104 protein-coding genes, 1 other RNA gene, 2 pseudogenes and 1 riboswitch (1 of these 108 only partly in view) are annotated in these 113,631 nt (G+C 61.3%); of the genes and pseudogenes, 46 read left to right on the top strand and 61 right to left on the bottom strand.

Annotated elements, in window-relative coordinates; all coding sequences use genetic code 11:
- Positions 1-33: 33 nt before the first annotated feature.
- Positions 34-1,428 carry a PhoH family protein gene (locus MUM_RS0113295; RefSeq protein WP_010170407.1) on the bottom strand — a complete coding sequence of 465 codons (1,395 nt, stop codon included), beginning with the start codon at positions 1,426-1,428 and terminating at the stop codon, positions 34-36.
- 348 nt (positions 1,429-1,776) lie between these two features.
- Positions 1,777-2,901 (bottom strand): polysaccharide deacetylase family protein, encoded by a 1,125-nt coding sequence (locus tag MUM_RS0113300; RefSeq protein WP_010170409.1) that lies wholly within the window; start codon positions 2,899-2,901, stop codon positions 1,777-1,779.
- Between the two features lie 1,007 nt (positions 2,902-3,908).
- Here MUM_RS0113300 and yaaA point away from each other — a divergent pair.
- From yaaA to MUM_RS0113365, 13 genes are all read left to right on the top strand, one after another.
- Positions 3,909-4,688: a peroxide stress protein YaaA gene (yaaA, locus tag MUM_RS0113305; protein WP_010170411.1), complete on the top strand. Its 780-nt coding sequence runs from the start codon at positions 3,909-3,911 to the stop codon at positions 4,686-4,688.
- An 822-nt stretch (positions 4,689-5,510) separates the two neighbouring features.
- Positions 5,511-6,827 carry a nucleotide sugar dehydrogenase gene (locus MUM_RS0113310; RefSeq protein WP_010170413.1) on the top strand — a complete coding sequence of 439 codons (1,317 nt, stop codon included), beginning with the start codon at positions 5,511-5,513 and terminating at the stop codon, positions 6,825-6,827.
- Positions 6,828-6,911: 84 nt separating this feature from the next.
- The gene (gene alg8 / locus MUM_RS0113315; RefSeq protein ID WP_169386264.1) at positions 6,912-8,393 is read left to right on the top strand and encodes a mannuronan synthase; all 1,482 of its coding nucleotides are present in this window, start codon (positions 6,912-6,914) and stop codon (positions 8,391-8,393) included.
- A gap of 36 nt (positions 8,394-8,429) precedes the next feature.
- Positions 8,430-9,596 (top strand): alginate biosynthesis protein Alg44, encoded by a 1,167-nt coding sequence (locus MUM_RS0113320; RefSeq protein ID WP_010170416.1) that lies wholly within the window; start codon positions 8,430-8,432, stop codon positions 9,594-9,596.
- Between the two features lie 2 nt (positions 9,597-9,598).
- Entirely contained in the window at positions 9,599-10,990 is a 1,392-nt protein-coding gene (gene algK, locus MUM_RS0113325; protein ID WP_010170418.1) for an alginate biosynthesis TPR repeat lipoprotein AlgK, read from the top strand.
- Positions 10,987-12,474 carry an alginate export family protein gene (locus MUM_RS0113330; RefSeq protein WP_010170420.1) on the top strand — a complete coding sequence of 496 codons (1,488 nt, stop codon included), beginning with the start codon at positions 10,987-10,989 and terminating at the stop codon, positions 12,472-12,474. The genes algK and MUM_RS0113330 overlap by 4 nt, the downstream gene beginning before the upstream one ends.
- On the top strand, positions 12,474-14,066 hold the full coding sequence (gene algG, locus MUM_RS0113335; protein WP_029615879.1) for a mannuronan 5-epimerase AlgG: 1,593 nt from the start codon (positions 12,474-12,476) through the stop codon (positions 14,064-14,066). Before MUM_RS0113330 ends, algG begins: the two co-directional genes overlap by 1 nt.
- A gap of 11 nt (positions 14,067-14,077) precedes the next feature.
- Positions 14,078-15,526: an alginate O-acetyltransferase gene (locus MUM_RS0113340; RefSeq protein ID WP_010170425.1), complete on the top strand. Its 1,449-nt coding sequence runs from the start codon at positions 14,078-14,080 to the stop codon at positions 15,524-15,526.
- 8 nt (positions 15,527-15,534) lie between these two features.
- Complete coding sequence (locus MUM_RS0113345; protein ID WP_010170426.1) at positions 15,535-16,644, top strand: mannuronate-specific alginate lyase; 1,110 nt, start codon at positions 15,535-15,537, stop codon at positions 16,642-16,644.
- A 250-nt stretch (positions 16,645-16,894) separates the two neighbouring features.
- A complete protein-coding gene (locus tag MUM_RS0113350) occupies positions 16,895-18,460 on the top strand; it encodes an MBOAT family O-acyltransferase (protein ID WP_010170428.1) in 1,566 nt (521 codons plus the stop codon).
- A gap of 11 nt (positions 18,461-18,471) precedes the next feature.
- Positions 18,472-19,656 carry an alginate O-acetyltransferase gene (locus MUM_RS0113355; RefSeq protein ID WP_010170430.1) on the top strand — a complete coding sequence of 395 codons (1,185 nt, stop codon included), beginning with the start codon at positions 18,472-18,474 and terminating at the stop codon, positions 19,654-19,656.
- A gap of 16 nt (positions 19,657-19,672) precedes the next feature.
- Positions 19,673-20,320, top strand: a complete 648-nt coding sequence (locus tag MUM_RS0113360) for an alginate O-acetyltransferase AlgF (RefSeq protein WP_008434181.1) — start codon at positions 19,673-19,675, stop codon at positions 20,318-20,320.
- Positions 20,321-20,504: 184 nt separating this feature from the next.
- A complete protein-coding gene (locus MUM_RS0113365; RefSeq protein WP_010170433.1) occupies positions 20,505-21,956 on the top strand; it encodes a mannose-1-phosphate guanylyltransferase/mannose-6-phosphate isomerase in 1,452 nt (483 codons plus the stop codon).
- Positions 21,957-22,070: 114 nt separating this feature from the next.
- Here MUM_RS0113365 and MUM_RS0113370 read toward each other — a convergent pair whose 3' ends face one another.
- Complete coding sequence (locus MUM_RS0113370; protein ID WP_141629496.1) at positions 22,071-22,562, bottom strand: hypothetical protein; 492 nt, start codon at positions 22,560-22,562, stop codon at positions 22,071-22,073.
- A 211-nt stretch (positions 22,563-22,773) separates the two neighbouring features.
- Between MUM_RS0113370 and MUM_RS0113375 the strand changes: the two genes are divergently transcribed.
- Positions 22,774-23,238 carry a hypothetical protein gene (locus tag MUM_RS0113375; RefSeq protein WP_010170436.1) on the top strand — a complete coding sequence of 155 codons (465 nt, stop codon included), beginning with the start codon at positions 22,774-22,776 and terminating at the stop codon, positions 23,236-23,238.
- A gap of 20 nt (positions 23,239-23,258) precedes the next feature.
- Positions 23,259-24,071 carry an SDR family oxidoreductase gene (locus tag MUM_RS0113380; protein WP_010170439.1) on the top strand — a complete coding sequence of 271 codons (813 nt, stop codon included), beginning with the start codon at positions 23,259-23,261 and terminating at the stop codon, positions 24,069-24,071.
- A gap of 162 nt (positions 24,072-24,233) precedes the next feature.
- Here the strand turns inward: MUM_RS0113380 and MUM_RS0113385 are convergent, their stop codons facing one another.
- On the bottom strand, positions 24,234-25,097 hold the full coding sequence (locus tag MUM_RS0113385) for a LysR family transcriptional regulator (protein WP_010170441.1): 864 nt from the start codon (positions 25,095-25,097) through the stop codon (positions 24,234-24,236).
- A gap of 111 nt (positions 25,098-25,208) precedes the next feature.
- Between MUM_RS0113385 and MUM_RS0113390 the strand changes: the two genes are divergently transcribed.
- Together MUM_RS0113390 and MUM_RS0113395 are read left to right on the top strand one after the other, a co-directional pair.
- Entirely contained in the window at positions 25,209-26,399 is a 1,191-nt protein-coding gene (locus tag MUM_RS0113390) for an MFS transporter (protein ID WP_010170443.1), read from the top strand.
- Positions 26,396-26,788: a hypothetical protein gene (locus MUM_RS0113395; protein WP_010170445.1), complete on the top strand. Its 393-nt coding sequence runs from the start codon at positions 26,396-26,398 to the stop codon at positions 26,786-26,788. Before MUM_RS0113390 ends, MUM_RS0113395 begins: the two co-directional genes overlap by 4 nt.
- A 151-nt stretch (positions 26,789-26,939) precedes the next feature.
- Here MUM_RS0113395 and MUM_RS0113400 read toward each other — a convergent pair whose 3' ends face one another.
- The 4 genes from MUM_RS0113400 to MUM_RS0113415 are packed head-to-tail and all read right to left on the bottom strand — an operon-like array spanning position 26,940 to position 31,706.
- A complete protein-coding gene (locus tag MUM_RS0113400; RefSeq protein WP_010170446.1) occupies positions 26,940-27,800 on the bottom strand; it encodes an efflux RND transporter periplasmic adaptor subunit in 861 nt (286 codons plus the stop codon).
- Between the two features lie 10 nt (positions 27,801-27,810).
- A complete protein-coding gene (locus tag MUM_RS0113405) occupies positions 27,811-28,011 on the bottom strand; it encodes a DUF1656 domain-containing protein (protein ID WP_003216262.1) in 201 nt (66 codons plus the stop codon).
- Positions 28,001-30,184 (bottom strand): FUSC family protein, encoded by a 2,184-nt coding sequence (locus tag MUM_RS0113410; RefSeq protein ID WP_010170447.1) that lies wholly within the window; start codon positions 30,182-30,184, stop codon positions 28,001-28,003. The genes MUM_RS0113405 and MUM_RS0113410 overlap by 11 nt, the downstream gene beginning before the upstream one ends.
- Before the next feature lie 10 nt (positions 30,185-30,194).
- Complete coding sequence (locus MUM_RS0113415; RefSeq protein WP_029615880.1) at positions 30,195-31,706, bottom strand: efflux transporter outer membrane subunit; 1,512 nt, start codon at positions 31,704-31,706, stop codon at positions 30,195-30,197.
- A 191-nt stretch (positions 31,707-31,897) separates the two neighbouring features.
- Between MUM_RS0113415 and MUM_RS0113420 the strand changes: the two genes are divergently transcribed.
- The gene (locus MUM_RS0113420; RefSeq protein ID WP_010170450.1) at positions 31,898-32,866 is read left to right on the top strand and encodes a LysR family transcriptional regulator; all 969 of its coding nucleotides are present in this window, start codon (positions 31,898-31,900) and stop codon (positions 32,864-32,866) included.
- A 13-nt stretch (positions 32,867-32,879) separates the two neighbouring features.
- On the opposite strand, the gene MUM_RS0113425 is transcribed toward MUM_RS0113420, so the two are convergent.
- The 4 genes from MUM_RS0113425 to MUM_RS0113440 are packed head-to-tail and all read right to left on the bottom strand — an operon-like array spanning position 32,880 to position 39,201.
- On the bottom strand, positions 32,880-34,244 hold the full coding sequence (locus MUM_RS0113425; protein ID WP_010170451.1) for a heavy metal sensor histidine kinase: 1,365 nt from the start codon (positions 34,242-34,244) through the stop codon (positions 32,880-32,882).
- Positions 34,234-34,911 (bottom strand): heavy metal response regulator transcription factor, encoded by a 678-nt coding sequence (locus MUM_RS0113430; protein ID WP_003216255.1) that lies wholly within the window; start codon positions 34,909-34,911, stop codon positions 34,234-34,236. Before MUM_RS0113430 ends, MUM_RS0113425 begins: the two co-directional genes overlap by 11 nt.
- 31 nt (positions 34,912-34,942) lie before the next feature.
- Entirely contained in the window at positions 34,943-38,038 is a 3,096-nt protein-coding gene (locus tag MUM_RS0113435) for a multidrug efflux RND transporter permease subunit (protein ID WP_010170454.1), read from the bottom strand.
- Positions 38,035-39,201: an efflux RND transporter periplasmic adaptor subunit gene (locus MUM_RS0113440; protein ID WP_010170455.1), complete on the bottom strand. Its 1,167-nt coding sequence runs from the start codon at positions 39,199-39,201 to the stop codon at positions 38,035-38,037. Before MUM_RS0113440 ends, MUM_RS0113435 begins: the two co-directional genes overlap by 4 nt.
- Before the next feature lie 214 nt (positions 39,202-39,415).
- On the opposite strand from MUM_RS0113440, the gene MUM_RS0113445 reads away from it, so the two are divergent.
- The 5 genes and pseudogenes from MUM_RS0113445 (at position 39,416) to MUM_RS0113460 (ending at position 43,617) form a co-directional block, all read left to right on the top strand.
- Positions 39,416-39,658: a hypothetical protein gene (locus MUM_RS0113445; protein ID WP_010170456.1), complete on the top strand. Its 243-nt coding sequence runs from the start codon at positions 39,416-39,418 to the stop codon at positions 39,656-39,658.
- A 168-nt stretch (positions 39,659-39,826) separates the two neighbouring features.
- A complete protein-coding gene (locus tag MUM_RS0113450) occupies positions 39,827-40,618 on the top strand; it encodes a transporter substrate-binding domain-containing protein (protein WP_010170457.1) in 792 nt (263 codons plus the stop codon).
- Positions 40,619-40,725: 107 nt separating this feature from the next.
- Positions 40,726-41,007 (top strand): annotated as a pseudogene (locus MUM_RS1000000135010) (PAS domain-containing protein); the annotation flags it as partial.
- 234 nt (positions 41,008-41,241) lie between these two features.
- Positions 41,242-42,300 carry a methyl-accepting chemotaxis protein gene (locus tag MUM_RS0113455; RefSeq protein WP_443216234.1) on the top strand — a complete coding sequence of 353 codons (1,059 nt, stop codon included), beginning with the start codon at positions 41,242-41,244 and terminating at the stop codon, positions 42,298-42,300.
- Positions 42,301-42,459: 159 nt separating this feature from the next.
- On the top strand, positions 42,460-43,617 hold the full coding sequence (locus tag MUM_RS0113460) for a Rid family hydrolase (RefSeq protein ID WP_032881925.1): 1,158 nt from the start codon (positions 42,460-42,462) through the stop codon (positions 43,615-43,617).
- 1 nt (position 43,618) lies between these two features.
- On the opposite strand, the gene MUM_RS0113465 is transcribed toward MUM_RS0113460, so the two are convergent.
- The 4 genes from MUM_RS0113465 to MUM_RS0113480 all read right to left on the bottom strand — a co-directional run bounded on the left by MUM_RS0113465 (position 43,619) and on the right by MUM_RS0113480 (position 47,008).
- Complete coding sequence (locus MUM_RS0113465) at positions 43,619-44,362, bottom strand: YkgJ family cysteine cluster protein (RefSeq protein ID WP_010170460.1); 744 nt, start codon at positions 44,360-44,362, stop codon at positions 43,619-43,621.
- Positions 44,363-44,470: 108 nt separating this feature from the next.
- Positions 44,471-44,953: a GNAT family N-acetyltransferase gene (locus tag MUM_RS0113470; protein ID WP_010170461.1), complete on the bottom strand. Its 483-nt coding sequence runs from the start codon at positions 44,951-44,953 to the stop codon at positions 44,471-44,473.
- Between the two features lie 3 nt (positions 44,954-44,956).
- On the bottom strand, positions 44,957-45,859 hold the full coding sequence (locus MUM_RS0113475) for a chemotaxis protein CheV (protein ID WP_010170462.1): 903 nt from the start codon (positions 45,857-45,859) through the stop codon (positions 44,957-44,959).
- A 174-nt stretch (positions 45,860-46,033) separates the two neighbouring features.
- Entirely contained in the window at positions 46,034-47,008 is a 975-nt protein-coding gene (locus MUM_RS0113480; protein ID WP_010170463.1) for a 2-hydroxyacid dehydrogenase, read from the bottom strand.
- Between the two features lie 349 nt (positions 47,009-47,357).
- Between MUM_RS0113480 and MUM_RS0113485 the strand changes: the two genes are divergently transcribed.
- The 3 genes from MUM_RS0113485 (at position 47,358) to MUM_RS0113495 (ending at position 51,817) form a co-directional block, all read left to right on the top strand.
- The gene (locus MUM_RS0113485) at positions 47,358-48,680 is read left to right on the top strand and encodes an OprD family porin (RefSeq protein ID WP_010170464.1); all 1,323 of its coding nucleotides are present in this window, start codon (positions 47,358-47,360) and stop codon (positions 48,678-48,680) included.
- 86 nt (positions 48,681-48,766) lie between these two features.
- Positions 48,767-50,260 (top strand): sensor domain-containing diguanylate cyclase, encoded by a 1,494-nt coding sequence (locus MUM_RS0113490; protein WP_010170466.1) that lies wholly within the window; start codon positions 48,767-48,769, stop codon positions 50,258-50,260.
- Positions 50,261-50,311: 51 nt separating this feature from the next.
- Complete coding sequence (locus MUM_RS0113495) at positions 50,312-51,817, top strand: diguanylate cyclase (RefSeq protein ID WP_010170468.1); 1,506 nt, start codon at positions 50,312-50,314, stop codon at positions 51,815-51,817.
- A gap of 108 nt (positions 51,818-51,925) precedes the next feature.
- On the opposite strand, the gene lpxC is transcribed toward MUM_RS0113495, so the two are convergent.
- The 18 genes from lpxC to rsmI all read right to left on the bottom strand — a co-directional run bounded on the left by lpxC (position 51,926) and on the right by rsmI (position 71,432).
- Positions 51,926-52,837, bottom strand: a complete 912-nt coding sequence (lpxC, locus tag MUM_RS0113500) for a UDP-3-O-acyl-N-acetylglucosamine deacetylase (RefSeq protein ID WP_003216227.1) — start codon at positions 52,835-52,837, stop codon at positions 51,926-51,928.
- A 112-nt stretch (positions 52,838-52,949) separates the two neighbouring features.
- Positions 52,950-54,146 (bottom strand): cell division protein FtsZ, encoded by a 1,197-nt coding sequence (gene ftsZ / locus MUM_RS0113505; protein ID WP_010170471.1) that lies wholly within the window; start codon positions 54,144-54,146, stop codon positions 52,950-52,952.
- Between the two features lie 66 nt (positions 54,147-54,212).
- On the bottom strand, positions 54,213-55,475 hold the full coding sequence (gene ftsA / locus MUM_RS0113510) for a cell division protein FtsA (protein ID WP_003216224.1): 1,263 nt from the start codon (positions 55,473-55,475) through the stop codon (positions 54,213-54,215).
- A gap of 15 nt (positions 55,476-55,490) precedes the next feature.
- Positions 55,491-56,357 carry a cell division protein FtsQ/DivIB gene (locus MUM_RS0113515; RefSeq protein ID WP_029615882.1) on the bottom strand — a complete coding sequence of 289 codons (867 nt, stop codon included), beginning with the start codon at positions 56,355-56,357 and terminating at the stop codon, positions 55,491-55,493.
- 4 nt (positions 56,358-56,361) lie between these two features.
- Positions 56,362-57,318 carry a D-alanine--D-alanine ligase gene (locus tag MUM_RS0113520; protein WP_010170475.1) on the bottom strand — a complete coding sequence of 319 codons (957 nt, stop codon included), beginning with the start codon at positions 57,316-57,318 and terminating at the stop codon, positions 56,362-56,364.
- Complete coding sequence (murC, locus tag MUM_RS0113525) at positions 57,315-58,760, bottom strand: UDP-N-acetylmuramate--L-alanine ligase (protein WP_003216219.1); 1,446 nt, start codon at positions 58,758-58,760, stop codon at positions 57,315-57,317. Before murC ends, MUM_RS0113520 begins: the two co-directional genes overlap by 4 nt.
- Positions 58,753-59,823 (bottom strand): undecaprenyldiphospho-muramoylpentapeptide beta-N-acetylglucosaminyltransferase, encoded by a 1,071-nt coding sequence (gene murG, locus MUM_RS0113530; protein WP_010170477.1) that lies wholly within the window; start codon positions 59,821-59,823, stop codon positions 58,753-58,755. The genes murC and murG overlap by 8 nt, the downstream gene beginning before the upstream one ends.
- A complete protein-coding gene (gene ftsW / locus MUM_RS0113535) occupies positions 59,813-61,036 on the bottom strand; it encodes a putative lipid II flippase FtsW (RefSeq protein ID WP_010170479.1) in 1,224 nt (407 codons plus the stop codon). Before ftsW ends, murG begins: the two co-directional genes overlap by 11 nt.
- The gene (gene murD / locus MUM_RS0113540) at positions 61,033-62,379 is read right to left on the bottom strand and encodes a UDP-N-acetylmuramoyl-L-alanine--D-glutamate ligase (RefSeq protein WP_010170481.1); all 1,347 of its coding nucleotides are present in this window, start codon (positions 62,377-62,379) and stop codon (positions 61,033-61,035) included. The genes ftsW and murD overlap by 4 nt, the downstream gene beginning before the upstream one ends.
- A 6-nt stretch (positions 62,380-62,385) precedes the next feature.
- Positions 62,386-63,468 (bottom strand): phospho-N-acetylmuramoyl-pentapeptide-transferase, encoded by a 1,083-nt coding sequence (gene mraY / locus MUM_RS0113545; RefSeq protein WP_010170484.1) that lies wholly within the window; start codon positions 63,466-63,468, stop codon positions 62,386-62,388.
- A complete protein-coding gene (locus MUM_RS0113550) occupies positions 63,468-64,838 on the bottom strand; it encodes a UDP-N-acetylmuramoyl-tripeptide--D-alanyl-D-alanine ligase (RefSeq protein ID WP_010170485.1) in 1,371 nt (456 codons plus the stop codon). The genes mraY and MUM_RS0113550 overlap by 1 nt, the downstream gene beginning before the upstream one ends.
- The gene (locus MUM_RS0113555; protein WP_010170487.1) at positions 64,831-66,294 is read right to left on the bottom strand and encodes a UDP-N-acetylmuramoyl-L-alanyl-D-glutamate--2,6-diaminopimelate ligase; all 1,464 of its coding nucleotides are present in this window, start codon (positions 66,292-66,294) and stop codon (positions 64,831-64,833) included. Before MUM_RS0113555 ends, MUM_RS0113550 begins: the two co-directional genes overlap by 8 nt.
- The gene (locus MUM_RS0113560) at positions 66,294-68,033 is read right to left on the bottom strand and encodes a peptidoglycan D,D-transpeptidase FtsI family protein (protein ID WP_177324998.1); all 1,740 of its coding nucleotides are present in this window, start codon (positions 68,031-68,033) and stop codon (positions 66,294-66,296) included. The genes MUM_RS0113555 and MUM_RS0113560 overlap by 1 nt, the downstream gene beginning before the upstream one ends.
- Positions 68,033-68,326: a cell division protein FtsL gene (gene ftsL, locus MUM_RS0113565; protein ID WP_003216203.1), complete on the bottom strand. Its 294-nt coding sequence runs from the start codon at positions 68,324-68,326 to the stop codon at positions 68,033-68,035. The genes MUM_RS0113560 and ftsL overlap by 1 nt, the downstream gene beginning before the upstream one ends.
- Positions 68,323-69,270, bottom strand: coding sequence for a 16S rRNA (cytosine(1402)-N(4))-methyltransferase RsmH (gene rsmH, locus MUM_RS0113570; RefSeq protein ID WP_010170491.1), 948 nt, complete (start codon positions 69,268-69,270; stop codon positions 68,323-68,325). The genes ftsL and rsmH overlap by 4 nt, the downstream gene beginning before the upstream one ends.
- Positions 69,267-69,722 (bottom strand): division/cell wall cluster transcriptional repressor MraZ, encoded by a 456-nt coding sequence (gene mraZ, locus MUM_RS0113575; protein ID WP_003171868.1) that lies wholly within the window; start codon positions 69,720-69,722, stop codon positions 69,267-69,269. The genes rsmH and mraZ overlap by 4 nt, the downstream gene beginning before the upstream one ends.
- Before the next feature lie 355 nt (positions 69,723-70,077).
- Positions 70,078-70,431, bottom strand: an RNA gene (gene rnpB / locus MUM_RS1000000132810) — RNase P RNA component class A.
- 95 nt (positions 70,432-70,526) lie between these two features.
- Positions 70,527-71,432, bottom strand: a complete 906-nt coding sequence (rsmI, locus tag MUM_RS0113580; protein WP_169386287.1) for a 16S rRNA (cytidine(1402)-2'-O)-methyltransferase — start codon at positions 71,430-71,432, stop codon at positions 70,527-70,529.
- Between the two features lie 176 nt (positions 71,433-71,608).
- On the opposite strand from rsmI, the gene MUM_RS0113585 reads away from it, so the two are divergent.
- From MUM_RS0113585 to MUM_RS0113600, 4 genes are all read left to right on the top strand, one after another.
- Positions 71,609-73,420 carry a penicillin-binding protein activator gene (locus MUM_RS0113585; RefSeq protein WP_010170498.1) on the top strand — a complete coding sequence of 604 codons (1,812 nt, stop codon included), beginning with the start codon at positions 71,609-71,611 and terminating at the stop codon, positions 73,418-73,420.
- The gene (locus tag MUM_RS1000000133220) at positions 73,420-73,791 is read left to right on the top strand and encodes a YraN family protein (RefSeq protein ID WP_010170499.1); all 372 of its coding nucleotides are present in this window, start codon (positions 73,420-73,422) and stop codon (positions 73,789-73,791) included. Before MUM_RS0113585 ends, MUM_RS1000000133220 begins: the two co-directional genes overlap by 1 nt.
- A gap of 92 nt (positions 73,792-73,883) precedes the next feature.
- Positions 73,884-74,477 (top strand): phosphoheptose isomerase, encoded by a 594-nt coding sequence (locus tag MUM_RS0113595; protein ID WP_003216190.1) that lies wholly within the window; start codon positions 73,884-73,886, stop codon positions 74,475-74,477.
- A complete protein-coding gene (locus MUM_RS0113600) occupies positions 74,474-75,055 on the top strand; it encodes a BON domain-containing protein (RefSeq protein WP_010170507.1) in 582 nt (193 codons plus the stop codon). The genes MUM_RS0113595 and MUM_RS0113600 overlap by 4 nt, the downstream gene beginning before the upstream one ends.
- Before the next feature lie 68 nt (positions 75,056-75,123).
- On the opposite strand, the gene MUM_RS0113605 is transcribed toward MUM_RS0113600, so the two are convergent.
- Together MUM_RS0113605 and MUM_RS0113610 are read right to left on the bottom strand one after the other, a co-directional pair.
- On the bottom strand, positions 75,124-75,894 hold the full coding sequence (locus MUM_RS0113605) for an OmpA family protein (protein ID WP_029615883.1): 771 nt from the start codon (positions 75,892-75,894) through the stop codon (positions 75,124-75,126).
- 217 nt (positions 75,895-76,111) lie between these two features.
- Positions 76,112-76,756 carry an MBL fold metallo-hydrolase gene (locus MUM_RS0113610; RefSeq protein ID WP_010170511.1) on the bottom strand — a complete coding sequence of 215 codons (645 nt, stop codon included), beginning with the start codon at positions 76,754-76,756 and terminating at the stop codon, positions 76,112-76,114.
- A gap of 169 nt (positions 76,757-76,925) precedes the next feature.
- Here MUM_RS0113610 and MUM_RS0113615 point away from each other — a divergent pair, with 169 nt between their 5' ends.
- From MUM_RS0113615 to MUM_RS0113635, 5 genes are read left to right on the top strand one after another with little or no spacing between them, the layout of a single operon-like run.
- The gene (locus MUM_RS0113615) at positions 76,926-77,522 is read left to right on the top strand and encodes a paraquat-inducible protein A (protein ID WP_010170513.1); all 597 of its coding nucleotides are present in this window, start codon (positions 76,926-76,928) and stop codon (positions 77,520-77,522) included.
- Complete coding sequence (locus MUM_RS0113620) at positions 77,519-78,163, top strand: paraquat-inducible protein A (RefSeq protein ID WP_010170515.1); 645 nt, start codon at positions 77,519-77,521, stop codon at positions 78,161-78,163. Before MUM_RS0113615 ends, MUM_RS0113620 begins: the two co-directional genes overlap by 4 nt.
- The gene (locus MUM_RS0113625) at positions 78,144-79,799 is read left to right on the top strand and encodes a PqiB family protein (RefSeq protein WP_010170517.1); all 1,656 of its coding nucleotides are present in this window, start codon (positions 78,144-78,146) and stop codon (positions 79,797-79,799) included. Before MUM_RS0113620 ends, MUM_RS0113625 begins: the two co-directional genes overlap by 20 nt.
- Positions 79,800-79,816: 17 nt before the next feature.
- Complete coding sequence (locus MUM_RS0113630; RefSeq protein ID WP_010170518.1) at positions 79,817-80,371, top strand: PqiC family protein; 555 nt, start codon at positions 79,817-79,819, stop codon at positions 80,369-80,371.
- A 23-nt stretch (positions 80,372-80,394) separates the two neighbouring features.
- Positions 80,395-80,739, top strand: a complete 345-nt coding sequence (locus tag MUM_RS0113635) for a hypothetical protein (protein WP_010170520.1) — start codon at positions 80,395-80,397, stop codon at positions 80,737-80,739.
- Between the two features lie 9 nt (positions 80,740-80,748).
- On the opposite strand, the gene MUM_RS0113640 is transcribed toward MUM_RS0113635, so the two are convergent.
- The 5 genes from MUM_RS0113640 to MUM_RS0113660 form a co-directional block, all read right to left on the bottom strand.
- Positions 80,749-83,478 (bottom strand): LuxR C-terminal-related transcriptional regulator, encoded by a 2,730-nt coding sequence (locus tag MUM_RS0113640; RefSeq protein ID WP_010170523.1) that lies wholly within the window; start codon positions 83,476-83,478, stop codon positions 80,749-80,751.
- Positions 83,479-83,788: 310 nt separating this feature from the next.
- Entirely contained in the window at positions 83,789-85,153 is a 1,365-nt protein-coding gene (locus tag MUM_RS0113645) for a DUF1329 domain-containing protein (RefSeq protein WP_010170524.1), read from the bottom strand.
- Positions 85,154-85,196: 43 nt separating this feature from the next.
- Positions 85,197-87,080 carry a DUF1302 domain-containing protein gene (locus MUM_RS0113650; RefSeq protein ID WP_010170530.1) on the bottom strand — a complete coding sequence of 628 codons (1,884 nt, stop codon included), beginning with the start codon at positions 87,078-87,080 and terminating at the stop codon, positions 85,197-85,199.
- Positions 87,081-87,410: 330 nt separating this feature from the next.
- A complete protein-coding gene (locus MUM_RS0113655) occupies positions 87,411-89,093 on the bottom strand; it encodes a fatty acid--CoA ligase (RefSeq protein WP_010170531.1) in 1,683 nt (560 codons plus the stop codon).
- A gap of 131 nt (positions 89,094-89,224) precedes the next feature.
- Positions 89,225-89,857 (bottom strand): LysE family translocator, encoded by a 633-nt coding sequence (locus MUM_RS0113660; protein WP_010170532.1) that lies wholly within the window; start codon positions 89,855-89,857, stop codon positions 89,225-89,227.
- Between the two features lie 84 nt (positions 89,858-89,941).
- Between MUM_RS0113660 and MUM_RS0113665 the strand changes: the two genes are divergently transcribed.
- From MUM_RS0113665 to MUM_RS0113675, 3 genes are all read left to right on the top strand, one after another.
- Positions 89,942-90,907 (top strand): 2-hydroxyacid dehydrogenase, encoded by a 966-nt coding sequence (locus MUM_RS0113665; RefSeq protein WP_010170533.1) that lies wholly within the window; start codon positions 89,942-89,944, stop codon positions 90,905-90,907.
- Positions 90,908-90,937: 30 nt separating this feature from the next.
- Complete coding sequence (locus tag MUM_RS0113670; RefSeq protein ID WP_010170534.1) at positions 90,938-91,936, top strand: class I SAM-dependent methyltransferase; 999 nt, start codon at positions 90,938-90,940, stop codon at positions 91,934-91,936.
- Between the two features lie 50 nt (positions 91,937-91,986).
- Positions 91,987-92,108, top strand: a riboswitch (yybP-ykoY riboswitch).
- Positions 92,109-92,195: 87 nt separating this feature from the next.
- The gene (locus MUM_RS0113675; RefSeq protein WP_003216166.1) at positions 92,196-92,780 is read left to right on the top strand and encodes a TMEM165/GDT1 family protein; all 585 of its coding nucleotides are present in this window, start codon (positions 92,196-92,198) and stop codon (positions 92,778-92,780) included.
- Positions 92,781-92,938: 158 nt separating this feature from the next.
- Here the strand turns inward: MUM_RS0113675 and MUM_RS0113680 are convergent, their stop codons facing one another.
- Positions 92,939-93,757 (bottom strand): M48 family metallopeptidase, encoded by an 819-nt coding sequence (locus tag MUM_RS0113680; protein ID WP_010170535.1) that lies wholly within the window; start codon positions 93,755-93,757, stop codon positions 92,939-92,941.
- Between the two features lie 1,333 nt (positions 93,758-95,090).
- Here MUM_RS0113680 and MUM_RS1000000135015 point away from each other — a divergent pair.
- Positions 95,091-95,291: pseudogene (locus MUM_RS1000000135015) on the top strand (HAMP domain-containing protein); the annotation flags it as partial.
- Positions 95,292-95,405: 114 nt separating this feature from the next.
- Positions 95,406-96,149, top strand: a complete 744-nt coding sequence (locus MUM_RS1000000135020; protein ID WP_371318568.1) for a methyl-accepting chemotaxis protein — start codon at positions 95,406-95,408, stop codon at positions 96,147-96,149.
- 130 nt (positions 96,150-96,279) lie between these two features.
- Here the strand turns inward: MUM_RS1000000135020 and MUM_RS0113690 are convergent, their stop codons facing one another.
- The 3 genes from MUM_RS0113690 to MUM_RS0113700 are packed head-to-tail and all read right to left on the bottom strand — an operon-like array spanning position 96,280 to position 97,387.
- Entirely contained in the window at positions 96,280-96,900 is a 621-nt protein-coding gene (locus MUM_RS0113690) for an SOS response-associated peptidase (protein ID WP_010170537.1), read from the bottom strand.
- A gap of 36 nt (positions 96,901-96,936) precedes the next feature.
- Positions 96,937-97,197 carry a putative signal transducing protein gene (locus MUM_RS0113695; protein ID WP_010170538.1) on the bottom strand — a complete coding sequence of 87 codons (261 nt, stop codon included), beginning with the start codon at positions 97,195-97,197 and terminating at the stop codon, positions 96,937-96,939.
- A gap of 10 nt (positions 97,198-97,207) precedes the next feature.
- A complete protein-coding gene (locus MUM_RS0113700; RefSeq protein WP_010170539.1) occupies positions 97,208-97,387 on the bottom strand; it encodes a CPXCG motif-containing cysteine-rich protein in 180 nt (59 codons plus the stop codon).
- A 144-nt stretch (positions 97,388-97,531) separates the two neighbouring features.
- On the opposite strand from MUM_RS0113700, the gene MUM_RS0113705 reads away from it, so the two are divergent.
- A complete protein-coding gene (locus MUM_RS0113705; RefSeq protein WP_029615884.1) occupies positions 97,532-98,695 on the top strand; it encodes a 1-acyl-sn-glycerol-3-phosphate acyltransferase in 1,164 nt (387 codons plus the stop codon).
- A gap of 30 nt (positions 98,696-98,725) precedes the next feature.
- Here MUM_RS0113705 and MUM_RS0113710 read toward each other — a convergent pair whose 3' ends face one another.
- A complete protein-coding gene (locus MUM_RS0113710) occupies positions 98,726-98,983 on the bottom strand; it encodes a hypothetical protein (RefSeq protein ID WP_010170543.1) in 258 nt (85 codons plus the stop codon).
- A 181-nt stretch (positions 98,984-99,164) separates the two neighbouring features.
- Between MUM_RS0113710 and MUM_RS0113715 the strand changes: the two genes are divergently transcribed.
- Positions 99,165-99,374 carry a hypothetical protein gene (locus tag MUM_RS0113715; RefSeq protein ID WP_008434269.1) on the top strand — a complete coding sequence of 70 codons (210 nt, stop codon included), beginning with the start codon at positions 99,165-99,167 and terminating at the stop codon, positions 99,372-99,374.
- Positions 99,375-99,431: 57 nt separating this feature from the next.
- On the opposite strand, the gene MUM_RS0113720 is transcribed toward MUM_RS0113715, so the two are convergent.
- Positions 99,432-100,016 carry a YajG family lipoprotein gene (locus MUM_RS0113720; RefSeq protein WP_010170546.1) on the bottom strand — a complete coding sequence of 195 codons (585 nt, stop codon included), beginning with the start codon at positions 100,014-100,016 and terminating at the stop codon, positions 99,432-99,434.
- Positions 100,017-100,200: 184 nt separating this feature from the next.
- Between MUM_RS0113720 and MUM_RS0113725 the strand changes: the two genes are divergently transcribed.
- On the top strand, positions 100,201-100,434 hold the full coding sequence (locus tag MUM_RS0113725) for a hypothetical protein (protein ID WP_010170548.1): 234 nt from the start codon (positions 100,201-100,203) through the stop codon (positions 100,432-100,434).
- Positions 100,435-100,442: 8 nt separating this feature from the next.
- Here MUM_RS0113725 and MUM_RS1000000134145 read toward each other — a convergent pair whose 3' ends face one another.
- The gene (locus MUM_RS1000000134145; protein ID WP_141629498.1) at positions 100,443-100,763 is read right to left on the bottom strand and encodes a hypothetical protein; all 321 of its coding nucleotides are present in this window, start codon (positions 100,761-100,763) and stop codon (positions 100,443-100,445) included.
- A gap of 397 nt (positions 100,764-101,160) precedes the next feature.
- On the opposite strand from MUM_RS1000000134145, the gene mqo reads away from it, so the two are divergent.
- On the top strand, positions 101,161-102,669 hold the full coding sequence (gene mqo / locus MUM_RS0113735) for a malate dehydrogenase (quinone) (RefSeq protein WP_010170555.1): 1,509 nt from the start codon (positions 101,161-101,163) through the stop codon (positions 102,667-102,669).
- A 91-nt stretch (positions 102,670-102,760) separates the two neighbouring features.
- Here the strand turns inward: mqo and MUM_RS0113740 are convergent, their stop codons facing one another.
- From MUM_RS0113740 to MUM_RS0113755, 4 genes are all read right to left on the bottom strand, one after another.
- The gene (locus tag MUM_RS0113740) at positions 102,761-103,048 is read right to left on the bottom strand and encodes a PA4642 family protein (protein WP_010170557.1); all 288 of its coding nucleotides are present in this window, start codon (positions 103,046-103,048) and stop codon (positions 102,761-102,763) included.
- 208 nt (positions 103,049-103,256) lie between these two features.
- Entirely contained in the window at positions 103,257-103,742 is a 486-nt protein-coding gene (locus tag MUM_RS0113745; protein WP_010170559.1) for a hypothetical protein, read from the bottom strand.
- 35 nt (positions 103,743-103,777) lie between these two features.
- The gene (locus tag MUM_RS0113750; RefSeq protein ID WP_010170560.1) at positions 103,778-104,245 is read right to left on the bottom strand and encodes a WbuC family cupin fold metalloprotein; all 468 of its coding nucleotides are present in this window, start codon (positions 104,243-104,245) and stop codon (positions 103,778-103,780) included.
- A gap of 3 nt (positions 104,246-104,248) precedes the next feature.
- Positions 104,249-104,806, bottom strand: coding sequence for a hypoxanthine-guanine phosphoribosyltransferase (locus MUM_RS0113755; RefSeq protein ID WP_003216150.1), 558 nt, complete (start codon positions 104,804-104,806; stop codon positions 104,249-104,251).
- 165 nt (positions 104,807-104,971) lie between these two features.
- On the opposite strand from MUM_RS0113755, the gene upp reads away from it, so the two are divergent.
- Positions 104,972-105,610 (top strand): uracil phosphoribosyltransferase, encoded by a 639-nt coding sequence (upp, locus tag MUM_RS0113760; protein ID WP_003216149.1) that lies wholly within the window; start codon positions 104,972-104,974, stop codon positions 105,608-105,610.
- Between the two features lie 2 nt (positions 105,611-105,612).
- Positions 105,613-106,887 (top strand): uracil-xanthine permease family protein, encoded by a 1,275-nt coding sequence (locus MUM_RS0113765; RefSeq protein WP_010170563.1) that lies wholly within the window; start codon positions 105,613-105,615, stop codon positions 106,885-106,887.
- A gap of 137 nt (positions 106,888-107,024) precedes the next feature.
- Here the strand turns inward: MUM_RS0113765 and hisC are convergent, their stop codons facing one another.
- From hisC to mlaE, 9 genes are all read right to left on the bottom strand, one after another.
- Complete coding sequence (gene hisC, locus MUM_RS0113770) at positions 107,025-108,077, bottom strand: histidinol-phosphate transaminase (protein WP_010170564.1); 1,053 nt, start codon at positions 108,075-108,077, stop codon at positions 107,025-107,027.
- A gap of 3 nt (positions 108,078-108,080) precedes the next feature.
- The gene (gene hisD / locus MUM_RS0113775; RefSeq protein WP_010170565.1) at positions 108,081-109,409 is read right to left on the bottom strand and encodes a histidinol dehydrogenase; all 1,329 of its coding nucleotides are present in this window, start codon (positions 109,407-109,409) and stop codon (positions 108,081-108,083) included.
- 127 nt (positions 109,410-109,536) lie between these two features.
- Entirely contained in the window at positions 109,537-110,172 is a 636-nt protein-coding gene (hisG, locus tag MUM_RS0113780; protein WP_003188599.1) for an ATP phosphoribosyltransferase, read from the bottom strand.
- 240 nt (positions 110,173-110,412) lie between these two features.
- The gene (gene murA / locus MUM_RS0113785) at positions 110,413-111,678 is read right to left on the bottom strand and encodes a UDP-N-acetylglucosamine 1-carboxyvinyltransferase (RefSeq protein ID WP_010170568.1); all 1,266 of its coding nucleotides are present in this window, start codon (positions 111,676-111,678) and stop codon (positions 110,413-110,415) included.
- 23 nt (positions 111,679-111,701) lie between these two features.
- A complete protein-coding gene (locus MUM_RS0113790; RefSeq protein WP_010170570.1) occupies positions 111,702-111,941 on the bottom strand; it encodes a BolA family protein in 240 nt (79 codons plus the stop codon).
- 114 nt (positions 111,942-112,055) lie between these two features.
- On the bottom strand, positions 112,056-112,361 hold the full coding sequence (locus MUM_RS0113795) for an STAS domain-containing protein (protein ID WP_010170571.1): 306 nt from the start codon (positions 112,359-112,361) through the stop codon (positions 112,056-112,058).
- Positions 112,358-113,011 (bottom strand): MlaC/ttg2D family ABC transporter substrate-binding protein, encoded by a 654-nt coding sequence (locus MUM_RS0113800; protein WP_010170573.1) that lies wholly within the window; start codon positions 113,009-113,011, stop codon positions 112,358-112,360. The genes MUM_RS0113795 and MUM_RS0113800 overlap by 4 nt, the downstream gene beginning before the upstream one ends.
- Before the next feature lie 11 nt (positions 113,012-113,022).
- A complete protein-coding gene (gene mlaD / locus MUM_RS0113805) occupies positions 113,023-113,490 on the bottom strand; it encodes an outer membrane lipid asymmetry maintenance protein MlaD (RefSeq protein ID WP_010170575.1) in 468 nt (155 codons plus the stop codon).
- Positions 113,490-113,631 carry the end of a lipid asymmetry maintenance ABC transporter permease subunit MlaE gene (gene mlaE, locus MUM_RS0113810; RefSeq protein WP_003216131.1) on the bottom strand. It continues 656 nt past the right edge of the window, so only the last 142 of its 798 coding nucleotides appear in the window; its start codon lies off the right edge, out of view — the gene reads right to left on this strand; it ends in the stop codon at positions 113,490-113,492. The genes mlaD and mlaE overlap by 1 nt, the downstream gene beginning before the upstream one ends.

Below are 113,631 nucleotides of genomic sequence, written 5' to 3' on the forward strand. Positions count from 1 at the left end.
CGCCGGCAAGCCGGCTCCTACAGTGGTCAGTGGTTACAGGTGAGATTCGGCGTATTCGGCCAGAATCGAACGAGGGACACCTTGCAAGGCGATGTGCACGCCGTTCGGGAAGTCCTTGAAGCGTTCCGTCAGGTAAGTCAGCCCGGAGCTGGTCGCGGACAGGTAAGGGGTGTCGATCTGTGCCAGGTTACCCAGGCACACCACTTTGGAACCGGCGCCGGCACGGGTGATGATGGTTTTCATCTGGTGCGGCGTGAGGTTCTGGCATTCATCGATCAAAATCAGGCTTTGCTGGAAGCTGCGACCCCGTATGTAGTTGAGGGATTTGAACTGCAACGGCACTTTGCTGAGGATGTAGTCGACGCTGCCATGGGTGTTTTCGTCATCCATGTGCAAGGCTTCGAGGTTGTCGGTAATCGCCCCCAGCCACGGCTCCATTTTTTCCGCTTCGGTGCCGGGCAGGAAACCGATTTCCTGGTCCAGGCCCTGCACACTGCGGGTGGCGATGATGCGGCGATAGCGCTTGGTCACCATGGTCTGTTCGATGGCGGCCGCCAGGGCGAGGATGGTTTTCCCCGAGCCTGCCGCGCCGGTCAGGTTGACCAGGTGGATGTCCGGATCAAGCAAGGCATACAGCGCCAGGCTCTGGTAGATATCACGCGGTTTCAGGCCCCAGGCTTCCTGGTGCAACAGGGGTTCCTGATGCAAGTCGAGGATCAGCAGCTTGTCGACCTGGATCTCTTTGATCCAGCCCACAAACCCCTGTTCGTCGATGATGAACTCGTTGATGTGCACGGCCGGCAGGTTGTCGATCAGCTGTACCTGGTGCCAGGTGCGGCCATGGTCCTGACGGGTTTCGACCTTGCTGACGCGATCCCAGAACGAGCCGGTCATGGTGTGATAACCACGAGACAGCATCGACACGTCGTCAACCAGCTGGTCAGTACTGTAGTCCTCGGCAGCGATCCCACACGCTCGTGCCTTGAGGCGCATATTGATGTCTTTGGTCACCAGCACCAGGCGCAGGTCCTTGTCACGTGCGTGCAGGTCGATCAATTGGTTGATGATTTTGTTGTCGTTCAGATTCTCCGGCAGCAGGCTGTTGGGCTCGCTGCGCTTGCTCATCAGAATCGACAGCAAGCCCTTGGGCCCGCTTTTGCCACGCTGGATCGGTACGCCCACCTCGACGTCATCGGGGGAGGCTTCGCCGAGGGTCTTGTCGATCAGGCGGATGGCCTGGCGGCATTCGGCGGCAACGCTGTGGTGCCCGCTTTTGAGTTTGTCGAGCTCCTCAAGCACGATCATCGGGATGGCGACGTGGTGTTCTTCGAAGTTAAGCAGTGCGTTTGGATCGTGAATCAGTACGTTGGTATCAAGCACATAAAGGATTGGCTGGTCGGAAGAAGGGTTACGTCCATGATCATCCATACTCGGTCACCTTTGTGGGAGCCAGTCGACGCAATACCGCGACAGTGCTGCGCCTCGATTCGACCGTCGAACGCACTTGAGGGGCGTCAAGTGCGGTGCACACAAGAGGTGTCTTGGAAGACGCCACCTGTGTTGCAGGTTTCGGCTGTCTGTCTTCGTAATACCGCAAAACACATGACAGGAAAAAGCACTTTGACGCTTTTTTGAAGTTTATTTTTCAGGATGACGAATAGCACTAGGCGAGCCGGCGTTGCACCGTTAAAGTCGGAAGTCCGCCTGTATCGAAATATCTCCCGAATTCCCCCCGAAAAAACCTCAGCCCCAACAGGGCCGGGCTCTTCGTGCTTTTCAGCGAAACGCTTCCCGGCAATCCTGCCAGCCGAGTCCACTTTCTGCCGTGGCGTGCAAAAGCCAGGGCAATGCGATGCGCGCCTTGTCCTGGGTGTCGTGGAACACGATCATCCCGCGCCGCCACAGCAGCATCAGCGTCAGCACGCGGTTGGCCGACTCATCGGCCTTGAGCTTGCCGGCTTCGTCTTCTGAATCGATGTCCCACAGCGCCACCTGCAGCCCCTGGGACTGGAAGAAACCCTGGCTGTCGGAGCGTCGCTGGCCGTAGGGCGGGCGGAACAGCGGCACGTAGTTTTCCGGCATCAGGCTCTGGGCCAGGGAGGCGCTGCGGGTGATGGAGGACTGCCAGTCGACCCAGTGGCTATGGGAACGGTACTGCCAGCCCTGGATGCCGACGCACTGGCCCTGGTACAGCGCCTGCACGTCGGTGGCCGAGCTTTTTTCAACGCGGGTTTGCAGGCTGTTGCCGAGCACGAAGAAGAGGCCGTGCATTTTCTGTTTGCGCAGGTAGTCGGCCAGCCAGTCGGTGTTGCCGCTGACGGGGGAAGGGCCACTGTCGAAGGTCAGCAGGAACATCCGGTCGTTGAGTTCGTCGCCGTTGCGTTCGTGGTCGCCGAAGCGCGCGATTTCGCTGCTGATCTGCGGGAACAGGGCGGCCTTGCGTAACTGTTCATCCAGGTAGCGCTCGTGGAATACGCGGCTGGGGCCGGCCCAGCCTATATAGAAGGAACTGTCGCTGACCTGGAACTTGGCGGCTTGTTCGCGCAGGTCGTCCATGTTTTCCACGAGGTAGCAGAAGGAGGCGTCCTGTTCACAGCTTTGTTGGGCGAAGGTGTAGTTTTCCAACAGCCGTTGCCACAGTTGGCGGCGCAGGTCGTCGATGGAAGCCTGATTGATGATCTTCAGGCCCAGGCGCTGTTTCAGGGCGGGCTCGTCGAGGGCTTCGCTGGCCAGCAGGGTGTGGGCGAACATCAGGATTTCGGCGCGGGAGGCGACATCGAACAGGGCCGGGCTGCTGAGGCGTTCGGGCCAGGTGCCTCGGTCCAGGGTCGCGACATCCACGGGGGCGGCTTGGGCGCCCAGGCAGATGAGCCAGGCTGACAGAAAAAGCGCAATTCGCACGAAGGGTCTCCCTTTCCAGAGTCGTCGGGCACTATAGCCGATCGCGTGGGGGGGCTATTGGGTTGGTGTGTATATCCGTTATTTAGGTCATGGCTGATATCGGTTCCGCTCTTACAGCGGGTCACTTTTGGAAAAGAGCCCCAAAAGTAACCAAAAGGGCTCTTGCCCCACCACTCGGCACCTCGCTCGGGCTCGGTGTGCCCTCACTCCGGCTTTGGACCGTGGGCCGCCGCGATGGGCCATCCTTGGCCCAGCGCGGCTAACCCGGCGTCCTGCCGGGTTACCCACGCTCCAAAGCCTGCGTTCGGCCAGCGTGGTTTAACGGGGCGCCTAGGATCAAGATCAAAAGCAGATCAAGAACACAGCGGCCTACAGGCCGGCTTGAGTGGTGTGAAGCAAAGGCAACATCAAAATCTAAAGCGGGCACGGTCCAACTGTAGGAGCTGGCTTGCCTGCGATAGCATCGCCTCGGTGTACTGAGAGACCGAGTTGTCTGCATACGCAGGCAAGCCAGCTCCCACAGAAAAGCAGAGCTGCATCAGTTTCAGATTTGGTTTTCGCTTTGGCTTTCGCTCTGGCTTTGGCTTTGGCTTTTGCTCTGGCTTCTACCACTCAAGCCGGCCGGTAGGCCGCTGTGCTCTTGCTTTTGATCTTGATCTGACTGCCCCAATAAGCCCGAGGCCGAACGCAGGGATTGAGGAGCGGGTAAACCGGCAGGACGCCGGTTTAGCCGCGACGGGGCAGGGACGCCCCGTCGCGGCGGCCCGCGGAGCAATCCCGGAGTGAGGGAACACCGAGCCTTAGCGAGGTGCCGACAGGCGGGGCAGAGCCCTTTGGTTACTTTGGGGCTTTTCCAAAGTGACCCGCTGTAAGAGCGGAACCAATAGCGGCCGTTACCGCAGCAACGGATATGTCCACAGCACAAACCCACTCCTCTATCACCATCATAGGTGGAGTCAAACCTCCCTACCCCCTAGAATCCCCCCACGATTAAAGGAGACGACTTCATGCTGACGGTGATTTCCCCCGCCAAAACCCTCGATTTCGAGTCAAAGCCGGTCACCCCGCGCTTCACCCAGCCGCAATACCTCGACCACTCCCAGGAACTGATCGAACAACTGCGTGAACTGAGCCCGGCGCAGATCAGCGAATTGATGCACGTCTCCGACAAGATCGGCGGCCTCAACGCCGCACGCTTCGGCAGCTGGACCCCAGCCTTCACCCAGGCCAACGCCAAACAGGCCCTGCTGGCCTTCAAGGGCGACGTCTACACCGGCCTCAACGCCGAAACATTCACAGACGCCGACTTCACCTACGCCCAGGACCACCTGCGCATGCTCTCCGGCCTGTACGGCCTGCTGCGCCCACTGGACCTGATGATGCCGTACCGCCTGGAGATGGGCACCAAGTTGCCCAACGCCCGTGGCAAGGACCTATACGCTTTCTGGGGCACCCGCATCAGCGAATGGCTCAACGAAGCCCTGGCCGAACAAGGCGATGACGTGCTGCTCAACCTGGCATCCAACGAATACTTTTCGGCAGTCAAACGCCCGGCACTGAACGCGCGCATCATCAACACCGAGTTCAAGGACCTGAAAAACGGCCAGTACAAGATCATCAGCTTCTACGCCAAGAAGGCCCGGGGCATGATGAGCCGCTTTGTGATTGAAGAGCGCATCAACGACCCGGCCAGGCTCAAGGAGTTTGACGTGCAGGGTTATCGCTTCAATGCGGAGCAATCAAAGCCCGACCATCTCGTTTTCCTGCGCGATCACGCCCCGGAATAACGCCTTCCCCGAACAGGCTTTTCCCTGTGGTAGGAGGCCCAGCCCTCCTACCTTGAAAGCTCTCTACTCCCTTCTTTTACTCATCGAAATCGTCATTTATTTGGCGTCAAAAATATTTCTTCAGAATTCCTAACATTTATTTCACTCGACATTCGTCAAATTTTTTCGTAGTGGCACCACTTTTTTCAAAGAGTAGTGGCACAAAACTATTTAGCCCTCGCAACTCCCCGCAACTACTGGCCCAAATAGCAAGTGCTATCACAATAGTACTAGTGCCATCTTTCCTAATATTTCAAGAAATTTCCGGAAACAGGATGAGCGGCCCGGAACTATGTCCCAAAGCACCGCTCATACCACCGGTAACGATTATCTCTGCAAATGTAAGAGATGACTTACGCGGCGACCAAATGAAGTAGCAAAGTTGTCATCTAACTTTGACTCAATGGTCAAACCATCAACTGACTAGTTGAAGGCGGACGAAAAGGTTCCACTACTTTCTCCGAAAAGGCCAAGGCTGAGCTCACCTGTATCGGTCAGTGAGACAACCCAAGCCGTTGATATATAAGGGCTTAAAGCCCCTGTCAACGCCTTGAGGCACTGGCGCCAGGCCCTTCCCCAGGAAGGCTGGCTGCATTTCAGGGCAAGCCCCAACAATAAGGCCAAGTTGCGCACAACTTGAGTGCATTAGTTAGTCACTCGACTTTTAGTATGCCTGCACTGGATATATCGACGTTTATTCGTCGCACTTTCCAGTGCCTGAGTGACGCTTCAAAACATGAACTCCGGCCATCTAATGGCACGATTAACAATGAGGTAAATGCGATGCGCATCAGCATATTTGGTCTAGGTTACGTCGGCGCAGTATGTGCCGGTTGCCTGTCTGCACGGGGCCATGAGGTCGTCGGCGTAGACATCTCCAAGGAAAAGATCGACCTGATCAACGCGGGCAAATCGCCCATCGTTGAACCGGGTCTGGGCGAGCTGTTGAGCCAGGGTATTCAAACCGGCCGACTGCGCGGCACCACCAATTTCGCCGAAGCAATCCGTGATACCGACCTGTCGATGATTTGCGTCGGTACGCCGAGCAAGAAGAACGGCGACCTGGAACTCAACTACATCGAATCGGTGTGCCGCGAGATCGGCTTTGTCTTGCGCGACAAGACCACCCGCCACACCATCGTGGTCCGCAGCACCGTGCTGCCAGGCACCGTGGCGAATGTGGTCATCCCGATTCTCGAAGACTGCTCCGGCAAGAAAGCCGGTGTCGACTTCGGCGTCGCGGTGAACCCTGAGTTCCTGCGTGAAAGCACCGCCATCGCCGACTACGACCTGCCGCCGATGACCGTCATCGGTGAGTTCGACAAAGCCTCCGGCGATGTCCTGCAGTCGCTGTACGAAGAACTCGACGCCCCGATCATCCGCAAGGACATCGCCGTCGCCGAGATGATCAAGTACACCTGCAACGTCTGGCATGCGACCAAAGTGACCTTCGCCAACGAGATCGGCAACATCGCCAAGGCGGTGGGTGTCGACGGCCGCGAAGTGATGGAAGTGGTCTGCCAGGACAAGACCCTCAACCTGTCCCAGTACTACATGCGCCCGGGCTTCGCGTTCGGCGGCTCCTGCCTGCCGAAAGACGTGCGCGCCCTGACGTACCGCGCCGGCTCCCTCGACGTGGATGCGCCGCTGCTCAACTCGCTGATGCGCAGCAACGAGTCCCAGGTGCAAAACGCCTTTGACATCGTCTCCAGCCACGACAAACGCAAAGTCGCCCTGCTGGGCCTGAGCTTCAAGGCCGGCACCGATGACCTGCGCGAAAGCCCGCTGGTGGAACTGGCCGAAATGCTGATCGGCAAGGGTTTCGACCTGAGCATCTACGACAGCAACGTCGAATATGCCCGCGTGCACGGCGCGAACAAGGAATACATCGAGGGCAAGATCCCGCACGTGTCGTCCCTGCTCAACTCGGACTTCGACGAAGTGATCAACAACTCCGACGTGATCATCCTGGGCAACCGCGATGAGAAGTTCCGTGCCCTGGCGCATAACGCTCCCCACGGCAAGCAAGTGGTCGACCTGGTGGGCTTCATGTCCAAGGCCACCAGCGTGAGCGGTCGTACCGAAGGCATTTGCTGGTAACAGCAACGGCAAGTTTCAAGCGGCAAGCGTCCTGATCCCCGGCGCTTGCCGCTTGAAGCCTCCTTCACCTGCGGAATGACGCCTATGTCCAAGTTAAAACACGTACTCCTCCAATCCGCCGGCTGGCTGTTTTTCCTGAGCCTGCTGATGGGACTCGCCCTGCTGTTGCCGGCGAGTACGTTCGACTCCGAGTCGAAGAATTTTATTTTCCTGATTGGCGCCGTCGGTATCTGGCGCTACTCGATGGGTGCTACGCATTTCTTTCGCGGCATGCTGTTCCTGTACGTAGTCTATCCGCACCTGCGGCGCAAAGTGCGCAAGCTGGGCAAGGCAGCAGATCCGTCCCACGTATTCCTGATGGTGACAAGCTTTCGGATCGACGCGCTGACCACGGCCCAGGTCTACAGCTCGGTGATCCGCGAAGCCATCGAATGTGGCTTCCCTACCACCGTGGTCTGCTCGCTGGTGGAAATGTCCGATGAGCTGCTGGTCAAGAGCCTGTGGGCCAGGATGAACCCGCCCGACCACGTCAAGTTGGACTTCGTGCGCATCGCCGGTACCGGCAAGCGTGACGGCCTGGCCTTCGGTTTTCGCGCCATCTCCCGCCACCTGCCGGACGATCGCGCCGTGGTGGCCGTGATCGATGGCGACACCGTGCTCGCCGAGGGCGTCGTGCGCAAGACCGTGCCGTGGTTCCAGCTGTTCGGCAATGTCGGCGGCCTGACCACCAACGAGTTCTGCGAAGTGCGCGGCGGCTACATCATGAGCGAGTGGCACAAGCTGCGCTTCGCCCAACGCCACATCAACATGTGCTCCATGGCTTTGTCCAAACGCGTGCTGACCATGACCGGCCGTATGTCGGTGTTCCGCGCCAACGTGGTCACCGACCCGGGCTTTATCGCCGACGTGGAAAGCGACTCGCTGCAACACTGGCGCCTGGGCCGCTTCAAGTTTTTGACCGGTGACGACAAGTCCAGCTGGTTCAGTCTGATGCGCCTGGGCTACGACACTTTCTACGTGCCGGACGCTGCGATCCACACCGTGGAACACCCGCCGGAAAAGAGCTTCATCAAGGCCAGCCGCAAGCTGATGTTCCGCTGGTACGGCAACAACCTGCGCCAGAACTCCCGTGCCCTAGGCCTGGGTATGCGCCGGCTTGGCCTGTTCACCAGCATCGTGCTGTTTGACCAGCGCGTGTCGATGTGGACCTCCCTGCTGGGGCTGACCGTGGCGATCATCGCCACGTTCAAATACGGCGGCGCGTTCATCCTCGCCTACCTGCTGTGGATCGGCATCACCCGCCTGATCCTGACCCTGCTGCTGTCGTGCTCCGGTCACCGGATCGGCCCGGCTTACCCGGTGATTCTCTATTACAACCAGATCATGGGCGCGCTGGTGAAGATCTACGTGTTCTTCCGCCTTGATCAACAGTCCTGGACACGCCAGGACACCAAACTGACCCGCGATTTGGCCAGCTTTCAACGTTGGTTCAACACCTGGTCGTCTCGGACCATGACCTTCTCCGCCGGCAGCATTTTCGTCGCCGTGTTGCTGATGATGGTTTGACCCTGCCAAGCCTGAATTAACTAGGAACTACACACCATGAATAGCCAAGTAAACGCCAACGTTGTCCACGAATCCGAAGCCCAGCGCCAACACGCCCGGGTAAAAATCCCGGCCAAGCTGCGCTTCTTCAACGCCGACCGCACCCAGACCGAAGCACGGGTCATCGACCTGTCGGCCGGCGGTCTGGCGTTCACTGCCACCCAACCATTGACCGTGGGCCAGGTGCACAAGGGTCGCTTGCAGTTCGTGATCGATAACCTCGGCCTGGCGATGGACGTCGAGCTGCAGATTCGCTCCTACGACCGCCAGACCGGCCGCACCGGTTGCCAGTTCCAGAACCTCGACGCACAAGACATCTCGACCCTGCGCCACCTGATCACCTCGCACTTGTCCGGCGACATCGTGACCATGGGGGACGTGCTGGCGACCCTGCAACGCGACAACTTCACCAAGGCGCGCAAGGTCAAGGACAGCGGCAGCAACATGAGCGTCGGCGGCCGCCTGCGGGCCGTGACCTTCAGCCTCGGGATCTTCGTGGTGGGCCTGGTCGCCTTCGGCTTCGTGGTCAAGTCGGTGTACGGCATGTACTTCGTCAGCCACGCCACCTCCGGCCTGGTGAGCGTACCCGGGATGAACGTCACCATGCCGCGCGATGGCACCGTGCAGAGCCTGATCAAAGGGGATGCAGTGGCGGCCAAGGGCGCGCCACTGGCGACCTTCAGCACCAGCATGCTCGACGTGCTCAAAGGCCATCTGGACGAAGACCAGTTGCAACCGGCCAAGGTGGAAGAGCTGTTCGGCAAGCAAATGACCGGCACCCTCACCTCCCCGTGCGACTGCGTCGTGGCCCAGCAATTGGTCGCCGACGGTCAGTACGCCAGCAAGGGCGACGTGATCTTCCAACTGGTGCCACGCGGCAGCCAGGCCAACGTGGATGCACGCTTCTCCTATCGCCAGTTTGCCGACGTTCGCCCGGGCACCCGTGTGAACTTCCAGGTGGCGGATGAAGAGCAGGTTCGCACCGGCACCATCGTCAGCAGCACCAGCCTCAACAGCACCGAAATGTCCTCCGACATCCGTGTGCAGATCAAACCCGATGCCCCGCTGGACAGCACCTACGCCGGTCGCCCGGTTGAAGTGACCAGCGACCGTGGCCCGTCCCTGAACTGGCTGATCGACAAAGCCATGGCTGCAGGTCTTTAACCATGAGCGCCCTTCGATCCCTGCCGGTTCCATTGGCGCTGGCCATCGCCCTCGCCGGGTGCGCCGGCCTGCCCGACCAACGCCTGGCCAACGAAGCCCTCAAGCGTGGCGACACGGTCACCGCGCAGCAGAACTACCAGCAGCTGGCAGACCTGGGCTACAGCGAGGCCCAGGTGGGCCTGGCGGACATCCAGGTCGGCACCCGCGACCCCGAGCAAATCAAGCAGGCCGAAGCCACGTATCGCGCGGCCGCCGACACCTCGCTCCGTGCCCAGGCACGCCTGGGCCGCCTGCTGGTGGCCAAGCCTGGCGCGACCGAAGCCGAGCACCATGAAGCCGAAGGCCTGTTGAAAAAAGCCTTTGCCAATGGCGAAGGCAACACCCTGATCCCGCTGGCGATGCTGTACCTGCAATACCCGCACAGTTTCCCGAACATCAACGCCCAGCAGCAAATCAGCAAATGGCGCGCTTCGGGTTACCCGGAAGCAGGTCTCGCCCAAGTGCTGCTGTACCGCACCCAGGACACCTACGACCAGCATCTGGACGAAGTGGAAAGCATCTGCAAGGCCGCGCTGAACACCACGGATATCTGCTACGTCGAGCTGGCCACGGTCTACCAGAAAAAAGCCGAGCCGGAAAAACAGGCCGAGCTGCTGAAACAGATGGAAGCCGGCTACAGCCGTGGCGCCGTGACCGCCCAACGGGTCGACAGTGTTGCCCGTGTGTTGGGCGATGCGACCCTGGGCAAGACCGACGAAAAAACCGCCCAGGCCCTGCTGGAAAAAATCGCCCCGGGCTACCCGGCATCCTGGGTCAGCCTGGCGCAACTGCTCTACGACTTCCCGGAGCTGGGCGACGTCGACCAGATGATGAAGTACCTCGACAACGGCCGCGCCGCCGACCAGCCCCGCGCCGAACTGTTGCTGGGCAAGCTCTACTACGAAGGCAAGTGGGTCCCGGCTGACGCCAAGGCTGCCGAAGAACACTTCCAGAAAGCCGTCGGCCGCGAAGTGGCTGCCGATTACTACCTCGGCCAGATCTATCGCCGTGGCTACCTGGGCAAGGTCTATTCGCAAAAGGCTCTCGACCATCTGCTGACCGCCGCGCGCAACGGCCAGAACAGCGCCGACTTCGCGATCGCCCAATTGTTTTCCCAAGGCAAGGGCACCAAGCCCGACCCGCTTAACGCCTATGTCTTCAGCCAATTGGCCAAGGCCCAGGACACGCCGGAAGCCAACGACCTGGCCACCCAGCTCGAAGCCCCGCTGACCCCGGAACAACGCGCCGAAGGCCAACGCCTGGTGCAACAGGAACTGGCCGCGCGCGGCACCCTGGCCCAAAGCACGCTGCAATTGCACGCCCTGCAAGAAGAAGACGGCGAGGAATCCCTATGAAGCTCAATCCATTCGTCAAGGCCGGCATCGGCCTGACCTTCGCCCTGCTGTGGTCGTGCCCGACCCTGGCCGCGCTGACCGAAGCCAAGAACTTCGGCCTGGAAGTGAAAGTCACCGGCCAGTCCGAAGATGACCGCGACCTGGGCACCCAGAAAGGCGGCGACGTCAACGGCATCGGCCTCGACCTGCGCCCGTGGATCTACGGCGAAAGCGGCAACTGGAGCGCCTACGCCATGGGCCAGGCCGTGACGTCCAGCGACATCATCGAGACCGACACCCTGCAACAGTCCTCGGATGACGCCACCCAACAGACCAGCAATGACGACCGCAAGAGCAAGAAAAACTACCTGGCGATGCGCGAGTTCTGGGTCGCCTACGGCGGCTTCACGCCCTACCCCGGCGAGATCCTCAAGCTCGGTCGCCAACGCCTGCGCAATGACGACGGCCAATGGCGCGACACCAACATCGAAGCGCTGAACTGGACCTTCGACACCACCTTGCTCAAGGCCAATGTCGGCGTCGCCGAGCGTTTCAGCGAATACCGCACCGACCTCAAGGAACTGTCGCCCAAGGACAAGGACCGCCAGCACCTTTACGCCGACGCTGCCTATCAGTGGACGCCAGGCCAGTGGATCGGCCTGCGCGCTCACCACACCCATGACGACGGCAAGCTCGACTACCCGCAACCGGGCGTGGCCACCGACTCGCTGGACAAACGCGAGAACGGCGACCTGACCTGGCTCGGCATCGAAGCCAACAGCGACGCCTACAACTGGCGCAACACCAACACCGTCAACTACTGGGCGAGCGTCACCGGCATGCAGGGCGACCGCGACACGGTCAACGCCTTGAACGCCGACGGCACCCGCCCCGCCAATGCCAAGCGCAGCGATGACGTGAATGGCTGGGCCACCGACCTGGGTGTGCGCCTGCGTCTGGACCCGCAGTGGCAAGTGGGCGCGGCTTACTCCCGCGCGAGCGCCGAATACGAGCAGAACGGCCTGCAAAGCAACCGTTCGAACTGGACCGGTACTCAGTCCCGCGTCCACCGCTTCGGCGAAGCGTTCCGTGGCGAAATGAACAACATGCAGTCCATGAGCCTGTTCGGTTCCTGGCAGTTGCGCGAGGACTATGACGCCAGCCTCGTGTACCACAAGTTCTGGCGCGTCGACGGCAACAAGCCGGTCGGCAGCAACGGCATCGATGCCGTGCAGAACAACACCGATGACGTGACCGGCGCGATCCTGTCCAGCACTTCCCTGCCGCTTGAAGACGGCAAGAAAGACCTGGGCCAGGAGATGGACCTGGTGGTCACCAAGTACTTCAAGAAAGGCCTGCTGCCGGCCGGGCTCAGTCAGTCGATCGACGAACCGTCGGCCCTGGTGCGCTTCCGTGCCGGTGTGTTCAAACCGGGCGACGCCTATGGCAGCCAGGTCGACTCGTACATGCATCGCGCCTTTGTCGACGTGATCTGGAAGTTCTGATGGGAGCCTGCGCAATGAACCCTCAAGCCCTCAAAGGCTCGGTCAGCCTGCTGGTCGCAGCCATGCTGCTGGCCAGCACTTCGGCCTTCGCCGATGTCGCGCAGCAGGTCAAGGCGCCGACCATCGCCAAAGAGCTGCAACAGGCCAAGACCTACACCATTTCGAGCCCGCCGACCGAGCCGCTGGAAATGGCCAAGCCGGCGCTGCCGGACGTGTCCGGCTACACCGCGGCGAATATCGCGAAGAAAATCGTGCGCAGCAAGCCGGGCAAAATCAGTATCCGCCGGATGATGCAGGAAGACGCCCTGAAGGACTTCATCGGCGGCGACAACAAGATGGCTGAATGGGTGGTTCGCCAGCACGGCATTCCCCAGGCGATCTTCGTCGACGACGGCTACATGAACCTCAAGGACCTGCTGAAGAAAGTGCCCAAGCAGTACTTCAGCGAAACCTCCCCGGGGGTGTTCCTGGCCAAGTTGCCGATCGTGGTGGGCCGTAAAGGCATCCTCGAAATCGACAAGCAGACCCAGGAGTTGCGCCTGTCCCAGGAGGCCGGTTCGTTCCTGATCAACGACGGCCAGCTGTTTGTGCGCGACACCAGAATCACCGGCTGGCGCGAGAAGACCAACGGCCCGGCGACCTTCCAGTCGCCCAAGGAATTCCGCCCGTTCCTGCTGGCCTGGGGCGGCACCGAGACCTACATCGCCAACAGCAAGATGGCCAGCTTCGGCTACGCCAACAGTAAGTCGTATGGCGTGAGTATTTCCCAGTACACGCCGAACATGGCCAAGGTGCTCAAGCGTCCCGAGCCGACGGGCTGGATCGTCGACTCCGAGTTCTCGGACATGTGGTACGGCTTCTACTGCTATGAGACCACCGGCTTTGTGCTCAAGGGCAATACCTACAAAGACAACATCGTCTACGGCATTGACCCCCACGACCGGTCACACGGTTTGATCATCACCGACAACACCGTCTACGGCACGAAGAAGAAGCACGGCATCATCATTTCCCGGGAAGTGAACGACAGCTTCATCTTCAACAACCGCAGTTTCGACAACAAGCTCTCGGGCCTGGTGATCGACCGTAACAGCGTCAACAACCTGATCGCCGACAACGAGATCTACCGCAACCACACCGACGGCATCACCCTCTATGAGAGCGGCGATAACCTGCTGTGGGGCAACAAGGTGATCAGCAACCGTCGCCACGGCATCCGCATACGTAACAGCGTGAACATTCGCCTGTACGAAAACGTGGCCATGGCCAACGGGCTGACCGGCGTATACGGCCACATCAAGGACCTGACCGACACCGACCGCGACATCGCCCTCGACCCGTTCGACACCAAGGTCTCGCTGATCGTGGTCGGCGGTGAACTGGCCGCCAACGGCAGCGGGCCGCTGTCCATCGACTCTCCATTGAGTGTCGAGCTGTACCGCGTGTCGATGCTTGCGCCGACCAAATCCAGTGGCATCAGCTTCTCGGGCGTCCTCGGCGATCGCCAGGAAGAGATTCTCGACTTGCTGGTACGCCAGAAGAAAGCCGTGCTGATCGACCCTGTCGAACGCCAGACCGAAATGCAGGACTGAGGATGACCTTTATGCACCCACACATGATCAAACTGCTCAGCCTTTCGGGTTTGACCCTCGGCCTGCTCGCGGCCAGCCAGGGCGTGCGCGCCGACGAAGTACAGGCCCCGAAGTTCAGCGCCGAGCCGTGCTGCAGCCTGTGCCCGGCCGCCCACGACGCGAAGAATTACACCACGCGCTACCAGCAGAACTTCACCACCCTGGTACAAGCCCAGGGTGACTGGCTGTTCCGTACCCAGGAAGACCTGCGCACCGAATTCGACACCAGCCCCGCCGGCTACAAACGCATGCAACAGCTGCACGATGCGTTCAAGAGCAAGGGCGTGGAACTGGTGGTGGTGTATCAGCCGACCCGTGGCTTGGTGAACCGCAACAAGCTCAACCCGGAAGAGAAAGCCAAGTTCGATTTCGACAAGGCCCTGGGCAATTACAAGACCATGCTCGGCCGCTTCGCCAAGATGGGCTACGTGGTGCCGGACCTGTCGCCGTTGACCAACGAGCAACTGCCGGATGAATTGCCGGCCCACGATTTCTACTTCCGCGGCGACCAACACTGGACGCCGTACGGCGCCCAGCGCACCGCCAAAATCGTCGGCGCCAAAGTGCGCGCGATGCCTGAATTTGCCGGTATCCCGCAGCGTGAATTCGAGACCAAACGCTCCGGGCGCATGGGCAAGACCGGCACCCTGCACAACATGGCCGGGCAACTGTGCGGCACCAGCTACGCGATCCAGTACATGGACCAGTTCACCACCGAGCCCAAGGGCGAAGCGGGCGACGGCGACCTGTTCGGCGATTCCGGCAACCCGCAGATCACCCTCGTGGGCACCAGCCACAGCGGCAAGAACTACAACTTCGCCGGCTTCCTGGAACAGGAAATCGGTGCCGACATCCTCAACGTCGCCTTCCCCGGCGGTGGCCTCGAAGGCTCGATGATCCAGTACCTGGGCAGCGAAGAATTCCAGAAGACCCCGCCGAAGATTCTGATCTGGGAATTCTCGCCGCTGTATCGCCTGGACCAGGAGACCATCTACCGCCAGATGATGTCGCTGCTGGACAACGGCTGCGAAGGCAAGACCGCCCAGATGACCGCCAGTACCACGCTGAAACCCGGCAAGAACGAATTGCTGGTGAACAGTTCGAACAAAGACCTGCGCAATGCCAGCCATCAGGTCGACATCCGCTTCGCCGACCCTTCGGTGAAAACCCTGCAAGCCACCCTCTGGTACATGAACGGGCGCCACGAGGACATCAAGATCGAGAAACCCGAAACATCCGATACAGACGGGCGTTTCGCCTTTGAACTGCGCACCGATGAAGACTGGGCCACGCAAAACCTGCTGGCCGTGGAAGTGCAGGGCCCCGAAGCGGGTCAGGCCGCGCAGAAGGTTGAAGCGAAAATTTGCACACGCAACGTATTCCCAAGCGGTGGTCAACAGACCGCCCAACTCGGGCAATGAGGTTACTTATGCAGAAGTTATTGATTCCAACTTTACTGGGCATGGCGATCTTCGCCGGCTCAGTCAACGCCGCCGCGCCACTGCGTCCGCCCCAGGGTTATTTCGCCCCGGTGGAAGCGTTCAAGACCGGCGACTTCAAGAATGACTGCGACACCATGCCGGCGCCGTACACCGGTTCGCTGCAGTTTCGCAGCAAGTACGAAGGTTCGGACAAGGCCCGTTCCACGCTGAATGTGCAATCGGAAAAAGCCTTTCGCGACAGCACCGCCGACATCACCAAGCTGGAAAAAGACACCAGCAAGCGCGTGATGCAGTTCATGCGCGACGGCCGCCCGGAGCAGCTGGAATGCACGCTCAACTGGCTTACCAGCTGGGCCAAGGCGGATGCGTTGATGTCCAAGGACTTCAACCACACCGGCAAGTCGATGCGCAAATGGGCGCTGGGCAGCATGGCCTCGGCCTATGTGCGCCTGAAGTTCTCCGACTCCCACCCGCTGGCCAACCATCAGCAGGAGTCACAGTTGATCGAGGCCTGGTTCAGCAAAATGGCTGACCAGGTGGTGAGCGACTGGGACAACCTGCCGCTGGATAAAACCAACAACCACTCCTACTGGGCCGCCTGGTCCGTCATGGCGACCTCCATCGCCGTGAACCGCCGCGACCTGTTTGACTGGGCCGTGAAGGAATACAAGGTCGGCGCCAATCAGGTCGACGACCAGGGCTTCCTGCCGAACGAATTGAAGCGTCAGCAACGGGCCTTGTCGTACCACAACTACGCCCTGCCGCCGCTGTCGATGATCGCCAGTTTTGCGCTGGTCAACGGTGTGGACCTGCGCCAGGAAAACAACGGCGCGCTGAAACGCCTGGGTGACAAGGTGCTGGCCGGGGTGAAAGACCCGGAAATCTTCGAGAAGAAGAACGGCAAGGAGCAGGACATGAAGGACCTCAAGGAGGACATGAAATTTGCCTGGCTTGAGCCCTTCTGCACCCTCTACACCTGCGCGCCGGACGTGATCGAGCGCAAGCACGGGATGCAGCCGTTCAAGACCTTCCGCCTCGGGGGTGACCTGACCAAGGTCTTCGACCCGGCGCGCGAGAAAGGCAACAAAGGCTCCTGACGAAACGCAATTCAAATGTGGGAGCGGGCTTGCTGTGGTGAGCGGGCTTGCCCCGCGTTGGGCTGCGAAGCAGCCCCATCAATCGGTGGTGAACCCGACGGGGGACAAGCCCCCTCACCACAGCAAGCCCGCTCCCACAATTTGAGCCGGTTTCGTCAGTAGGAATGTAGTACCGCTCTCTGCGTATTTCCGTGGGGGGTTTGGGGGGGCCGTTGGCCCTTGACTGTTGGTTAAACATGGAGAGATCGGGATGGTTTTCTCGTCCAATGTGTTCCTGTTTCTGTTCTTGCCGATCTTCCTCGGCTTGTACTACTTGAGCGGGCAACGCTATCGCAATCTGCTGCTGCTGATTGCCAGCTACGTGTTCTACGCCTGGTGGCGAGTGGACTTCCTGGCGCTGTTCGCCGCCGTGACGCTGTGGAACTACTGGATCGGCCTCAAGGTCGGTGTGGCAGGCGTGCGCACCAAGCCGGCCCAGCGCTGGCTGCTGTTGGGCGTGGCGGTCGACCTGTGCATTCTCGGCTACTTCAAGTACGCCAACTTCGGGGTCGACAGCATCAACCTGATGATGAAGTCGGCGGGCCTGGAGCCCTTCATCCTGACCCACGTGCTGTTGCCGATCGGGATCTCGTTCTACATCTTCGAGTCCATCAGCTACATCATCGACGTGTACCGCGGCGACACTCCGGCCACCCGCAACCTGATCGACTTTGCGGCGTTCGTGGCGATCTTCCCGCACCTGATTGCCGGCCCTGTATTGCGCTTTCGCGACCTGGCCGACCAGTTCAACAACCGCACCCACACCCTCGATAAATTCTCCGAGGGCTGCACACGGTTCATGCAGGGTTTCATCAAGAAGGTGTTCATCGCCGACACCCTGGCGGTGGTCGCCGACCATTGCTTCGCCCTGCAAAACCCGACAACGGGTGACGCCTGGCTCGGCGCGCTGGCCTACACCGCGCAGCTGTACTTCGACTTCTCCGGCTACAGCGACATGGCAATCGGTCTGGGCTTGATGATGGGTTTCCGCTTCATGGAAAACTTCAAGCAGCCGTACATCAGCCAGTCGATCACCGAGTTCTGGCGGCGCTGGCACATCAGCCTGTCCACCTGGCTGCGTGACTACCTCTACATCACCCTGGGCGGCAACCGTAAAGGCACGCTGACCACCTACCGCAACCTGTTCCTGACCATGCTCCTCGGTGGCCTGTGGCACGGTGCGAACATCACCTACATCGTGTGGGGCGCCTGGCACGGCATGTGGCTCGCGATTGAAAAAGCCATCGGCCTGAACACCGCACCGCGCAGTTTCAACGTCGTCCGCTGGGCCTTCACCTTCCTGCTGGTGGTGATGGGCTGGGTGATCTTCCGCTCGGAAAACCTGCACGTCGCCGGCCGCATGTACGGCGCGATGTTCAGCTTCGGCGAATGGTCGCTGTCGGAACTCAACCGCGCCAGCCTCACCGGCCTGCAAGTGGCAACCCTGGTGGTGGCGTACGCAACCCTGGCGTTCTTCGGCCTGCGGGACTTCTACAGCAACCGCCCTCCGGAAAAAACCAAGCCTGCGGTCAACACCCAGGCCGATGGGCCGGCCACTGCCCAACCGGGCTTGATCAAGGCCGTACCGGGCGACAACCCGGGCAGCATCCATGAGCCCGGCTACACCGTGGGCATCGAGGCCACCGTGCAACCGGCCTACTGGAGCGCCACCTGGCCACGCTATGCGATGCGCGCTGCAGTGCTGCTGCTGTTCGTGGCATCGATTCTCAAACTTTCGGCGCAGAGCTTCTCGCCGTTCCTTTACTTCCAGTTCTGAGGGAGCCGACCATGACCCGTTCATTACGCGTCCTCTATATCGCCTTGTTCCTGGCCGTGCTGTTGGCCTTGGGTGCCTGGTCGATGCGCAGTTTCCTGGGCTTCAGCACCAACGCCGACGCGACCGTGCTCAACGGTCGCTGGACCAAGGCCGTCGAGACCCATTACGACGACCAGTTCCCGATCAAGCGCCTGGGCACCAACCTCTGGGCAGCCCTGGACTACAAGCTGTTCAACGAAGGCCGTCCCGGCGTGGTGATTGGCCGCGATCACTGGTTGTACAGCGACGAGGAATTCAACCCCATCGTCAATGAAGACCAGAACCTGCAGGGCAACTACGCCCTGGTGGAAGGCGTGCGCCAGAAGCTCAAGGCCCAGGGCATCCAACTGGTGATGGCGATCGTGCCGGCCAAGGTGCGCCTGTACCCGGAACACCTGGGTGAAGTGCAGCCGGCCAGCATCCACGCCGGCCTGTACCAGGACTTCCATGCCCGCATGGCCGCCGACAAGATCATCGCCCCCGACCTGATGGGCCCACTGCAACAGGCCAAGCTGCACGGCCAGCAAGTGTTCCTGCGTACCGACACCCACTGGACACCGGACGGCGCTGACGTCGCGGCCAAGCAACTGGCCAAGACGATTAAAGATAAAACCCCACTGAGCGGCGAGCCTCAACGCTTTGTCACCGAAGCCGAGAAGACCGAACCGCACAAGGGAGACCTGCGCCTGTTCCTGCCCCTGGACCCGCTGTTCGAAAACCTGATGCCGCCCAAGGAGCCACTGCAAAAGCGCGTGACTCACCTGGCTGAATCCAAGGGCGACGACGCGCTGTTCACCGACAGCGAAACCCCGGTGGCGCTGGTAGGCACCAGCTACAGCGCCAACCCGAACTGGAACTTTGTCGGCGCGCTGAAGCAAGCCCTGGGCAGCGACGTCATCAACTACTCCGAAGACGGCCACGGCCCGATCCTGCCGATGCTCAGCTACCTGAAAAGCGACGACTTCAAGAACAGCCCGCCCCAGGTGCTGATCTGGGAGTTTCCCGAACGCTATCTGCCCGTGAACAACGAAATCGGCGACGCCGACCCGCAGTGGGTTGCGCAGCTCAAACAAGCCGGTACGCGCCAACAGAACATGGCCCTGAACACCCCAGTTAAAACCCAAAAATCCGAGACGCCCGACCGGGCGCAAAACTGAAAGAGAGGTAACTCACATGACTTTCACTACTAACCTCGCAAAAACTTTTGCCCTCGTCGCCGGCATGAGCGTTGTTTCGATGTCTGCCTTCGCCGGTGGCGACGCCGCGCTCTATGGCCCCGTCGCGCCAAAAGGCTCGAGCTTTGTGCGGGTGTACAACGCCAGCAACCAGGAAGTCAGCGCCACCGTCGGCAGCACCAACCTCAACGAGGTTGCACCGCTGGCCAGCAGCGACTTCAGCTTCATGCCGGGCGGTGACTACAGCGCCAAGGTCGGCAGCCAGACCCTGCCGGTCAAGCTCGCCGCCGACCACTACTACACCCTGGTCAGCAGCGGCAGCGGCCAGCCACAACTGATCGAAGAACCGCCGTTCAAGAACAAGCAGAAATCCCTGGTGCGCGTGCAGAACCTCAGTGACAAGTCGCTGACCCTGAAAACCGCCGACGGCAAGACCGACGTGGTCCAGGCCGTGGCCGCCAAGGGCCGTGGCGAGCGCGAGATCAACCCGGTGAAGGTCAGCCTGGCACTGTACGAAGGCGACAAGAAAGTCGGTGATGTGAAGCCAGTGGCCCTGGAGCGCGGTGAGGCAGCAGTGCTGTACGTCACCGGCACCGGCGCCAACCTGTCGCCAGTGTGGGTCAAGCGCCCCGTGTCGACCCGCTGATTTTTTCTCTGAGTTGACACGTCCCCTTGTGGGAGCTGGCTTGCCAGCGATGGCGGTCTTGAAGGCGCCATCGCAGGCAAGCCAGCTCCCACATTGTCAGAATTTCAACTCAGGACCGGACAAAAACAAGAGTGAAACGACAAACCTTCGTAGCTCTGACCCATATCGATTCAAGGAGAAACACATGATCCCAGTAATCCTTTCCGGTGGTAGCGGCTCACGTCTTTGGCCGCTTTCCCGCAAACAGTTTCCCAAGCAGTTCCTGGCCCTGACCGGCGAACACACCTTGTTCCAGCAAACCCTGGAGCGCCTGGTATTCGACGGCATGGACGCGCCCATCGTGGTCTGCAACAAGGACCACCGCTTTATCGTCAACGAGCAACTGGCCGCCCGCAAACTGGACACCCAGCGCATCCTGATGGAACCGTTCGGCCGCAACACCGCGCCGGCCGTGGCCCTGACCGCGATGATGCTGGTCAACGAAGGCCGTGACGAGCTGATGCTGGTGCTGCCCGCCGACCACGTGCTGGACGACCAGAAAGCCCTGCAACGCGCCCTGGCCCTGGCCACCGTGGCCGCCGAGCGCGGCGAGATGGTGCTGTTCGGCGTACCGGCCACCCGTCCGGAAACCGGCTACGGCTACATCAAGTCGACCAACGATTCACTGCTGCCCGAGGGCGTCAGCCGGGTGCAGCAGTTCGTCGAAAAACCCGATGAAAAACGCGCCACCGAGTTCGTCAAAAGCGGTGGTTATTTCTGGAACAGCGGCATGTTCCTGTTCCGCGCCAGCCGCTTCCTGGAAGAGCTGAAAAAGCACGACCCGGACATCTACGACACCTGCCTGCTGACCCTGGAACGCAGCAACCACACCGCCGACACCATCGACATCGACGAATCCACCTTCGCCTGCTGCCCGGACAACTCCATCGACTACGCCGTGATGGAAAAAACCCAGTTGGCCTGCGTGGTGCCATTGACCGCCGGCTGGAGCGACGTGGGTTGCTGGGCATCGCTGTGGGACGTGAATGAAAAAGACGCCAACGGCAACGTCAGCAAAGGCGACGTGGTGATCCAGGACAGCCGCAACTGCATGATCCACGGCAACGGCAAACTGGTGTCGGTGATCGGCCTGGAAAACATCGTGGTGGTGGAAACCAAGGACGCGATGATGATTGCCCACAAGGACAAGGTCCAGGGCGTGAAGCAGATGGTCAACACCCTCAACGAACAGGGCCGCAGCGAAACCCAGAACCACTGCGAGGTGTACCGTCCGTGGGGCTCGTATGACTCGGTGGACATGGGCGGCCGCTTCCAGGTCAAGCACATCTCGGTCAAGCCGGGCGCTTGCCTGTCGTTGCAGATGCACCACCACCGCGCCGAACACTGGATTGTGGTCAGCGGCACCGCCGAAGTCACCTGTGACGAGAACGTGTTCCTGCTCACCGAAAACCAGTCCACCTACATCCCGATTGCCTCGGTGCACCGTTTGCGCAACCCGGGCAAGATTCCCTTGGAGATTATCGAGGTGCAGTCCGGCAGCTACCTGGGTGAGGACGATATCGAGCGCTTTGAAGATATCTACGGTCGGTCTACGCCGATCGAGCGTGGCGTGTCGGTGAAAACCATCGCGCAGTAAACAGAGCAACACAAGAAGCCCTCGCCCCACCGGCTGCGTCCCTATCCGCAGCCGGTGGGGCGGGGGCTTTTTTTCATGCAAGATTCAGACGGTGGCTCGACCCCGTCGCAGGCACTACTTGTTGTTGCTGTTACCGGAATCACCTATCCCCCTACCGGTATAAAAACCTCCAAACGCGTTAGTGTTGCCGCTCGAGCTGCTACTGCTGCCTCCATAGGTGTTTTTGCCGACTTCCTCAGCGGCCCGGCCACCCCAAATCATACCCGCCCCCGCTATTTTTGATCCGAGCCCACCGGCAGAGCCGAGTTTTTTGCCGAGCCCTTGCATCGCCGCGCCCGCTAACGTCATGGCTGCGCCTTTTGACTTGTCATCGTCAAACCCATTAAGCGCGGTTGGAAAGTAAGAAGAGAGCTCTTGATTAATGGCTTGTTTGAGCATATCCGCCAGGCCGGAACTCTCTTGTTCATGAAGGCTCATGGGCGAATAGGCCTGGACTTCAGAACGAATCGCTTGCCTAAGACCTTCTGACAGCATCGGCGCAGTTTCTTTTGCCTCAGGTGCACTGAGAGGGGAAGTCACGGGAAGATCTATAGCGGAAGTTTTCATGGTGGTTCACTTCATTATCTTGCTGGTTGACGCCGTCCTGACTTGAGTAGTGTTATCCATTCACCACCTGTGTGGATAACCTTGGCGAATCAGTTCCTTGGCCTGACTGAAAACATACACATCGCTGTAGGTGAAGGCTTCTCATCAGTGCGGATAGTAAATCCGATAACCGGGCGGGTAGGATGGCTTATCTGTCTGTGAGGTTTTCATCATGTTCTTTGGCGTCTTGCTGATTATCACCTGGCTGATCCTCCTGCTGCGCTACCCGGCCAAGGCGTTGCCGGTTTCCCTCGCGGCTGCCGTCGGGCTGGGCCTGGTGGCGGTATGGGTGGTGTGGCTGGACAACCGCGAAGCCCAGCAATTGGCGCGCCTGGAACTGCGCACCGTCTACGCCCCCAAAGAATGCCCGGCGGACCGCCCGCTCAAGCTCACCTTGAACAACGGCAACAGCGTGCCACTGACTGAACTGCGCTGGCGTGTCGCCGCCTATGCCCCGGGCGATACGGTCAACCTGGCCGACAACGTGTACGCTGCCCCGCGCTATCGCGGCCCCGGCGAGTTGCAAGCCGGCGCCACCTGGGAAGACTGCCTGCCGGTGCCGCCGCTGCGCCCCGGCTACCGTCCGCAAACCCTGGAATTTCGCGCCGAGCATTTGCAAGGCAGCTTCTCCGACTAATCACCACAAAGGACTGATCCATGCCCAACGTACTCATCACCGGGTGTTCCAGTGGCATCGGCCGTGCCCTGGCAGACGCCTTCAAGCACGCCGGTTTTGACGTGTGGGCCAGCGCCCGGCGCACCGAAGATGTCGCCGCACTGAGCGCCGCCGGCTTCAACGCTGTACGGCTGGACGTCAACGACAGCACCGCGCTCGCTGAATTGGCCGGGCATATCGGCGAGCTGGACGTGCTGATCAACAACGCCGGCTACGGCGCCATGGGCCCGTTGCTCGACGGTGGCACCCAGGCGATGCAACAGCAGTTTGAGACCAATGTGTTTTCCGTGGTCGGGGTGACCCAGGCACTGTTCCCGGCCCTGCGCCAGCGCAAAGGGTTGGTGGTGAATATCGGCAGCGTCTCGGGGGTGCTGGTCACGCCGTTTGCCGGTGCCTACTGCGCCTCGAAAGCGGCGGTGCACGCCTTGAGCGACGCGTTGCGCATGGAACTGGCGCCGTTTGGCGTGCGGGTGATGGAAGTGCAGCCGGGCGCCATTGACACGAGCTTCGCGAAAAACGCCGGTACCCAGGCCGAGCTGTTGATCAATGAGCAATCGCCCTGGTGGCCGCTGCGCGAAAGTATCCGCGCGCGGGCCAAAGCCTCCCAGGACCGGCCGACACCCGCCAGCCAGTTTGCGGCCGACGTGCTCAAGGCCGTGCAACAGACCACCCCGCCACGCCTGTTGCGCTCGGGCAATGGCAGCCAGGCGCTGCCGTGGATGGCGGCGTTGTTGCCCAAGGGGTTGCTGGAGACCGTATTGAAAAAACGCTTTGGCCTGAGCGGCCAGCTCTAAGAGCTCCCGCCTCCCCGTGGCGAGGGAGCTTGCTCCCGCTGGGCTGCGCAGCAGCCCCAAACCCATCCGCCCAAGCTTTCCTGAAAGAATGCGCTGACCTCTTCAGGGGTGCTTCGCCCCCCAGCGGGAGCAAGCTCCCTCGCCACACGGTTTCTCGGCTGATCAGCCCTTCATGAAATCAATGAAGGCCCGCACTTTCAGCGGCAGGTGCCGGGTGTCCGGGTACAGGGCATACACGCCCTGCGGCGTAAATCGATGATCCGGCAGCAGCCGTACCAAACGCCCGGCATCGAGGTCATCCTGCACCAGCCACTGGGGCAGGATCGCCACGCCATGCCCGCGCACGGCGAAGGCCTGGAGAATGGCGGCACTGTCCGCAACCAGTGAAGCCTTGCCAGGCCCGGGGCGATACAGGTGCTCGTGGCCTGCCGGGTCAACCACCGCCAACTCCGTCAGCCGTCCATGGCCGAGCCTGGGCAGTTGCTCCAGTTCATCCAGCGTGGAGATTCCGGCAAACCCCGGCGCGGCCACGGCAAAGATCTCGTAGCTCGACAGCTGCACCGCCCGATGATTGGAATCGAGCATGCGCCCCAACCGGATAGCCACATCAAACCGCTCGGAGATCAGGTCAGCATGACTGGAGGAGGTGGATAACTGAATGTTCAATTCCGGGTGCAGGCCGCGAAAGGTTTCCAGCGCCGGCACCACCACCGCCAATCCGTATTCGACGGTGGTGGTGATACGCAGCGTGCCCTTGAGCTGGCTGTGCTCCGAACGCGCCTCTTCCACTGCCAGGCGCGCCTCTTCCAGCATCCGTGTGCAGCGCAGGTAAAAGCGTTCACCGGCATCGGTCAGCGCCAGTTGGCGGGTACTGCGGGTCAACAGGGTGACGCCCAGCTCGGCCTCCAGGCGCTTGAGGTTGAAGCTCACCACCGCCCGCGTCTGCCCGAGGAAATCCGCGGCTGCGGTCAATGAACCGGCCTCGACCACGGCCTTGAAGGTGTCAAATCGATCGAGGCTGACCATTGGCCACACCCTCCTTTGTCAAAATATTTTTGACAAACTAACAGTCAAACCGCTGTTTCCCAAGTGCCCGCACCCGCCTACCCTGCCGCCATCCACTGCAGGAACAGCGCAATGACCTACCGCTCGAAAGTCACCTGGATCTTTCTACTGGGCTTCGCCCTGGACCTGGTGAACATGTTTGTCGCCACCATCGCCTACCCGGATATCGCCAGCGAGTTGCACGCTTCGGTCACGCAACTGGCGTGGATCGGCAACGCCTACATGCTCGGCCTGACCGTCGTCATTCCCCTGAGTGTGTGGCTGGCGGCGCTGCTGGGTGAGCGCCGGTTGATTGCCGTCAGCCTGTTGCTGTTCGGCGTGGCGTCGGTGCTGGTGGGCCAGGCCGCATCGATTGAAGCGCTGATCGGCTGGCGCCTGCTCCAGGGTTTGGGCGGCGGCTTGCTGATCCCGGTGGGCCAGGCGTTGGCTTATCGGCAATTTCCGCCGGCAGAACGCAGCCAGTTGACGGCCAAAGTCATGTTTGTGGCGCTGCTGATTCCAGCCCTGTCGCCCGCCTTGGGCGGGGTGGCGGTGGACAGTGTGTCGTGGCGCTGGATCTTTTTCGCCAACCTGCCGTTGGCGCTGATCACCCTGATGCTGACGTGGCGCTGGCTGGAGACCGACACCCCGGCTTCCGCGCGCCCGTCCCTGGACCTCGGCGCCATCCTGGGGCAGATTCGCCAGCCAATGCTGCGGGTCGCGATGCTGGTCTACCTGTTCATTCCGGGCGTCTTTATCGGCACCAGCCTGGTGGCGATTCTTTACCTGCACGGCCTGGGGTTTACCGCCAGCCACATCGGCGCGCTGATGCTGCCTTGGGCGCTGGCCTCAGGCGTAGCCATCGCCTTGAGCAAAAAGCTGTTCAATCGCTGCGGGCCAAGGCCGTTATTGTTGGCGGGCATGCTGCTGCAAGCCATTGGCATCGTGTTGTTGATCGAGCCACACCCGCTGGTCGTGGTGCTCGCCTACACCCTGATGGGCCTGGGCGGCAGCCTGTGCAGCAGCACCGCGCAAACCCTGGCCTTTCTCGACATTCCGGCCGATCGCATGGGCCACGCCAGCGCCTTGTGGAACATCAATCGCCAGTTAAGTTTTTGCCTCGGGGCGGCGTTGCTCAGTGCGGTACTGGCGGCACTGCACTCCTTCACCGCGACCTTCGTGATTGCCGCGGCGTTGACCCTGTTCCCATTATTTGCAGTACTGTGCCTGGATGCGTCCACGGTACGGACACTGCTTCACCCTGCCAGCGAGCCCACACAATGATTGATTACCGCGACTTTTTTGATGAAGTGATCCAGGCCCATGTCGAGATCGAACAATGGTTTGCCGGGACGGCACCCGAGGGAACACTGGAGGTTTTGCTGGGGCGTTTTTCGCCGGACTTTTCCATGATCACCCCGGCTGGCAAACAACTGGACTTTGCGATGCTCAAGCAGCTGTTCAGCCAGGCGGGCGGCAAGCGGTCCGGGTTCAAGATCAGCCTCAGCGAATTTGCCGGGATTGACCGACATGCTCGTGGCGCAACAGTGAGTTATCGCGAGCAACAGGTGGATGGCAGCGGTAAACACACCGACCGGCGTTCGACGGTGGTGTTTGAAAAGCAGGCCAGTGGCGCCCTGCTGTGGCGCCACTTGCACGAGACGTTTTGCTGACCTGTGGTGAGGGGGCTTGTCTCTTGTTGGGTTGCGCAGCGGCCGCAAAAAAAGCGGGAGCGCTTCGCACTCCAACGGGGGGCAAGCCCCCTCACCACAGGACAAGCCCCCCACATCATCACAGGACAAGCCCCCTCATCAACACAGAAAATCAGTTCTGTGTTTGGTTAACAATCACGGTGCAGGTGATGCCCGCCGCCAACAGCACACCCTCCGGCACTTCATCGATGTGAATCCGCACCGGCACTCGCTGGGCCAGGCGCACCCAGTTGAACGTCGGGTTCACATCGGCAATCAGTTCGCGGCTTTCCGGGTTGTCACGGTCGTAGATCCCGCGCGAGATGCTTTCCACGTGGCCCTTGAGGGTTTCGCCGCTCATCAGTTGCATGTCGGCTTTATCCCCGACTTTGACGTGAGGCAGCTTGGTTTCTTCAAAGAAGCCATACACCCAGAACGAGTTCATATCCACCACCGCCATCTTCGCTTCGCCGATGCGCGCGTAGTCGCCCCGGTGCACGTTGAGGTTGGTAACGTAGCCATCCACCGCCGCCACCACCTGGGTGCGCTTGAGGTTGAGTTCGGCCGCTTCCAGTTGCGCCAGCGCGTGCTGGTAATCCGCCAGGGCCGAGTCGGCGATGTTGCTGGCGTCGTCGCGGTTTTCCTTGGAGATCACCAGGGCATCGAGGTCGGCGCGGCGGTGGGCGTTGACCTTGCGCATTTCCCAGGTGGCCTTGCGGGACGCCACCAGCGACTGCGCCTGCTTGACGGCAATCTGGTAGTGCTCGGGGTCGATCTGCATCAGCAGGTCGCCCTTTTTCACCAATTGGTTGTCACGCACCGGGACGTTGACCACCTCGCCCGTCACGTCGGCGGCGACGTTGATGATATCGGCACGCACCCGGCCATCGCGGGTCCAGGGGGTTTCCATGTACTGCACCCACAACGTGCGGCCAATCCAGATCGCCAGGGCCAGTACCAGCAAGGTCGCGAGCAGGCTGAAAAACTTTTTCATCGGGGCATTCTCAACGGTAGACGGTCAGCGCCAGGGCGCCGAACAAGCAAGCGAACAGGCTCAGGCGCAGCAGCGCCGGGTGCCAGAAAAAACGGTACAGGTCAAAGCCGGCCAGGAACCGGTCGAGGGCCCAGGCCAGGCCCGCCGCGATCAGAAACATCAGGGTCATGGTGGGCATGTACACGCCGTGGAAGGCGATTTCACGAGGCATGAGCGGGTCCTTCGGGCTTGAGGGCAGCCAGGGGTGATTGCGGGTCCAGCAAGGAGGTGCGGATAAAGTGCAGGTAACTTTTCACCCGGCGCAGGGCCGAGGTGTCGAAGTGCGGGGCGAAGGGTTCGTCGGTGGCCTGCACGCGGCTGATGGCATGGTCGACGGCGATCAGGCTGCGCTCCAGGTTGCTGGCGCTGGGTTGCAGGAACAGCCGTACCAGCGAACGGCCCATCACCCGGATCGCCTGGCGCCACGGCTGGGACTCGGCATACGCCGGGTGCACCGGCAAGATCGCCTGTTCCTTGCGCAACTCGATAATTGCGTGGCCGACTTCCAGCACCACGAACATCCAGCGCAGCAGGTTGCGTTGTACCTGCGGTTGCCCGGCGGCGAAACCATAGGCCTGGTGCAGCAGGTCGCGGGTGCGGCTTTCGAAACCTGACGCCAGGCCCTTGAGCTTGCCGCTGATGGCGAACACCACTTGCTCGCGCAAATCCTGCTCCAGCCGGCGCCACAACCAGCGGCTGTTGGGCGGCAGGATGATCGCGCCCGCGGCCGCACACACCAGCATGCCGATGACCATGGCGATGTAGTCGTTGATGAAGGTGTAGGGGTTGTAGATCGTCAGGTTATCCGGCACCGAACCGGTACTGAAGAAGATCAGCAACCCGACGCCGACTCCCGCGTATTGCGGGCGAGAGGCCAGGAACGAGCCGAAGATGATCACCGGGGCGAGCATCACGCACAGCAGCGGGAACCCGTCGATCCAGGGGAACACGAAGAACATCTCGACAAAGCCCACCAGCGCCCCGATCAAGGTGCCGCAAGCCATCTGAAACGCCATGCGCTTGGGGTTGGGCGTGGCGGCGGACAAGCCCACCGTCGCAGCAGCGATCAGGGTCATGGTGGCGCCGCTGGGCCAGGCGGTGGCCACCCAATAACTGCCGAGCACGATCAGGATAAATGACGCGCGAATCCCCGAGGCGGCGCAGGCCAGCCAGTTGGTTTTCGGGGTGTAGGGCTCGTCCCAGTGTTCGCGTTCGTGGCTGTGGTCGGCCAGGGACGCGTGGGTTTGTGCGTAGCTGTGCAACTCGTCGACGAAGCGGTACAGCAGCTCGTAGGCGGTGTGGAAATCCAGCTGCTCGGCGTCGCTGGGCGCGCTTTCCTGAAAGCTCGCCCGCAGGCTGCGGACCTTGGCGGGCAGGCCCTCTTTGTAAGCCGTCAGTTGGCTGACCAGGCGCGCCGCATCGGGGCTGGTGAGGGCGCGACCGGAGAAGCCGTCGAGCAATTCGGCCAGGTCTTGCAGGCCCGGCTTGATGGCCGCCACCACATGGTCAGCCTGATTGCTGCGCAGGCGTTCCAGCAATTGGTGCAAGGCGTTGAAACGGGTGGTGATGCCCATGAACTCGCTGTTCAAACGGGTCAGACGGCCATTGCGCCGACGCATGTGCGGGTCTTCGAACACGGTGATGCTGCGCAGCCCTTCCAGGCCCACGGCTTCGGCGATAAAGCGCACGTTGCTGCGTTCAAACCCTTCGCGCTCGCTGCGACCGCGCAGGCCGTCGGTGACGAACAACGCAAACACCCCGAAGCGTTGGTACAAGGCATTGCGCATCGCGGCACTGGCGGTTTGCGGCAGGATCGCGGCGCTGACCAGCGTGGAGCAGACAATCCCCAGGGAAATTTCCAGCACCCGCCAGACCGCCGCCATGAACGCGCCGTCGGGATGGGCCAGGGCCGGCAGCCCGACCATCGCGGCGGTGTAGCCGGCCAGTACAAAACCGTAGGCGCGGAAGTTGCGGTTGCGGGTCGCGCCAGCGGTGCAGATGCCGACCCAGATCGCCAGCGAACCGAGGAACAGCTCAGTGTTCTGCGCAAACAACGCGATCAGAAACACCATCACCGCCGACCCCGCCAGGGTGCCAAGGAAGCGGTAAAAACTCTTGGCGAACACTTGGCCGCTTTGCGGCTGCATCACGATAAATACGGTGATCATCGCGGTGCGCGGTTGCGGCAACTCCAGGCGCATGGCGAGCCACAAGGTCAGGAAGGCCGCGATCAGCACCTTGAAGATATAGACCCAGGTCACGCCGTCACTGCGTGCCCAATCGAAGAAACCACGGCGCCACTCAAGCGAGTGCAACCAGCGCAGCGGTGCAGGCAAGGGAGTCATCGCATCCTACTCAGTGATCAAACACGGCCAGGGCCGCCGGGGTCTTGCTCGGTAAGGTCTTGCTGTCCTGAGGCACATCGCTGCCGGCGCCGAGGCCACCGCCCAATGCGGTCACCAGTTCGGCGTGGGCACTCAGGCGTGCGGCCTGGACCTGTTGCTGCACCTGCTGCTGGCGGAACAACAGGCTCTGGGCATTCAGCACGTTGAGGTAGTCGGTAAGGCCGCGCTGGTAGGCGATCATCGCGATGTCGTAGGTTTTCTGCGCCGAGGCCACGGACTCGGCGGCGAAGGCCTGCTGCTTGTCCATCGACTCGCGGCGGATCAATTGGTCGCTGATGCCCTTGAGCGCGTTGACCAGGGTCTGGTTGTAGTGGGCCACGGCGATGTCGTAGCCGGCACTGGCTTCACCCAGTTGCGAGCGCAGGCGGCCGCCGTCGAAGATCGGCAGGCTGATGGCCGGGCCGGCGGTGTAATTGAGTTTCTTGCCGGTCAGGAACTCCAGCATGCCGCCGCCGGTGGCGACGTAGCCGAGGCTGCCCACCAGGTCGACGTTGGGGTAGAACCCGGCGTGGGCCACATCAATGCCACGGGCCTGGGCCGCCACTTGCCAGCGGCTGGCGACCACGTCGGGGCGCTGGCCGAGCAGTTCGGCGGGCAAGCTCGAGGGCAATTTCAGCGGCGCACCGAGGGACAGGGTGGGCCGCTGCAACTGCGCGCCCGCCCCCGGCCCTTTGCCCGCCAGCGCAGCCAACTGGTTGCGGCTCAGGGCAATCTCTTCGTCCAGGGCGTCCAGTTGCCGATGGGTTTCCGGCAACGGCGTCTCGGCCTGGCTGACTTCGAAGTGGGTGCCGATCCCGCCATTCAAGCGCTTTTGCGCAAGATCGAGGATCTGTTGTTGCTGGGCCAGGGTGGCGGCGACGATGTCGCGCTGGGCGAAGTGCAGCGAGAGCTGGATATAGGCGCGCACCACGTTGCTCTGCAATTCGAGCTGGGCCTGGCGCGCTTCGGCAGCGCTCATGTGGGCCATGTCCACGGCGCGCTCGGTGGCATTGCTTTCGCGGCCCCAAAGGTCGAGGGCATAGCTGAAGCCCAGGGACGCGTTGTTGTCCCAGGTGGTGGAATTGTCCAGCGCGCCCGGGCCGTAGAATTGGTCGCTCGGCCAGTTATGGCGTTTGAGCGTGGCGTCGCCATTGATCTGCAACGACTCGGCCGACTCGGCAATCCCGGCCAGGGCCCGGGCTTCACGCACCCGCGCGGCGGCCATGGCCATGCTCGGGCTGCCTTGCACGGCGAGGTCGATCCAGTGGTTGAGTTGCGGGTCGCCGTAGGCTTGCCACCATTGCGCAGTGGGCCAGTGGGCGTCCTGGGCAGCGATTTTGATCGCTTCGTCGGTGGCCAATGTATTGGCGGCGAGTGCCTGCCCTTTGGGGGCAATTCCTCCGGTTCCGATGCAGCCGCTGATTGCTAACGATAAGGCCCAAACACTGAGAGTCTTCAGCTCTCTGCTGATGCGACGCGGCACTGCTGCGAATTCCTGAGAGGGTGTTGCGGGGAAGGTGGCGCAATTCTAAGGGGCGGGCCGGATGGCGATAAGGTGGGATTCTTGTGAATCTTTGTTACCGTTCAGGCGATAATCTTTTGGTAGGTTCATTATTCGCTCTGCAAAAAAAAGAAACTTCGTGTCACAATTTGCCATCTCCCAGAGAGCACCCCATGGACACTTTGCAAAACATGCGCGCCTTCAGTTGTGTGGCCGAAGCCGGCAGCTTCACCGCCGCCGCCGTGCAACTGGATACCACCACTGCCAACGTCTCGCGCGCGGTCTCCAACCTTGAGGCCCATCTGCAAACCCGTTTGCTCAACCGCACCACCCGCCGCATCGCCCTGACCGAGGCCGGCAAGCGCTATTTGCTGCGCTGCGAGCAGATCCTGGCGTATGTCGAGGAAGCCGAGGCCGAAGCCAGCGACGCCCACGCCCGCCCCGCCGGGCAGCTGAAAGTGCACACCATGACCGGCATCGGCCAGCACTTCGTGATCGATGCGATTGCCCGCTACCGCCGCACCCACCCGGACGTGACCTTTGACCTGACCATGGCCAACCGCGTGCCGGACCTGCTGGACGAGGGTTACGACGTGTCCATCGTGCTGGCCAGCGAGCTGCCGGATTCGGGTTTCGTCTCGCAGCGGCTGGGGATAACTTACAGCATCGCCTGTGCCTCGCCGGCCTACGTCAAGGCCAATGGCTGCGCACAACGGCCCAGTGACCTGCTCAACCACGCGTGCCTGCGCCTGGTCAGCCCGGTGATTCAGTTGGACAAATGGTCGTTCAACGGGCCAGAGGGCCAGGAGAGCGTGGCGATCAACAGCTCACCGTTCCTGGTGAACTCGGCGGATGCGATGAAAACCGCGATCACCAGCGGCATGGGCGTTGGCCTGTTGCCGGTGTATGCGGCGATTGAAGGGCTGCGCAACGGCACGCTGGTGCGGGTGATGCCCAACTATCGTTCCCAGGAACTCAACCTGTACGCCATCTACCCTTCGCGCCAGTACCTGGATGCGAAGATCAAGACGTGGGTCGAATACCTGCGCAGTTCACTGCCGGAAATCATGGCCGCGCATCAGGCGGAACTGGCCGCCTATGAGCTGAGTGGCAGTCTGGGCGGGGCCCGGCTGAGTAACTGAAGCTGGTCAGCGGCTACACCGGCAGCGTAATGCCAAAGGTGTTGCCGCCACCCTCGCTGCGCACAAACACATCCCCGCCGTGCATCAGCGCGATCGCCTTGACGATCGCCAGCCCCAATCCGTGATTCGCCCCGCTATTGCTGCGGGACGCGTCCACCCGATAGAACCGCTCGAACAACCGAGGCAGATGCTCGCTGGCAATCTCATCGCCCGGGTTGGTCACCCCGATCGCCACGTGGTCCTCCAGCACTTCGATCTTCACCTCGATCACCTGCCCCGGGGCCGTGTGCTGCACCGCGTTGCTCAACAGATTGATCAACGCCCGGCGCAGATGCGCCTTCTCGATCTGCACCTGGGCATCGCCGCTCACGCGTACCTGCACCTGGGCGTCTTCCAGGATGAAGTCGAGGTAATCCAGGGTGGTCGCCACTTCATCCGCCAGTGAACTGGTGATCAGCTTGGTGGCCTTGCTGCCCTGGTCGGCGCTGGCCAGAAACAGCATGTCATTGATGATCGAACGCAGGCGCTCCAGCTCTTCCAGGTTCGATTGCAGCACCTCGAAATAATGCTCGGCCGAACGCCCACGGGTCAGCGCCACCTGGGTCTGGCCAATCAGGTTGGTCAACGGCGAGCGCAGTTCATGGGCCACGTCGGCGTTGAACGATTCCAGGCGCGAGTACGCTTGCTCCACCCGGTCCAGGGTCGAGTTGAAGGAATTGACGAACTGCTTCAGCTCCGGCGGCAATGGCGACAATTGCAGGCGCCCGGAGAGTTTCGGCGGCGCGAGTTTCTGCGCCTCATCCGACAGTTTGATCAACGGCTTGAGGCCGATACGTGCGACCCAGAACCCCAGCAACGACGCCAGCAGCACCCCCACGAACGCCAGGCCGATCAGCGCCACCAGCAGTTGATGTTGGGTGGCGCGGAAATTCTCGGTGTCGACCGCGATCATGAAACGCAGCGGCGGGCGCTGGTCCTTGGCCGGGAACTGGCTGACCAGCACTTTGAACGGATGATGATGGCCCGGCAGGTGCAAATCACGCTTGCCGGTCGGGCCTTCGGCGAAGGCCCGAATCTGCGCGTCCGGGTTGCCATATTCGTAGGTGGGGTCGCTGCTCACCACCCAGAAACGGATGCGCTTGTCTTCTTCACCCAACAGCTTGAGCTTGGCGGTGATCTTGGCCCAATGGTCCGGCGTACCAAAGCGATTCACCGAGGACTCCAGCACGCTGTAACGCGCATCCAGCTCGGCACCGGGCAGCAAGCCCAGGCCTTTGTCTACCTGCTGGTACAGCGCGCCGCCGATCAACAGGAAGATCAGCAGCGCCACCAGCGTGAACATCCCGCTCAGGCGCAGGGCGATGGAGTTAGCCGACACTGCGGTTCTCCAGCACGTAACCCATGCCGCGAATGGTGTGCAGCAGCTTTTGTTCGAACGGGCCGTCGAGCTTGGCCCGCAGGCGCTTGATCGCCACTTCCACCACGTTGGCGTCGCTGTCGAAATTGATGTCCCAGACCATTTCCGCAATCGAGGTCTTGGACAGGATTTCACCCTGGCGCCGGGCCAAAACGCTGAGCAGCGAGAACTCCTTGGCGGTCAGGTCCAGCCGAACCCCGTTGCGACTGGCCTTGCGGCTGATCAGGTCGATCCACAGGTCGGCGATGGTCACCTGCACCGGCTCGTGCCCGCCGCTGCGACGGGTCAGGGCTTGCAGGCGCGCCACCAGTTCAAGGAACGAGAACGGCTTGCCGAGGTAATCGTCCGCCCCTTCGCGCAGGCCACGGATGCGGTCTTCCACGCGCTCGCGGGCGGTGAGCATAATCACCGGCGTTTGCTTGCGGGCCCGCAGCGCGCGCAATACGCCAAAGCCATCCAGGCCGGGCAGCATTACGTCGAGCACGATCACCGCGTAATCGTTCTCCAGGGCAAGGTGCAACCCTTCGACGCCTTCACGGGCAACGTCGACGGTATAGCCCTGCTCCGTCAGCCCGCGGTGCAGGTAGTCGGCAGTTTTTTCTTCGTCTTCAATAATCAGTACACGCATGAGCCTTTTGTTCCAGGACGGGGCCTCAGCCTCAGTGTGTGGTTGCCAGCAGGGGAGCTGGTTTGGGTCTATGGAAAAACTTCTCAAGGTACAAGTATATGACCGGCGTGGTGAACAGCGTCAGCGCCTGGCTCACCAGCAACCCGCCCACCACCGCGATACCGAGGGGTTGGCGCATTTCCGCACCGGGGCCGGAGCCCAGCATCAGCGGCACCGCACCCAGCAGCGCGGCCAGGGTGGTCATGATGATCGGCCGGAACCGCGTGACGCACGCTTCATAAATCGCCTCTTCAGGCGGCAGGCCGCGTACGCGCTGGGCGTCCAGGGCGAAGTCGATCATCAGGATACCGTTCTTCTTCACGATCCCGATCAGCAGCACCAGGCCGATCAGCGCCATGATCGAGAAGTCCTGGCCCATCAGCGACAACATGATCAGCGCCCCAAGCCCCGCCGACGGCAAGGTGGAAATGATCGTCAGCGGGTGCACGAAGCTCTCGTACAGCACGCCCAGGATAATGTAGACCGCCACCAGTGCCGCGAGGATCAGCCAGGGCTGGCTGGCCAGCGAACTCTGGAACGCCTGGGCCGCACCCTGGAAGTTGCCGATGATGGTGGTCGGCATGCCGATTTCATTCTTGGCCTGGTTGAGCATGATCACCGCATCCCCCAACGCGACGCCCGGCGCCAGGTTGAACGACAGGTTGGCCGCCGGGAACATGCCGTCATGGCTGATGGACAACGGCCCGACCGTAGGCGGGTCGACCTTGGCCAGTGCCGACAGCGGCACCATCTCGTTGGTCAGCGGCGAGCGCAGGTAGAAGTAGTTCAGGCTTTCGGCCTTGCCGCGCTGCTGGGTGTCCAGCTCCAGCACCACTTGGTATTGGTTGATCTCGGTCTGGAATTCGTTGATCTGGCGCTGGCCGAAGGCGTCGTACAGCGCCTGGTCCACATCGGTGGCAGTGAGGCCAAACCGCGCGGCGGCCTGACGGTCGATGCTGATGTGGGTGATGCTGCCCCCCAGTTGCAAGTCGTTGGACAGGTCGCGGAACGCCGGGTTGGCCCGCAGTTTTTCGGTGAGGCGCTGGGTCCAGGTATTCAGCGTGGGGCCGTCGTTGCTCTTGAGCACGTACTGGTACTGGGCGCGGCTGGGGCCGGAGCTCAAGTTGATGTCCTGGCCGGCACGCAGGTACAGCACGATGCCCGGCACTTTCGCCAGTTTTGGCCGGATACGGTCGATAAACTGGCTGGCCGACACGTCGCGGTCCCCGCGATCTTTCAAGGCGATCCAGAACCGGCCGTTGGCGATGGTCTGGTTGCTGCCGGTCACGCCCACCGAATGGGAGAACGCTTCCACCGCCGGGTCATCCTTGACGATCTCGGCGAGCGCCTTGTGCTTGGCGACCATGTCCGGGAACGACACGTCGGCCGCCGCCTCGCTGGTGCCGAGGACGAAGCCGGTGTCTTGTACGGGGAAGAAGCCCTTGGGAATAAACACGTAGCCAACCACGGCCAGGGCCAGGGTCACCATGAAGATCGCGGCCATGGTGCGTTGGTGGGCCAGGGCGCGGCGCAGATTGCGCGCATAGCCGGCGAGCAGGCGTTCGCTGAAACCAGGTTTGTCGTGGGCGTGATGGGTCGGCGCGCGCATGAACAAGGCGGCCAGGGTCGGCGCCAGGGTCAGTGAAACCACCACCGAGATCAGGATGGTCGACGTGGCCGTCAGCGCAAACTCCTTGAACAACCGCCCCACCACACCGCCCATGAACAGCAGTGGAATAAACGCCGCCACCAGCGAGAAGCTGATGGACACCACGGTAAAGCCGATTTCCCCCGCGCCCTTGATTGCGGCTTCGCGCTTGTCGAGGCCCGCCTCCAGGTGCCGGTGAATGTTTTCCACCACCACGATGGCATCGTCCACCACAAACCCCACGGCGATCACGATCGCCACCAGGGTCAGGTTGTTCAGGCTGAAGCCCATCAGGTACATCAGCGCAAAACTGGCCACCAGCGACACACCCAGTACGCTGGACACGATCAACGTGGCCGACAACTGGCGCAGGAACAGCGCCATCACCGCCACCACCAGCAGGATCGCGATCAGCAGGGTCACTTCCACTTCATGCAGGGACGCGCGGATGGTCTTGGTGCGGTCGGTCAATACGCTGACCTGCACCGAGGCCGGCAACATGGTTTGCAGGCGTGGCAGCTCGGATTGAATACGGTCCACGGTCTCGACGATGTTCGCGCCGGGCTGGCGGGAGATCACCAGGTTGACGCCCGGCGTGTCGCCGGACCACGCCTGCACGTAGGCGTTTTCTGAACCGTTGATCACTTTGGCGATGTCGCGCAGCTGGACCGGTGCCCCATTCTTGTAGGACACAATCAACTGGGCGTATTCCTCGGGATGGAACAGCTGGTCGTTGGTCGACAGGGTCGACACGCTGTTCTCGCCGTAGATCGCGCCCTTGGCCAGGTTCAGGCTCGATTGCTGGATGGCCAGGCGCACGTCGGCCAGGGTCAGGCCGATGGCCGCGAGTTTATCGGGCGACGCCTGCACGCGGATGGCCGGGCGTTGCTGGCCGGTGATGTTGATCTGGCCGACACCGTCGATCTGGCTGATCTGACGGGCCAGCAGGGTTTCCACGTAGTCGCTCAGCTCGGTGCTGGGCATGCTGTCGGAGCTGACGCTGAGGATCAGCACCGGGCTGTCCGCCGGGTTGACCTTCTTCCAGGTCGGCAGGCTCGGCATGTCGCTGGGCAGTTTGCCCGACGCGGTGTTGATCGCCGCCTGCACTTCTTGCGCGGCGGTGTCGATGCTCTTGTTGAGGGTGAATTGCAGGGTCAGCAGGCTGGAGCCCAAGGCACTGCTGGAGGTCATCTGGGTCATGCCGGGGATGGCACTGAATTGCACCTCCAACGGGGTGGCCACGGAGGAAGCCATGGTGTCCGGGCTGGCGCCGGGCAGCGTGGCGCTGACCTGGATCGTCGGAAACTCGGCCTCCGGCAGTGGGGCGATCGCCAGGCGCGGGAAGGCAATCATCCCGAGCAACACCAGGGCGAAGGTCAGCAGCAAGGTGGCGACCGGGTGGTCGACGCACCAGGCCGACGGCGAACGACTGCCACTCATGGCTGCACCTTGGCATCAACGGTCTGGATCGCCTGCGGCGGTTCCTTGAGCACATCGACCTGAGCGCCGGCCTTGAGCCGCGACTGGCCATCGCTGACCAGTACATCACCGGCCTGCACACCCCGGAGGATGTTGATGTCGCTGTCCTGATACACCACTTGCACCGGCACGATGTCGACCTTGTCACCGTTGACCCGGTACACGAAGTGCGAATCCAGGCCGCGTTGCACCACCGTGGTCGGCACCACCAGGGCGTTCTTGTGCAGGGCGGTCTGGATCTTGATGGTCACCAACTGCCCCGGCCAGAGTTTTTGCGCACCGTTGCTGAACTCGGCCTTGGCGCGGATGGTGCCGGTGGTGCCGCTGATCTGGTTGTCGATCAGGCTCAGGCGGCCTTCGCCCAGCAGGTCGCCGGTCTCGCCATCGGTATCGGCGCCCATGTAAGCGTTGACGTCGGCAGGCAGTTGCGCAGCGATCAGGCCTTGCAGGGTCGGGAGCATTTGTTGCGGCAGGGAGAACTCCACGGCAATCGGGTCGATCTGAGTGACGGAGAACAAGCCTTGGGTGTCGCTCATGCGCAGGAAGTTGCCTTCATCCACGGTGCGAATCCCGACGCGACCGGTGACCGGTGAGCGAATCTGGGTGTACGAAAGCTGCACCTGGGCCGAATCAATAGCGGCCTGGTTGCCTTGGGCCGTGGCCTTGAGCTGATTGACCAGGGCTTGCTGCTGGTCATAGGTCTGCTTGGACACGCCGTCGTCGATGCTCAGTTCCTTGTAGCGTTTGAGGTTGACCAGCGCCACTTGCAGTTGCGCCTGGCTTTCCCCCAGTTGCGCCTTGGCCTGGTCCAGGCTGGCGCGGATCGAACGGTCATCAATGGTCGCCAGCAGGTCGCCGGTTTTCACCAGTTGGCCTTCCTTGACCAGCAATTTGGTGAGGATGCCGTCGATCTGCGGGCGAATCACCACGCTGTGCAACGACAGCACCGAGCCAATACCGCTGACAAAACGCGGGATGTCCTGCTCTTTGACGCTGATCACCCGCACCGGAATCGCCGTGGGCGCGGTCAGTTTGGTCTTGGCCGGGCGGGTCAGCGCCCAGGCAACCACGGCCAGTACCACGAGGACGCCCACGATCAAGGCAGGTTTTCGTTGAATGTGCATGGGGTGAGGCGCCAGGGCAAAGGATCGGAAGAATGAAGGTTCTTTATAGCCCGCCAACCCGGTCAGCAAAGTGACTGCTAACTGACAGCGCCGTCAGTAAAGTCCGACCATTCGTACGAGCAGTGGTTAAAGATCCGAGGCGCGCAGGTATACTGCGCGCCGGTGTGGCCTGCAAGTCGGGCCCGCGTCATTTTCAGCACTCCCCGGAGCCACCATGAATTCCCCGACACAACCCGCTGCTGAAGCGGTCGACATCGACCCACAGGCCAATCCTGACAGCGTCGAAGGCGAAACCAAGGCCGAGATCCCGGCGTTCAAGTTTCCGTTCAAGCCGGGCGAACTGGCCGGGGCGAAAAATGCCAGCCAGCCGTGGTACAAAAACGGCGCGAAGAACGGTCATACCAAGAGCCCGGGCATGGCACCTCCCGGCACCCGTCGCTCGATGGGCAAGCGCTGACCGGTAACAATTCCCTCGCAATCGCGATGAGTGCCTACAACGTTTACTGACGTTTCGCCTTGTAGGCCTGCGTCCAATTCTTGAAAGCTTGCACGACACCCGCGGGCCCCGATTCTTATTCCCGGGACCCGCCGCGGTGACGCTGGTTTTCCGGAAAAGGACGTTCCCGTGATTCTGATACGCAGCTGCGTTGTGCTGGGCCTGTCGCTGATGGTCGGTGTTTTTTCCACCGCTGCGGCCGTAGAGCAACCACGGCACGAAATTCGTTTCGCCGTCGCCGCGCAATTCCCTCCTTTCCAAAGCCGCAATCAACAAGGCCAACTGGTCGGGCTGAACATCGAATTGGGCAACGCCTTGTGCGTACAGCTCAATGTGCGGTGCACCTGGGTGGATCAGGTCCTTATGGAGAATTTCCCCGCCCTTGAAGCCAGGCAATTCGACGCGATCATGGGCATGGCCCCTACGTCGAAGCGGCGCCAGCGGGTGAGTTTCACCGACGACCTATATCCGATCACCACGCGTCTGGTGGCCCGCAAGAAATCAGGCTTGATGCCGACCCCTCGGTCGCTGAAGGGTAAGCGCGTGGGCGTGCTGGTGGGCAGCAACCGCGAGGCCTTCGCCCTGTCGAAGTGGGGGCCGAGGGGCGTCATCATCAAGGGTTTCTGGCGCAATGACGAACTGATTCGCAGCCTGTTGGCGGGCGACATCGATGCCACGCTGCAAGGCACGGTGGAGATCCGTGAGGCACTGCTCGACACCGACGAGGGCCAGATTTTCGACTTCCTCGGCCCCGCCGTCATCACCGATCTGTTGGGCAATGGCGTAGCGATTGCGCTGCGCAAGCCCGACACTGCCTTGCGCAATGCCCTCAACGGCGCCCTTGAGCAACTGATGCAGAGTGGCGAGTACCAACGCATCGTCCAGCCCTACCATCTGGAGGCGCCGCCCTCCAAACCGTAATGGCCAATTAATTGCGCAGAACATGAGCTGGATCAGTATTTGCCCAAACGGTGCGCTTAGAGTCGACGCCCTGCCGACTCCTCCAACAATCACGAGCGCGCGTTTCCATGAAGATCAATCTGCCGGTCACCGGTCGAAATGTGGACTTTGCCCCCGACGCCAACATCCTCTCGACCACCGACCTGACCAGCGCAATCACCTACGCCAACCAGGACTTCATCGACATCAGCGGCTACACCCGAGAGGAGTTGCTGGGCGCGCCCCATAACCTGCTGCGCCACCCGGACATGCCTGCAGCTGCCTTTGCCCACATGTGGCAGGTGTTGAAGAGCGGCCGCTCGTGGATGGGCATGGTGAAAAATCGCTGCAAGAACGGTGATCACTACTGGGTCAGCGCCTATGCCACGCCGGTCACCCGGGACGGCGTGACGGTGGAGTATCAGTCGGTGCGCACCAAGCCCGATGCGCGGCGGGTGCACGTGGCCGAGCGCGCTTATGCCCGCCTGCGTGCCGGCACGCGGCGAGTACGGCCCGTGGTGGGCATGCCCCTCAAACTGTCGGCCTGGGTTTTGGGGGCTTGCGCCGCCACCTGGGCATTGGGTCTGGGGCTTGCGAGCTACCCGGTGGTCTGGCAACTGCTGGCGGTAACGGCCGCGTGTGCCGTGGGGGTAGCGGGCGTTCACGGGTTGTTGCGGCCCCTGGCCCGGTTGAACCGGCGAGCGCGGTTGATTGCTGACAACCCGCTGAGCCAGGCGATCTACACCGGGCGTGAGGATGAGTTCGGGCGCATCGAGTTTGCCATGCAGATGCTGGAAGCCCAGGTGAGCGCCGTGGTGGGGCGTATTGGCGACGCCTCGCAACGCTTGTCCGGGCATGCCGCAGCTTTGGTGCGGCAGTTGGACAGCAGCCACAGCAGCAGCCTCGGCCAACAGACCCAGACCGATCAGGTCGCCGCCGCGATCAATCAAATGGCCGCCAGCGTGGCCCAAGTCGCCGAACACGCGTTGCAGGCCTCAAAGGCCGCTGACCAGGCCGGCAGCGAGACCCGGGAAGGCCACCAGCGCGTGGATGAAAGCCGCGACGCGGTGCTGCGGCTGTCCCAGGAACTGGCGCGTGCCACCGAAGTGATCCATCAACTGGAAAGCCACAGCGGCGATATTTCCGGGGTACTGGAAGTGATCCGCGCGATTGCCGAGCAGACCAATCTGCTGGCACTCAATGCCGCCATCGAAGCAGCACGGGCCGGGGAACAGGGACGCGGGTTTGCCGTGGTGGCCGATGAAGTACGCGGCCTGGCCCAGCGCACGCAGCAGTCGACCAATGAAATCCAGCGCATGATCAGCACCCTGCAAGGCGGCGCCCGGGACGCGGTGCAGGCGATGGCGCAAAGCAGCCAGCATGTCGAGGCCAGCGTCGATCAGGCCCAGCGCGCTGCTGCCGCGCTGGACGGGATCAGCCAGCGGGTGAGCCGGATTACCGCCATGAGCCAGCAAATCGCAGCAGCGGTGGAAGAACAGAGCGCGGTGAGCGAAGACATCAACCGCAACATCATCGGCATCCGCAACGCCGGGGAAGTGACGGTCACCGCCGGCCAGCAAAGCCAGCTCAGCTCGGGGGATGTGGCAGGGCTGGCGGATGACTTGCGGCGGCTGGCGGAGGAGTTCTGGGGCAAGCGGCGCTAGGTCAAAGAATGTCCGACACGATTTTGAGTCAGCTCCTACAGGAAAGAAGGAAGTGTCTTGATTGAAGGCCTGGGTGTGTCTGTTAAAGCTTCTGAGGAGGTCAGGCGCCGGAGACGGGGCCAGAACGGCCTCCCATTTTTCTTCCTACAGGACAGGCAAATGACATCCCTGAGAATACTGTTGGCACTGGTTTTATCTGCGGTCACAGGAACCCTGTGCTCCGTGACGTACGCGGCTGAAAAAACGCTGGCCGAGATACGTTTCGGGGTAGAGGCCTTGGTACCACCGTTTGAAAGCCGCAATGCCCAAGGTGAGTTGATCGGGTTGAACATAGAGCTGGGCAACGCCTTGTGTGCAGAGCTCAAGGTGCGTTGCGTGTGGGTTGATCAAGACTATTCAACCAATCTTGCAGCACTCGAGGCGCGTCGATTCGATGCGATCATGCCTATGTCGGCCACCCCGGCACGGCGGGAGAAAATCGACTTTACCGATAATCTCTACCCACTGGAAACGAGGCTTGTCGCACGCAAGCGTCTCGGGCTGGCGCCTGAGGCCAACGCACTTCAAGACAAACGGATTGGCGTCCTGGCGGGTACCAGCCGAGAAGCCTATGCCTTGGCGCGGTGGGCTCCCCATGGCGTGGTAGTCCGAAGTTTCAACCTGAATGCGGAGCTGATCAGCAGCCTGCTGGCTGGCGACATAGACGCAACCTTGCAAGACACCCTCGAGATCTCCGACGCCTTGCTGAAAACGCCCGAAGGCGCCGACTTTGAGTTCGCGGGTATCGGCATTGTCGATGAAATGCTCGGCAATGGTGTGGCCATCGGGGTTCGCAAAGAAGAGCCCGATCTGCGATTGGCCCTGAACCAGGCCCTGCAACGTCTGAAGGAAAGTGGCCAATACGCGCTGATTACCCAGCATTATCTACGGACTTCAAACAGCGATCCGGCCCCGATGTTGTACACACCGGCAGGCGGCGACTTGCCTTTCTCACAAACGGTGCAAGTGGGGCAAACCCTCTATATCTCCGGGCTGCTGGGACTCGATGAGCACGGCAAACTGGTGAGAGGAGGCATTGGTGCACAAACAGCCAAGGCCCTGGAAACATTACGCAGCACACTCAAGGACAAAGGGCTGGCCATGGACAGGGTCGCAAAATGTACGGTGATTCTTGTCGACATCGACGATTTCGCGGCCATGAACAATGTCTATGCCAGCTACTTTCCAGCGGATCGCCTTCCCACCCGCACGACCTTTGCTGCTGCCAAGCTAGTGCTGGATGCCCGGGTCGAAATCGAGTGCCTGGCCAGCTTTTAGCTCAAGCCGCGCGCAACGAAATGAACGCATAGTTGGCCGGCACCTCGGTGGCAATCCGGGCGCCGGCATCCAGCAACTGCTCGGCAATGTCCATCCCGGACACGTGAAACACCCACTCATTGGCCTGCACCGTCTCGTGCAGCGCCAGCTCGATGGCCTGGGCAAACAGGCCCATGTCCGGCAGGTACGCGGTAAACCCGTCACCCTTGAGCGCGGTGGTGTGAATGCCCAGCAGCCCACACACCGCTTCCTTGGCCTGGATATCGTCGCGGTCAGCCTGGCGTGAACGGTGGATCAACTCGGCCAGTTCCTTGTCCATCAACTCGCCGCCGACGATCAGCGCCGGCCCCTGTTCCCAGGATTCCGGCGGGCAATCCTTCGCGCCCGGGTTCAACGGGATATGCGGGTTGATCTCCATCGGGTAGATACGGCACACCAAAGGCCGGCGCTCGTAGATGCCGCAACGGTTGTCTTCGTCAAGATTCCGGCAGCGCCCGGCGTTGTAGGCGGCAAAGGTGATTGCCACATACGCCTCGGTATTGCCGCTGGGCACGACGGCGGACCGGCGTTGTGCATGCTCGCGCTGCAACTCGGGCAGCCCCAGGCCACTGCCCAGGAATCCTTCCACCAGCACGATGACATTACCGCCGTCAGCCGCCCAGCTGCGGGCTTCTTCAAGGGTCAGGGGTACATGGTGGTCGGTGCAGCACTTGCCGCAACCGACGCAGGAAAAATGGGTATTCATGGAGGATCTGTCACCAGGCAAGGTCAGAAGGCACTCATCAACGGTGGCGGGTTTTTGCCTCTGTTCACCGTTCTGCCCCTGTACAAAGCAAGTTATGCGCCAGCGCCTTCAGTCCTCGGGGGCGATGTCCCGCAGCACAAACACCATGCCCGCACGCTCATACACGTGCCGGGCCCGCTGGTTGGACTCCAGCACCTTGAGGTCGACAAACGCCTCGCCACGTTGCTTGAACACCTGGAACGTGTGCAACAGCAAGGCCCGGCCCAGTCCCATGCCCTGGGCGCACGGATGAATAGCCAGGTTCTTGATGTAGGCGCTGGTCCAGCATTGCGACACCCCAAGAATGCCGCTGGCGTTACTGGCCACCAGGCACAGCTTCGGGTCGAACTCGGCGTCAGTGACGAACTGCTTGCGCCAGTGCTCAAGAGGGCCCACACGTCCGCCACCCTGCTCCTGGGCCAGGCTTAATACCGCGTGAATCGCCGGGGCCAGTGCTTCGTGGTAATGATCCAGCTGAATGTCTGCCGGCCATTGCGGGGCGGGCAGGCTGCCGGTGAGGTCCCGGCGCAGGAGCTGGAAGTATTCACCCACCGGTCAGATGCCCTGTTGCGCCACGGTCTGGGCGGCGATCACCAGGCACTTGGTCAGTTCAGGCGACGAAAATTTGGTGAGCACCGCGTTGGCGCCGGCCAGGCGGGCTTTTTCGCTGTTCATCGCACTGTCCAGGGAGGTGTGCAGCAGCACATAGAGGTCCTGGAAGTCCGGGGTTTCCCGCAAGGTGCGGGTGAAGGCGTAACCGTCCATTTCAGACATTTCGATGTCCGAGACCACCACGTTGATTTGCTCGACCGTGCCTTGCAGCTCCAGCAAACGGTCGATCGCTTCCTTGGCGCTGCGGGCGGTGTGGCAGGTGAGGCCGAGGTTGCGCAGGGTATGCACCGACTGCTGCAGCGCCACCTGGCTGTCATCCACCACCAGGATTCGGGCGTTGCCCAGTACTTCGGCTTCTTCCATGGTCAGGTCGGTAGGCGCCGCTTCGATCTGCGCCGGGGCGATGCCATGGATGACTTTTTCGATGTCCAGTACCTGCACCAGAGCTCCCTCAACCTGGGTCACGCCGGTGATAAACGAACGCGTGCCGCCGGAGCCAAACGGTGGCGGGCGGATATCCGTGGTCAGGCAGTGCACGATCTTGCTCACCGCCTGCACATGCAGGCCCTGCTTGGAACGGCTCACATCGGTGACGATCAGGCAGCCGCCGTCCGGGTCTTGCAGGGGCATTTCCCCCAGCGCCCGGCTCAGGTCGATCACCGACAAGGCCGCGCCGCGCAAGGTGGCGATGCCTTTGACGTGGGGGTGCGACTCCGGCAGCTTGGTCAGCGGCGGGCAGGGAATGATTTCACTGACTTTCAGCAGGTTGATCGCCATCAGCTTGCCGCTGCGCAAGGTAAAGAGCAGAAGCGAGAGTGAGTCTGCGCGGACTTTGGTGGTGGACATAAAAACCTTCTGTGGATCACGGATGACGATCTATAGACCGTTATCGACCCCACGACCAAAAACTGTAGGAGCGGGCTTGCCCGCGAAAAATGTCAACGATAACGCGGGCAGCCTGAATAAACACAGCGCCCTCAGGTTCTTCGCGAGCAAGCTCGCTCCTACAAAAAGCAGTGATCAGCCCTTCCACACCTGCGGGTTGACCAGATCCTGCGGGCGCTGGCCCAGCAAGGCGCTGCGCAGGTTTTCCAGGGCGCGGTTGGCCATGGCTTCGCGGGTTTCATGGGTGGCCGAGCCGATGTGCGGCAGAGTCACGGCGTTGCTCAGCTGGAACAGCGGCGACTCGGACAGGGGCTCCTGCTCATACACGTCCAGGCCTGCACCACGGATGGTCTGGTTTTGCAGAGCCTGGATCAGCGCCGGCTCATCCACCACCGGGCCACGGGAGATGTTCACCAGGATCGCGCTGGATTTCATCAGGCCCAGTTCACGATGACTGATCAGGTGACGGGTTTTCTCGCTCAACGGCACCACCAGGCAGACGAAGTCGGCCTCAGCCAGCAACTGGTCGAGGCTGCGGAATTGCGCGCCCAGTTCCTGTTCCAGTTCGGTCTTGCGGCTGTTGCCGCTGTACAGAATCGGCATATTGAACCCCAGGCGCCCCCGACGGGCGATGGCCGCGCCGATGTTGCCCATGCCGACGACGCCGAGGGTCTTGCCGTGCACATCACAGCCAAACAACGGCGCACCCACGCTGGCTTTCCACTGACCGGCCTTGGTCCAGGCGTCCAGTTCGGCGACGCGGCGGGCGCTGCTCATCAGCAGGGCGAAGGCCAGGTCGGCGGTGCTTTCGGTGAGTACGTCGGGGGTGTTGGTGAGCATGATCCCGCGCTCATTGAAGTACGCCAGGTCGTAGTTGTCATAGCCCACCGACACACTGGAGACCACTTCCAGCTTGCTCGCGCCTTCCAGTTGCGCGCGCCCCAGTTTGCGTCCTACGCCAATCAGGCCGTGGGCATGAGGCAAGGCTTCATTGAACTGGGCGTTGATGTCCCCCAGCTTGGGGTTGGGGGCGATGACATCGAAATCCTGTTGCAGGCGTTCGATCATTTCCGGGGTGACGCGGCTGAAGGCGAGGACAGTCTTTTTCATGGAAGGCGGGCTCATCGACTACGTGGGAATGGCAAGCACGCTAACATTCTTGCGTGGGGTTGTCAGGACGCCCCGCAGCCTTACCACCAGACTGTTGCGATTTGGGCAACAGTCATTATCTTGTTACACTCTGTATCGCACCGCTCACCTGCGCTAATTTGTCGCATCGATGAGCGCAGCGGTTAAGACCGACCCGCTCTCCCCCGATTTCCCTCGACTTATTTCCAGGGCTCTACACTGGGAATCTGTCTTAAAGCCGCTGAGTTCAGCGGCTTTTTTTTGCGCTGAAAAAAGGCCAGGAACCCCAACAACACTGGCCGGTTACGATTGACCCAAAGGAGCTCCACCGGTGAAAACCTCGCTGACGTTCACCCCGTTATTCCTCGCGATTGCTGCAACGATCGTTCCCCTTGCCCACGCGGCAGACACCCCGGCCGCCGACGGTTTCGTCGACGGAGCAAGCTTCAAGATCAACACCCGCAACTACTACATGAACCGCGATCGCCGTGACATTCACACCGATGACAGCAAGGAATGGGGCCAGGGCCTCATCGGGATCTTCGAGTCGGGCTACACCCCCGGCACCGTCGGCTTTGGCCTGGACGCCAACGCCATGCTCGGCCTCAAGCTCGACGGCGGTGGCGGCACCGACGGTTCCAGCATCCTGCCGGTGAGCTCCGGCAACGGCAAAGCCCCCGGCTCGTTCTCCACCGCCGGCGCCACCCTGAAAATGCGCGCCTTCGACACCGAGCTGAAAGCCGGCGACCTGTTTCTCAACAACCCGGTGATCGCCGGCGGCATGACCCGCATGCTGCCCCAGACGTTCCGTGGTGTCAGCCTGACCAATCACAGCCTCGACGGCTGGATGTTCGAAGGCGGCCAGGCCAGTTTCACCAAGCTCTACAACCAGAGCGGCCACCGGCGCATCGGCACCAGCTACGGTGCATTGCCCAGCGGCGAAGACAGCCGGCACCTGGACTGGGCCGGCGTGTCCTTCAGCGGCGTGCCGGGGTTGAGCAGCAACCTGTACGCGTCCGAGCTCAAGGACATCTGGAACCAGTACTACTACGACCTCGACTACACCTGGCAACTGAACGAACTGGTCAGCCTCAACCCGGGCCTGCACTACTACCACACCCAGGAAACCGGCAAGGCCCTGCTGGGTAACATCGACAACAACACCTACAGCCTGCATTTCACCGTGGGCGTGGGCCATCACAGCGTCACCGCCGCTTACCAGCGGGTCAACGGCAACACCCCGTTCGACTACATCAGCCAGGGCGACAGCATCTACCTGGATAACTCCCAGCAATACTCCGACTTCAACGGCCCCAACGAGCGTTCGTGGAAGCTCAAGTACGCCTATGATTTCGTCGGGCTGGGGCTGCCGGGCCTGACCTCGGCCGTGTCGTACATCAGCGGCAAGACCGACCTGACCACGGTGGATCCGGACAGCCGTGGTTATTCCTCCTGGTACAGCGCCGACGGCAAGAACGCCAAACACTGGGAGCGCGACATCGACCTCAAGTACGTGGTGCAAGGCGGCAAGGCCAAGGACCTGGCCGTGCGCCTGCAATGGGCGACCAACCGCGGCGGCAATGGCTACGCGGCCGTGGACCGGGACGTGGATGAATACCGGGTGATCGTCGACTACCCGATTGACGTTTTTTAACGTTCGGGCTTTCTTTTTGCGGCGACGACTTATTTTTCACAGCATGGAACTAAACTGCCAGCATCTTGAGTGCCGAAGCCAGTCCCATGAGTCAACGCCGCGCCTTCACCCTGCCTGCACGCCCGGAGCTTTTGCTGATTCTGGGCAGTGGCCTTACCGTCACGCTGATCGTGATCATCGTTGCCGTCCTGCTGATTCGCGAACACGCCAGCGCCCTGCAGGCCGCCAAACGTTCCACCAGTAACATCACGCAGTTGATCAACGCCGATGTGTTGCGCAACGTTGAACTCTACGACTTGGCCCTGAACGGCCTGATCACCGCGACCACCCGCAACGACTTGCCCCAGGTCTCGGCCGAGGTGCTGCACATGGTGCAGTTCGACCAGTCCACGGCCGCGCCTTTCAAAGGCGAAGTCCTGCTGCTGGACAAGGCCGGTGAGGTCACCGCCGACTCCTCGACGCTGACACCCTCGCCGCGCAACTTTGCCAACCGCGACTATTTCCAGGTGCACCAGCAGAACCCCGATGCCGGGTTGTTCATCAGCCGTCCCTTCAAGATCCGCTGCGACTGCGATCAAGTTTGGCGCATTGCATTCAGCCGCCGCGTGTCCGGGCCGAACGGCGAGTTTGCCGGGGTGGCGGTGGCGACCATGCGCCTGGCGTACTTCGACCAGCTGTTCAACAGCCTCACCATCGGCAGCGGCAGCAGCATCAACCTGCTGAACAACGACGGCATTCTGTTGGCCCAGCAGCCCCTGCTCGAAAAAGACATGATCAACAAGGACCTGAGCGCGCGACCAAACTTCAAACGAATGCTGCGTGAAGGCAGCGGCAGCTTCAGCGGCGTCTCCGCCATCAGTGGCACGCAACGGCTGTACACCTTCACCAACGTCGGCGCACTGCCGCTGATTGTGGTGGTGGCGCTGTCCAGCGATGACGTGTTTGCCGCCTGGAAGCGCGCGGCCCTGTTGATCAGTGGCGCCACCGGCGTGCTGTGCGTGGGCCTGTTGTGGCTGACCTGGATGCTGCGCCTGGAACTGCGCCGTCGTTATCGCGCCGAAAAGGTTTTGTCTGAACTGGCAGCCACCGATGGCCTCACCGGCCTGGCCAACCGCCGCACCCTGGACCAGCGCCTGCGCCTGGAGTGGGAGCGCGCGCAACGCTCCGGCGAGCCGCTGGCCCTGCTGATGATCGATGTCGACCACTTCAAGGCCTTCAACGACCGGCACGGCCATCAGGGCGGTGACGAGGCATTGCGTCACGTGGCCCGGGTCATCGGCAGCAACATTCGCCGCCCCGCCGACCTTGCCGCCCGTTATGGCGGCGAAGAGTTCGCAGTCATCCTGCCGGACACCGACGGCGACGGTGCGAGCGTCATCGCCGAACATATTCGCAGCGCCGTGGAGCACTTGCCGCCCGCCGACGGGGACGCGTTGTCGGTGACGGTCAGCGTCGGCGTCAGCACCTGGGACAAACGCAGCCGTGGCGCACTGGAAGAGCTGCTGCTGAGTGCCGACCGGGCGCTGTATGAAGCCAAGCATTCCGGGCGCAACCGCATCGTTCACAGTCAGGCCACATGAGCCGTTATCAGCAACTACGCTAAGGGCATCCTCGAAGCAGAAGTACGCCCGATGAGCCCAAGCACCACCCGCCCGCCCCGCCCGACCCACCGTCCGGAGCTGCTGCTGATTATCGGCAGTTGCGTCACGGTGCTGCTGATCATGTCGGTGGTCGCGGTGTTGCTGATCCGCGAACACGCCAACACCTTGCAGGCCGCCCAGCGCACGGCCAACAACATCACCCAACTGATCGACGCAGACGTGCTGCGCAACGTGGAGCTGTACGACTTGTCGATCAAAGGCCTGATCGCAGCCGCCGAGCGCAGCGATTTGGCCGACGTATCGGCCAGCATCCGCCATCTGGTGCTGTTCGACCGCTCGGAGGCGGCGCCGTACAAGGGCGATATCCTGCTGCTGGACAAGAACGGCGAGGTGATTGCCGACTCTTCGCTGCTGACGCCTAAAGCCGCCAACTTCGCCGACCGCGACTACTTTCAGGCCCACCGGCAGAACCCTGACCTGGGCCTGTTCATAAGCCGGCCCTTCATCGCCCGCTGCGTGTGCGACGACCAATGGCGCATCGCTTTCAGCCGCCGGGTTTCCGGGCCCGACGGGCGATTCCTCGGGGTTGCCGTGGCGTCCATGCGCCTGTCCTATTTCCAGCAGCTGTTTCGCAGCCTGAATATCGGCAACGACAGCACCATCAACCTGATTAACCAGCGAGGCATCCTGCTGGCCCAACAGCCGTTGCTGGAACGGGACATGATCGACAAGGACCTCAGCCAGCGCCCCAACGTCGCGCGCATACTGCACGACGGCGACGGCAGCTTTCGTGGCACCTCCAGTGTGGATGAGGAGAGCCGCCTCTACACCTTCTCGACCGTGGGGGACTTACCACTGATTGTCGTGGTGGCCCTGTCCACCAACGACATATTCGCGCCCTGGAAACGTGCGGCGTTGCTGATCAGCGGTGCCACCGGGGTTTTGTGCATCGGCCTGCTGTGGCTGACCTGGATGCTCTGCATGGAACTGCGCAGGCGCCACCGCGCCGAGCAGGTACTGTCAGAACTGGCAGCCACCGATGCCCTCACCGGCCTGGCCAACCGCCGCACGCTGGACCAGCGCCTGCGCCTGGAATGGGACCGCGCCCAGCGTTCGGGCGAGCCGTTGACGGTGCTGATGATTGATGTGGACCACTTCAAGGCCTTCAACGACCGGCATGGCCACCAGGGTGGCGACGAGGCATTGCGCACGGTGGCGCAGGTGGTCGAGGGCAATATCCGCCGCCCTGCCGACCTCGCGGCGCGGTATGGCGGTGAAGAGTTTGCGGTGGTGCTGCCGCATACCGACAGCCAGGGTGCGTTGTTGATTGCCGAACATATCCGCAGCAGCGTCGAGCACCTGCCAAGGGTCGGCGGGGACAGGGTGCCGATTACCGTCAGCATTGGCCTGAGTACCTGGACCAAAAAAAGCCGTATCACCCTGGAAGCGTTACTGCTCAGCGCGGATCAGGCGTTGTATGAGGCCAAGCACACCGGGCGTAATCGCATTGTGGATGCGTCCGCTTTAAAGGCGTGACGCGGAGCGTCACAGGAGGCGTTCCCACGCAGAGCGTGGGGAACGATCAGGCATAAAAAAAGGCCACCCGAGGCAGCCTTTAAAAACAAAAGGAAAGAGAGTTGTTACTTACACCGCCGCGACGGGACGCATGTAAGAGATCGGTGCGGTGCTGGCATCTTCGAAGGTCACGACTTCCCAGGCATCTGTCTGTGCAATCAGCTTGCGCAGCAGTTGGTTGTTCAGCGCGTGGCCCGACTTGAAGCCTTTGAACTCGCCTATCAGGCTATTGCCCAGCAGGTAGAGGTCACCGATTGCATCGAGGATCTTGTGCTTCACGAACTCGTCTTCATAGCGAAGGCCGTCTTCGTTCAGTACACCATCCGCGTCGACCACAATGGCGTTTTCAACGCTGCCGCCGAGTGCGAGGTTGTGCTTGCGCAGGTACTCGATGTCACTCATGAAACCAAAGGTACGGGCGCGGCTGACTTCTTTTACGAACGAAGTGCTGGAAAAATCCACGCTTGCACTCTGGGTGCGGTCACGGAATACCGGGTGATCGAAATCGATCTCAAAGCTCACTTTAAAGCCTTCGAACGGGACGAAGGTGGCGCGCTTGTCGCCGTCTTCTACTGTCACTTCCCGCAGAATGCGAATGAACTTCTTGGCTGCGTCCTGTTCTTCCAGGCCGGCAGATTGAATCAAGAATACGAAGGGTCCAGCGCTGCCATCCATGATTGGGACTTCGGACGCGGAGAGCTCGACGTAGGCGTTATCGATGCCCAAACCGGCCATGGCCGAGAGCAAGTGCTCCACCGTGTCCACTTTGACGTCACCGTTGACCAACGTGGTCGACATCGTGGTTTCGCCAACATTTTCCGCGCGAGCAGGAATCTGCACCACAGGGTCCAGGTCGGCACGAACAAACACGATGCCGGTGTCGACAGGTGCGGGCTTGAGGGTCAGGTATACCTTCTCCCCGGAGTGCAGACCTACACCTGTGGCACGGATAATATTCTTCAGGGTGCGTTGTTTAATCATGGCTTGGACCGCTTCAGCGCAAATTGCGAACTGGTATCAACAAAGGCTGGCGATAATAGCAGACCAGACCTTTGCTGAACACCAATCACCTTCATAGCCCTGATACATTCCATTAATCGGCCTGACGACGCAGGAAAGCCGGGATGTCCAGGTAGTCCAGGTCATCTTGCGGATTCGGGCTACGGGAGGCAGCAGCACCGGCCTGAGCCTGGTTGCGCATCACGGTCGGACGATCCAGGTCACGGTAGTTCACAGACGGCAGTTCCTGGCGCGCAGGCGCTGGAGCGGCAGCTTGCTGGCTGGCATGGCTGGTATGGACGGTATTGTCGATGACCTTCACAGGCTTCTCGATTTTTGCACCCAGGCCGGTAGCAACAACGGTCACGTGCAGTTCGTCGCGCATGTCCGGATCGATAACCGTACCGACCTTGACCATGGCGTGCTCGGAAGCGAAGGCTTCGATGATGCTACCCACGTCGGAGTACTCACCCAGGGACAGGTCAGGACCGGCGGTGATGTTCACCAGGATGCCGCGTGCGCCTTGCAGGTTCACGTCTTCCAGCAACGGGTTGCGGATGGCCGCTTCAGTGGCTTCACGTGCACGGTTCGGACCGCTGGCGCAGCCAGTGCCCATCATCGCCATGCCCATTTCGCTCATCACGGTACGTACGTCGGCAAAGTCGACGTTGATCATGCCCGGACGCTTGATGATGTCGGAGATACCGCGAACGGCACCGGCCAGTACATCGTCAGCCTTGGCGAAAGCCGACAGCAGGCTGGCGTCTTTACCGAGGATGGTCAGCAGCTTCTCGTTGGGAATGGTGATCAACGAGTCGACGCTTTCGGACAGCAGACGGATGCCTTCATCGGCGATCTGCATGCGCTTGCGACCTTCGAACGGGAACGGACGGGTCACGACGGCAACCGTCAGGATCCCCATTTCCTTGGCCACTTCGGCAATGATCGGCGCAGCACCGGTACCGGTACCACCGCCCATGCCCGTGGTGATGAACACCATGTTGGTGCCTTGCAGCACTTCAGCAATGCGCTCGCGGTCTTCCAGAGCGGCTTGACGGCCGACTTCCGGATTCGCGCCGGCACCCAGGCCCTTGGTCACGGCTGTGCCCAATTGCAGGATGGTGCGTGCACCGATGCTTTTGAGGGCCTGGGCGTCAGTGTTGGCGCAGATGAATTCAACGCCTTCAATGTTGCTCTTGACCATGTGGTTGACAGCGTTGCCGCCGCCACCGCCGACGCCGATCACTTTGATGACCGGGCTTGCGGGGATGTTGTCTACGAGTTCGAACATTTTCCCTCTCCTTTCATTTCTCTAGTTTTTTCGCCTACTGCTTTGAAACGGTGTTGCGGTAAATCGTCAGAAATTGCCTTTCACCCAAGCCTGCAACCGCTCGAACAACGGCGCTTTCGCTTCGTCGTCGCTTCTGTAGCTGTCGCGGTTGCTCGGGCCCGACAGGGAAATGCCGTCGGTCTGCTTTTGCAGCCCGTACAACAGCAAGCCCACACCGGTGGAATAAATCGGGTTGCGCACTACGTCGCCCAGGCCTTTCACGCCATGGGGCACGCCCAGGCGGACCGGCATGTGGAAGATTTCCTCGGCCAGTTCGACCGCGCCTTCCATCTTCGAGGTGCCACCGGTCAGCACGATGCCGGCCGGGATCAAATCTTCGTAGCCGCTGCGGCGCAGTTCAGCCTGGATCAGGGTGAACAGCTCGTCGTAGCGCGGCTCGACCACTTCGGCCAACGCCTGGCGCGACAGTTCGCGCGGTGGACGGTCGCCCACGCTCGGCACCTTGATGGTTTCGCCGGCACCGGCCAGCTTGGCCAGGGCGCAGGCGTAACGGATCTTGATTTCTTCGGCGTACTGGGTCGGTGTGCGCAACGCCATCGCGATGTCGTTGGTCACCTGGTCACCGGCAATCGGGATCACGGCGGTGTGACGGATCGCACCCTCGGTGAAGATCGCGATGTCAGTGGTGCCGCCGCCGATGTCCACCAGGCACACGCCCAGTTCTTTTTCGTCGTCGGTCAGTACCGAATACGCGGAGGCAAGCTGCTCGAGAATGATGTCGTCGATTTCCAGGCCGCAGCGACGCACGCATTTTTCAATGTTCTGTGCAGCGTTGACGGCGCAGGTCACCACGTGAACCTTGGCTTCCAGGCGTACGCCCGACATGCCCAGGGGCTCACGAACACCTTCCTGGTTATCGATCACGTAGTCCTGCGGCAGGGTATGCAGCACGCGCTGGTCAGCCGGGATCGCCACGGCTTGCGCCGCGTCGAGCACCCGCTCCAGGTCAGCCGAGCTGACTTCGCGGTCGCGAATCGCCACGATGCCGTGGGAGTTCAGGCTGCGGATGTGGTTGCCCGCAACGCCGACGAATGCCGAGTGAATCCGGCAACCGGCCATCAGCTGCGCTTCTTCGATGGCGCGCTGGATCGATTGCACGGTGGATTCAATATTCACCACCACGCCCTTCTTCAGGCCCCGGGACGGATGCGTGCCGATTCCGACGATTTCCAGCGTGCCGTCGTCCGCGACCTCGCCTACCAGCGCCACCACCTTGGAGGTGCCGATATCCAGACCGACGATCATTTTGCCGCTTTGCACGTTTGCCATGGGTCCTGCCTCTTCTTAATTCTTCGCGACAGCAGGTTGCGCTGCCGTGGGCGCCGCAGGGGCCCGCCAGCCGACGGCAAGGCCGTTGGCGTAACGCAGGTCGATGCTCGCAATGTTCGTAATCTGTTCTTTCAAGGTCTTTTCATAGATGGCGATAAAACGGCGCATCTTTTCTACCAGGTTGCCGCGTCCCAGCAGCAACTCGATACCCGGGCCGGAACTGCCTGCACCCGTGGTCAAAAACCAGCTGCCCCGCTCACGCAATTCCAGTCGCGCAATCGAGAAACCCAATGGCCGCAGCATCTGGCTCAAGGCCTGGTACTGCTGCATCACTTGCTGTTGCGCCCGCTGCGGCCCGAACAACTGCGGCAGGTGTTCGTAATTCGCCACCTCGCGAGGCGCAAACGCCTGGCCCTGGTTGTTCAACAACTGCCCATCTCCCCAACGGGCCACGGGCAGTTGTTCTTCCAGGCGGATCGTGACTTGATCCGGCCACACACGACGTACTTCGGCGTGGGCAATCCATGGCATCTGTTCCAGCTCGGAACGCATGCCGGCCAGGTCGATGGTGAAGAAGCTCGACGCCACAAACGGGGCGATTCGCTGCTGCACGGCCTGCTGGCTGATGTAGCTCAAGTCGCCCTGCACGCTGATCTTGGTGATCGGCCGGTCGGCATACGGCAACAGACGCTGGGCGCCTTCGTATGTACCAAACCCCAACGCCACCAGAATCACCGGCCAGAACAGCGCCTTGAGAAAACCAAAGTTGGCTTTCGGCATGCGCGCCGACATCGGCTCTTTAGCCACCATTCGGCTGGCACCACGCGGCACCGGCTTACGGCCGGGAGCGGGTTGCTGATGACGAAGCGATGCGCCGTTCATGGTCTTAGCCTCGTGGCTCTATGCTTGCTGCCAGGATCGCCAGCACTAACTGCTGGAAGTCCAGGCCCGCGGCACGAGCGGCCATGGGTACCAGGCTGTGGTCGGTCATCCCGGGTGCAGTGTTGACTTCAAGGAACCAGAAATTCCCTTGGTCATCCTGCATCACGTCTGCCCGCGCCCAACCGGCGATACCCAGCGCCTCACAGGCTTTCGCCGTGAGGTCCATCAATTCCTGTTCCTTGGTTGCGTCGAGGCCGCACGGGATCCGGTACTGGGTATCGGAAGCCACGTACTTGGCGTCGTAGTCGTAAAAGGTGTGGGGCGTGCCCAATGCGATAGGCGGCAATACCTGGCCACGCAGCGTAGCGATGGTGAACTCGGGACCTTGAATCCACTGTTCCACCAACACTTGCGAATCGTAGGTACTGGCCGCTTTCCATGCGTCAATCAATTCGGCGGCTGAGTTCACTTTAGCCATGCCGATACTGGAGCCTTCATGGGCTGGTTTGACGATCAAAGGCAGGCCCAGTTCCTTGGCTGCAGAAATACAATCGTCTTCGCTGCACAGCACGCTGTGACGCGGGGTCGGAATGCCCAGGCTGTGCCACACCTGTTTGGTGCGCAACTTGTCCATGGCCAGCGCCGACGCCAGGATGCCGCTGCCGGTGTACGGAATGCCCAGGCACTCCAGCAGGCCCTGCATGCTGCCGTCTTCACCGCCACGGCCGTGAAGGATGATGAACGCGCGGTCGATTTTCTCGGCCTGCAGGCGCGACAGGAAGTCATCACCCACGTCGATGCCGAATGCATTCACGCCGGCGCTCTGCAGCGCTTCCAGCACGGCATTGCCGGACTTCAGCGACACTTCACGTTCAGCGCTCTTGCCACCGAACAGCACCGCAACGCGGCCGAAGTCGGCAGGTTGAATGGTCGAGAACAGGGAGCCGTAGTCAGTGGTCATTTAGACTTCCCCTGCGCAGCGGCAAACAGCGGGCTTGCCAGCAATTTAGGAGCGAGACCACCGATATCACCGGCGCCCTGGCACAGCAGGATGTCGCCGGCACGCAGCAGCGGCTTCACGATCGGTGCGAGGTCCACACCGCGCTCGATGTAGATCGGGTCCAACTGGCCGCGTTGACGGATGCTGTTGCACAGCTTGCGGCTGTCGGCACCCGGGATCGGCTCTTCACCGGCCGGGTAGACTTCCATCAGCAGCAACACGTTGGCGTCCGCCAGTACATTGACGAAGTCGTCGTACAGGTCGCGGGTACGGCTGTAGCGGTGCGGCTGGTACACCATCACCAGGCGGCGCTCCGGCCAGCCACCGCGTACGGCCTTGATCACCGCAGCGACTTCCGTCGGGTGGTGACCGTAGTCGTCCACCAGCATCACGTTGCCGCCGTCCACCGGCAGCTCGCCGTAGACCTGGAAGCGACGACCCACGCCGGCAAAACCCGACAGGCCTTCAACGATGGCTTCATCGCTGACGCCTTCGTCGGAGGCGATGCAGATGGTCGCCAGGGAGTTGAGTACGTTGTGGTTGCCCGGCATGTTCACCGAGACATCCAGCGGCTCGCGGTCAGGGCGCAGCACCGTGAAGAAGGTCTGCATGCCTTGCTGGCGCACATTGATTGCGCGCACGTCGCAGTCTTCGCTGAAGCCGTAGGTCACGGTCGGGCGCTTGACCAGCGGCAGGATTTCACGCACCACCGGATCGTCCAGGCACACCACCGCCAAACCGTAGAACGGCAGGTTGTGCAGGAACTCGACGAAGGTTTTCTTCAGTTTGTTGAAGTCACCGTCGTAGGTCGCCATGTGGTCGGCGTCGATGTTGGTCACCACGGCCACCAGCGGTTGCAGGTGCAGGAAGCTGGCGTCGCTTTCATCGGCTTCGGCGATCAGGTAACGGCTGGTGCCGAGCTGTGCATTGGTACCGGCTGCATTCAGGCGGCCACCGATGACGAACGTCGGGTCCAGGCCACCGGCGGCGAACACCGAGGCAATCAGGCTGGTGGTGGTGGTCTTGCCATGGGTACCGGCAACGGCGATGCCGTGGCGGTAGCGCATCAGCTCGGCCAGCATTTCGGCACGCGGCACTACCGGAATGCGGCGCTCAAGGGCAGTGGCCACTTCCGGGTTGGAGGTGTTCACGGCACTGGAGACCACCAGCACGTCGGCTTCGGCAGCGTTCTCGGCACGGTGGCCGATAAAGATTTTTGCGCCGAACGATTCCAGGCGCTCGGTGACCGGCGACATTTTCAGGTCGGAGCCGGACACCTGGTAACCCAGGTTCAGCAGCACTTCGGCGATGCCGCACATGCCCACGCCGCCGATGCCGACGAAGTGGATGCGACGGATGCGGCGCATTTCCGGTTGTGGCATGGCTTTCTGATTCTCAACCATGGGCCACCTCCAGGCAGATATCGACCACGGTGCGGGTTGCGTCAGGTTTGGCCAGGCGGCTTGCGGTGCTCGCCATGCTGTTCAGTCGTTCCGGTTGCATCAATACCTCGGTCAGGCGTGCGGCCAAATCGGCGGCGCCAGTCGTTCTTTGCGGCAGCAGGAAGGCAGCGCCCTCCCCAGCCAAATATTCGGCGTTGCGGGTCTGGTGGTCGTCGATGGCGTGGGGCAAAGGCACCAGCAAGGACGGCAGACCGGCGGCGGCCAGTTCACTGACGGTCAACGCACCTGCGCGACAGACCACCAGGTCGGCCCAGCCATAGGCTTGGGCCATGTCTTTGATGAAAGGCTGCACATTCGCCTCCACGCCCGCATCGCGATAACGCGTAGCGGTCACTTCATCGTGATTCTTGCCGGCCTGATGGAAGATCTCGGGCCGCAGTTCCAGAGGGAGTTGCGACACTGCTTCAGGCAGCAATTTGTTCAAGGGTTCGGCACCCAGGCTCCCGCCCAGGATCAGCAGGTGCGCCTTGCGACCGTCCAACGGTTGGCGGGCGATGTCCATGAACAGTTCAGTACGTACCGGATTGCCGGTGGTGCGCAGTTTGTCCGCGGCGCCAAAGGTTTTCGGGAAGGCCTCGCAGACCCGGGCAGCCAATGGCACCAGCAGGCGGTTGGCTGTGCCGGCCACGGCGTTCTGCTCGTGGACGATCACCGGCACGCCGGCGAGTCTTGCCGCGACACCGCCGGGGCCAGTGACATAGCCACCAAAGCCCAGCACGCACACCGGCTTCACTTCACGGATCACCTTGCGCGCTTGCCATACCGCCTTGAGCAACACGAACGGCGCCTTGAGCAGGGACAATTTGCCCTTGCCACGCAGGCCGGTGACGTTGATCAAATGCAGGGGCAAGCCGGCATTCGGTACCAGGTCATTTTCGATGCCACGGGGCGTGCCGAGCCAATGCACGGTGTAGCCGCGGCTCTGGAATTCGCGGGCACAGGCCAGCGCCGGGAACACGTGGCCACCGGTGCCGCCTGCCATGATCAGCACGTTAGCGCCCATGGTTCGGCTCCTCGGCGAAGTCGCTTTCGCTGAACTCCATCTCTTCGCTGCCCAGGTGGGTTCGACTCTCCCACTCGATGCGCAGCAATAACCCGAGACAGGCGCAGCAAATCACCAACGAACTGCCGCCGTAACTGAGGAACGGCAAGGTCAGGCCCTTGGTCGGCAGCAGGCCGACGTTCACCCCGATGTTGATCAGGAACTGGCCGATCCACAGGAACGACAAGCCGTACGCCACGTAGGCGGCAAAATATTGCTTGGCCTTTTCGGCCCACAAGCCGATGTACATGCCGCGCACACACACAAACACGAACAGCGCGACGGTGCACAGCGAACCGACCACGCCCAGCTCTTCGGCGAGTACCGAGAACACGAAGTCGGTGTGGGCTTCCGGCAGGTAGAACTGCTTCTGCACACTGTTGCCCAGGCCCACGCCCAGCCACTCGCCGCGACCGAAGGCGATCAACGCTTGGGTCAACTGGTAGCCGGAACCGAACTGATCGGACCACGGGTCGGTAAAGGTAATCAGGCGCGCCATCCGGTAGGGTTGCGCCTGCACCAGAATCGTCACGGCGGCCACCGCCAGCACCACCATCAAGGTGAAGCGGAACAGGCCCACGCCACCGAGGAACAGCATTGCCGCCGCCGCGCCCATCATTACAACGGTGGCACCAAAGTCCGGCTCCATCAGCAACAGGCCGGCCATGGGCAGCAGCACGATGAACGGCTTGAAGAAGCCCATCCAGCTTTCGCGTACTTCTTTCTGGCGCCGCACCAGGTAACCGGCGAGGTAGATCACCACGAACACCTTGGCAATTTCCGACGGCTGCACGTTGAACGCACCGAAGCCGATCCAGCGCATCGAACCGTTCACCTCACGCCCGATGCCGGGCAGGATCACCATCACCAGCAAGCCGAACGCGCCCACCAGCATCAGCCAACCCAGGCGCTGCCAGGTGGCGATCGGGATCATCATGGTGACAATGCACGCGCCGAGGCCGATCACCAGGTACACCAGGTGGCGAATCATCATGTAAAGGGTATTGCCTGACTGCACCGCGGCCACTTCCGAGGACGCTGAGGTGATCATCACCAGGCCCAGGCCCAGCAACGCGAGGCAACCGGCGAGCATCGGGAAATCAAGGTCGATACCGCGCCCGGTAATGATCGGCGACGGGTACGGCTTGATGATGTTCCGCAAATTGATACTCATGCCAAGGCCTCCACGGCGCGGGCGAACAGCTGGCCGCGCTCTTCGTAGTTCTTGAACATGTCGAAACTGGCGCAGGCAGGCGACAGCAGCACCACATCACCCGGCTGGGCCAGGGATCTGGATTGAGCGATGGCGTCGTCCAGGGATTGCGTACGCACCTGCGGAACCGCGTCGCCCAGCGCATCGGCAATCAAGCCGGAATCACGGCCCATCAGCACCACGGCGCGGCAGTGTGCAGCGACTGGCCCCTTGAGGTCCTTGAAGTCAGCACCCTTGCCGTCGCCACCGGCGATCAGCACAACCTTGCCTTGAATATCGGCCCCCAAACCTTCGATGGCAGCAAGCGCTGCACCGACGTTGGTGGCCTTGGAATCGTTGTAGTAGCCGACACCATCCAGGTCGCGAACCCACTGGCAGCGATGCTCAAGCCCGGCAAAGCTACGCAGGGCCGACAGCATGGCGTCGAACGGCAGGCCAACTGCGTGACCGAGTGCCAGCGCAGCCAGGGCGTTGGCCTGGTTGTGGGCACCACGGATCTTCAGTTCACGCACCGGCATCAGGTTCTGGAATTCGAAGGCCAGGTATTTCTCGCCGTTCTCTTCCCGAAGCCCGAAAGCCTTGAAGTCAGGTTTGTTCAGGCCGAAGGTCCAGCACGGCAAGCCCTCGCCGATCAGTGGACGGCTCAGGGCATCCTGGCGGTTGACCACCACTTGCCGCGCGCCACGGAAGATCCGGTGCTTGGCCAGGTGATAGGCCGGCAGGCCGCTGTAGCGGTCCATGTGGTCTTCGCTGACGTTCAGCACGGTGGCCACTTCAGCGTTGAGCTGGTCGGTGGTTTCCAGCTGGAAGCTCGACAACTCCATCACGTACAGCTCGACGTTGTCGTTGAGCAGGTCCAGCGCCGGCGTACCAAGGTTGCCGCCCACCGCCACACGCTTGCCGGCCGCAGCCGCCATCTCGCCCACCAGGGTGGTGACAGTGCTTTTTGCGTTGGAACCGCTGATGGCCACGATCGGCGCCTTCGCGTTACGCGCGAACAGCTCGATATCGCCGGACAACTTCACGCCACGGGCCGCAGCCGCTTGCAGGGCCGGGGTCGCCAGCGCCAGGCCGGGGCTCACGTAGAGCTCGTCGGCACGGCACAGAAACTCCACATCCAGCTCGCCACAACGCACTTCCACGTGCGGGTAGTCACGGCGCAGCGTGACCAGCTCCGGTGGATTTTCCCGCGTATCGGCCACGGCAAACGACGTGCCCCGGTTCGCCAGGAAGCGAACCAGGGACATGCCGCTCTTGCCGAGGCCGACAACGATGCGGAAGTGGTCTGAAGCGATCAGGGACACTCGTTTCTACCTCAGTTTCAGGGTGGCAAGGCCGACCAGGACCAGAATCACGGTGATAATCCAGAAACGGACAATCACCCGCGGCTCAGGCCAGCCCTTGAGTTCAAAGTGGTGGTGAATCGGCGCCATGCGGAACACGCGGCGCCCGGTCAATTTGAAGGAAGCAACCTGGATCACCACCGACAGGGTTTCCATCACGAACACACCGCCCATGATGAAGAGGACGATTTCCTGACGGACGATCACCGCGATGGTGCCCAGGGCCGCGCCCAGCGCCAGTGCGCCGACGTCGCCCATGAAGACTTGTGCCGGGTAGGTGTTGAACCACAGGAAGCCGAGGCCCGCACCGATCAACGCGCCGCAGAACACAATCAATTCACCCGCGCCCGGTACATACGGGATCAGCAGGTATTCAGCGAATTTCACGTTACCCGACAGGTAGCAGAAGATGCCGAGCGCGCCGCCCACCATCACCGTCGGCATGATCGCCAGGCCGTCGAGGCCGTCAGTCAGGTTGACCGCGTTGCTGGAGCCCACGATCACGAAGTAGGTCAGCACCACGAAGCCGACACCCAGTGGAATGCTGGCATCCTTGAGCATCGGGATGATCAGGGTGGTCTCGACCGCGCTTGGCGCCGTCGTATAAAGAAAGATCGCTGCCGCCAGGCCGAACACCGACTGCCAGAAATACTTCCAGCGGCTTGGCAGCCCCTTGGAGTTCTTCTCGATCACCTTGCGGTAGTCATCCACCCAGCCGATGGCGCCGAACAGCAAAGTCACCAGCAGCACGGTCCAGACGTAGCGGTTATGCAGGTCAGCCCACAGCAGCGTACTGATGCCGATGGACGACAGGATCAGCGCGCCGCCCATGGTCGGGGTGCCGGATTTGGACAGGTGCGACTGCGGGCCGTCGTTGCGCACGGACTGGCCGATCTGCAGGTTTTGCAGGGTACGGATCATCCATGGCCCGAGGAACAGCGACAACGACAGCGCGGTCAGCACACCCAGAATCCCGCGCAGGGTCAGGTACTGAAAGACCGCGAAGCCTTTGTGGAACTGTTGCAGATACTCAGCCAGCAGCAGCAGCATTAATGTTTCTCCGTACTTGAGCCACACAAGGCCACGACGACGTTTTCCATCACCGCGCTGCGCGATCCCTTGATCAAAATAGTGGTGTGTTTGTCTTGTTCAGCCGCACTCAGCGCCTGGATCAGCTCAGCCTGGTTGGCAAAATGCCGTGCGCCCGGCCCGAAGGTCTCCACGGCGTGAAGCATGTTCGGGCCCACGGCGTACACAGCATCGACCTTGCCGGCGGCATAGGCGCCGACTTCACGGTGAGACTGTTCGGCCCACTCGCCCAATTCGGCGATGTCCCCCAGCACCAGCACCTTGCGACCGTCGAAGGCCGTCAGCAGGTCGATGGCGGCACAGATCGAGGACTGGTTGGCGTTGTAGGTGTCATCAATCACGCGCATGCCGTTGCTGGCCAGTTGCGCGACGGTACGCCCCTTCACCGGTTGCACGGCACCAAGGCCGGTGGCAATGCCAAACAACGACACCCCCAGCACGTGGGCGGCGGCGGCGGCGGCCAGGGCGTTGGCGACGTTGTGGTTGCCCAGCAGGTTCAGTTGTACGTGCTCATCACCTTGCGGGGTATGCAGGGTGAAGGCCGGGCAGCCACGGGCGTCGACGGTGATAGTCGAGGCATGGAAATCGGCAGCGGCGTTGTGCACCGCGAAGCTCAAGACCTTGCGACCGGCGGCACGTACACGCCAGGTTTCGAAGGCTTTGTCGTCGAGGTTCAGTACCGCGGTGCCGGATGCGTCGAGGCCTTCAAGGATTTCGCCCTTGGCTTCGACGATCTTCTCAGGGCCGCCAAACTCGCCCACATGGGCAGTGCCCGCGTTGTTGATCAGCGCAACGTGAGGCTTGGTCATGGCCACGGTGTAAGCGATTTCACCGATGCGCGAAGCACCCAGCTCAATCACGGCCGCCGTGTGTTCCGGGGCCAGTTCGAGCAGGGTCAGCGGAGCACCGAAGTCATTGTTCAGGTTGCCACGGGTCGCCAGGACCGGGCCGCGCGTGCGCAGGATGCCGGCCAGCAATTCCTTGACCGTGGTTTTGCCGCTGGAGCCTGTGATCGCCGCAACCGGCTTGGTGAAAGCGGCACGGTTCAGGGCACCCAGTTGGCCGAGGGCCAGGCGGGTGTCGGCTACCAGCAACTGCGGGAGCGTCGAGTCAGCGACTTCGCGCTGCACCAGAGCGCCGACAGCACCTTTGGCAGCGACGTCGTTCAGGTAGTTATGGCCATCAAAACTCGGGCCAGCCAAGGCGACAAACAGTTGCCCAGGCTTGATCGTCCGGCTGTCGATGCTCACGCCATCAAAGCTGCAATCGGCCGACAGCACACGGGCCGACAACGCCTGGGTCAGTTCGCTGAACTTGAGCGCCTTAAGCATGGGCCACCTCCCACGCGGTCAGGGCGTGATCGGCCTCGACCAGATCGGAGAAAGCGTGGCGTTCGCCGTTGATTTCCTGGTAGTCCTCGTGGCCTTTACCGGCCAGCACTACCACGTCGTCAGGGCTGGCGCTGGCGATCAATTGGGCGATGGCTGCACCGCGACCGGCCACGAAAGTCGCCTTGGACGCGTCTTTAAAGCCGACACGAATGTCATCGAAAATCTGGCCTGGGTCTTCGCTGCGCGGGTTGTCGTCCGTCACCAGAACACCGTCGGCCAGACGCTCGACGATTTCAGCCATCAACGGACGCTTGCCGCGATCGCGGTCACCGCCACAGCCGAACAGGCACAGCAGCTTGCCCTTGGCATGAGGACGCAGGGCCAGCAGGATTTTTTCCAGGGCGTCCGGCGTGTGGGCGTAATCGACCACCACCAGCGGCTGGGTACCACCCCCCAGGCGCTGCATGCGACCGGCCGGGCCTTCCAGCTTCGGCAGCACGCGCAGGATTTCGTCCAGGGCGTAATCCAGGCCGAGCAAGGCGCCGACGGCAGCCAATACGTTGCTCAGGTTGAAACGCCCGAGCAAGGTGCTGCGCAAATGGTGCTCGCCCTGCGGCGTCACCAGGGTGGCGCGCACGCCTTCGTCATCAAAGGTGGCTTCGCGGCAATACAGGTAGGCACTGGAATCTTCCAGGCTGTAGCTGATCAGGCGGCCCTCACCGTTTGCGGCGGCCAACTCACGACCGAATTCATCGTCCAGGTTGACCACGCGGCACTTCAAATCATTCCAGGCAAACAGCCGGGCCTTGGTGGCGGCGTACGCCTCCATGGTGCCGTGATAATCCAGGTGATCGCGGGACAGGTTGGTCATCACCGCCACATCAAACGCCAGGGCGGTCACGCGGCCCTGGTCCAGGCCGTGGGAGGAAACTTCCATGGCAACCGCCTTGGCACCGGCCTTTTTCAGGTCGGCCAGGGTCGCCTGCACGGCAATCGGGTTAGGCGTGGTGTGCAGGCCGCTTTGCAGCGCGCCGTAGAAGCCGGTGCCCAGGGTGCCGACGATGCCGCAGTGCTGGCCCAGCAGGTCAAGCGCCTGGGCGACCAGTTGGGTCACGCTGGTCTTGCCGTTGGTGCCGGTCACGCCTACGAGGTTCAGGGTGCGGCTCGGGTCGCCATAAAAGCGCCCGGCGATGTCCGACAGTTGCGCCGCCAGGCCCTTGACCGGAATCAAAGGCACGTCGGTGATCGGCAACACGGTGGCGCCTTCCACTTCATAGGCCACTGCCGCGGCGCCGCGCTTCAACGCGTCGGCGATATGGTCACGGCCGTCGAACTTGCCGCCCGGCACAGCCAGGAACAGGTCACCGGCACGCACGTTACGGCTGTCCAGGGTCAACTCGCGAATCAGCAGATCGCGGCCAGCGTGGGCAAAAATCTTGTTCAGGCTAAGAGACATCAGCCGCGCCCTCCATTGGCTTTTGCAGCGGCCGGCGGTCCGGCGTTCGCTTGTTGGGTCGTCGGCAGGTTGTCCGGCGTGATGTTCATCAGGCGCAGCGTCCCGGACATCACCTTGCTGAACACCGGCGCCGATACCAGGCCACCGAAGTAACCGGCTTTGCTCGGCTCATCGATCACCACGACGATGGCGTAACGCGGATCGCTCATCGGGCCGAAGCCCGCGAACAGCGAACGGTAGGAGTTTTCGGCATAGCCCTTGGTGCCCACGGCGGTTTTACGCGCAGTACCGGACTTGCCTGCCACGTGATACGCCGGCACTTGGGCACGGAATACGCCGCGCGGTGCTTCGATCACTTGTTGCAGCATGCCTTGCATGGTCTTGGCGACGTTTTCCGGGATCACCTGGGTCGCAGGCGGAGCCTCGTCCAGGTGGATCAGGCTCAGCGGCACCATGCGGCCATTGTTGGCCAGCACGGAGAAGGCATGGGCCAGCTGGATGGCGGTCACCGACAGGCCATAACCGTAGGAAAGCGTGGCGGTCTCGGCCTTTTTCCAGTCACGGTAGTTCGGCAGGTTGCCTACACGTTCACCCGGAAAGTCCAGGCCGGTGGGTTGCCCCAGGCCGACTTTCTGCGCGAGGTGGTAGATGGCTTCGCCGCCGATATCGAAGGCGACCTTACTCATGCCCACGTTACTGGAGTTGATCAGGATACCTGTCAAATCCAGCACCGGACCTTCGGTGCGCGACACGTCGCGAATGGTGTATTTGCCCAGCTGCAGGGTGCCCGGGTAAACCTCGACCTTGTCGGCCGGTTTCCAGCGCCCGGTCTCCAGGGCGGCACTCATCGAGATGGCTTTCATGGTCGAACCCGGCTCGAACACGTCGATCATCGCGCGGTTGCGCATCATCGCCGGTTGCAGGTTGCGACGGTTGTTGGGGTTGTAGGTCGGCTGGTTGACCATGGCGAGAATCTCGCCGGTCTTCACGTCCATGATCACCAGGCTGCCGGCTTTCGCGCCGTTCTCGATGATGGCGTTACGCAGCTCACGGTTGGCCAGATATTGCAGGCGCAGGTCAATCGACAACGCCAAGGGCTTACCGGCCTTGGCGTTTTTGGTGACCTGGACATCCTTGATCAGTCTGCCGCGCCGATCCTTGATGACCTGTCGTTTGCCGGGGACCCCGGCCAGCCATTCGTCGTAGGCAAGCTCGACACCTTCGCGACCGTGATCATCAATGTCGGTGAAACCCACCATATGGGCAGTGGTTTCGCCAGCCGGGTAGAAACGCCGAAATTCCTCGATGCCGTAGACACCGGGGACTTTAAGGTCGAGCACTTGCTGGCCTTGTTCGGGGGTAAGCCCGCGAACCAGGTAGATGAATTCTTTATTGGCCTGGGCTTCGAGGCGTTCGCTCAGGGCTTTGGGGTCCTGGCCCAGGGCGGCGGCCAGTTCCGGCCACTTCTCCTTGGCGGTCTGCATTTCCTTGGCGTTGGCCCACAGGGTGGTCACCGGCGTACTGACGGCCAGGGGCTCGCCGTTACGGTCGGTGATCAGGCCGCGGTGCGCAGGAATCGGGATATGACGCAGGCTGCGGGCATCGCCCTGGCCGATCAGGAAGTCACGGTCCACCACTTGCAGGTCGATAATCCGCCAGGCGATCGCGCCCACCATCAGTGCCAGCAACCCCAGCACTACGCGGAAACGCCACGGGTAGAGTGCGCCCTCGAGTTTCATCATGGCGCCACCATGCGAACTTCTGCAGCGCCCGGGATGTGCATCTTCAGCTGTTCAGTGGCCAGCACTTCGATGCGGCTGTGGGCGGTCCAGGTGCTTTGCTCCAGGATCAACCGGCCCCACTCCGCCTGCGCCTTGTCGCGCACACTCAATTCCCCGTACAGGGTATTGAGCAATTGACGGTTGTAGTGGGCGCTATAGGACACCGCAATCGCGGACACCAGCACGCCAACAAACAACAGCAACATAAAGAAGCTGCCGCCCGGAAGGGGCTTGGCGAAAAGCTTGCTCACCGCAACTTCTCCGCAACGCGCATGACAGCGCTACGGGCACGAGGGTTGGCCTTGAGTTCGGCTTCGGAAGCGAACTGCGCTTTGCCATGGATTTTGATTTTCGGCACAAAGGCTTCGTAACGTACCGGCAGGTTGCGCGGCAGGTTGTCGGATTCGCCCTTGACCAGACGACGCATGAACAATTTGACGATGCGGTCTTCCAGGGAGTGGAAGCTGATCACCACCAGGCGACCGCCCACTTCCAAGGCATCCAGGGCAGCTTCGAGGCCGGCTTCCAGATCGCCCAATTCGTTGTTGACGTGAATGCGCAGGCCCTGAAACGCACGGGTAGCCGGGTTCTTGCCCTTCTCCCACGCCGGGTTGGCGACTTTCAGCACTTCAGCCAGGTCGGCGGTGCGTTCGAACGGCTGGATTTCCCGACGCTCGACCACGGCGCGCGCCATACGGCCAGCGAAACGCTCTTCGCCGTATTCCTTGAACACACGGGTGATTTCTTCGTGGGGCGCGGTGGCGATGAACTGCGCGGCGCTGATGCCACGGCTCGGGTCCATGCGCATATCGAGCGGGCCGTCATTCATGAAACTGAAGCCGCGCTCAGGGTCGTCCAGCTGCGGCGAAGACACGCCCAGGTCCAGCAGAACCCCGGCCACCTTGCCCGCCATGCCACGTTCGGCGACTTCTGCGCCGAGCTCGGCAAAGCTGCGCTGCACAACGACAAAGCGGCCGTCTTCGGCCGCTAGCGCTTGCCCGGTGGCAATCGCTTGAGGGTCTTTGTCGAACCCGAGGAGCTTTCCGTCCGAACCGAGCTGGCTGAGGATCAGCCGACTGTGCCCGCCCCTGCCGAAGGTGCCATCCAAATAGCAGCCATCCGCGCGTACGGCGAGAGCCTCAACGGCTTCGTCAAGCAGTACGGTGATGTGGTTAAAGCCGCTATCAATAGTCACAGGATCAAATCACGCAGTTCATCAGGCATGGCGCCCGGTTGTTGAATAGCAGCCAGGTCAGCTGCAGAAACAGCATCCCAGGCATCTTCGTCCCACAATTGGAACTTGTTCAGTTGGCCTACCAGCATTGCGCGCTTGTCGAGCTTGGCGTATTCGCGCAGACGCGGTGGAACCAGAAAACGACCACTGCCATCGAGTTCGAGGTCGACGGCATTACCAATCAGCAAACGTTGCAGGCGGCGGTTTTCTTCACGTAACGAAGGCAGCGCACGCAACTTGGTTTCAATCAGCTCCCACTCGTCGAGCGGGTAAACACATAAACAAGGGTCAACGGCATCAATGGTGATGATTAACTGTCCGGAACTTCGCGAAATAAGCTCGTCACGATACCGGCTCGGCATGGCGAGACGGCCTTTTGCATCGAGACTGATAGCGTTAGCTCCGCGAAACACAGATGCGTTTCTCCAAATTTTAGCGTTTTACGTTCAAAAAACCCACTTTGTGCCACTTTCCGCCACTTGCGCACACTATAGGAATGCGCCCACCACACCGTCAAGGCGCGGATTCAAGGAAAAGCCTTACAGAACGGAGATTTAGGAAGGTAAAGCGAGGAGAAACGAGAGTTCGAGGGCGATTTTGACTCGACAACGCCAAATAGCTCAAAGAGCTAGGACTTAAAGTTAAAGTAATTTATTAAGAGTAAGATTTTTTCGGTATTACGAAGACGCATCTGCTAATGATTCAGCAGGGAGGGATTCTCGCGTTACTACCAGGTTCCTGCCCGAGATTCGGACAGAAGGAAAAAAGGTGGAGAGTCGATCTGTAAGCCGGGTTCTGTCTTGAACAGTCATTCGTCTACGATGGCCATCACTGGACATCTTTAGCAACCTACCCGGTCCCAGCGCGGGCCACGCCTTGGGACCCTATTTGGTCTTGCTCCAAGTGGGGTTTACCTAGCCACGAACTGTTGCCAGTCGTGCGGTGCGCTCTTACCGCACCTTTTCACCCTTACCGGTACCGAAGTACTTAGGCGGTTATTTTCTGTGGCACTTTCCGTAGGCTCACGCCTCCCAGGCATTACCTGGCACTTCGCCCTATGGAGCCCGGACTTTCCTCCCCCCTCTAATTTTCATAGAAGGCAGCGACTGTCCAATCGACTCTCCGCCGCGCAGGTTAACGGCACGGCGGCGTTAGAACAAGTATTAAAAGACACTAATGCCATCATGTTCAGACGGAGTGCAGGTTAGAACCTGGAACTATTCGCCCTTTTGTTTATCCAGCGCGACTTGATACAACACGTTTTTGCGCACGCCGGTAATTTCCGCCGCCAGGGCGGCCGCACGCTTCAATGGCATCTCCTTGAGCAGCAGATCAAGAATGCGCATCGCCTCACTGCCCACGGCGTCTTCACTTTCCGGCGCCGCCCAGCCCGCTACCAGCACCACGCACTCGCCGCGCTGCTGATTGCTGTCACCTTCGACGAACGCACGCAGCTCTTCCAGCGGCAGGCCCTTGAGGGTTTCGAAGGTCTTGGTGATTTCCCGCGCCAGCAGCGCAAGGCGATCGCCACCGAACACCAGTTCCATGTCTTGCAGGCACTCAAGGATACGGTGCGGGGCTTCGTAGAAAATCAGCGTGCGCGGCTCTTCTTTCACCAACTCCAGGCGCGCCCGGCGCCCCACCGCCTTGGCCGGCAGGAAACCTTCAAAGATAAAACGGTCCGATGGCAAACCGGCCGCCGACAATGCAGCAATCAGCGCGCACGCTCCCGGAACAGGCACTACATTGATACCAGCAGCCCGCGCCTGGCGAACCAGGTGATAACCGGGATCGGAAATCAGCGGCGTACCGGCATCCGAGATCAAGGCCACATCATCGCCTGCCAGCAAGCGGGTGATAAAACGACTGCCTTCTTCGCGCTCGTTATGTTCGTGGCACGCGGCCAGGGGCGTTGGAATGCCAAAATGCTGCATTAACCGCTGGGAATGCCGGGTGTCTTCGGCGGCGATCAATTTTACGTCGCGCAACACTTTCAGCGCTCGCGCACTGATGTCGTCCAGGTTGCCAATGGGCGTCGCCACGACAAAAAGCGAGCCTGCAGTGGAATTCAAAGGACCTGGAGCAGTCAAAGCGCACACCTCGATGATTGGCAAAAGCCACATTGTAGCGCGTAGACGCCTTGAAAATATGCCCTCCGGGCAGGCTCCATTTCAGCCATCCATTGGGTCTTGCAACATTTACACGACCTAAATAGACGGTTTCACGCCAGTAACATCGCGCCCCGGCCAGTGCTTGGGTACAATTCCACGCTAATTTGATCGGTATCAGGAACACTTACATGATCGCTTGCCTGCGGCTGTTCTCTGCCCTCTGCCTCGCTGCCCTGTTGGCGGCTTGCGCCAGCTCGCCCTCGTCCAGCCTTGGCGACCTCCCCCGGACCCCGGATGCCAGCATCGAGCAACTGCTCGAACAGGCGACTTCGGCCAAGACTCCGGAAAAAGCCGCGCTGTTGCGCTTGAGTGCGGCTGACCTGGCGTTCCACCAAAACAATCCGGCACGCTCGGCGCAGATTCTTGCCCAGGTCCCACTGGACGTCCTGAAACCGGCGGCGCAGGTATTTGCCAGCACCCTGTCGGCTGAACTGGCGATGGCCCGCAACCAGCCCAAGGCCGCGTTGGCGGCGTTGAACCACCCGAGCCTGCAAAGCCTGAAGGAGCTGCCGCCTGAACAGCAGATCCGTACCGGCACCGTGCATGCCCGCGCTTATGAGGCCGACGGCCAGACCCTGGCCGCCGCGCGCGAGCGCGTCGCCATGGCGCCGTTGCTCAGTGGTGACGCTTACAACAGCAACCACGAAGCCATCTGGGCATTGATTGCCGCCCTGCCTGCCGAACAGCTGCAAACCAGCGGCAACCCGGCGCTGGACGGCTGGATCAGCCTGGCCCAGGCGGTCAAGAGCGCCGGCACCCTGGAGCAACAACAGGCAGCCATCGACACCTGGCGTGCCCAGAACCCTGGTCACCCGGCGGCCTCGCAATTGCCGCAGCCGCTGACCAAGCTCAAGCAACTGGCCAGCCAGCCACTGAACAAGATCGCCCTGCTGCTGCCGCAGGAAGGCCCGCTGGCCGGCGTCGCCAAAGCGTTGCGCGAAGGTTTCATGGCCGCGCACTACCAGGCTGAACAAGCCGGGCAGAAGCCGCCAGTGATCGAGTTCTATGACAGCTCGCGCCTGACCTCCATCGATGAGTTCTACGCCAAGGCCCAGGCCGCCGGCGTGCAACTGGTGGTCGGCCCGCTGGAAAAACCGCTGGTCAAACAACTCAGCGCACGTCCGCAATTGCCTATTACCACCCTGGCCCTGAACTACAGCGAAGCCGACCAGAGCCCGGCACAACTGTTCCAGTTCGGCCTGGCCGCTGAAGACGAGGCCCGTGAAGTGTCCCGTCGCGCCCGTGCCGACGGCCTGCACCGCGCCGCCGCCATGGTACCGAGAGGCGAATGGGGCGAGCGTGTCTACAAAGCTTTCCGTCAGGATTGGGAAGCCAATGGCGGCACCGTGGTAGGCGTTGAATACGTTGACCAGCCGGTAGCCCTGGCTCAGCAGATCGCTGACCTGTTCCAACTGCGTAAAAGCGAAGGCCGCGCCAAGAGCCTGCAAAGCACGGTAGGTTCGGATGTTTCCGCACAGCCATCGCGCCGCCAGGACATCGAGTTCATCTTCCTGGCCGTGACCCCGCAACTGGCCCAGCAGATCAAGCCGACCCTGAACTTCCAGTACGCCGGTGACGTGCCGGTGTATGCGACGTCGCACGTGTTCAGCGCCAGTGGCGACAAGAACCAGTACCTGGACATGACCAACGTGATGTTCTGCGAAACCCCTTGGCTCCTGAACACCACCGACCCGCTGCGCAACCAGGTCGCTGCCCAATGGCCACAGGCCAACGGCAGCCTGGGCCGCCTGTACGCGATGGGTGTTGACGCCTACCGCCTGGCGCCGCGCCTGGGGCAACTCAAGGCATTGCCGGACACCCGCGTTGACGGCCTGTCCGGCAGCCTGGGCATCAGCCCCAACCAGCGTGTTGACCGCCAGATGCCATGGGCGAAGTTCGTCGGTGGCGATATCCAGCGCCTGCCTGATACCCCGCGCTGATGCCCGAGCGGTCAAGCGCACAAAGCGGCAAGGACGCCGAACTTCAAGCTCTCGAGTACCTGCAACAACAGGGTCTGCGCCTCCTGGCGCAGAACTGGTTGTGCAAGCGCGGCGAGCTTGATCTGGTCATGCTTGACGGCGATACAGTAGTATTTGTCGAAGTCCGCTACAGAAAACACGCACAATGGGGTGGCGCGCTCGCCAGTATCGACGGGCGCAAGCGCCAGAAGCTGATACTCGCCGCGCAGTTTTTCCTGCTCAAGGAGCGTCGCTGGGCCGATCACCCCTGCCGTTTCGATGTGGTTGCCATAGAAAGCACTCCCCAGGGAACAGCCGATCTGAACTGGCTGCAAGATGCCTTTGACAGCTGATTCGCCGGACATCTACACCGCACATTTTTGCTCTTTGCTTTGCGGGCTGCACATTCCTGTGCCAAACAGCCGCGCTACTTAAGGTCACACAGATGGACATGCAATCCCGAATTCGCCAGCTTTTCCAGGCCAGTATCGATACCAAGCAACAGGCGATGGACGTACTTGCACCGCACATCGAGCAAGCCAGTCAGGTCATGGTCAACGCCTTGCTCAACGAAGGCAAAATGCTTTCGTGCGGCAACGGCGGTTCGGCCGGTGATGCCCAGCATTTCTCCTCCGAGCTGCTCAACCGCTTCGAGCGCGAGCGCCCGAGCCTGCCGGCCATCGCCCTGACCACCGACACCTCGACGATCACCTCGATCGCCAACGACTACAGCTACAACGAAATCTTCTCCAAACAGATTCGCGCCCTTGGCCAGCCGGGCGACGTACTGCTGGCGATCTCCACCAGCGGTAATTCGGCGAACATTATTCAAGCGATCCAGGCCGCACATGATCGTGAAATGATTGTCGTAGCATTGACCGGGCGCGACGGCGGCGGCATGGCCTCGTTGCTGTTGCCCGAGGACGTGGAAATTCGCGTCCCGGCCAATGTCACCGCACGTATTCAGGAAGTCCACCTGCTGGCGATCCACTGCCTGTGCGATCTGATCGACAGCCAACTGTTCGGGAGTGAAGAATGACCGTTAAACGCCTTAGCCTATTGGCAATCACGCTGTGCCTAGGCATCAGCGGCTGCAGCTCGGTAATCGAAGCGAGCCGTGACACGCCTATCCAGGACGATAAAGGCACCCGTACTTTCGGCAGCAAAATCGACGACTCGCTGATTGAAACCAAGGTTTCCGTCAACGTTTCCAAGGCCGCTCCAGACCTGGGCAACGGCGCCTCGCGCATCGTGGTCGTCAGCTTCAACGGTGTGGTACTGCTCACCGGGCAAACCCCGCGCGCCGACCTGAAGGCCCAGGCTGAACAAGCCGCTTCCACCGTTCAACGGGTCAAGAAGGTCCACAACGAATTGCAGGTAATGGAGCCGATCACGCTGCTGGCAATCAGCAACGACGCCCTGCTGACCACCAAGATCAAGACCCAGATGCTGACCGACAGCGCGATCCCCGGCTCACGGATCAAGATCGTCACCGACAACGGCATCGTCTACATGATGGGCCTGCTGACCCAGGCAGAAGCCACCCGCGCTGCCAACCTGGTACAAGGCGTGTCGGGCGTACAGAAGATTGTGAAGGTGTTCGAATACATCGACTGATCCCTTCAACAGCTACAAAAAAGGGCGCCGTGCATTGACTGCACGGCGCCCTTTTTATTGCCTGCCCGTTACTGGTATTGCGAGTACGGGTTGCCCTGGAACTGGTTGTTCTGTTGCGGCGCCTGTTGTTGCTGAGCGCCTGGCTGGCCGTATTGCTGGCCAGGGATCGGGCCAAGGTTGACCTCTACACGACGGTTCTGGGCACGGCCATTGACGTCGGCGTTGCTGGCGATCGGGTTGTCCGGGCCGGCACCGCGAGCACTCAGGTTTGTCGGGCTCACGCCTTGGGATGTCAGGTAGTTAGCCACGCTTTGCGCACGACGCTGGGACAGGTCCATGTTGAGCTGGCGGGTACCGGTGCTGTCGGTGTAGCCGACAATCTGGATGGTGTTCTGGTTGAACTGCTTGAGGGAGTTCGCCAGGTTGTTCAGCGGGGTGTAGAAGCTGCTGGAGATCGCGTCCGAGTTGGTGGCGAAGGTGATGTTACCCGGCATGATCAGCTTGATCTGATCGCCCTGGCGCTGCACCTCAACCCCGGTATTGGCCATGCTTTCGCGCAGTTTCTTTTCCTGCTGGTCGGCGTAGTAGCCATACCCAGCACCACCGAGACCGGCGACGGCAGCGCCGATCAGCGCACCTTTGCCGCGGTTGTTGTGGTCGATGGCCGCACCTGCCAACGCACCGGCCAGGGCACCCAGGCCGCCGTACTTGGCGGTATTGCTCACACCGGAAGAGCCACCACCCTGTGCCTGGCTGCCGTCATAAGGATTAGGTGAAGCGCAGCCGGACAACAGGGCTACGGCAGTAGCGACAACAAGCAGACGACGAGAAGTGAACATGAAGGAAGCTCCTACTTTTGCATTCTGTGATGCAGAGGACATTGGCAATGGACCTGTGCCGAGCTTGGAACACGACAAACGGTAAAAATTCCATGCCCGGCCAACGGTGTGCACAGTGAAACCCTAGCAGAGACTACCTGAACGGTAATTGTCATTTTCTCTATAAGGTTCGTCTGATAGTCGCCACTTGGTATCCGGAAAAATACCGGCGTTTGCTTTACGCCCTCACAAACGGATTCTCACGCATTTCATCCCCCAGGCGCGTGTCCGGCCCGTGCCCGGCCACCACCACCGCCGCCTCATCCAGGGTGTAGAGCCGTTGCTTGATCGAGCGCACGATGGTCGCCTGATCACCGCCCCACAAATCCGTACGCCCCACCCCACGTCGAAACAGGGTGTCGCCGGCAATCAGCAACTTCGCATCGGCGAACCAGAAACTCATCGAACCAGGTGTGTGTCCAGGTGTGTGCAACGCCACGCCACAGCCGCAGGCCAACTCTTCCTCATCCTCCAGCCAGCGATCCGGCGACGGCACCGGTGTGTACGGCACGCGGAACATCTGGCACTGCATTTCCAGGTTGTCCCACAGAAACTGGTCTTCCTTGTGCAGGTGCAAGGTGGCGCCGGTCTTTTCCTTCAACTGCCCGGAGGCCAGGAAATGATCGAGATGGGCGTGGGTGTGAATGATGCTGACCACTTTCAGGCCCAGCGCATCGAGGCGCGCCAGGATCAACTCATGGTTGCCACCCGGGTCGACGACGATGGCTTTTTTAGTGACCGGATCGCCGATGATCGTGCAATTGCACTGCAACGGGCCGACCGGGAAGGTTTCGCGGATCAGCGCGGGGGACTGAATATTCATGGGTATTCCTGCAAATTCAAAGGCACACTCTTTTGTACTGCATTCTGGCGCACAGTATGTTCGACGATGCGCCCGATCCGAAAGCGCACGAGTATCAAACCTGCCAACTGCTAAGCTACTCTGGCGCCCGTCATACAACGCGCAACCCAGAGCGCTTGGAGTGGGACTCATGGCGACCCTCAGCCCATTGATCATCTGTGAACACTGCGATTGCGTGTACGAAAAAGTTACGCTCGCCAAACATCAAAAGACCCTCTGCACCCGCTGCGCAGGCGTGCTCCAGCGCTATAACGGGTTGTCGGTGGAACAACGCCTGGCCCTGACCCTGACCGCCGCCGTGTTGTGGATTTTCGCTAACTTCTACCCCGTAATGAGCATCAGCCTGCAAGGCCTGAAAAGCAGCGCCACGTTATGGGATTCGGTGGTAGCGCTGGCCCAGGGCCCGATTACCTTCATCGCCCTGGTGGCGGCGATTTCCATCATCATCGCCCCGGTGTTCCAGTTGCTGCTGTTGATGTGGGTGTTGAGCTTTGCGATGAAGGGCCGCCGCTCGCCGGCGTTCAAGGTATGCATGCGCTGGCTTGAAGCCCTGCGCCCCTGGAGCATGCTGGAGGTCTGCCTGCTCGGCGCCATGGTGGCGGTGTTCAAGCTGGCGGGCATGCTGGATGTATTGCCCGGCACCGGACTGTTTGCCCTGGCCGCCCTCAGCCTGTTGCTGATCCGCATTGCCGGGCGTGATATTCGCGACCTGTGGGACATTGTATGAGCCGGCCACCGACCGCCAGCGAGCTGAACCTGTGCCTGTGCCACAGTTGCGGCCAGGCCTGCGACGTCAGCGCCGACCCCGACGAATGCGAGCGTTGCGGTGCGCCCTTGCATCGACGCAAGACCCATTCGCTGACCCGCACCTGGGCCTACATGCTGACGGCCCTGGCGTTTTACGTTCCCGCTAATTTACTGCCCGTGATGAACACCTCGATGCTCGGCTCCGGCGCCGACAGCACCATCATGAGTGGCGTGCTGGAGTTCTGGCAGCACGGTGCGTGGGATATTGCCCTGATCATTTTCATCGCCAGCATCGCGGTGCCGGGCATCAAGTTCGTGGCGCTGACCCTGCTGCTGGTCACCGTGCAACGCAACAACCAGTGGGCGCGCAAGGAGCGCTCGAAGCTGTTTCGCTTTGTCGAGGTGATCGGCTATTGGTCGATGCTGGATGTGATCGTGGTGGCGCTGGTGGCCGCCCTGGTGAGGTTCCAGGCCCTGGGCACCATCGAGCCGCGCCTGGGGATTTTATTCTTTGGCCTGGTGGTCGTATTTACCATGCTGTCGGCAATGAGTTTTGATCCACGCCTGATCTGGGAAACCCCACACAACGAGGAGAGGCCGGATGGCGTCGCAAATCCCTGACAAACCGCAGCCTGCGGGCCAACCCGCGATCAAGACGCGGCGCTTCAGCGTCTCGCTGGTGTGGATCGTGCCGATTGTCGCGGTGCTGGTGGGCATTTCGCTGGTGGTGCACAGCATCCTTCAGCAGGGGCCGAGCATTACCATTACCTTCAAGACCGGCAGCGGCCTGACCGCCAACAAGACCGACGTCAAATACCGCAACGTGGTGATCGGCCAAGTGACCGACGTGGAGCTGAGCGACGACCAGAAAAGCGTCAACGCCACGATCAAGCTGTCCAAGCAGGCTGAAAGCTTCACCCGTGAAGACTCGCAATTCTGGGTGGTCCGCCCGCGTATCGGCGCCGGGGGCGTGTCCGGCATTGATACGCTGCTCTCCGGGGATTACATCGGCGCCGACATCGGCCAGTCCGATACCCGCGCCAACCAGTTCAAAGGCCTGGAAAACCCGCCGCCGATTACCTATGGCGAGCCCGGCAAGCGCTTCACCTTGCACACCCAGGATTTGGGTTCACTGGACATCGGCTCCCCGGTCTATTACCGCAAAATCCCCGTCGGCCAGGTGGTGGCCTATGCCCTGGACGCAGACGGCAAAGGCGTGAACATCGACGTGTTCGTGCATGCGCCGAATGACGCCTACGTCACCGAGAACACCCGATTCTGGAACGCCAGCGGAATTGATGTGAGTGTCGGCGCCAACGGGTTCGCGCTGAAAACCGAATCCCTGTCGTCCATGCTGGTAGGCGGCATCGCCTTCCTGGCCCCGCCGTACAGCCCCAACGACAAGCCGGCCGGTGAGGAGCACTCCTATGAACTGTTCGCCGACCAGCAAACCGCGCTGGCCCCGCCCAATGGCAAGGCGCAATACCTGAACCTGCGGTTCGATCAGGCCTTGCGCGGGCTCACGGTGGGTGCGCCGGTGGAGTTCCTGGGCATCGAGTTCGGCAAAGTGGTATCGATCAACCTGGATTTCGACGAGAAAAAACGCAGCTTCCCGGTCAACGTCGGCATCGTGATTTACCCGCAGCGTCTCGGCGAAGCCAACACCAAAATGCTCACAGTCTTGAAGCATGACCCCAACGATGAAGCGGGCGGCGTGCGCCTGATGGGCAGCTTCATCGAACACGGCCTGCGCGCCCAGGCCCGCAGCGGCAACCTGCTCACCGGCCAGTTGTACATCGCCCTGGACTTCTTCCCCAAGGCCGACAAAGTCGTGTTCGACCCGAACCAGCGCCCCGTCAGTATCCCGACCATCCCCGGCAACCTGGAGCAACTGCAGGAAAAACTCGAAGGCATCGTCAACAAGATCAACCAACTGCCCATCGAGCGGATTGCCGGCAACCTCGACGGCAGCCTGGTGGAACTGCGCAAAGGCCTCGGCCAGTTCAACGCCAAGACACTGCCGGGCGTGCAGAACACTCTGGCCGACGTGAGTAAAACCTTGCAGTCCGCCAGTTCGACCCTGGCCGAGGATTCGCCGCAACGGGAGCAGTTGACCCAGACCCTGGATGAACTGAGCCGCATGTCGCGCTCCCTGCGAGAACTCTCGGACTACCTGGCACGCCATCCCGAATCGCTGATTCGCGGTCGCCCCGACAACGCCGCGCCCTCAGACCTGCAAGGGCCACCGCGCAAATGACCACAGGAGCAACCACCATGGCTTTGCCGCTGAAGATCACGCTGATCACCGGGTTGCTGCTGCTTGCGGCGTGCCGCAGTGAGCCGATTCAATTTCACACCCTGACGCCGGTGCACCGCAGCAATGCGTCACTGGCCGCCGGGGGTGAGATCCGCATTGAAAGCATCACCGTCCCGCCACAGGTCGACCGGCCGCAGATTGTCATCCGTGAGGGCGACAGCGGCGTGGCCATCCTTGAGACGCAATGGTGGGCCGCCAGCCTGGTGGATGAGTTGCGCAGCGCGCTGGTGGATCAACTCGCCAGTCACCGCAAAAACCTCGCGGTGCGCATTGAAGTGCAGCGCTTTGACTCGATTCCCGGGCAATACGCCCTGCTCGACGTCAAATGGCGGCTGCGCCAGACCGGCACAAATGAGCGCACGCCGCTGACATGTCGCACGGTGGTGCAATCGCCTTCCGGTCCGACCATTGATGACCTGGTGATCGCGCAGCAAAACAACGTCAAACGGTTTGCCGCGCTGCTCAGCCAGGTCGCCGACAGATCACCGAGTGAATGCCCCGCAGCGCAGTAAATATTGATCCAAGGGATTGAGACATGCGCACATTCTGGAAGTGGTACCTGCAACTGCTGGAGAACGACTTCAGCACCCAAGTCTTCGACAATGTGAAGAACCTGCTGGTATGCGCGCTGCTGTTTGCCGCGGGTACCAATGCACTGGCCGGGAAGCCCGAATTGTTCCTCGGCATATTGGCCTCAAGCGTGGCCGGGTGGGGGCTGATCGTGGTCTCGACCTTGCTGATGGTGCTGAATGTGAGCGATGGCATCCGCAGGCTGGCCAAGCTGCGTTATCACTTGGTGCTGCAACTGCTGCTTATCCTGGTCTATGTGCTGGTGGCAGCCCGCGTGGTGGAAATCGTCTGGGGCTTTCGATCCCATTGATCCAGGTTGCTACCCCAACAACCCCATCTCCTGAGCCCGCGCCACTGCCTGAGTTCGCCGCTCCACCCCCAGCTTGCTGTTGATATGGCTCGCATGGGTCTTCACGGTGTGCAGGGAGATGAACAACTGATTGCTGATTTCCTGGTTCGAACAGCCTTGGGCAATCAAGTGCAGTACCGCCAGCTCGCGGGTGCTCAGGGTCTCAAGGGTGTGCGGGGTTTCAACCACCGCGACCTCCGGCAAGAGGGCCAGCAAGCTCTGGTTCAGCAGGCCATGGGAATCCCGGGCAAGCTGCTCCCGCGACCAGTCGGGATAGCGCTCCAACACGCGCTGGAAGGGTTGCATCGCGCCACCGGCAGCCGCCTCAAGCGCACGGGCAAACACCGGCCGGGCCTGCGCCTCCTGTCCACCGTCCAGCAATAACAGCGCCTGCTGGGTCAATGCCATCAGGCTGATCATCTGCCGGCCGCTGTTATGGGCCTGGCTTGCCAGTTCGTCGAGCCGTTGCAGTGACGCCATCGGCTGATGACGGATAGCGTCGAGCGCCGCCTGTTGCAGTTCGATATGTTGCGGCAGGTGCGGGTGAAACTCCGGCGCAGCGGCGGCCTGTTCACCGTTGTAGGTTTGCCCCAGCCGGGTCAGCCAGGCGTCGGCCAGGTCGGTACGCCCCTGGGCCAGCCACAGCTCGCATTTGACCAGGGTGATCATCGCCAGATAGAAAATCGGCGGCACGTCCCAGATGTGCATCAAGCGCTCAGCCTCGGCCAGCTCGGCAAAGGCCATGGGGAAATCGCCACGGCGGCCTTCGAAGCTGGCAATCACGCAATGGCCGATCAATACGCTGATGTCCCGACAGGCCCGTGCCTCGGCCAATCCGGCACGCAGGCGGGCCAGCCCGGCTTCGGGCTGGCAGCGCATCAGCAACAGGTAGCCTTCATACAACGCCAGTCGGGCACGCACTGCGTACAGCCGTTGCGGCGCGAGGCCTTGCAAGCGTTGCAGGCCCTGGCGCACTTCATCCAGGGAACGCAGGATCTCGCCACGGGCCTGTAACACCCGCGCGCGGTCGTAATGGGCCAACGCCTCGAACAACGGATTGCCGACGCGCTGCGCCAGCTCCAGAGATTCGCGGTTCAGGCCACGGGCGCGCCACAGGTCGGCGTCGACGATGGCCAGGTTGGACAGGGTCGACAGGCACATCAACCGCTGGCCATAGCGTTTGTGCGGCAGGCTTTCCAGGGCCTCGCTGCAATACAACTGGGTCAGCTCGCGGTCGCCACGGCCCCGGGCAATGATTCCGCTGAGGGCCAGCCACTGGGCCAACATCGACTTTTGCGCGGTGGCCGACGGCGCCGGCAGAAAGCGGCTGAGATGGCTGGCCAGTTCCTGCGCCGCGTCCAGCTGGCAGGCCAGGCCCAACGCCCAGCTGTAGAGCACGATCAGGCGTGGCGTGCTCATCAACAAACTGTCGGGCAAGTCCATTTTCCAGCGCAGCAGCATGCCGACGTTTTGCTCCGCCAGCAGTTGCTCTTCGGACAGGTTCTGCACCAGGTTTGCCGCCACATCCAGGTGGCCCGCACGCAGCGCCTGCTCCACCGCCTCGTCGATCAAGCCCTGGGCATTGAACCAGCGGCAGGCCCGCAGGTGCAGGCTGGCTGCCGGCAACACGGCATTGCTCGCGCGCCGAGTGCGCAGCAGGTCGGAAAACAGATGGTGATAACGGTACCAGTGGCCCTGCTCGTCCAGCGGCACCAGGAATACCTGATGGGCTTGCAGGTAGCGCAGGATTTCCGTGCTGTCGTGGGCCTCGCGCACCGCGTCGCACAGTTCGCTGCAAAAACGCTCCTGGGAGGCGGTGTCGTAGAGAAACGCCTGGACCTCCGAGGGCAGGCAGTCGATGACTTCTTCGAGCAGGTAGTCGCGGATCAGCCCTTCCCCGCCGTGCAAGCCTTGGGGTAGCGCGCCTTCGCTGCCGGCCTCGGAAGCCGCCAGCAGCCAGAAACGCAGGCCGGCCACCCAGCCTTCACTGCGCCTGATCAGGTTGTCCAGGGCCTCGCCGCGCAATGAACTGCTGTGGCGATCCAGCAAGGCCAGGGATTCGGCGTGGGTCAGGCGCAGGTCCTGCTCGTGCAGTTCCAGCAAATGCCGGGACAGGCGCAGGCGCGCCAGGTGCCAGTCGGGACGCTGACGGCTGGTGACCAGCACCAGCAGGCCGTCGGGCAGATGATTGAGGAAGAATTGCAGGCAGCGGTCGAGTACCGGGCCCTGGGCCAGATGGTAGTCATCCAGCACCAGCAACAGTGGCGCCTGGGTGGAAAGGTGCACCGTCAGCTCATCCAGCAGGCCGTCGAGCCACTCTTCAAAGGCGAAAGGTTGATGACGCTGGCGCATTTTCAGCAAGCCCAGGGACTGGGCGCCCAACTGCGGGAAGAATTGCTGCAAGCCGTCGAGCAGGCGCTCAAGGAAACGTCCCGGGTCATTGTCCCGTGGGCTGAGGCCCAGCCACAAGCTTTGCCAGTGGGGCGGCAGGCTCTGGCAGAACTCCACCGCCAGCGAACTCTTGCCGAACCCGGCCGGCGCGCTGACCAGCAACAGACGCCCGGCCAGCCCTTCACTCAGCCGTTCGCACAGGCGCGGTCGCAACACGTAGCCATCAGGCAGTGGGGGTCGATAGAAGCGACCTTCCAGGGTCGGAATCACCGCGCTGGCAGGCCCTTGAATTCGGGACAGATCAGTCATCGCCGGGCTCTTGTAGAAGGCTGTTGTCGGCATTGCAGATGTCCGCAGACTAGCGGTAAAAGCGGCAGCTTTGTAGATCTTTGCAACAATTGTCTGAAAAAGACTACAACAAAAAATATCCGGAGTTCTTCTGGAACGACCGACACTCTGTGGCGAGGGAGCTTGCTCCCGCTGGAGTGCGCAGCGCTCCCGTTTTTGGGGCTGCTACGCAGCCCAGCGGGAGCAAGCTCCCTCGCCACAGTGGTCGCGCAAAAAAAAGCCCCGAACCAGTCGGGGCGTTTTTCGAGGATGCGGCCTCTGTTACAGCAAGTTAGCGAACACCATCCTGACGCAGGGCCGCCGGGGTGAAGTCGCTGGTGGTGGCGGTGAAGCCGAAGTCATAAGCCTGTTTCTCTTCGTTCTTCATGCCCAGGGCCAGGTAGCGGCCGGACTGCAGGTCGTAGAGGGTTTCGAGGGCATACCACGGCACTTGTTTGTCGTAGTAGTTCTCGGCATGGGCTTCAGCCACGCGCCACAGTTGGCCACGACCGTCGTAGTGGTCGATGACCGCGGCTTGCCAGGTGTCTTCGTCGATGAAGAAGTCACGCTTGGCATAGATGTGGCGCTGGCCTTCCTTCAGGGTTGCAACCACATGCCACACACGACGCAGCTCGTAGCGAGCCAGGTCCTGGTTGATGTGGCCGGCCTTGATGATGTCGACATACTTGAGCTTCGGATCGTCGAGCTTGTAGCTGTTTTCGGCGATGTACAGTTCCTTCTTGCCTTCCAGTTTCCAGTCGTAGCGATCCGGCGCGCCGTTGAACATGTCGAGGTTGTCGGAGGTACGCAGGCCGTCGGCGGCGGTACCCGGGCCGTCATACGACACTTGCGGCGCCCGGCGCACACGGCGCTGGCCGGCGTTGTAGACCCACGCCGAACGCGGCTCTTTCACCTGGTCGAGGGTTTCGTGCACCAGCAGCACACCACCGGCCAGACGTGCCGGCGCGGTCACTTGCTGCTTGAAGTAGAACAGGATGTTGCCCGGGTTTTTCGGGTCGTAGTCCTTCATCTTGTCGCGGAACACAAACTGGTCGCGGAAGTACACCAGGCTGAACGAACCGTTGGTTTGCGGCGTGGCCTGGGTCACCAGGCGGGTCACGCTGCCGCCGCGATAGCGGGTGATGTGGTTCCAGATGACTTCCACGCCGCTTTTCGGAATCGGGAACGGTACGGCGGTTTCGAAGTTTTCCAGGCCGTTGCCGCCGGACACCAGGTTGGTGTTGGTGGCGTTTTTCTTGATGGCCGCAAACACATCAGCCGGCACGGTAGCGCCGCGATGGGTCGGGTAGACCGGCATCTTGAAGGTGTCCGGGTAGCGCTTGAACATCGCGTACTGCCCCGGCGCCAGCTTGTCCTTGTACTGCTCGACGTTCTGCGCGGTGATGATGAATTGCGGTTGCTCGCTGGCGTACGGGTTGGCCAGGAAGCCACGGGCATCCACCGCGCCGGCGTTGGTCGGCAGCGGTGACCATTTAGGGATGGTGCCGGCCGCGTTGCCGGCCATTTCAGCGCCCATCGGGGTCAGGGTCGTACCCAGCTTGGCGGCTTCATCCGCCGAGACTGCCGCCATGACGCTGCTCGTCATGATCGACAGCCCCAGCACACCCACCTGCAACAGATTTTTAGTTATTTTCATGTTCTGGTTCTTCCTTAAAACATACTGCTTAAAGAGAGTGTGCTTAGAAGTTCACGCCGACGCTGAGGGCGACAAAGTCGCGGTCGTCCACGGTGCTGAAGTCGCCACCGAAGAAGTTGGTGTAGTTCAGGCTCGCGGTGTAGGTGTTCTGGTATTCAGCATCCAGTCCGAGGCTGACCGCCTTGCGGCCTTCCTCGAAGTTGCCGCCAGGGCCAGGTGAATAACCTTTGACGTCATGGGACCAGGCGACGTTAGGCTTGAGGTTTACACCGGCGAAGACGTCCGGGTATTCCCAGATCGCCCGGCCGCGGTAGCCCCAGGAAGTCGCCGTGGTGAAGCCGTCATTGTTGCAGTTGGTATTCAGGCCATTGGCGTTAGGCAGCCCCGCGCCTTGTGCAGTGGAGTTGTTGAGCGCAGGGCACGCGCCGTTAGGCAAAGTACCTGGGCCGAACACCGGATCACGTCCATAGCGAACTTTGGACTTGCTCTCCAAACCACCGACATAGGTCATGCCGACTTCGCCCACCAGCGTCAGGCGACTGGCGCCCATCACTTGGTCAAAGAAGTGGGTGAACGTGGTTTGGAGTTGAGTGATCTCCTTGCGGCGGTAACCATCCAGGTCCTGCCCCGGAACTCCTTTCAAGAGCGAGGCGTTGCCCAGCAGCGGACCACCCAGAGGCACCACGCCGGCATACAGGATATCGGTAGAGTTCAACTGCACCGGCGCATTCGGCCGATAACTCAATTCACCGCTCCATGCCGTACCGGTAGGCAAGGTGGTGGAGAAACTCAAACCGTAGAGACGAATGTCTTCCGGATAATCAATAAAGTAGTTGGAGTTCCCCGCCACCACCAGTGGTGCAAGCGCACCAAACGGCCCTAACCCACCGCGCGCGATGCCGTCATAAACCGACTGCGGAGCACCATGCGCACTGAATATCGGTGCACGGCTGTGATAGTTCATGAAATAAGCGCCGAACTCGGTATCAAGCGGCTCGAAGTTGTAATGCATGGCCACACCAAACTGGCCACTGTCCCGTGCATTGTCGTTCGGACCACGGCGTACCAAAACACCCTCGTTGTTTACATCTACCCCATTTCTTGCGAGCAACGGCAAAGTCAGCCCGGGAACGGGAATCGTCGAGCGCTTGTTCAACACCCGCAAGTTGTCGTTACAGCCAGTGGTCACGATGTCCGGCTGCGAGAAAAACGTACCGCAGTTGTCCGTAACGGTCTTGTCCCAACCAATCTGATAGAAGCCCTCAGCCGACAAGTTATCGGTCAGGGTCTGGGACACGTAGAACATGTTGACCGGAATCAGGCCCTCCTTGATCTCGGCCCCCGGGCGACGGAACGCGGCCACGTCGATCGGGTTGATGGCGTTGATACCGCCACCAATGAAGGTGCTCTCGCCCCAGCTCACGACCTGCTTGCCCAACCGCACGGAACCCGGCTCATCGCCTATCGCGTAGTTGTGGTAAACGAAGGCGTCGAGAATCTGCCCGCCGGAAGAGCGGGCGCCTGTCGGGCGGTTGTTGTCGCTGATGTTCTTGAAGTCGAGGTCGTCGTCTTTGAGCTTGAAGTCATACCAGTACTTGCCCCGGACAAACACGCCGGTGTCGCCGTATTTCAACTCGAGGTCATGGATACCCTTGAAGATCTTCGAGAAGGAATCACCCTTGTCGAAGTTCAGGTGACCGTCATCAGAGGTTTGCGACAAACCCCTGCCACCATTGTTGGCGCCAATCAGGTCTTTGTTGCGACCCGCCGTCGACCAACTGGCCCCGACCGACAGGGACGAGTCAAAGCTGCCTTCGATTTCACCGATGTTGAAACTGACGCCGAATGCAGGCCCGGCGAGCGTAGAGGCGAGGCTGACGGCCAAAGGCAGTTTTGCCCGGCGCCAGAACTGGTGTGCTGAGATCATCGACGCTACTCCATGTGCATTATTGTTATGGCAGTGAGTCGTTTCTAAGGGCTTGTAACGGCCGGAATACAACGATTCCAATGCCGGGCGAACACATGAACCCGCCGGGCTCACAGCACCGCACCTTGAAAAACTCTGGGATGGACTATAGCCAGCAGGGGGTACCGCTTGATCCCTCTAAAGTGTGATTTGCATCACCAACCCGTCTGCCACAGTCCTTTCGCCATGCTGGCGAAGACCAGCGAGGCAAGGATGGCTGAAAATCGGCAAATCACAAGTGAAGGCTTGGACTAGAGCGCTGCCGTGCCCGCGAGGGCACGGCAAGCAGCGTCAGAGGGTGGAAAGGAAGGTGCTGTTGTTGGCCTGCCATTCGATGATGTCGACACGGATACGTTTTTTGTCGAGCTTGCCGACGCTGGTCTTGGGAATTTCCGTAACAACGGCGATCTGGCTTGGAATCGCCCACTTGCTCAAGTGGCCCAATTCCACAAACGGCTTGAGATGTTCCTTGAGCTCCTTGGCCCCTATCACATGGCCATCACGCACCACCAGCAACGCAAACGGGCGCTCGCCCCACTGCGGGTCGGCAATCCCCACCACCGCTACTTCGCGTACCGCCGGGTGGCGGCTGACCAGGTCTTCCAGCGCCAGGGAGGAGATCCACTCGCCGCCGGTCTTGATCACATCCTTGATGCGGTCACGAATATCGATCACGCCAAACGCGTCGAGGGTGGCCACGTCGCCGGTGTGCATCCAGCCGCCGGCCCAGAGTTCGGCGCCTTTCTGCGGCTCGTTGAAATAGCCTTCGCTGAGCCACGGCGCGCGCAGTACCAGCTCGCCCTGGGATTCACCGTCGGCGGGCAGGAAGTTGCCGTCACCGTCGATGATCGCCGCCTCCACCAGCGGCCCGGGCACGCCGGCCTTGATGCGGTAGGTGGTGCGTTCGTCTTCGGTGCCGGCCATCAATTCTTCATTGAGGTGCGCGCAGGACACCAGCGGCCCGGTCTCGGACATGCCGTACGCCGCCGTCAGTTGAATCCCGCGGGCCTTGGACGCTTCATACAGCGAACGGTTGAGGGCGCTGCCGCCGATCACGATTTTCCAACCGCCGAAATCCACGCCCTGCCCGGCCTTGGCGTTGAGCACCATTTGCAGGATCGTCGGCACGCAATGGGAGAACGTGACCTTCTCCTTGCGCCACAGCTCCACCAGGTATTCGGGGTCGTAGCGGCCGGGGTAGACCTGCTTCAGGCCGAGCATGGTCGCCACATACGGCAGGCCCCAGGCGTGCACGTGGAACATCGGGGTGATCGGCATGTAGACATCATTGGTGCCCAGCAGGCGCACGCTGTCGACGCTGCCCATGATGGTTGCCACGCCCATGGTGTGCAGCACCAGTTGGCGGTGGGTGAAATACACGCCTTTGGGATTGCCAGTGGTGCCGGTGGTGTAGAAGGTGGTGGCGACGGAGTTTTCGTCGAAATCCTGGAAGTCGTACCGGGGGCTTGCCGCCGCCAGCAGCGTTTCGTACTCACCCACGAGGTGGGGCAGCTCGGCGGTTTTTTCCGCGCCGTCGGTGAGCAGCAGGGTTTTCTTGACGGTGGTGAGGTGGCCGGCGATGGCCTGGTAGAGCCCCACAAACTCGCTGTTGACCAGCACAAAGCGGTCCTCGGCGTGGTTCATGGTGTAGAGAATCTGTTCCGGCGACAGGCGCACATTGATGGTGTGGATCACCGCACCGATCATCGGGATGGCGAACATGCATTCCAGGTAACGATGGCTGTCCCAGTCCATCACGGCCACGGTGTCACCGGCCTTGACCCCGGCCTCGGTCAGCACATTGGCCAGGCGGGCGACGCGCTCGATCAGGGTTGGATAGGTGTAACGCAACTGGTCGCGGTAGACGATTTCCCGGGTCTTCTCGTAGCGTGTCCCGGACATCAACAGGCGTTTGATCAACAGCGGGTATTGGTAGGCGCCTTCGGCGGGCGGGATAACACGAGTCTGCAACATACGAATCCCTTATCTGACTGCACGGTCTTGGCTGAAACATCTGCACTGTAGAGCGCTTATGTTTCAGCCAAATCAGCCAAAGGAATGATTTGCAGAGCCCAATGAATGCTAGCTTTGCGCCAGCATCCGGCTTATTTCATGCTGGTAAAGGCCAGCTTCACACCGATGGCAATCAGCACCGCGCCCATGGTGCGGTCGAACCAGTGGCCCATGCGCGCAAAACCGGCGCGTACGCGTTGCTGGCTGAACAGCATCGCCACCAGGCAAAACCAGATCGCAGTGGCCACGGCCAGGTACACGCCGTAACCGGCCTGGATCGCCAGCGGCGTGTGGGGGTTGATCACCACGGTGAACAGCGACAGGAAGAACAGCGTGGCCTTGGGGTTCAAGCCGTTGGTGACAAACCCCGACGTGAACGCGCCGCGCGCGGTGCGCTCGCCCACCTCAAGGTGCAGGTCTTCTTCACTGGCAGGCTTGGCCGGCTGGGCGCGCAGGGCCTTGAAGCCGATGTACAGCAGGTAGGCCGCCGCCGCCCATTTCAGCGCGTTGAACAGCACGATGGACTGGGACACGATCAAGCCGATGCCCAACAGCGAATACCCCACGTGCAGGAAAATCGCCGAACCGACGCCCAGCGCCGTCCAGGTGCCGGCGCGCCGGCCATGGGTCACGCTTTCACGTACCACCACGGCGAAATCCGGGCCAGGGCTGGCCACCGCCAACAGGTGAATCAGTGCCACGGTCAAGAACTCGGTGAGGTACATGCACACTCCAGGAAGTAACTGATTATTTCATCTGATAGGCTCGGCAGATTACGCCTTCACATCCCGCCGCAAAAGGTACAGTTGATGACGAACAATCGCCGCGCCGTCTTCCTTGATCACCCTTCCCTGGACCTCGGGGACCTGGACCTCAACGGGTTGCGGGCCATCTTCAGCGAACTGAGCCTGTACGAGCAGACTACCCCGCAGAACGTTGTAGAGCGCCTGCAAGGCGCGCAGGTGGCGATCAGCAACAAGATCGCGCTGAATGCCGAAACCCTGGCGGCGTGCCCCGAGCTGAAGCTGATCCTGGTGACCGCCACCGGCACCAACAACGTCGACCTCGACGCCGCCCGCGCCCACGGCGTGACCGTGAGCAATTGCCAGGGTTACGGCACGCCGTCGGTGGCGCAGCACACGATCATGCTGCTGCTCAACCTGGCGACACGCCTGAACGACTATCAGCGGGATGTAAACGCTGGGCTCTGGCAGCAAGCCAAGCAGTTCTGCCTGCTGGACTATCCAATCGTGGAACTGGCAGGCAAGACCCTGGGCCTGCTGGGCCATGGCGAATTGGGCGGTGCCGTGGCGCGCCTGGCTGAAGCCTTTGGCATGCGGGTGATCCTCGGCGCGATCCCGGGACGCCCTGCCCGGGCTGATCGCGTGCCGCTGGACGAGTTGCTGGCGCAGGTCGACGCACTGACCCTGCACTGCCCGCTCAACGAATACACCCGCGACTTTATCGGTGCCCGCGAACTGGCGCTGCTCAAGCCCGGCGCATTTATCGTCAACACGGCACGCGGTGGTTTGATCAACGAACAGGCGCTGGCCGATGCCTTGCGCAGCGGACACCTGGGCGGCGCAGCGACCGATGTATTGAGCGTAGAACCCCCGGTCAACGGCAACCCGCTGCTGGCCGGTGACATCCCTCGACTGATCGTCACGCCGCACAATGCGTGGGGCAGCCGCGAAGCCCGGCAGCGCATCGTCGGCCAATTGATCGAAAACGCCGAGGGCTTTTTCAGCGGCGCCCCGCTGCGCGTCGTCAGTTGATAAACTGCGCCCCTTTTCAAGGAGCAGACCATGGATCCGCGCAGTGAAGTACTGCTTCGTCAGGCCGAACTTTTTCAAGGCGACGTGCTGCTGGTGGGCTTGCCCGCCGACGACCTGCTGGGCCGCCTGCCCAATGCCCATGGCTGGAGCTGGCACGCCGGCGATCAGGCGGCACTGGACGCACGCTTTGCCGAGCGCAGCCAGTTCGGCGTGAACGTGCCCGAGCGTTCGTTCGAGACGGCGGTGGTGTTCCTGCCCAAGTCCAAGGACCTCACCGACTACCTGCTCAATGCCGTGGCGGCGCGCTTGCCTGGCAAAGAGTTGTACCTGGTGGGGGAAAAGAAAGGCGGCATCGAAAGCGCGGCCAAACAACTGAACCCGTTCGGCAAACCACGCAAGCTCGACAACGCGCGGCACTGTCAGTTGTGGCTGGTCACGGTGGCCAACGCCCCCGAACCGGTAGCGCTGGAAAGCCTGGCGCAGGTGTTCGAGGTGCCGCTGGCTGAAGGGCCGCTAAAAGTCGTGAGCCTGCCGGGCGTGTTCAGTCACGGTCGGCTGGATCGCGGTACGGCGCTGCTGCTGGAGCATCTGGACAAGTTGCCGAGTGGTCATTTGCTGGATTTCGGTTGCGGGGCGGGCGTGCTCGGGGCGGCGGTCAAGCGTCGCTATCCGCATAACACCGTCACGATGCTCGACGTGGATGCCTTTGCCGCGGCCAGCAGTCGCCTGACATTGGCCGCCAATGGCCTGGAAGCCGAGGTGTTGACCGGTGATGGCATCGACGCCGCGCCGATGAATCTGAACACGATTCTGAGCAACCCGCCGTTTCATGTCGGGGTGCACACCGATTATTTCGCCACCGAGAACTTGCTGCGAAAAGCGGCCAAACATCTGGCAAAAGGCGGCGAACTTCGCCTGGTTGCGAATAGCTTCCTGAAGTACCAACCGCTGATCGAAGAGCATCTGGGCGTGTGCGCAATCAAGGCAGAAGGCCAGGGTTTTCGCATTTACCGTGCCAAGCGCGGCTGAACTCTTTTTCCAAAAGAAGGCTTGCCGAATGGATTTTGCCTAGGCAGAATCCGCTCCGTCCTAGGGGAGTAGTCTCCCACGAGCGCCACGCTCGTCCGGCATACGTCAACATACTTGGTCAACAGACCATGGCGTATGCGACCCAGGAGTCCGCACAGACGGACCGGGGTTTGACAAGACCTATGACACGAACACCTTACCCGGGGCGGGAAGGCTGTACGTGTCATAGCCGTGTCGACCCGCCCCTGGAACTTACCTGATGCTGGATTCTCTGCTCGTCCCTACCGCAATCGTTGCCTTGGCCGAAATTGGCGACAAGACGCAACTGCTCGCGCTCATTCTTGCTGCACGCTTTCGCAAACCCTGGCCGATCATCGCCGGCATCGTCGCCGCGACCTTGGCCAACCATGCGGCCGCCGGTGCCGTGGGGGCCTGGTTCGGGAGTTTCTTCTCGGACGCGGTGTTGCACTGGATCCTCGCGGCGAGCTTCTGCGCCACGGCGCTGTGGACCCTGGTACCCGACAAACTCGACGATGACGAAGCCAGCACCTCCCGCAAATTCGGGCCGTTCCTGACCACACTGATCGCATTCTTCCTCGCGGAAATCGGCGACAAGACCCAGATCGCTACCGTGATGCTCGCGGCGCAATACCCGGAACTGTGGCTGGTGATTATCGGCACGACCCTGGGCATGTTGATTGCCAACGTACCGGTGGTGCTGGCAGGGAATTTTGCGGCGGATAAATTGCCGCTGACGCTGATTCGTCGATTGGCGGCCACGGCGTTTTTCATCCTGGCAATCGTTGCGGTGTACAAGGCCATGCAGAGCAGTGGCTGGATCTAGACACGACCCATGTGGGGCTGGGCTTGTGTAGGAGCTGGCTTGCCTGCGATAGCATCACCTCGGTGCAACTGGCACACCGAGGTGCCTGCATCGCGGGCAAGCCCGGCTCCCACACAAGCCGGGCTCCCACATTTAGATTTGCATTTCAGCCTTATGAATCAGGACTTTTTGGCCTGTTGATACAACGGCATCACCTTCGGAATCGCCGCCTGCAACGAGGCGATCCGGCTGCTGGAGGCCGGGTGAGTGCTCATGAACTCAGGTGGCGAGCCTTCCGAGGCCTTGGCCATTTTGTTCCACAGGGTAATCGCCGCGTTCGGGTTGTAACCGGCACGCGCCGACAACTCCAGGCCGATCAGGTCTGCTTCGTTTTCATTGCTGCGGCTGTTGGGCAAGGTCATGCCGTAGTTGGCCACGGTATCGGCCAACGCCATGCTGTCCTGACCCAGGCCGAACAACGCGCCGGCCCCCTGCTTCGCCATCTCGATACCGTAGGCCTTGGACATGGCTTCGCGACCGTGTTCACGCAAGGCGTGGGCAATTTCATGACCCATCACGGCGGCGAGTTCATCGTCGGTCAACTTGAGATTATCGATCAGCGCGCTGTACACGAAGATCTTGCCGCCAGGCCCACAGTTGGCGTTCATCTCGTCACTTTTGATCAGGTTCACTTCCCACTTCCACTGCGCCGCATCCGGCCGGAACGTCGGCGCCTGGGCGATCAGGCGGTTGGCAATCGCCTGCACACGCTTGGCATTGGCGCTGGTCTTGTCCACCAGGCCTTTGCCGCTGGCTTCACCCAGGGTCTGCTGGTAGGACTGCGCATACATCTGGTCGACTTCCTGGCTCGACAACATGCTGAACATGTACTGCTTGCGCTCAACACCCACGGCACCGCCGCTGGTGGTGTTGACCGACTGGCAACCGGCGAGCAATACCGCCGTGCCCAACGCACATACCGCCACTGTCTTTTTCATCAACCTGCTCCCTGAAAACATGGCGCGTATCGTAGTCGGCCAAATGTATCGGCGCCAGATACAACAGACGTGTAGCCGCCTATTTTCAGATACATCCCACACTGCCGAAAAAAATTCATAAACCGCCGACGACCTTTCCATTTGCGACATTCGCCGATCCGGCACAGTCATTTTGAGGATATGCCCCTCATGTCTCCCCCGCTCGCGGCCGATATAAAAAAGCAGCCAATCTCCCCCTGCGCCCGGAGCCGTCATGAAGTTCAAGTCGATTCAATTTTCTGTCGCGGCACTGGCCGGGGCCATTGTCCTGAGCGTGGTGGCGGTGTTGGTGCTGTACGCCTTGTTCGCCGGGGCGCGTACCCAGGAGATGGTGCAGGAACGCACCCAGGGGCAATTCGAACAGATCATCGAGCAACGCCTGACCGCGCTGGCGCAAACCCAGGCGACGCTGATCCAGCGGGAACTGGAAGCGCCGCTGGTAACCGCCAAGGGCCTGGCCACCGCCAACGCCCTGATGGGCATGAAAGACGCCAACGGCAACCCGCAACTGGCGGTCTCCCGGGAACAGTTGATCAACCTGATCCACGAAACCGTGGTGCGCAACCCGAAGATTCTCGGTGCCTATATAGGCTGGGAAGCCAACGCCATCGACCACAACGACGCCGCCTATGTGAACAGCCCGGTGGTCGGTATCGAAACCAACGGCCGCTTCCTGCCCTGGTGGTTCCGCAATGCCGACGGCAGCCTGGGCCTGGATAAACTCGCGGACGTGGCCGACCAGACCATCCTCTCTACCGGCGTGCGCGCCAGTGAGTACTACCTCTGCTCCAAGGAAAGCAAAAAGCCCTGCGCCATCGACCCGGCCCCTTATAAGGTGGGCAACGCGATGGTGATGCTCGCCTCGTTTATCGAACCGATCATGATCGACGGCACCTTCCAGGGCATTGTCGGCGCCGACCTGTCGGTGAACTTCATCCAGGAAATGCTCACCAAGGCTGATCAGAATTTGTACAACGGCGCCGGTGAACTGGCGCTGATTTCCAGCAACGGCCGCCTGGTGGCCTACACCCAGGACGCCAGCAAGCTGGGGGAAAAAGCCAGTGACCTGCTCGACAGCAACGAACTGGCGAACCTCAGCCAACTGAAGATCGGCGAAGTACGCTACGACGTGGACAAGGAACACGGGCATATCGAGTTGTTCCTGCCGTTCAACATCGGCCAGACCGACGCCCGCTGGACCCTGATGATGCAACTGCCCCTGAGCGCAGTCATGGCCGACTTGCAGGCCATGCAGCATGACCTCGACGCCCAGCGCAAAACCGATATTTTCGGCATGGCCGTGGCCGGATTGCTGATTGCCGGCATCGGCTTGCTGGTGATCTGGCTGGTGGGCCACGGCATTGCCCGGCCGCTCAAGCAAATGGTGGCGATGCTCAATGACATCGCCCAGGGCGAAGGCGACCTGACCCGCCGCCTGACCAGTGATCGCGCCGACGAACTGGGGGCGATTGCCAGTGGCTTCAATACGTTCCTGGCCAAATTGCAGGGGATGATTACCCAGGTGGTGAGCTCGGTGCAGAAGGTCAGCGACTCGTCGGAACACACCGCTGACATCGCGATTCGCACCAACCAGGGCGTGCACAAGCAGATGGTCGAGATCGATCAGGTGGCCACCGCCGTACACGAGATGACCGCGACCGCCCAGGACGTGGCGCGCAACGCCACCCAGGCTGCCCAAGCCGCCAGCCACGCCGACCAGGCGGCGAGCCAGGGCATGCAGATTGTGCGCGACACCTCCACCTCCATCGGCGCCCTCGCCCAGGAAATCGGCAAGGCGGTCGGTGTGGTGCAGGCACTGGCCAAGGACAGCGAGAACATCAACGCCATCCTCACGGCGATTCGCGGGATTGCCGAGCAGACCAACCTGCTGGCGCTCAACGCGGCCATCGAGGCGGCGCGTGCCGGTGAGCAAGGACGCGGATTTGCGGTGGTGGCCGACGAGGTGCGCAACCTGGCGCAGAAGACCCAGAAGGCCACCGAAGAAATCCAGACCATGATCCAGCAACTGCAGCAAGGCACCCGCGACGTGGTGCGGGTGATGGAAGACAGCCAGAACCGCACCGACGAAAGCGTGCAACACGCAGCCAAGGCGGCACAGGCGCTGGAGACCATCACGCAGGCGGTGTCGGTGATCAACGACATGAACACCCAGATCGCCAGCGCCGCCGAGGAACAGAGTGCGGTGGCCGAGGACATCAACCGTAACGTGATCAATATCGGGCAAGTGGCCAATGAAGTGGCGGGCGGGGCGGACGAGTCGAGCGCGGCCAGCGCGGATTTGACCAAGCTGGCGGAGCAGCAGCGCCGGTTGATCAATCAGTTCAAGGTTTGAGGTTATTGGGTGAAGTTCAGGGCCTCATCGCAGGCAAGCCAGCTCCCACACTTTGAATGTATTCACAGATCAAAGGTGGGAGCTGGCTTGCCTGCGATAGGGCCCTAAACCCAAGCAAAAACCTGCAGGCTCAACCCGGCGTCAGGCACTCCGGCCCATTGAGTTTCGGATCGTTGACCATATTGGCCAGCACCCGCTCGCGCAACGCGGTGGGTTCACTGGCCAACAAGGCCTGCAAGGTGTGCAACGGCGTCTCGGGGTTCAGCCAGGCTGCCTGCCCCGCCGCATCGAGAATGAGCGGCCGCCGCTGGCTCTGCGCCGCCTGGGTCACCACCGCCGTACTCAACCACACCTGCTCCTGCACTGGATACGCTTCCCAGATCGCCGCAAAGAACAGCGTGCTGCCCTCCCCCGGCGTCAGCCAATACGGACGCTTGCGCTGGGTGCCGCGCCATTCGTAGAAACCGTTGGCCGGCAACAAACAGCGGCGCTGACGAAAGGCTTCGCGAAACATCGGTTGCTCCGCCAGGGTTTCCGCCCGGGCGTGGGCCGGCGTACGGGAAAGATCGGTCAGCCAGGGCGGCGTGAGGCCCCAGCGCGCCCGCGCCAGGGTGTGCTGGCCGTCGCTCAGGCGCTGGATCAGCACCGAATCATTGGGAGAAATGTTCCACTGGGCCTGCTGGTCGGCCGGAAAGCCCGGCAAGGCAGCAAACGTGGGGTTCCAGCGAAACAGGGCATAACGTCCACACATGGGGCAACACGACTCTTGGAGAAACTGGCCGACAGCCTAACAGACCAACACGTCGGGGAAGCTGTCGGGTTCATCACCCGGCACGGGTTGGGCCCCGTTGTAGGCGGTGATCAACTCACGGGCGTAGGCGGCCTGATCGTTCTCCACCGCCAGCGCCAGCAGGCCGTAGATCGGCAACTCACCGGTGCCACCCAGCAAATCGCGCCCCACCAGGTGCGCAGTGATGCCCTCGCTCTCGAGCATGCCCTGCAGCAATTCGCCTTCCATCAGGTTTTCCGGTTCGTAGATTCGCTGCATGGGCGTACCTTTATTCGTTCTCGCTGCGCACTTCGAGCATCCATTCATCACCATGAATCTGCAGGATGAAGGTAATGGGCCGGCAGCACACCGGGCAGTCCTCAATATAGTGCTGATCGCCCCCGGACAGGTCCAGTAACGCGGTGACTACCTCTCCACAATAAGGACATTCGTACGACTCCTCTTCCATCGCGGTCTCCCAGGTGACTTGTGCGTATAATCGCCGGTCTATTTACAGGGCTATTTTTCGTCCCGGCCAATTGCCCGGACCACGCCCTGATATTTATTGTTCCAAACCTTTACTTACCCTAGCCGTTTCTAACAAGAGAGCATGATGGGCGAATTCGATACCATCCGACCTTACAACGACAGCGAAGTCCCGGCAGTGCTGGCCCGACTGTTCAGTGACAAGGCCTTTCTGGACATCCTGACCCACTTTCGCTTCCCGCGCTTTGCCGGCGCCTTCGGCTGGCTGCTCAAGCCGATGATCGCCCACAAGCTGCGCCGTGAGTTCGCCGGCGTCACCACCGTGGCCACGCTGCAGGACAAAGTCGAGTTTTACGTCGACCACACCATCGAGCGCGCGACCGACGGCGTGACGTACACCGGCGTGGAGCAGTTCAAGTCTGGCAGCGCCTACCTGTTCCTGGCCAACCACCGCGACATCGTGATGGACCCCGCCTTCGTCAACTACGCCGTGTACCACGCCGGCCTGCCGACGCCGCGTATCGCCATCGGCGACAACTTGCTGCAAAAACCGTTTGTCAGCGACCTGATGCGCCTGAACAAGAGTTTCATCGTGCACCGCTCGATCACCGGGCGCAAAGAGAAGATGGCCGCTTACCAGCTGCTGTCGGCCTACATCAACCATTCGATTCGCAACGACTGCCAGTCGATCTGGATCGCCCAGGCCGAAGGCCGCGCCAAGGATGGGGATGATCGCACCGAGTCGGCGATCCTCAAGATGTTTCACATGAGCCGCAAGGACGAGCCATTCGCCGAGGTCATCCAGTCACTGAACCTGACGCCGGTGTCCATCAGCTACGAATACGACCCGTGCGACGCAGCCAAGGCCCGCGAGTTGTACATCCGCGCCACCACCGGCACCTACAGCAAGGCACCGGGGGAAGATGACGTGAGCATTGCCCTGGGCATCACCGGCTACAAGGGCCGGGTGCACGTCAACTTCGCGCCGCCGATCACCGAGGCGTTCGAAGACACCAAGCTGCTGGCGATCGAGATGGACCGGCAGATCCTGGGCGGTTATCGGTTGTTCCCGGTGCATTACCTGGCGTACGCCCAATGGAGCGATGCCGACCCGCAATTGCAGGTACCAACCGCCGCCGAAGTGTTCCCGGCGGATGAGTTGGCCAAGGCAAAAGCGGAATGGGAGCGGCGGTTGAACGCATGCCCGGCCGAGCATCGGCCGTATCTGGTGCTGCAATATGCGACGCCGGTGAGGAATCAGTACCGGGTCAAGGCCGGGATTGCGCTCTAAAGACGATCACCTGTAGGTGCCAGCAGGCGCCTACAGGTGTTTGCTCAGCAAGGACACCAGCAACGCCAGCCCAAGACAGGCAAACCCCAACCGGTAGAACAGGCGATGGGTGCGCTGCGTCAGCACATCAAGCAGCAGCATTGGTTGATCAATGGCGCGCAGTGCGCTTTGCGCGTCAAGCCGGGCCATCGCGCGCTGTTCGTGCAGGCGTGTGACAAACAGCAACCAGGCTGCCGGGCAGGCCAGCAACAGGGCAAGGGAATTGAGCAGTAGTGCGGTCAGCGACATCGCAAACCTCGATGTATCAGTATCTTGGTATCAGTTCAGATACAAACCTGAATGATATGCGCCGCCTGCGCGTCATTGCTCCTTCCCCATTGACGGCTAATGTATCCAGTAATTTACAGCGTCACCTGAACGTCACCTTAACAAGCCACTCTGTTGCCCTTCGAAAGCCCGGGAGCTTGTCATGTTGCACGCGCAAAACCAGGATCGGCTGTATCTGATTGCCCCAAGCGATGAGCAGGAAGCACTGGTGGGCGGCCTCGCGTTCAATGTTCAGGACCGCCACTGGCTGGTGTATTGCGCCCTCGGCGGGCATCAGCATGCCGACCTGCCGGAGCTGGATTTGCTCACGGGTGTGAGTGTGCTGGACTTTTATGTCGAAACGGCTGCATGAAACCGACAGGCGAAAAAAAACCGGGCTCAGTGACGAGCCCGGTTTTTTTATGAACGCTTACTGCGAGCTGAGCAGCGAACCGATGCTCGGGTCCTTGAACAGGCGCGTCAGGGCATCGCTCAACACATCGCTGACCAGCTTGGTGTTGGTTTCCTGATTCGGCGCCATGCCGAAGCGCTGGTCCAGCGAAGCGCCATAACGGCCGCTGTAGCGACGGGTGCCGGCGGTTACGTCGGACTTGAAGGTCGCGCCGATGGTGGCTTCAGTCACGTACAGGCCTTCCTTGGGCGACTGATACTTCAGCTCGGCCAGGGTAATGGTCAGCTGAGGAGCACCGGGCGAGTTGGCCGGGGTGAAGCCCAGCAGGCGCACAGCCGCTTCGGCCTGGGCTTGCAGCTTGGGCAGCACGTCGGCACCGGTCACCGTGATGGCGCTGGTTTCCGGGTACAGGCCGCCACGGGTGCCGAGGGTCGGCGACGGACGCCCGTCAACCACACGCACCGACACCGGCTGGCCATGGCCGACAGGCGCCAACTGGGTGGTGATTTTCGGTTGCGGGCTGAGTTGTTGCGGGCTGTGGGCGCAGCCAACCAGGGTCAAACTGGTCACAGTGATCAAACCGAACAACAGGCGTTGCAACATACTCATTTCTCCAGGACTAGATGCAAACAGGGCGCCAGTATAACGGTGAGCGCTCGCCACTCACCAGAATTCCTGAACGGTGGCTGAACTGTCGGCGAAATTACAATTTTCACACAGAACCGTCACCTCAATGTCATGCCAGACTGCCAACCTTCGCAGCATGTAACGAACCGGGTACAAAACCATGCGCCGTCTCAAATCACTGTTCTTTTCCCACACCAGCCATCGCCACTTTGCCCTGCTCGATGCCCAAGGCTGCTGCCAGGCCTTCAAGCAGTGCAGCTTGCCGCCCGTCGGTGAAGGCTGGGTCGAAGTCGAAGAGACCCGCCTGAGCTGGATGCACCGCCCGCTGCCCGCCAGCGCCCGTGTCAGCCCACGGGTTTCGCAGCCACAGCCACGGCATGCGTTGGTCTCCTGACCAGATTGCTAATAAAAGTCATTAAACACGTCCATTTGCGCGCATTTCTTCGCTACAATCTCCCCCCGATTATAAGGACGTCTCCTGATCGGGCCTCGCAGCATCGCTAATGCGCTTGTATTAGCTCCCCGCACCGCCCACAGAGAGCCGCCCACACAGATCGAGTGAAGCTGGCGAGCTTGCTGTTTTCTCTGCAAACCATCGTCTTTACCCGAATCTGCCAGAGCTGCCATGCGCTCGGCCACTTGAGTTGTTTGCCCGTTTTGCCGCTTGCCGGCAGTGATTTCGGGCCAGGTGCCAGGCTGGGGCAGCCCTTTTTTGAGGTTCACGTCTTCAAAAGAGCGTGAAAAAAACGGGTTTTCACAACTTCACAAGAGTGTGGCGAGCAAATGAATAGTTTTGCGTTTGTACAAGCACCATCAGCGTCTGGAACAGCCCCACCACACAGGACCGAGCACTCCTCAAGAACCGGAGCTTGAAGCCTGTCCGCTACGGATTTGGTTGCACGACCGGACGAACTTGACCATAAGTCGAATTGCCACAGGTGCCCTTAAATGCGTTCATACGCAGATCAGGCCCGGCCGGCAGCGTCCGCTTGCGATTAATTGCGAAGAATCGGACATGGCGATCCTGGCCATGGGTAACCTGGGGCATCACGTGAACCGCCCCGTCACTCCTGGCAGCCATGCCGTCAATTTGGTGCTGCAGATTTTGGAGACGCGTTAAATGGCGCATAACGAAGCAGTCGACGTAGTACTGGTAGGTGCGGGCATCATGAGTGCCACCCTCGCCGTACTGCTCAAAGAGCTCGACCCCGGCCTCAAGCTGGAAGTCGTTGAGCTGATGGACTCGGGTGCCGCGGAAAGTTCCAACCCGTGGAACAACGCCGGTACCGGCCATGCCGGGCTGTGTGAGCTGAACTACACACCCGAGGCCGCCGACGGCTCCATCGACATCAAGAAAGCCGTGCACATCAACACCCAATTCGAGGTGTCGAAGCAGTTCTGGGCCTACTTGACCAAGAAAGGCACCTTTGGGTCGTCCAAGTCCTTTATCAGCCCCGTGCCGCACCTGAGCTTCGTGCAGGGCGAGAAAGGCGTGTCGTTCCTCAAGAAGCGCTTTGAAACCCTCAGCCAGCACCACGCGTTCTCGGACATGCACTACACCGAAGACCGCAGCGAAATGGCCGAGTGGATGCCGCTGATGATGCCCGGCCGCCCGCTGGACGAAAAAATCGCAGCCACCCGCGTGATGAATGGCACCGACGTCAATTTCGGTGCCCTGACCAACCAGTTGCTCTCACACCTGACCAGCGCGCCGGATGCACAGGTCAAGTACAGCAAGCGCGTCACCGGCCTCAAGCGCAACGGCGCCGGCTGGACCGTGAGCATCAAGGACGTCAACAGCGGTAACTCCCGTGATGTGGACGCCAAGTTCGTGTTCCTCGGCGCCGGCGGCGCGGCCCTCCCGCTGCTGCAGGCCTCGGGCATCGAAGAAAGCAAAGGCTTCGGCGGCTTCCCGGTCAGCGGCCAGTGGCTGCGTTGCGACAACCCGGAAGTGGTCAAGCACCACCAGGCCAAGGTCTACAGCCAGGCGGCCGTGGGTTCGCCACCGATGTCGGTGCCGCACCTCGACACCCGCGTGGTGGATGGCAAGAAGTCCCTGTTGTTCGGGCCCTATGCCGGCTTCACCACCAAGTTCCTCAAGCACGGTTCGTTCCTCGACCTGCCCCTGTCGATTCGTGCCGGCAACATCGGCCCGATGCTGGCCGTGGCCCGGGACAACATGGACCTGACCAAGTACCTGGTCAGTGAAGTGCGCCAGTCCATGGAGCAGCGCCTGGAATCCCTGCGCCGCTTCTACCCTGAAGCGAAAGCCGAAGACTGGCGCCTGGAAGTGGCCGGCCAACGGGTGCAGATCATCAAGAAAGACCCGAAGAAAGGCGGCGTGCTGCAATTCGGCACCGAACTGGTTGCGGCCAAGGACGGTTCGTTGGCCGCCCTGCTGGGCGCATCTCCGGGTGCTTCGGTGACGGTGTCGATCATGCTGGAACTGATCGAACGCTGCTTCCCGACGAAAGCGGCCGGTGAGTGGGCAGCCAAGCTGCACGAGATCTTCCCGGCTCGGGAAAAGGTCCTGGAGACCGATGCGCAGCTGTATCGCAAGATCAACACGCAGAACAACATCAGCCTGGAACTGGTTGAGCAGAGCAGCGAGACCGAAAGCTACGCTTGAGCGTCGTGACGCAGAGCGTCAGTGGATGCATTCCCACGCAGAGCGTGGGAACGAAAAACGCCCCGATGGGGCGTTTTTTTGTCCGTAGCAATCAGCCGCGGGCTTGTTCGATCAGCTCGATGTACTCGGCGGCGTTGCGCTGGTCCTTGATCACGTCAACAAACGTCAGGCCATGCTCATCCTTGCCATCGAGGTCCAGGCCGGCTTCCTTGAAAAAAACCAGGAAACGCTCGAAATCATCGATGCGCAGGCCACGGTAAGCCTTGATCAGTTTGTGCAGGGACGGCGAAGTGGCGTCTACCGGCTCGAAATCCAGGAACAGCTTGATTTGCTCGTCGCCGATTTCATCACCAATCAGCTGTTTCTTATCTTTACGCATTACCGACTCCAGCCTGCAGACATTTACACGGGAAAAGCAGTTTACCTGCGGCACAGCGGCTTCGAAAGCTACGCGAGCCAATGTGGGCGCTGGCTTGCCTGCGATAGCGATGCATCAGTAGCAGATGGGCCAACTGACCCACCGCTATCGCAGGCAAGCCAGCTCCCACATTGACTGTATTTACACGGCCGAATCCGCGTCGGCTGGATTATTTGGCGCGAACGGCCCCGGTGTGCAAATCAGCCCAGATATGGCCATTGGCGTAAGTGAGGAATTGCACGTAGACCGTGTCATTGCGCAACAGGTCGACAATCACCCGGTACTGGGTCATCGGGTACGACAAGGTGAGGGTTTTGCTTTTATCGTCGAACACCGGCTTTTTCAGGCTTTTGCTTTCGGCGTCGAAGTTGAGGATCACCTGGGCGATGGTCGCGCCCTTGTTCAAGGATTTGCCCTTGAGGCGGATCATCAACGGCGAGGTCACCGGAATCGGCTGCTGGGTGGATTGGCGCTGGTTCCCCACCACCACCGAATAGTCGGTGACTTGCAGCAATTGCTGCTGGTCCGCCGCTTCGGCCCGCAGATTAAGGTCGTCAGGAGGAAGGAATTGGCTGTGCAACGGCGCAGGAGCGGCCGCCAGGGGCAAACTGAAGGTCAGCGCCAGGGCGGCGCAAGTGCGAATCAAAAAGCTCATGGGCCGCTCCGTGAAAGATGGCCCAGCACTTTAGCTCAATCGAACTGGGCAAGCATCCAGCGCTGATACTCAGCCACTTCGGCATCACCTTCGCGGGGCGCCCAACTCGCCAGCTCGCCCTCGCTCACCGGCCGATAAGGCCCGGCCTTGCACTCGAACATAATGGTATCGGGCTCCAACACCACCAGGCCGTGAAACACGCCCGGCGGTAAATCGACGCCCGGGCACTCACCGCCGGCCTGCATCACGCGCTTGACCAACACCTCGCCAGTCTCGCTGAAGATCAGCAGGCCCAGGCAGCCTTTGAGGACCAGCAGGGTTTCCGCCTTATCGGCACTCAAATGGCGATGCGGCGGCACATAGGTGTTGGGCTGCATGCCAACCGCCATGCGATGGCACGGTTCTTCCATCTGGTGAAAGTTATGGTGATGCCGTCCACGAGGGCTGTTAGCCGCTTTCTCGGCCAGTTCCGTGAACAGCGTTTGATCAAGAAAGCTGGCCATTGATTACATTCCTTTAACCGCATAGATGCCGTTGGCGTTGCGCCAGTAGCCTTTGTAGTCCATGCCGTAACCGAAGATGTAACGGTCGATGCACGGCAGGCCCACGTAATCGGCTTTCAGGTCCGGGCGGGCCTTGCGGTCGTGGTCCTTGTCGATCAGTACGGCGGTGTGCACTTTGCGCGCGCCGGCGTGTTTGCAGAAGTCGATGATGGCGCCCAGGGTGTGCCCTTCGTCGAGGATGTCATCGATGATCAGCACGTCGCGGTCAATGAACGAGACTTCCGGCTTGGCTTTCCAGAACAGGTCGCCGCCGCTGGTTTCGTTGCGATAGCGGGTGGCGTGCAGGTAGGACGCTTCCAGCGGGAATTGCAGATGGGTGAGCAATTTACCGGCGAAAATCAGGCCACCGTTCATCACGCAAAAGACCACCGGGTTGGTGTCGGCCATTTCGCGGGAGATGTGCGCGCCGACCTTGGCGATGGCCTCTTCGACTTGCGCTTCGGTGTACAGGCAGTCAGCCTCGCGCATGATTTGACGGATATGCTCGAGATCAGCGGACATGGCGCTCTCCAAGGGGGTGCTGTGGCAAGAAAAGCGGGCAAAGGTACGCATGTGAGGCGCAACGTTCAAGCCTTAATGGACTAACGTACTAGATGTCTATAGGACAACACCCTCGGATAGATTAATCTAGGCCGGTTTTTTTGCCCGCCGCCGGAGCCTTTCCCCATGCCCATCCGTGAGATCCGCCATCCGCTGATCCGACATAAACTCGGCCTTATGCGCCGCGCCGACATTAGCACGAAGAACTTCCGTGAGCTTGCTCAGGAAGTCGGAGCGCTGCTCACCTACGAGGCGACCAAAGACCTGCCCCTGGAAAACTACGAGATCGCCGGTTGGTGTGGTCCCGTCCAGGTCGAGAAAATCGCCGGCAAGAAGATTACCGTGGTGCCGATCCTGCGCGCCGGTATCGGCATGCTCGAAGGCGTACTCAGCCTGATCCCGGGCGCCAAGGTCAGCGCCGTGGGCGTGGCCCGCAATGAAGAGACGCTGCAGGCCCACACCTACCTGGAAAAACTGGTCCCGGAAATCGACGAACGCCTGGCGATGATCATCGACCCGATGCTCGCCACCGGCAGTTCCATGGTTGCCACCATCGACCTGCTGAAAAAAGCCGGTTGCAAGGACATCCGCGCCATGGTGCTGGTGGCCGCTCCCGAAGGCATCGCCGCCGTCGAGAAAGCCCACCCGGACGTGCTGATCTACACCGCGTCCATCGATGAACGCCTGAACGAACACGGCTACATCATCCCGGGCCTGGGCGATGCCGGCGACAAGATCTTCGGTACCAAGCAGAAGGACGCGTGACCATGCAGGATGAATTCAACGACCCGCTTTGGCGCCAGATCCTGTCTGGCGCACAGATGCTCTTTGTAGCATTTGGCGCGCTGGTGTTGATGCCGCTGATCACCGGTCTCGATCCAAACGTCGCCCTGTTTACCGCAGGCTTGGGCACCTTGTTGTTCCAAGTGGTCACCGGGCGCCAAGTGCCGGTGTTCCTGGCGTCGAGCTTTGCGTTTATCACCCCGATCATTCTCGCCAAAGGCCAATTCGGCCTCGCGGCGACCATGGGCGGCGTGATGGCGGCCGGTTTCGTTTACACCTTCCTGGGCCTGGCTGTGAAGATCAAGGGCACCGGTTTCATCGACCGGCTGCTGCCGCCGGTGGTGATCGGGCCGGTGATCATTTCCATCGGCCTGGCCATGGCGCCGATTGCCGCCAACATGGCAATGGGCAAGGCGGGTGACGGTAGCGAGTTGATCCACTACCAAACCGCCATGCTGATCTCGATGCCGGCGCTGCTGACCACATTGATTGTCGCGGTGTTCGGCAAAGGCATTTTCCGCCTGGTGCCGATCATCTCCGGTGTGTTGGTGGGTTTCGCCATGTCGTTCTACTTCGGTGTCGTCGACACCGCGAAGATCGCTGCCGCACCGTGGTTCGCCCTGCCCCACTTCACCGCGCCGGAATTCAACTGGCAGGCGATCCTGTTTATCGTCCCGGTGGCCCTGGCCCCGGCGATCGAACACATCGGCGGCGTCATTGCCGTGGGCAGCGTGACCGGTCGCGACTACCTGAAAAAGCCTGGCCTGCACCGCACGCTGTTGGGTGATGGTATCGCCACCACCGCTGCCGGCCTGTTCGGCGGCCCGCCCAACACGACCTACGCGGAAGTGACGGGCGCGGTGATGCTGACCAAGAACTACAACCCGAAGATCATGACCTGGGCGGCAGTGTTTGCCATCAGCCTGGCGTTTATCGGCAAGTTCGGCGCGCTGCTGCAAAGCATTCCAGTCCCGGTGATGGGCGGTATTTTGTGCCTGCTGTTCGGTTCGATTGCCGCAGTGGGGATGAACACGCTGATCCGTCACAAGATCGACCTCGGCGAAGCGCGCAACCTGGTGATTGTGTCGGTGACCCTGGTGTTCGGGATTGGCGGTGTGCTGGTAGGTACCGGCACCGGCCCGGATGACTTTGGCCTGAAGGGCATTGCCCTGTGTGCGGTGGTAGCGATTGCGTTGAATCTGTTGCTGCCGGGCAATGACGGCTGGAAGAACAAGAAGCCGGATGAGCCGTTGCTGTAAGGCTTTAGCTTTTTGGTGTTGCTGATGGCCTCATCGCGGGCAAGCCCGGCTCCCACATTGGAATGCATTGTCAGAAAGAATGCAGTCCCCTGTGGGAGCCGGGCTTGCCCGCGATGGCGCCGGTTCAGTCAATAAAGTTACAGCTCACCCAACGCATCAATCAGCGCCTGATTCTGCTCTGGCGTGCCGATGCTGATCCGCAGGAACTGGGCAATCCGCTCCTGCTTGAAGTGCCGCACAATCACCCCTTGCTCCCGCACCTTGGCTGCCAGCCCGGCGGCGTCGTGCCGTGGGTGACGGGCAAAGATGAAGTTGGCTGCAGACGGCAGCACCTCAAAGCCTTTGGCCTGCAACTGCGCCACCAGCTTTTCACGGCTGTCGATCACTAACTGGCAGGTCTTCTGGAAGTGCTCACGGTCTTCAAACGCAGCGGCCGCGCCGACAATCGCCAAACGATCCAGCGGATAGGAGTTGAAGCTGTTCTTGACCCGCTCCAGCGCCTCGATCAGGTCCGGATGGCCCACGGCCAGGCCCACCCGCAAACCGGCCAGGGAGCGCGACTTGGAGAGGGTTTGGGTCACCAGCAGGTTCGGGTAACGGTCCACCAGGCTGATGGCGGTCTCGCCGCCGAAGTCGATATAGGCTTCATCGACCACCACCACCGAATCCGGGCTGGCCTTGAGGATCTGCTCCACGGCGTCCAGCGCCATCAAACAGCCGGTGGGCGCGTTCGGGTTCGGGAAGATGATCCCGCCGTTGGGCCGGGCATAGTCCGACACGCGGATCTGGAACTGTTCATCCAGCGGCACCGCGTCGAACGCAATGCGGTACAGGCCGCAGTACACCGGGTAGAAGCTGTAGCTGATGTCCGGGAACAGCAGCGGCAAGTCGTGCTGGAACAAACCGTGGAAGATGTGCGCCAGGACTTCGTCGGAACCGTTGCCGAGGAACACCTTGCCCGCGTCGATCCCGTAATACTTCGCCACTGCCTGCTTGAGCAGGTCGCTGTTGGGGTCCGGGTACAAACGCAGGTTGTCGTTCAGCTCGGCCTGCATGGCGGCCAGCGCCTTGGGCGATGGGCCGTAGGGGTTTTCGTTGGTGTTCAACTTGACCAGCTTGGTCAGCTTCGGTTGCTCACCGGGCACGTAAGGAACGAGATCCTTGACGAGCGGGCTCCAGAATTTGCTCATGTTTCAGTTCCCCTGCGGCTTATCGTCAACGATGCGGTATTCGGCACTGCGGGCGTGGGCAGTCAGCGACTCGCCACGGGCCAGCACGGAAGCGGTCTTGCCCAACTCCGACGCGCCCTGGGGCGAGCAGAAGATGATCGACGAACGCTTCTGGAAGTCATACACACCCAGCGGCGAAGAGAATCGCGCGGTGCCCGACGTCGGCAACACGTGGTTGGGACCTGCGCAGTAGTCGCCCAGGGCTTCGCTGGTGTGGCGGCCCATGAAGATCGCACCGGCGTGACGAATCAGCGGCAGCCAGGCTTGCGGGTCGGCGACGGACAACTCAAGGTGTTCCGGGGCAATGCGGTTGGCCACTTCGATGGCTTGTTCCATGTCGCGCACCTGGATCAGGGCACCACGGCCGTTGATCGACTTCTCGATAATCTCGGCGCGTTCCATGGTCGGCAGCAGTTTGGCGATGCTGGCGGCGACCTTGTCGAGGAATTCGGCGTCCGGGCTGACCAGGATCGCCTGGGCGTCTTCGTCGTGCTCGGCCTGGGAGAACAGGTCCATGGCGATCCAGTCCGGGTCGGTCTGGCCGTCACACACTACGAGGATTTCCGAAGGGCCGGCGATCATGTCGATGCCGACCTGGCCAAACACGTGGCGCTTGGCGGTGGCCACGTAGATGTTGCCAGGGCCCACCACCTTGTCGACCTTCGGCACGCTTTCGGTGCCATAGGCCAGGGCCGCTACCGCTTGGGCGCCGCCGATGGTGAACACGCGATCGACGCCAGCAATGCAGGCGGCGGCCAGCACCAGTTCGTTGATTTCGCCACGCGGGGTCGGCACCACCATGACCACTTCGGTCACACCGGCCACTTTGGCCGGAATCGCGTTCATCAATACCGAAGACGGATACGACGCTTTACCGCCCGGCACGTACAGGCCGGCGCGGTCCAGCGGCGTGACCTTCTGGCCCAGCACGGTGCCGTCGGCCTCGGTGTAGCTCCAGGAGTCCTGTTTCTGTTTCTCGTGGTAGCTGCGCACCCGCGCGGCCGCCACTTCCAGGGCTTCGCGCTGGGGCGCGGTGATGCGGGTCAGGGCCAGTTCCAGGCGTTCGCGAGGCAGGATCAGGTCGGCCATGGAGGCGACGTCCAGGCCATCGAACTGCCGGGTGAAATCCACCAGCGCCGCGTCACCGCGCTCGCGCACGGCCTTGATGATGTCGAGCACCCGCTGGTTGACCGAATCGTCGGACACGCTTTCCCAGCTCAGCAGATGATCCAGATGATGGGCGAAATCCGGGTCGGCAGCGTTGAGTCGGGCAATTGCAGTGGACGTGGTCATAGCGAGGGCCTCAATAGAATTGGCAAAAACTCAGGCGCCCTAAACTAGCAGTCGTTTCCGCTTGGGCACCTGAGAATTCTGGCTATGAGGCGGATAGACGGGCGCGGCTTAGGGCCGCGCGGGTGAGTCAACCGCGGTGTCGAGACTCCACTGCCTTGCGCAGGGTGTCGATCAACGCCTGGATACGGGCGTGCTGCATTTTCATCGAAGCTTTGTTGACGATCAGGCGGGAGCTGATGTCGGCGATAAAGTCCTGGGGCTCCAGGCCGTTGGCGCGCAGGGTGTTGCCGGTGTCGACCACGTCGATGATCTTGTCGGCCAGGCCGATCAGTGGTGCCAGTTCCATCGAGCCGTAAAGCTTGATGATGTCGACCTGGCGGCCTTGCTCGGCGTAGTAACGCTTGGCAACGTTGACGAACTTGGTTGCCACCCGCAGGCGGCCCTTAGGCTCGACGTCACCCACACGGCCGGCGGTCATCAGCTTGCACAGCGCAATACGCAGGTCCAGCGGCTCGTACAGGCCCTGGCCGCCGTATTCCATCAACACGTCTTTACCCGCCACGCCCAGGTCGGCCGCGCCATGCTCAACGTAGGTTGGCACGTCGGTGGCCCGCACGATCAGCAGGCGAACGTCGTCCTGGGTCGTGGGGATGATCAGCTTGCGGCTCTTGTCCGGATTCTCGGTCGGCACGATGCCCGCTTCAGCCAGAAGCGGCAAAGTGTCGTCAAGGATGCGGCCCTTGGACAGTGCGATGGTCAACATGGGAAACGTCAGTCCTTCATCAGGCTATTGCTGTCCGGTCGCAATCGGCGCCAGACACAGATCGAGGCCATTACAGCCTCGATTTGAAACAAACCATTTAACAACAAACACCTTCCTGTGGCGAGGGAGCTTGCTCCCGCTGGACTGCGCAGCAGTCCCGGTCTTAAGGAGCAGGGCCGCTTCGCGCCCCAGCGGGAGCAAGCTCCCTCGCCACAGTGACGGTGTTTGCAGTTACGGGTATTAGCCCGGTACGCGGCGGATTTTCGCGCCGAGCATCTGCAGTTTCTCTTCGATGCACTCGTAACCACGGTCTATGTGGTAAATGCGGTCGATCAGGGTGTCGCCGTCAGCGCACAGCGCCGAGATCACCAGGCTGGCCGAGGCACGCAGGTCGGTGGCCATCACTGGCGCGCCCTTGAGCTTCTCGATGCCGGTCACGATGGCAGTGTTGCCTTCGACCTGGATCTTGGCGCCCATGCGGTGCAGTTCATACACGTGCATGAAGCGGTTTTCGAAGATGGTCTCGATCACGGCACCAGTGCCTTCGGCAATCGCGTTCAGGGAAATGAACTGCGCTTGCATGTCGGTCGGAAACGCCGGGTATGGAGCGGTACGCACGTTGACGGCTTTTGGCCGCTTGCCGTGCATGTTCAGCTCGATCCAGTCTTCACCGGTGGTGATTTCAGCGCCGGCTTCCTTGAGTTTTTCCAGGACGGCTTCAAGGATGGTCGGATCGGTGTCCTTGACCTTGACGCGGCCACCGGTGACGGCAGCAGCCACCAGGTAGGTACCGGTCTCGATGCGGTCCGGCATCACTTTGTAGGTGGCCGAGTGCAGGCGCTTAACACCTTCAATGGTAATGGTGTCGGTGCCGGCGCCAGTGATGTTGGCACCCATGGCGATCAGGAAGTTCGCCAGGTCGACTACTTCCGGCTCGCGCGCGGCGTTCTGCAGCACGCTGCGGCCGTTGGCCAGGGCAGCGGCCATCATGATGTTCTCGGTACCGGTCACGCTGACGGTATCGAAGAAGAAGTTCGCGCCACGCAGGCCGCCTTCCGGCGCCTTGGCCTTGATGTAGCCGCCTTCGACGTCGATGGTTGCGCCCATGGCTTCAAGGCCACGGATGTGCAGGTCAACCGGACGCGAACCAATGGCGCAACCGCCAGGCAGTGCGACTTCGGCTTCGCCGAAACGGGCAACCATCGGGCCCAGTACCAGGATCGAGGCGCGCATGGTTTTCACCAGTTCATACGGCGCGATCAGGGTCTTGATGGTACGCGGGTCGATTTCGACGCTGAGTTTCTCGTCGATCACCGGCTCAATGCCCATGCGACCGAACAGTTCGATCATGGTGGTGATGTCGTGCAGGTGCGGCAGGTTGGCCACGGTAACCGGGCCATCGCACAGCAAGGTCGCTGCCAGGATCGGCAGGGCGGAGTTCTTCGCCCCGGAAATGCGGATCTCGCCATCAAGACGAGCACCGCCGGTAATAATCAATTTATCCATAAGAATCTCGACGCCTTGGGGGCTCAGGTGCGCTCGGCCCAGGCCGCGCGGCTGAAAAATTTCATAGTGACCGCATGGATGCTGCCATCGGTGATCCACGGGTTCAAATGGGCATAGATCTGCTGTTGACGCTTGACCGGGCTCAACGCCGCCAGTTCATCGCTAATCACGTTCAGCTGGAAATTGCAGCCTTCGCCCTCAACTTCAACATTAGTTTGGGGCAGCTTTCCTTCAAGGAAGCTTTTAACTTCTAGGGCCTGCATGATCAACCTCTATGGGCGCCCAGTGCGCGCGGGTCGCACATCATACAAAAAAGCCCCGCGCCTGCGAACCCCGCATAGCAGGACTCTGACGGGGGGCTTCTTTAATAATGTGTATTAAGGATGCGCCAACAGCTCGGTCAGACCGGAAACCTCAGCGATTTCACGCATGTCTTCGGGCAATGCACGGATGCTTACCGGCTTTTTGACGGCCTGCGCATCACGCATGAAACACAGCAGCAACGACAAGCCGACGCTGCTGGATTTCACCACCGCCGAGCAATCCAGCACCAGCGCGGACGCCGTGCTGGCATTGATCAGCGCTTGCCCCTGCTTGCGCAGGGCTGGCCCGGTGCTGTAATCCAGCACGCCGCTGAGCAGCAGCTCACCGGACTCGCCAAGGCGAATGGCCGACTCGGTCATTGGGCAGGCTTCCCGGCAGCTTTGTCGGTTTCTTCCTTGGCCTTGGCCACTTCGCCGGCCCAACCATTGATGGTCTTGTCCAGGTCATTGCCATTGCGCTGCATTGCATCCGCAAACTGGTCACGGAACAGCTTGCCGATGTTGATGCCGTTGATGATCACGTTACGCAGTTTCCACTCGCCGTTGACCTTCTCCAGCGTGTACTGCACCGGGTACACCGCGCCATTGTTGCCCTTGACGCTCATGTTGACGCTGGTGCGATCACCCGACTCGTCACCGGCCGGAGCGACAGTAATACCCTGGTTGTTGTATTCGAGCAGGGCATTGCCGTAGAACTGGAACAAGCCCTTCTTGAAGTTTTCCTGGAACGTCTGCATCTGCGCAGGGGTCGCCTTGCGCGAGTACTTGACGGTCATGATGCTGCGGGAAATACCTTCAGCATCGACAACAGGGCCCACGATGGTGTTGAGCGCGTTGTAGAACTGACTTGGATCCTGCTTGTACTTTTCCTTGTTGGCCGACAGGTCAGCCAACATTTTGTTGGTAGTGTCCTGCACCAGGTCATGTGCGGAACCGCCAGCAGCGGCGTTAGCCATCAACGGCAGTGCCGCGAGCAGTACCAACAGGCCACGTCGCAAAGTAGAGATCATGAACACATTCCTCATTTGGCGTCTTTATTGACGGTATTGAGCAGGAATTTACCGATCAAGTCCTCCAGCACCAACGACGACTGTGTGTCATGAATGGTCGAGCCATCCTTGAGCAGGGCTGTTTCCCCGCCCACGCTGATACCGATGTACTTCTCGCCCAGCAGGCCAGCGGTGAGGATAGACGCAGTGGAGTCAGTCGGCAGGTTATCCACCTTCTTGTCCACCTGCATGGTCACACGGCCGGTGAAGCTGTCGCGGTCCAGATCGATCGCCGTGACCTTGCCGATGGTTACACCGGCCATGGTCACTTTAGCTCTGACAGTCAAACCGGCGATATTGTCGAAGTAGGCGTAAAGTTTATAAGTATCGGCGGTGGGGCTGGCCGATAGGCCGCTGACTCGCAGGGCGAGCAACAGTAAAGCCAGGATGCCAGCCAGCAAGAAAAGGCCGACACCGATTTCCACAGTGCGGTTTTGCATCAGAAATCTCCAAACATCAAGGCGGTCAAAATGAAGTCAAGGCCCAGTACCGCCAGCGAGGCGTACACAACGGTCTTGGTGGTGGCGCGACTGATCCCTTCAGACGTGGGCTCACAGTCATAGCCTTGGAATACGGCGATC

It is taken from the genome of Pseudomonas sp. PAMC 25886, from assembly GCF_000242655.1.
Lineage (GTDB): Bacteria > Pseudomonadota > Gammaproteobacteria > Pseudomonadales > Pseudomonadaceae > Aquipseudomonas.

Excerpts from the sequence above, each read along its gene's own strand:
- MUM_RS0113295 (WP_010170407.1), bottom strand. The coding sequence starts at position 1,428 with ATGGATGATCATGGACGTAACCCTTCTTCCGACCAGCCAATCCTTTAT.
- yaaA (WP_010170411.1), top strand. The coding sequence starts at position 3,909 with ATGCTGACGGTGATTTCCCCCGCCAAAACCCTCGATTTCGAGTCAAAG.
- MUM_RS0113310 (WP_010170413.1), top strand. The coding sequence starts at position 5,511 with ATGCGCATCAGCATATTTGGTCTAGGTTACGTCGGCGCAGTATGTGCC.
- alg8 (WP_169386264.1), top strand. The coding sequence starts at position 6,912 with ATGTCCAAGTTAAAACACGTACTCCTCCAATCCGCCGGCTGGCTGTTT.
- MUM_RS0113320 (WP_010170416.1), top strand. The coding sequence starts at position 8,430 with ATGAATAGCCAAGTAAACGCCAACGTTGTCCACGAATCCGAAGCCCAG.
- algK (WP_010170418.1), top strand. The coding sequence starts at position 9,599 with ATGAGCGCCCTTCGATCCCTGCCGGTTCCATTGGCGCTGGCCATCGCC.
- MUM_RS0113330 (WP_010170420.1), top strand. The coding sequence starts at position 10,987 with ATGAAGCTCAATCCATTCGTCAAGGCCGGCATCGGCCTGACCTTCGCC.
- algG (WP_029615879.1), top strand. The coding sequence starts at position 12,474 with ATGGGAGCCTGCGCAATGAACCCTCAAGCCCTCAAAGGCTCGGTCAGC.
- MUM_RS0113340 (WP_010170425.1), top strand. The coding sequence starts at position 14,078 with ATGCACCCACACATGATCAAACTGCTCAGCCTTTCGGGTTTGACCCTC.
- MUM_RS0113345 (WP_010170426.1), top strand. The coding sequence starts at position 15,535 with ATGCAGAAGTTATTGATTCCAACTTTACTGGGCATGGCGATCTTCGCC.
- MUM_RS0113350 (WP_010170428.1), top strand. The coding sequence starts at position 16,895 with ATGGTTTTCTCGTCCAATGTGTTCCTGTTTCTGTTCTTGCCGATCTTC.
- MUM_RS0113355 (WP_010170430.1), top strand. The coding sequence starts at position 18,472 with ATGACCCGTTCATTACGCGTCCTCTATATCGCCTTGTTCCTGGCCGTG.
- MUM_RS0113360 (WP_008434181.1), top strand. The coding sequence starts at position 19,673 with ATGACTTTCACTACTAACCTCGCAAAAACTTTTGCCCTCGTCGCCGGC.
- MUM_RS0113365 (WP_010170433.1), top strand. The coding sequence starts at position 20,505 with ATGATCCCAGTAATCCTTTCCGGTGGTAGCGGCTCACGTCTTTGGCCG.
- MUM_RS0113370 (WP_141629496.1), bottom strand. The coding sequence starts at position 22,562 with ATGAAAACTTCCGCTATAGATCTTCCCGTGACTTCCCCTCTCAGTGCA.
- MUM_RS0113375 (WP_010170436.1), top strand. The coding sequence starts at position 22,774 with ATGTTCTTTGGCGTCTTGCTGATTATCACCTGGCTGATCCTCCTGCTG.
- MUM_RS0113380 (WP_010170439.1), top strand. The coding sequence starts at position 23,259 with ATGCCCAACGTACTCATCACCGGGTGTTCCAGTGGCATCGGCCGTGCC.
- MUM_RS0113385 (WP_010170441.1), bottom strand. The coding sequence starts at position 25,097 with ATGGTCAGCCTCGATCGATTTGACACCTTCAAGGCCGTGGTCGAGGCC.
- MUM_RS0113390 (WP_010170443.1), top strand. The coding sequence starts at position 25,209 with ATGACCTACCGCTCGAAAGTCACCTGGATCTTTCTACTGGGCTTCGCC.
- MUM_RS0113395 (WP_010170445.1), top strand. The coding sequence starts at position 26,396 with ATGATTGATTACCGCGACTTTTTTGATGAAGTGATCCAGGCCCATGTC.
- MUM_RS0113400 (WP_010170446.1), bottom strand. The coding sequence starts at position 27,800 with ATGAAAAAGTTTTTCAGCCTGCTCGCGACCTTGCTGGTACTGGCCCTG.
- MUM_RS0113405 (WP_003216262.1), bottom strand. The coding sequence starts at position 28,011 with ATGCCTCGTGAAATCGCCTTCCACGGCGTGTACATGCCCACCATGACC.
- MUM_RS0113410 (WP_010170447.1), bottom strand. The coding sequence starts at position 30,184 with ATGACTCCCTTGCCTGCACCGCTGCGCTGGTTGCACTCGCTTGAGTGG.
- MUM_RS0113420 (WP_010170450.1), top strand. The coding sequence starts at position 31,898 with ATGGACACTTTGCAAAACATGCGCGCCTTCAGTTGTGTGGCCGAAGCC.
- MUM_RS0113430 (WP_003216255.1), bottom strand. The coding sequence starts at position 34,911 with ATGCGTGTACTGATTATTGAAGACGAAGAAAAAACTGCCGACTACCTG.
- MUM_RS0113435 (WP_010170454.1), bottom strand. The coding sequence starts at position 38,038 with ATGAGTGGCAGTCGTTCGCCGTCGGCCTGGTGCGTCGACCACCCGGTC.
- MUM_RS0113440 (WP_010170455.1), bottom strand. The coding sequence starts at position 39,201 with ATGCACATTCAACGAAAACCTGCCTTGATCGTGGGCGTCCTCGTGGTA.
- MUM_RS0113445 (WP_010170456.1), top strand. The coding sequence starts at position 39,416 with ATGAATTCCCCGACACAACCCGCTGCTGAAGCGGTCGACATCGACCCA.
- MUM_RS0113460 (WP_032881925.1), top strand. The coding sequence starts at position 42,460 with ATGACATCCCTGAGAATACTGTTGGCACTGGTTTTATCTGCGGTCACA.
- MUM_RS0113465 (WP_010170460.1), bottom strand. The coding sequence starts at position 44,362 with ATGAATACCCATTTTTCCTGCGTCGGTTGCGGCAAGTGCTGCACCGAC.
- MUM_RS0113475 (WP_010170462.1), bottom strand. The coding sequence starts at position 45,859 with ATGTCCACCACCAAAGTCCGCGCAGACTCACTCTCGCTTCTGCTCTTT.
- MUM_RS0113480 (WP_010170463.1), bottom strand. The coding sequence starts at position 47,008 with ATGAAAAAGACTGTCCTCGCCTTCAGCCGCGTCACCCCGGAAATGATC.
- MUM_RS0113490 (WP_010170466.1), top strand. The coding sequence starts at position 48,767 with ATGAGTCAACGCCGCGCCTTCACCCTGCCTGCACGCCCGGAGCTTTTG.
- MUM_RS0113495 (WP_010170468.1), top strand. The coding sequence starts at position 50,312 with ATGAGCCCAAGCACCACCCGCCCGCCCCGCCCGACCCACCGTCCGGAG.
- lpxC (WP_003216227.1), bottom strand. The coding sequence starts at position 52,837 with ATGATTAAACAACGCACCCTGAAGAATATTATCCGTGCCACAGGTGTA.
- ftsZ (WP_010170471.1), bottom strand. The coding sequence starts at position 54,146 with ATGTTCGAACTCGTAGACAACATCCCCGCAAGCCCGGTCATCAAAGTG.
- ftsA (WP_003216224.1), bottom strand. The coding sequence starts at position 55,475 with ATGGCAAACGTGCAAAGCGGCAAAATGATCGTCGGTCTGGATATCGGC.
- MUM_RS0113515 (WP_029615882.1), bottom strand. The coding sequence starts at position 56,357 with ATGAACGGCGCATCGCTTCGTCATCAGCAACCCGCTCCCGGCCGTAAG.
- MUM_RS0113520 (WP_010170475.1), bottom strand. The coding sequence starts at position 57,318 with ATGACCACTGACTACGGCTCCCTGTTCTCGACCATTCAACCTGCCGAC.
- murC (WP_003216219.1), bottom strand. The coding sequence starts at position 58,760 with ATGGTTGAGAATCAGAAAGCCATGCCACAACCGGAAATGCGCCGCATC.
- murG (WP_010170477.1), bottom strand. The coding sequence starts at position 59,823 with ATGGGCGCTAACGTGCTGATCATGGCAGGCGGCACCGGTGGCCACGTG.
- ftsW (WP_010170479.1), bottom strand. The coding sequence starts at position 61,036 with ATGAGTATCAATTTGCGGAACATCATCAAGCCGTACCCGTCGCCGATC.
- mraY (WP_010170484.1), bottom strand. The coding sequence starts at position 63,468 with ATGCTGCTGCTGCTGGCTGAGTATCTGCAACAGTTCCACAAAGGCTTC.
- MUM_RS0113550 (WP_010170485.1), bottom strand. The coding sequence starts at position 64,838 with ATGCTTAAGGCGCTCAAGTTCAGCGAACTGACCCAGGCGTTGTCGGCC.
- MUM_RS0113555 (WP_010170487.1), bottom strand. The coding sequence starts at position 66,294 with ATGTCTCTTAGCCTGAACAAGATTTTTGCCCACGCTGGCCGCGATCTG.
- MUM_RS0113560 (WP_177324998.1), bottom strand. The coding sequence starts at position 68,033 with ATGAAACTCGAGGGCGCACTCTACCCGTGGCGTTTCCGCGTAGTGCTG.
- rsmI (WP_169386287.1), bottom strand. The coding sequence starts at position 71,432 with ATGTGGCTTTTGCCAATCATCGAGGTGTGCGCTTTGACTGCTCCAGGT.
- MUM_RS0113585 (WP_010170498.1), top strand. The coding sequence starts at position 71,609 with ATGATCGCTTGCCTGCGGCTGTTCTCTGCCCTCTGCCTCGCTGCCCTG.
- MUM_RS1000000133220 (WP_010170499.1), top strand. The coding sequence starts at position 73,420 with ATGCCCGAGCGGTCAAGCGCACAAAGCGGCAAGGACGCCGAACTTCAA.
- MUM_RS0113595 (WP_003216190.1), top strand. The coding sequence starts at position 73,884 with ATGGACATGCAATCCCGAATTCGCCAGCTTTTCCAGGCCAGTATCGAT.
- MUM_RS0113600 (WP_010170507.1), top strand. The coding sequence starts at position 74,474 with ATGACCGTTAAACGCCTTAGCCTATTGGCAATCACGCTGTGCCTAGGC.
- MUM_RS0113605 (WP_029615883.1), bottom strand. The coding sequence starts at position 75,894 with ATGTTCACTTCTCGTCGTCTGCTTGTTGTCGCTACTGCCGTAGCCCTG.
- MUM_RS0113610 (WP_010170511.1), bottom strand. The coding sequence starts at position 76,756 with ATGAATATTCAGTCCCCCGCGCTGATCCGCGAAACCTTCCCGGTCGGC.
- MUM_RS0113615 (WP_010170513.1), top strand. The coding sequence starts at position 76,926 with ATGGCGACCCTCAGCCCATTGATCATCTGTGAACACTGCGATTGCGTG.
- MUM_RS0113620 (WP_010170515.1), top strand. The coding sequence starts at position 77,519 with ATGAGCCGGCCACCGACCGCCAGCGAGCTGAACCTGTGCCTGTGCCAC.
- MUM_RS0113625 (WP_010170517.1), top strand. The coding sequence starts at position 78,144 with ATGGCGTCGCAAATCCCTGACAAACCGCAGCCTGCGGGCCAACCCGCG.
- MUM_RS0113630 (WP_010170518.1), top strand. The coding sequence starts at position 79,817 with ATGGCTTTGCCGCTGAAGATCACGCTGATCACCGGGTTGCTGCTGCTT.
- MUM_RS0113635 (WP_010170520.1), top strand. The coding sequence starts at position 80,395 with ATGCGCACATTCTGGAAGTGGTACCTGCAACTGCTGGAGAACGACTTC.
- MUM_RS0113640 (WP_010170523.1), bottom strand. The coding sequence starts at position 83,478 with ATGACTGATCTGTCCCGAATTCAAGGGCCTGCCAGCGCGGTGATTCCG.
- MUM_RS0113645 (WP_010170524.1), bottom strand. The coding sequence starts at position 85,153 with ATGAAAATAACTAAAAATCTGTTGCAGGTGGGTGTGCTGGGGCTGTCG.
- MUM_RS0113650 (WP_010170530.1), bottom strand. The coding sequence starts at position 87,080 with ATGATCTCAGCACACCAGTTCTGGCGCCGGGCAAAACTGCCTTTGGCC.
- MUM_RS0113655 (WP_010170531.1), bottom strand. The coding sequence starts at position 89,093 with ATGTTGCAGACTCGTGTTATCCCGCCCGCCGAAGGCGCCTACCAATAC.
- MUM_RS0113660 (WP_010170532.1), bottom strand. The coding sequence starts at position 89,857 with ATGTACCTCACCGAGTTCTTGACCGTGGCACTGATTCACCTGTTGGCG.
- MUM_RS0113665 (WP_010170533.1), top strand. The coding sequence starts at position 89,942 with ATGACGAACAATCGCCGCGCCGTCTTCCTTGATCACCCTTCCCTGGAC.
- MUM_RS0113670 (WP_010170534.1), top strand. The coding sequence starts at position 90,938 with ATGGATCCGCGCAGTGAAGTACTGCTTCGTCAGGCCGAACTTTTTCAA.
- MUM_RS0113675 (WP_003216166.1), top strand. The coding sequence starts at position 92,196 with ATGCTGGATTCTCTGCTCGTCCCTACCGCAATCGTTGCCTTGGCCGAA.
- MUM_RS0113680 (WP_010170535.1), bottom strand. The coding sequence starts at position 93,757 with ATGAAAAAGACAGTGGCGGTATGTGCGTTGGGCACGGCGGTATTGCTC.
- MUM_RS1000000135020 (WP_371318568.1), top strand. The coding sequence starts at position 95,406 with ATGGTCGAGATCGATCAGGTGGCCACCGCCGTACACGAGATGACCGCG.
- MUM_RS0113690 (WP_010170537.1), bottom strand. The coding sequence starts at position 96,900 with ATGTGTGGACGTTATGCCCTGTTTCGCTGGAACCCCACGTTTGCTGCC.
- MUM_RS0113695 (WP_010170538.1), bottom strand. The coding sequence starts at position 97,197 with ATGCAGCGAATCTACGAACCGGAAAACCTGATGGAAGGCGAATTGCTG.
- MUM_RS0113700 (WP_010170539.1), bottom strand. The coding sequence starts at position 97,387 with ATGGAAGAGGAGTCGTACGAATGTCCTTATTGTGGAGAGGTAGTCACC.
- MUM_RS0113705 (WP_029615884.1), top strand. The coding sequence starts at position 97,532 with ATGGGCGAATTCGATACCATCCGACCTTACAACGACAGCGAAGTCCCG.
- MUM_RS0113710 (WP_010170543.1), bottom strand. The coding sequence starts at position 98,983 with ATGTCGCTGACCGCACTACTGCTCAATTCCCTTGCCCTGTTGCTGGCC.
- MUM_RS0113715 (WP_008434269.1), top strand. The coding sequence starts at position 99,165 with ATGTTGCACGCGCAAAACCAGGATCGGCTGTATCTGATTGCCCCAAGC.
- MUM_RS0113720 (WP_010170546.1), bottom strand. The coding sequence starts at position 100,016 with ATGTTGCAACGCCTGTTGTTCGGTTTGATCACTGTGACCAGTTTGACC.
- MUM_RS0113725 (WP_010170548.1), top strand. The coding sequence starts at position 100,201 with ATGCGCCGTCTCAAATCACTGTTCTTTTCCCACACCAGCCATCGCCAC.
- mqo (WP_010170555.1), top strand. The coding sequence starts at position 101,161 with ATGGCGCATAACGAAGCAGTCGACGTAGTACTGGTAGGTGCGGGCATC.
- MUM_RS0113740 (WP_010170557.1), bottom strand. The coding sequence starts at position 103,048 with ATGCGTAAAGATAAGAAACAGCTGATTGGTGATGAAATCGGCGACGAG.
- MUM_RS0113745 (WP_010170559.1), bottom strand. The coding sequence starts at position 103,742 with ATGAGCTTTTTGATTCGCACTTGCGCCGCCCTGGCGCTGACCTTCAGT.
- MUM_RS0113750 (WP_010170560.1), bottom strand. The coding sequence starts at position 104,245 with ATGGCCAGCTTTCTTGATCAAACGCTGTTCACGGAACTGGCCGAGAAA.
- MUM_RS0113755 (WP_003216150.1), bottom strand. The coding sequence starts at position 104,806 with ATGTCCGCTGATCTCGAGCATATCCGTCAAATCATGCGCGAGGCTGAC.
- upp (WP_003216149.1), top strand. The coding sequence starts at position 104,972 with ATGCCCATCCGTGAGATCCGCCATCCGCTGATCCGACATAAACTCGGC.
- MUM_RS0113765 (WP_010170563.1), top strand. The coding sequence starts at position 105,613 with ATGCAGGATGAATTCAACGACCCGCTTTGGCGCCAGATCCTGTCTGGC.
- hisC (WP_010170564.1), bottom strand. The coding sequence starts at position 108,077 with ATGAGCAAATTCTGGAGCCCGCTCGTCAAGGATCTCGTTCCTTACGTG.
- hisD (WP_010170565.1), bottom strand. The coding sequence starts at position 109,409 with ATGACCACGTCCACTGCAATTGCCCGACTCAACGCTGCCGACCCGGAT.
- hisG (WP_003188599.1), bottom strand. The coding sequence starts at position 110,172 with ATGTTGACCATCGCACTGTCCAAGGGCCGCATCCTTGACGACACTTTG.
- murA (WP_010170568.1), bottom strand. The coding sequence starts at position 111,678 with ATGGATAAATTGATTATTACCGGCGGTGCTCGTCTTGATGGCGAGATC.
- MUM_RS0113790 (WP_010170570.1), bottom strand. The coding sequence starts at position 111,941 with ATGCAGGCCCTAGAAGTTAAAAGCTTCCTTGAAGGAAAGCTGCCCCAA.
- MUM_RS0113795 (WP_010170571.1), bottom strand. The coding sequence starts at position 112,361 with ATGACCGAGTCGGCCATTCGCCTTGGCGAGTCCGGTGAGCTGCTGCTC.
- MUM_RS0113800 (WP_010170573.1), bottom strand. The coding sequence starts at position 113,011 with ATGATCTCTACTTTGCGACGTGGCCTGTTGGTACTGCTCGCGGCACTG.
- mlaD (WP_010170575.1), bottom strand. The coding sequence starts at position 113,490 with ATGCAAAACCGCACTGTGGAAATCGGTGTCGGCCTTTTCTTGCTGGCT.